This window comes from Rhizobium sp. Pop5 (assembly GCF_024721175.1).
GTDB lineage: Bacteria > Pseudomonadota > Alphaproteobacteria > Rhizobiales > Rhizobiaceae > Rhizobium.
This window is the reverse complement of record NZ_CP099402.1, coordinates 512,359-627,701: the sequence shown is the minus strand read 5'-3', so window position 1 is coordinate 627,701 and position 115,343 is coordinate 512,359. Positions and strand designations below refer to the sequence as shown.

Genomic DNA, 115,343 nt, shown 5'->3' with positions numbered 1-115,343 from the left:
CCCAAAACTCAATGCGAGTGCCCAGCTCAAGCAGCCGTCGTTGTGTACGCACACTGTCTCTCCTTGCAGTGAATTTTCGAAGTCAATGAAAATCAATCGAAACACTTCGTCTGGCGACGGCATTGCTCTCCCGAGCGAGCTCGCTTTCCATTGGAGTCAGTGCAAACGCCAACTCGAAGGGTCCCGGAAGGGCTGGCTGACATGTGTTGAGCTTTGATATTACTGTTCAAAAGACGGCGTGGCCCTAAAGGCATTCAAAGCTCTGTTCATCTCAACCTGGTGGTCATAACCTGAATCCAGGATCGTGTTCCCCATCGATCGCTCTTGCACCAATACTGCCGTTACTGCGAGCGGCTTCAAATTGCTTGTGGAAAGCAACGCGCTCACTTGTGTTGAAAAGCAGGCACTGTTCGGCGCATCATCGACTTGCGATATTTCGGTTGTCGCCACAATGTGATTATTGGCAATGTAATTGCCGCTGCCGGAAACCACGTTGATTATCACGGGATTGACTGCGGACGGCCTAATATATTGCGTATCTATTGTTTCCGAAATGTGGTTCGCGATGAGTGAATTGTTGCTGCCGTCAATTCGCAAGAGTCCGAACAGATCATCCAGGCCGTTGTCGTACTTCTGCATGGGCGCCCATGGTTCGTGATCGCGCAGAAAGTGATTTGAGGAGACCAAATTCTCGCAGCAGTTCGCATCAAAAACCAACATTCCGGGATAAAAGGAGTGAAATCTATTTCCCGTGACCGAGGAACGCACCACGCCGGAAAAATAGACACTGCTTGCTCCTCGAGGGAATACGTTATTTGAGGATATTAGAATGCCCGCATAGTTTTCGGCATAAATGGAATGGCCTTTATATCCAGCTCCGACGAAATTATTCGCGATTCTCGATGCCTGCCCCATGCCTTTCAATTCGATACAGTTGCCGCACTCCGCGATGAAATTGCTATCTATCGCGAGCGCATCTGCATCGTGAACAGTAACTCCATGTTCCAGATAGATGAGGCCCATCCCGCTAATTCGGAATGAGTCACTGGCGCTACCGACATAGATCCCCGTCTTGCCATTCACGTATGTATTTTCTGGTTCATTCGACCCCAAGTCATCGTCAACGAAATGCAGGCCATCGATGCAAAAGTCAGCGAATTCCACTGAGCTTAGACGAGGATTTCCGCTGCGCTTGACATAAAACGCGGCTCCAGCTCCCTCATCGTCGGCGCCAGTTGAAGAAGTGTCCACAAGGACGCGACTTCCCCCCGGCCACCGCTCGTGCCAGTGTGCGAGCTCGGCTTCGGGTGTGTTGAAACGGATGCTCGAAGACGTAAAACCATGTCCAGAGCCAACAATTTTCAGGTAGCTGACGTCTATGACGACTTGCGTGACCAGACGATAATCGCCTGGCGGTATATAGATCACTGCTCCAGGTTTTCCGCCGTCATTTAGATCGGCAGCCGGTTGCCTGCTTTTTATATCCGCAATGATGCTGTTGATGACCGCGCCGATATCCTCATAGGGGCTCCCGACGGGAAAGTTCGTTACGTCGTAATAGTTTTCGCTAACTATCGTTCGTTGGAGGCGACTGGGGGCGATGGATCGGCTGGTCATTCTTGTTTTCTCCTGGCTATGCCATCACCAGATGCTGGTGCGGGTGTCCGGTTCAAAGAAGTGAAGTTCTTCGGCATCGACAGCGATGCGCGCGATGTCACCGGCGCGCACTGTGCTCTTCGGAGAGAAGCGGGCCACAGCCGCTTTTTCGTCGCCGATGTCGGCGATGGCGTCCGGGTCGCCAGCATCCACCCATGGTGCATCGATATTCAGATGCACCATGGATTCAGAACCTAGCGCCTCGACAAGAGTGGCCGGGGCCGAGAACTCTGCCGAAGAGGGCCGGATTGCGGCATCGTTCATGTGCTCAGGCCGGATACCGACAATGATCTGACGGTTAGACGCACCCTTCAGCGACGGGCGGTATTCGAAAACCCGATCGGGGATCTCGAAACTGTTGCTGCCGAGGGTCAGTGTCCTTCCGTTCAGGGCCGCCTCGTACAAGTTCATCGAAGGCGACCCGATGAAGGCAGCGACAAAGACATTGTCAGGGCGATTGTAGAGGTTTTGCGGCGTGTCGACCTGCTGCAGCACGCCGCCCTTCATGACGGCTACGCGGTCCCCCATCGTCATCGCCTCGACCTGGTCGTGGGTCACATAGATCGTCGTGACATTCAGTTTTCTTTGCAGGCTGGCGATCTCGGCGCGCATTTGCACTCGCAGCTTGGCATCCAGATTCGACAACGGTTCATCCATCAGGAAGGCCGCTGGTTTGCGGACGATCGCTCGTCCCATCGCGACACGCTGACGCTGGCCTCCTGAAAGGAGTGCCGGCCTGCGGTCGAGCAAAGTCGTCAATTCGAGGATGCGTGCGGCTTCGTCTACGCGGCCGGCAATCTCGGCGTTGGGCAGCCTGGCCATCTGCAGGGGGAAGGCTATATTTTCTCGGACCGTCTTATGAGGATAAAGCGCGTAGGATTGGAACACCATGGCGATGTCGCGATCCTTGGGATCGACATGATTGACAACCCTGTCGCCGATCCTGAGTTCGCCGCTGGAAATACTCTCCAGGCCGGCGATCATCCGGAGCGCCGTCGACTTTCCGCAACCCGACGGGCCGACGAACACCATGAACTCGCCGTCCCTGATATCGAAGTTAAGGTCGTGGAGGGCGTGAAAGTTGTTGCCGTAGACCTTATTGATATTCCGCAGCTCTATGCCGGCCATGCTTCTGTCTCCCTCATCCCTTTACGGCGCCGAATGTCAGGCCGCCGACGATCTGCTTTTGAAGTGCGAGCGTTACGACGATCACGGGGAGCGAATAGAGCACCGCGGCTGCGGTCATCGCACCCCAGGCAAGCCCGTAGACCGAATTGTATTCCGCGATGACGATCGGCGCCGTTTTCGTGGCCTCCGATGTCAGCAGCAATGCATAGAGGAACTCGTTCCAGCTCGTGATGAAGGTAAAGAGCGCAGTCACCGCGATCCCACCGGTCATCACCGGAAGGATGATCTTCCAGAATGCCTGGAAACGTGTGCAGCCATCCATGCGTGCTGCTTCTTCGAGTTCCCTAGGCACACCTTCGAAGAAGGCCGACATCAGCAATAGTGCAAGTGGCACCGCGGCCGACGTATGGGCGAGAACCAGGCCGGGGACCGTATCGAGTAGGCCCAGAGACTTTAAAAGCTGGAACAATGGCACACCCAATGACACCGATGGCACCATGCGTGTGACCAGTGCAAAGAGCAGGAAGAGGGTCGTGATTCTGCGCCGGTACTGTGTTGCGACATAAGCGGCGGGAACAGCGACCACCAGCGAAAGTGCCGTGGTCAGCACTGCCACGGTGAGAGAGTTGAAGAAGGCTTTCGGCAAGGTCGATGACCGCAGGACCTCGCGAAAATTTTCGAACGACAGAACGGCCGGAAAGAAGCTCGGCGGGATCTGCTGGACATCGGCCGCCGGTTTGAGGGAGGTCATGAGCAAATACAGGTAAGGCAGGGCGTACGACAGCACGAGCACGAGAGCCGCCGCGTTTATCAATACCCCACTGAAATTGAGGGGGCGGGCGTTATGCATGGACCGGCCTCCAGATTTTCCAATAGGCGAGGGCGGCCAGAAGCATCATGACGATGAGGAACAGGGTGCCGGACGCGGACGCTTCCCCGAGATCACCGAAACGAACCATGCGCTGGTAGATGTTCATCGAGAACACTTCCGAGGCATGGCGGGGACCACCCTGGGTCTGTATCCAGATCAGATCGAAAGTCTTGGCGGCATCCACGCCGCGGACGATGACCACCACGGCGATCACCGGGCGCATCAGCGGCAATGTCACATGCCAGAAGCGCCTGAACGCGTTCGCACCGTCGATCGTTGCCGCTTCCAGTAGATCCTTCGGAATGTTCGTCAACCCGGCATAGGACACGAGGGCGACAAAAGAGGTGGTCAGCCAGATGTCGGCGAAGGAAACGGAGTAAATGACGATATCTTCGTTGGACAACCAGGCGATAGCGCTAGGATCGCTGATGACCCCCAGGCGAGCGAGCCCATAATTCAGGATGCCGATGTTGCCGACCAGCAGAAACCGCCAAAGCAGACCAGCGACGATGGGCGGGACCATCAACGGCAGGGCGAAGAGCGTGCGGTGCCACCGCGACTCTCCAGCCATGGCCGAAAACAATAGCGCGGCACAAAAACCGAAAGTGAACTCGAAGAACAACGCAAAGACCGAATACTGAGCGGTTCTCAACGCGCTCTCCGCGACCCGTGCCGACGTCAACGCGTCGACATAGTTCTGCATCCCGACCCACTCGCGTATATGGGGCGTAATCGTATCGACCTTGAAAAAGGAATCGAATATCAAGAGTCCCACCGGGTATGCGACCAGCAACCCGAGGATCGCCGCCGCGGGCGCAAGCATGCAAAGCACAAATCGGTCTTCGCCCGACATGGCCGTCTCCAAGAGATGATATCGCGGGCGACAGTTCATCCTCCCGCGATGTTGAGGTAAATATCGGATTAGTTGAGAATGTCCTCAATCGTCTCCTTGGCTTCCTGCAGCAGTTCTCCGACGTCTGCCTTGCAGGTCAGCGCTTCTTGCACAGCGGGCAGAACGGCTTCGTCGACGATTTCCTGATATTTCTCGGCGGCCGGCCGGCCTTGTGTCGCCGGCGCGCCCAGCGTCTCGAGAAGCGGGGCGAAGTGCTCATAACCAGGCTTGCCGGAATAGCCGCGATAGGCGGAATTCGTTGCGGCAAGGCCGAGTGGGGCTTCGATACCCAGGGCGTTGTTCGCGATCGCGAAAGCGATGAATTTCTTTGCCGCATCCTTGTGCTGGGAGTTGAAGGGGACGACGTTGTACCAGGGGCCTGGAATAGCAGCGATTCCGGCGTCGCCGGCCAGCATCGGCACGACGCCGACCTTGCCGCTGACCTTCGAATCTGCGGGCGTCATCTTATAGGCGTGCGCCCAGAACTTCATCATGGCCGTCTTGCCCTGGTAGAATAGGTTCTGCGCCTCACCCCAGCCGATTTCATTGACGTTTTCAGGAACGGAATGATCGGTGCAGTGCGGCGCAATGTAGAATTCGAGCGCCTTCTTATGGGCATCATTGTCGATGATGACCTTGCCGTCCTTGTCGAGTATTACGCCGGGCGAGCCCGCTTGGAGCACGTGCGTCATCCATTCCTCTGAGAAGGTGCCAATGGTGTCGGTACCCCAGAAATCGATCTTGCCGTCACCATCCGTGTCACGCGTGAAGAATTTCGCGATGTCGCGCCACTGCTGCCATGTCTTGGGAGGAGCGAGCGGGTAGCCATACTTCGCCTGAAACGCTTCCTTCTCCTCCGGCTTATCAAAGAGATCTTTGCGATAGAAGACGATCTCGGCATTCGCCCAGGCTGGCATGCCAATCACTTTGCCACCGACTTTCGCGTCTGCCAGCAGGGCCGGCGGCAAGTCCGCCCGAATTGCATCGGTGTAAAGAGATGAGATGTCTTCGACGTGGCTCGCAAATTTCGCGTTCCAGACGACATCGATAGTGACGACATCGAACGCCGAGGAGCCGGAGGCGATTTCGGCCGAGAACTTATCAAAGACACCTTGGTAGGGAACGACGGTGAAGTTCACCTCTACTCCGGTCTCCGCGGTGAACTTTTCGGCGACTGCCTTTTGCAGCATCTCGCCGCCGCCTTCCACCAAAATATTGATGGTCTCGGCTTTGGTAGGGGCCGCCATGAGAACAAGCGCAAGCGCGCTAGCACAAACCAGTTTCGTCATCGATTCCTCCCTTGCTGACGGGCGCTTGCGCCAGCGCCTTGATCGGAAGGACCATAATCGCCGTATGACGACGTTGTCAATGCGCATTGTCGACGTTGTCAGAAAAATATGTCGACGTTGTCATATAACTTGTTTAGAAGAGATGCCGAGCAGGGAGATGGGCGGGGCCATGGTCAGCATTGTCAGCGTCGCGAAAGCGGCCGGGGTTTCCAACAAGACAGTTTCACGGGTCATCAACGGTGAGCCTTATGTGACTGAGGAAACCCGGGAGAGAGTGGAAAAGGCTATCCGCGACCTCGGTTATATCCCAAACATGGCAGCGCGCCTCATCCGTTCGAGCCGCTCCAACACCTTCGGCATTATCACCGATTATGTGTCTACCACACCCTATTCGGTCGACATCGTGCGGGGGATACAAGATTGGGCAAATGCGAACGGCAAGACCATCCTCATGGCAAATACTGGCGGCTCTTCCGAGAGAGAGGCCGAAGTCTGGAAGATGTTCCAGTCCCACCGGATTGACGGGGTTCTTTATGTGACAATGTACCGTCGCACCGTGGATCCTGAGGCAGCCGATGTCCACATTCCGACCGTGATGATCAACTGCGGGCCTCGTACGAACGAACTGTTCCCGTCGATCGAGCCTGATGACTATCAGGGCGCGCAAGATCTTACGCGCTATCTGCTTGACAGGGGTCATCGAAAGATCGGCTACATCCGCCTCAATCCCGTTTTGATGGGTGCGCGACTTCGCCTCGATGCCTTCCGTAAAACCGCTGGAGACTTTGGCGTTGCTGAAAGCGACCTGAGTATCCGTCTCGGCATGGAAGGCTCGGTTGGAGCGGAGAAGAACTACGTTTTTGCGGTTGCGACCGAGATGTTAAAACAAAAGGATCGACCGACCGCGATTATGGGCGGCAATGACGAGATGACGATCCAAATCTACATCGCGGCAATGGCATTGGGTCTCCGCATCCCTGAGGATGTCAGCATTGTCGGCTTTGACGATTTCCGGACGGTTTCCCTCGCGCTGAAGCCGCAACTGACCACTGCCGCCTTGCCGTACTACGATTTAGGTCGGGAAGGGGCGGAATTGCTGAATAGCGTGGCGGCGGGAAACAAGCCACGTCCGAGCAGTCGTGTTGTGCCCTGTAAACTGGTGGAGCGAACTTCGGTGCGATCGTTGTAACCTGGTCTGGAGAAGCAGGAGCACTTAGAACAGCGATCAAGACGTATTCAGGCCAAAAGCGAAAGCCTACCTGCCGAATAAAGTTACCATGAGTACCACTCGATCGGAAACGCTGGGCCGACGGATCGATCCCCATCAAGGCGAAGGACAATAAGTATGTCAGACATAGCGCTCTTTCAGCTCAGGACCCATTAAGCAGCGAAGGGGCACTAAAGGCGAAAACGGTTCGGCGCGTCATTTCTTTCTCCGAACGGATGAGCGGCGAATTCTTCGAACGGATCCTCAATCGCTTTCGACGAGAGGCGTAAGCTTCGTGGTTCGAGGAGGGGAAAGGCTTGTGCTTGGTCGTTGCCGTGTTAACTAGTTGTCCTATGATTTTCGTCGCTGCTTCAGCTTCGCGAAGAATCATATTGAACGATTGCGTAATCGGGACCCGCATGAAGAATTCAGAGCAGGATAAAGTCGAAATGCCCTCCGCGCAGGAGCGCCGTTCGCCACAGGAACGTCGGAGGTCCCTTGCGATCGGACTTTTGCGTGCGCGTGAAGCGGTGATGAGCCATTTTCGGCCGATCCTGGCGGCGCATAACGTGACGGAGCAGCAGTGGCGGGTCATCCGCGTGCTGTCCGAAGAGGGAACGGTCGATGCAAGCGAAGTGGCGGACAAGGCCTCGATCCTGGCGCCGAGCCTGACGCGCATGATCCGCTCGCTCGAAGAGCGCGGCTTCATCACCAAGCATAAGGACAAGGCGGACGGCCGGCGGGTGCTGTTGCGGATTACGCCCGCGGGGCGAGAAATGGTCGACGAGGTCATGCCGGAGAGCCTGAAGGTCTATGCCAATATCGGCGCACGCTTCGGTGCGCAGCGGGTCGAGCAACTGTTGGATATGCTGGACGAACTGACGGCGCTGAGGCTCGAAGGCGCGACCAGCGGTGAGGAGTGACGGCTTTCAGTCCGTGTACAAATGCGCTTGATTAATGTGTTAAATATATAATTGACGGCCAGCCCGGCCTGCGGCAGTCTTCACCTATGTTGACACTGTTGGGAGGCAGAGTTGGACCTGTTGCAGAACCGCAGTCTGGTGGATCGAAGCTGGACACCGACGCCTTATGATCAATGGGCGGACGACCTTCACAATATCTGCGGAAATTTCAACGCGCACACGATGGAGCGCGGCGACAAGGTCATCGGCACGGCGCGCCGCATCGACGTGTGCGGCATGGAATTTGCCCATGTCTCCAACGATCTCGATTATATCCATCGCGACTGGAACGACATTCGCCGCGATGCCCACGAGCATCTGTTCCTGATCCTGCAGCTCGAGGGCACCTGTGGGGTGGAGCATTCCGGTCAGCAGAACATCCTGGACGTCGGCGAATGCATTCTGGTGGATTTGACCCGTCCGACGACCTTCTATTTCCGCGGCCATTTTTCCAATCATCTGTCCCTGCATTTGCCGCGACAACTGATGTATTCGGAAAGCAAGGTGGATTTCGACGTGGCCCGCAAGCTTGCGGCCGGCGATCCGATGGCGATAATGCTGCGCGCGCTGATCGCCAAGATGATGACCACGCCGGCATGCGAGGCGCCTTCACCGCATCTGCGCCAGTTGATGTTCGACACGACGCGTCAGGCGTTTCTGTCGACCGGCATCCAGACAGTAAGCCTGAATTCGTTGCACGACAGTGCGGGCAAGCGCATGCAGCTGGTCGATATTCTGATCGACAGACACCTGACCGACAGCGATCTCAGCGCCAGGTGGCTGGCGACGAGACTCGGCGTATCGATCCGCACCCTGCAGCAGGATTTTCAGGGAATGGGCATCACCTGCACCACCGTCATTCGCGATAAGCGCTTGCGGCTGGCGCGTGAGAAGATCGAGCAATTGAAGGAGAAGCGCAACGCCGCGACCATCGCCGAAGTCGCCTATTCGGCCGGCTTCAACGACATTTCCTATTTCAACCGCAGCTTCAAGGAGCTGTTCGATTGTGCGCCGAGCGAGCTGCTTCGCGCCGGCGAACCGGTGCTGAAGGTGAGCTGAAGCGCAATCTGCGCTTCCGTCCAAGACGAGGCGCGTTTCTCCCCAAGACGGTGCTTCCAGCCGACGTCATAGTCCTCCCCGATGTCACGGGAGGAGAATATCGTGAAGCAGTCTACCCTGCTCATCGGTGGCGAAACCGTCGCCACCACCGATCATGCGCCGGTTACCAACCCATCGAATGGCGAAGTCGTCGGCTACATGCCGCTTGCCCAGGGCGCCGATCTCGACCGGGCCGTTGCCGCAGCCGCCGAAGCCTTCAAAGGCTGGTCGCGGACGTCGAATGAGGAGCGAGCAGCGGCCTGCCGGGCGATCGCGGAGAAGATCGGCGAGCACGCCGAAGAGCTGGCGCAGATCCTGACCCGGGAACAGGGAAAACCGCTCAACGGCCTCGGCTCGCGCTTCGAAATCGGCGGCGCGCTCGCCTGGACGCGGCATACGGCCGAACTCGACCTGCCGGTCGAAATCCTGCAGGACGACAATGAGGGCCGCGTCGAACTGCACCGCAAGCCGATCGGCGTCGTCGGCTCGATCACGCCGTGGAACTGGCCGGTCATGATCGCCTGCTGGCACATCATGCCGGCGCTGCGCGCCGGCAACACCGTCGTCATCAAGCCGTCGCCCCTGACGCCGCTTTCGACCATCCGCCTCGTCGAGATCATCAACGAGGTGCTGCCGGCCGGCGTCGTCAACGTGATCACCGGCGAAAACAGCATCGGGGCTGCCCTTTCCGCCCATCCAGGCATTGCCAAGATGACCTTCACCGGCTCGACCGAGACCGGCAAGAAGATCATGGCCTCGGCGGTGGCCACCCTGAAGCGGCTGACGCTGGAACTCGGCGGCAACGATGCGGGCATCGTACTGCCGGACGTCGATCCGAAAGGCATCGCCGAGGGACTGTTCTGGGGCGCCTTCATCAACAACGGCCAGACCTGCGCTGCACTGAAACGCCTTTACGTGCATGAGAGCATTTACGAGGATGTCTGCAGTGCGCTCGTTGATTATGCCGGCAAGATCACCGTCGGAGACGGCCTTGACGAGACAAGCATCCTCGGTCCAGTCCAGAATGAAATGCAATTCAACAAGGTGCGCGATCTCGTCGACGATGCGCGCGCCCAGGGCGGCCGCATCCTGACCGGCGGGGCGCCGACGGCTCGGCCCGGCTATTTCTACCCGATCACGCTGATCGCCGATGTCGATCACGGTGTGCGGCTGGTCGATGAGGAGCAGTTCGGCCCGGTCCTGCCGATTATCCGCTACAGCGATGTCGACGAGGTGATCGCCCGCGCCAATCAGAATCCCGCCGGCCTCGGCGGCTCGATCTGGTCTGCCGACGTCGAGAAGGCGAAGCGCTATGCGAAGCAGCTCGAATGCGGCTCGGTGTGGATCAACAAGCACGGGGCAATTCAACCGAACGCGCCTTTTGGAGGTGTGAAGCAATCCGGCATCGGCGTCGAGTTTGGCACCGAGGGGCTGAAGGAGTTCACGACGATCCAGACGGTATTCGGCTAAGCCGTGCCGACATGCGAGCGATTGCAGCCCGGGAGCGCGACGGTCAACATGTTGACCGTCGCAACGAAGCGTAGCCGAACATGGATACGCGTGAGGAGGCAGGGAGGGATCAATAGACCTTCGCGTCCGCCGCCGGCCTGGCGGGTTCGGCCTTGTGGAAATCATCGAGCAGCTTGGCCGTGGCATTGGCAAGCAGGGTGACGTCGTTGCCGATCGCCACGAAGGCGGCGCCGAGTTCGAGATAGCGTTTGGCGAGCGAGAGGTCGCCGATGAGGATGCCGGCCGCCTTGCCGTGCGACTGGATCCCGGAAAGCGCCTGCTCGACTTCCCGCTGCACCTCGGGCGCACCCGGCTTGCCGAGATAACCCATGTCGGCGGCGAGATCGGAGGGGCCGATGAAGACGCCGTCGACGCCTTCCGTCGAGGCGATCGCATCGAGCGCGGCAAGCCCGGCGCGGCTTTCCACCTGCAGCAGCAGGCAGATCTCGTCGTTGGCCGTCTGGAGATAATCGGGTATGCGGTTGAAATCGGAGGCGCGAGCAAGGGCGGCGCCGACACCGCGCACGCCGTGCGGCGGGTAGCGGACGGCCCGAACCATGGCTTCCGCCATCTCCTTGCTGTCGACCATTGGAATGAGCAGCGTCTGCGCGCCGATATCGAGCATCTGCTTGATGATCCAGGTCTCGCCGATCGGCGGACGGATCACCGCATGGCTTGTCGTGCCCTTCATCGCCTGCAATTGTGAAACGAGAAGCGGCACGTCGTTCGGTGCGTGTTCGGCGTCAAGCAATAGCCAGTCGTAACCGGCGCCGGCTGAGATTTCGACCGTGTAGGGATTGGCGAGCGCCTGCCAGAGGCCGATTTGCGTCCGCCCGTCTTTCAGGGCCTGTTTAAAAAGATTCTTGGGCGCAGGCATACTTACTCCTTCACGCAAAGAACAGGCTGACGGACCCATAGGGGCCGAAATCGGCGTTGATCGTGTCGCCGTGCCGCGCCTCGATCGGACGGATGAAAGAACCGGCAAGCACAACCTGGCCGGCCTCGATGCCGTCGCCATATTGCGCCAGCCGATTGGCGAGCCAGGCGACGCCGCGGGCAGGCTGGTTGAGAACACCGGCGCCGAGGCCTGTTTCCTCGACTTCGGCATTGCGGCTGACGATCGCGCCCATCCAGCGCATGTCGATCTCGCCGGGCCGCACAGCGCGGCCACCGGTAACAATGCCGGCATTGGCAGCATTGTCGGAAATGGTGTCGACAATGGTGCGCGCCTTTTTCGTCTCCGGATCGACGCGCAGGATGCGGGTATCGAGGATTTCCAGGGCAGGGGTCACGTAATCAGTGGCATTCAGCACATCGAAGATCGAAATGCCGGGACCTTTCAGCGGCGCCTTCATGACGAAGGCGATTTCGGCTTCGATGCGCGGCTGGATGAAGCGGCCGGCCGGCACGGTGGCGCCGTCTTCGAAGACCATGTCGTCGAAGAGCACGCCGGAATCGGGGATGTCGATATTGAGCGCATATTGCATCGCCTTCGACGTCAGCCCGATCTTCCAGCCGATCGGCTTGCGGCCGTCGGCGATCTTCTTCTTCACCCAGGCACTCTGGACGGCGTAGGCGTCGTCCATGTTCATGGTGGGATGTTTCAGCGACAGGAGACCAGTCTGGATGCGGGTTCGCTCGGCTTGGTCTAGGCTTTCGGCTGCCGCCTGGATTTCGTCCTGGGACAGCATCAGAACACCTCGTCGGCGATGGTGTTTTTCAGAATGCCGAGCCCGTCGGCTTCGACTTCGACGACGTCGCCCGGTTTCAGCCAGATCGGCGGATCGAAGCGGGCGCCGGCCCCTGTCGGCGTGCCGGTGACGATGACGTCGCCGGGAACGAGGGTGGTGAAGGTCGAGATGTAATTGATGATCTTGCGGAAGGAAAAGATCATCCGGCTGGTGCGGTCACTTTGGCGTACTTCGCCGTTGACGCGGGTTTCGAGCCTGATATCGGCAAGCTGGCTTTCATCCCGATAGGGCACAAGCCACGGACCGATCGCGCCGGTGCGGTTAAAGTTCTTGCCCTGGGTGACGTTGAACTTGGCATGCCGTACCCAATCGCGGATCGTACCTTCGTTGCACAGCGACAGAGCCGCAATGTGGGAAAGGGCATCGGCCTCGGCGATGCGCCGGCCGCCCTTGCCGATGACGATGACGATCTCGCCCTCATAGTCGAGCTGCGGGCTTTCCGGCGGCCGGATCAACGGCTGGTCATGGCCGGTAAAGGAACGCGGGAAACGGATGAACAGCGACGGGTTGGAGGGTGCTGCCTGACCGTCCTTGTATTCCTCATTGCGGTCGGGGAAGTTGACCCCGACGCAGATAATCTTCTCGGGCGCGGGAATAGGGATCTCATAGGTGACCTGGTCGAAGAAGAAGTCGGGGGCAAAGCCGCTGGCCTTGTCGAGCAATCGGTCGAAGGCGGCGTCCGCGACGACCTCGCGCAGCGTCGGCCAGGATGAGCCATAGCGCTCCGAAAGATCGACTATCCCCTGGTTGCCCACGAGACCATAGCGGCTCCGTCCATCGGCAAAGAAGGTGGCAAAGCGCGGATGTGTCATAGGGTGCTCCTAAGCCTCAGGCGATGCCGCCGAGGCAGACATATTTGATTTCGGTGAATTCCTCGATGCCGTAGCGCGATCCCTCGCGGCCAAGGCCGGAGAGCTTGACGCCGCCGAAGGGGGCTTCGGCCGTCGAGATCAGCCCGGTATTGACGCCGACCATGCCGTATTCCAGCGCTTCGGCCACCCGGAAAACGCGGGCAAGATCCTTGGCGTAGAAATAGGAGGCAAGGCCGAACTCAGTGTCGTTGGCCTGGGCGATGACGTCGGCCTCGTCCTTGAAACGGAAGAGCGGCGCCACCGGCCCAAAGGTCTCTTCCCTGGCGACGGCAATGGCAGAGGTGACGTCGGCGAGCACCGTCGCCTCGTAGAAACGGCCGCCGAGCCGGTGGCGATGACCGCCTGAAACGACGCGGCCGCCCTTGGACAGCGCATCGGCGACATGCTCCTCGACCTTGGCAAGGGCGGACTCGTCGATCAGCGGGCCGAGATTGATGCCCTCGTCGAAGCCGTTGCCGGTCTTCAGGCCGCCGACCGCCTTTGACAGTTTCTCGGCAAAGGCGTCATAGACGCCCTCCTGCACATAGAGCCGGTTGGCGCAGACGCAGGTCTGGCCGTTGTTGCGGAACTTGGCGATCAAAGCGCCTTCGACCGCCGCGTCGAGATCGGCGTCGTCGAAGACGATGAAGGGGGCATTGCCGCCAAGCTCCAGCCCGAGCTTCTTGATGGTCGGAGCGCTCTGCTTGTAAAGCTCGGCGCCGACTTCGGTCGAGCCGGTGAAGGTCAGCTTGCGCACGACCGGGCTTGCGGTCATCTCGCCGCCGATGGCGCGTGCCGAGCCGGTGAGCACGCTGAACAGGCCCTTGGGGAAACCGGCGCGCTCGGCCAGGATGGCAATCGCGATCGCCGAAAACGGCGTCTGCGAGGCCGGCTTCAGCACCATAGCGCAGCCGGCGGCAAAGGCCGGTCCGGCCTTGCGGGTGATCATCGCGTTCGGGAAATTCCAGGGCGTGATGGCGGCGACGACGCCGATCGGCTGCTTCATCACAAGGATGCGCTTGTCCTTCTGATGGCCGGGAATGATGTCGCCATAGACGCGCCGGGCCTCCTCGGCAAACCATTCGATGAAGCTTGCGCCATAGGCGATCTCGCCCTTGGCCTCAGTCAGCGGCTTGCCCTGTTCCGCCGTCAGGATGCGGCCGAGATCGTCCTGATTGTCCATCATCAGCTCGAACCAGCGCCGGAGGATCACCGAGCGCTCCTTGGCAGTGCTGGCAGCCCATTGCTTCTGCGCGACCTCGGCTGCGGCAATCGCCGCCTTGGTCTCGGCAGCCCCCAGGTTGGGAACCCGGCCGAGGATCTCGCCGGTCGCCGGATTGTCGACCTTGATCGCGTTGTCGCCCGCCTCGATCCAGTCGCCGCCCACCAGTGCGGCCTGCCGGAACAATGTTGCGTCCTTCAATTCCATGACTGTCTCCTCGCCACGTTGAAAGGCGGGTTCAAGGCGCGATGATCGGCTGAGCTTTCAAGTCAGGCTCGACCACCTCGGCGCCGGCAAACAGGCTGCCGTGCTCGAACCAGGATTTCGGAGCCGGAGCGCCCCAGAGCGTCTGGCGCTGCGGGTCCTTGAGGTCCCACTTGATCGGCTCCAGATCGGGATCGACCGTCTGATAGTCCGAGCAGTAGATCTCGATGCGGTGGCCGTCGGGATCGAGGATATAGAGGAAGAAGGCGTTGGAGATGCCGTGGCGGCCCGGGCCGCGCTCGATATTGGCGACCCATCCTGTGGTCGCCATCAGGTCGAGCAGGTCGATGATGTTGAGCGGTGTCGGCACCCAGAAGGCGGTGTGGTGCAGGCGCGGGCCGCGGCCGTTGGTGAAGGCGATGTCGTGCACGCCGCCCTTGCGATGCGTCCAGGCGGCCCAGAGGCGGCCGGTCTCGGCATCCTCGGTATATTCGGTGACGCGGAAGCCGAGCTCGTTGTAGAAGGCGACGCTTTCGTCGACATTGGGCGAGAAGCAGTTGAAGTGGTCGATGCGCAGCGGTTTGACGCCCTTGTAGAGCGCATATTTCTGGTGGATCGGCGGCAGGCGGTCCATCTTCGAATAGAATTCGAGCGGAATGCCGTGCGGATCGCGGGTGCGGAAGGTGCGCGCCTGGTAGGGGCGCTCGATCCATTCGACCGGCAGACCCTTGTCCTTGAAGAAATGGGCGGCCTTGTCGAGATCCTCCTCGCCGAAGACCTTGAAGCCGAGATCGCGGGCTTCGGCCTTGCCCGATTTCTTCAGCACGATGCAGTGATGGCCGCGTTCTTCGAGCGCTCTGAGATAGATCGTATCGGCGGTCTCATCCGTCACCTGCAGGCCGAGCGTGTCGACATAGAAGGCGCGAGACTTGGCGAGATCGGTGACGCCGAGTTCGATGTGGCTGAGGCGCACGATGTTGAAGGGCGGATAGAGATTGGGTTTCGGCAGGGGCATGGGTTCCTCCTCTTAGAGCAATTTCCAGGAAAAGTGCGAAGCGGTTTTCCGTCCGGAATTGCGTCAAAACAAAAAGTGAGAGCGGTTCTGCGCTTCCGTGAAAACCTGAACCGCTCGAATGTGTGTTGGCGGCTCAGCCGCCGAGTTTCTGGATGGCGTGCGGCTTGGTGGCGAAGGCGACGTTCTTGGTTTCCATGTAGAAATCGAAGGACCAGTCGCCTCCGTCGCGGCCGATGCCGGAATTCTTGACACCGCCGAAAGGCGTCGGCAGGTGGCGGACGTTTTCAGAGTTCACCCAGATCATCCCGGCTTCGAGATGGTCGGTGAAACGGAAGGCGCGGGTGACGTCCGATGTCCAGAGATAGCCGGTCAGCCCGTACTGGACGTCGTTGGCGAGCGCCAGCGCGTCGGCCTCGTCCTTGAAGGAGATGGCGGTCAGCACCGGCCCGAAGATTTCCTCCTGGGCGATGCGCATCCTGTTGTCGGCGCCGGTAAAGAGGGTAGGGGAGACATAGCAGCCGCCACCCGGCCCATCGAACTTCTCGCCGCCGGCGGCAACCGTCGCGCCCTCCGACCGGCCGATCGCGATATATTCCAGCACCTTCTTTTCGTGCACGGGATGGATGAGCGGGCCGATGACCGTCTCGGGATCGAGGGGGTGGCCAACCTTGATGCGCCTTGCCTTTTCGGCGACGAGCGCGGTGAACCTGTCGTAGACGCTGTCTTCGACCAGCAGGCGCGAGGACGAGGTGCAGCGCTCGCCGTTCAGCGAATAGATCATGAAGACGGCGGCGTCGGCGGCGCGCTCGAGATCGGCATCGGCGAAGACGACGACCGGGTTCTTGCCGCCGAGTTCGAAATGTACCCGCTTCAGCGTGTCGGCGCCCTGCTTCATGATCATCGAGCCGGTGCGGCTTTCGCCGACGAAGCCGATTGCCTTGATCAGGGGATGTTCGGTCAGCGCCTTGCCGGCATCCTCGCCGAAGCCGTTGACGAGGTTCCACACGCCCTTGGGCAGGCCGGCCTCTTCGGCGATTTCGACGAGCAGGCGGGCGGTCAGCGGCGAATATTCGGCCGGCTTGTGGACGATGGTGCAGCCGGCGGCAAGGGCCGGCGCGATCTTCCAGGTCGACAGCATGAAGGGCGTATTCCACGGCGTGATGATGCCGACCGGGCCGATCGGCACGCGCGTCGTCACGTTCACCTGGCCGTCGGCGCGCAGCGCCTTGCCGTCGCGTGCTTCCGGCGCGCGGTCCGCGAAGAAGCGGAAGTTTTCCGCACCACGCAGCGCCGCCTTGGCCATGAATTTCAGCGACTGGCCGGTATCCATGCACTCGACGAAGGCGATCTCTTCGGCGCGCGCGACGATCGCGTCGGCGATCTTATGCAGGAGCTTCTTGCGCGCATCGCCCGGCATGGCGGCCCATTCGCCAAAAGCAGCCTTGGCGGCCTTGGCCGCACGGTCGATATCGGCGGCATTGCCGCGCGCTACGGTGGCGAGCGGCTTCAGATCGACCGGCGAGAGCGTCTCGAAGGCCGCGCCGTCACCTCCCGCCACATCCTCGCCGCCGATGCGGTTGAGGACGCCGCGCTCCCTGAAGCGGGCAAGGTAGGTTTCCGCCTTTGCGATGTTTTCCTGCAGTTTGGACATCGTCTCTTTCCCTGATGTTGTCTCGTCCCGCGACGCGGGTTTTGTCACTTGCCGCGCAGCCGCGGATGGATGGCATTCTTCTTCCAGCTCAGCTCCGCATCGATCTCGCGGATCTCCAGCGACAGCGCGAAATGCGGCGTCTCGAAGAGCGGGCCGAGGATTTCCGTTGCCGCCGCAAAGATCGCTTCGCCCGTGCGCTTCTTCTCCTCGGCCGTGCGCCCCTTGCCGATGCGGAAGTTCAGATCGACGAAGGCATTTTCGGCAAGCCGGTCGGCGATTGCATAATGATCGGCGCGAAGGGCGCGTACGCGCACGGCGCCGATCTCGAAAAGGCCCGTCTCAAGCACGGTATTCAGAAGCGCCTCGCAGAGCGCGCCGATATCGGCGCGGCCGTCGAGATTGGCCGAATATTCGATGGTGAGATGCGGCATCGATCCTCCCCGATCCATATTTACTTAACACGTTAATAAATCTACCGGAGATGTCAAGCGCCGACATCGAGCTTTCTTGCGAGCTCCAAACTTTCGGCGACATAACGCGACAGGCGCTCGGCGGCATTCGGGATCTCGGGCCGCTCGGCAAGCCAGCCGATATAGGTGAGGCTCCTCAACACCATGAACAGCGGCAGGCTTTGCAGCGCCTCATCCGAAAGCACGCGCCGGCTGCGATAGCCCGCGATCAGGGCGCCCTCGATGTGGGCATAGGCGGGCTCCTGGCGGTTCTTCAACAGGGCCGTGGCGAGGTCGAAGAGACGGAAGCCATATCCGGCATCGTCGAAATCGATGAAGGCGACGCGATTTTCGTCTCCGGTCAGGTAGATGTTCTCGCGCACCAGATCGGCATGGATCAGGCCATAATCGATGCCGTTTTGCTGCACCTCGGCGAGACGGCGGCGCAGGTCGTCGCGCAATGCCGAGAGTGCGGAGGCCTCGTCGCGCGAAAGCCCTGGACAATCCCAGAAGCGGCCCCAGAGGGGCGCTTCTCCAAGCAGGCCGTCGGCGTGCCATGCCGGGCGGCGGAAACCTGTCGGCGGCGCCCATGCGTCGGCAAGATCATGCAGGGTCGCCATGGCATGGCCGATGCGGAAGAAGATATCCGCCTGTTTTTCCGCCGATTGCGACAGCGGCGTGCCGCTCTGCCCGAGGGCCGCGCCGTCGATCCAGCTGACGACATCGGCATGCTGCTCGGGAAATTTTCGGTTTGCCGGCAGGCGGACGAGGTTGCGCCCGTCGCCTGTTGGCACGGGGCTTGGAACATTGAGACCGCCGCGCCGCAGGGCTGCCATGAAGGCAAGTTCCGAGTGCAGGCTCGTCTCGTCGTGATAGCCCGGCCGATGCAGCCGCAAGGCGGCGGATTGCCCGTCGGCAAGGGTGATGCGGAAGACGGCATTTTCCCGGTATTTCAGCAGGACCGGTTCGTCGGCCAGAACCGCCCAATGTTCGAGCGCTTCCAGCGAGCGTTCCTGCAGTGCATCGCGGATGGTCTGCGGCAATTGATCGGCCATCTCAGCCTCACAGGCCCGACAGCACGTCGTCGAAGACCGACAACATCAGATCGGCGTTTTCCCGCGAAAACGGCATCGGCGGGCGGATCTTGGTGGCGCATTGGTGGATGCCGATCTTGCCCATCAGCACGCCGCGCTCGCGCATTTCGTTGACGATCCGGCTTGCCTCAGAAACTGCCGGCTCCTTCGTCGCCCGGTCCCGCACGAATTCCATGCCCATGAACAGGCCGCTGCCGCGCACGTCGCCGATGATCGGATGTTTTTGCGCCAGCCGCGTGAAGGCGTCGCGCGTATATTCGCCGACGTCTCGGGCGTTCTCGATCAGCTTCTCGTCCTCGATCACGTCGAGCACCGCCAGGGCGGCGGCGCAGGAGACGGGGTTGCCGCCGAAGGTGTTGAAATAGCGGAAGGCCTTGCGGAAAGCGTTCAGCACATCGGCATTTGCAACGACGCCGCCGACCGGATGGCCGTTCGCCATCGGCTTGCCGAGCGTCACGATATCAGGAACGATGCCGGCGCGCTGGTGGCCCCACATATCGGAGCCGGTACGGCCGAAACCGGGCTGCACTTCGTCGGTGATGACAAGACCGCCGGCCTTGCGGACGGCAGCGACCGTCTTGTCGAGAAAGCCCGGTGTCAGATCCGGAAAGCCTTCATTGGCGAAGAACGGATCAATGATGATGGCCGAAAAACCGTGCGGGCTCTCCTGCAGCGCGGCGATCGCCGCCTCGACTTCTGCCGCGAAGGCCGCTGCAAAGGCCTCGCCGCCTTCGCCGCCGAGCGGGCGATAGCTGTCGGGCGCCGGCACGTGCCTGACGTGGCCGCCGAAGCCGCCGACCGGTGGCATGCGGGTCGAGAGCTGCGACACGGCAGCGGTATTGCCGTGATAGGTGTGGTTGGTGGCGATGACGCCGGTCTTGCCGGTCACCGCCTGCGCCATGCGCAATGCCACATCGTTCGCTTCGCTGCCGGTGCAGGTGAGGATCGCGGCGTCGAGGCTCCTGTCGAAGGTCGCCGTCAGACGTTCGACATAATCGAGGATGCCTTCGTGCAGGTAGCGCGTGTGGGTGTTCAGCGTCGATGCCTGCCGGGTGATCGCTTCGACCACGCGCGGATGGCAATGGCCGACATGCGGCACATTGTTGTAGCAATCGAGATATCGCCGGCCGTCTGCATCCCAGAGCCAGACGCCTTCGCCGCGCACCAGATGCACGGGATCGTCATAGAAAAGCGACATGTTGCGGCCGAGAAGCCGTTCGCGCCGGGCGATAAGAGCTGCGTTGTCGGACATGGTCAGCTCTCCGCGGCGGCAAGGCCGGCGTCGAGCGCCGTCAGGATCCTCTGCACATCGCCCGCCGTGACGATCAGCGGCGGCGACATGATGACATTGGCGCCAGAGGTGCGCACCAGCACGCCGGCGTCATAGGTGGCATCCTGCACTTTCTGCAGGACTTCCTTCGATGCCGAGCTCTTTTTCTTTCTGTCGCTGACGAGTTCGAGCGCGCACATCAGGCCCTTGCCGCGCACGTCGCCGATCAGCTCATGCTTGTCCTGCAGTTTCCTGAGGCCGGCGATAAGCTCCTCCCCGCGAACGGCGGCATTGGCGGCGACGTTGAGCCGCTTCGTCTCCTGCAGGGTCGCAAGCGCGGCGGCCGCGCCGGCCGGATGGCCGGAATAGGTATAGCCGTGGCCGATGCTGCCGAACGCGCCCTTGCTGCCTTCGAAGACCTCCGCCACCTTGTCGGAGATCATGACGGCGCCGAAGGGGAAATAGCCGTTGGTGATCGCCTTGGCGGTCGACATCAGATCCGGCTTGACGCCCCAGAGGCGCGATCCCGTCCAGGCGCCGGTACGGCCGAAAGCGGTGATGACCTCGTCGGCAATCAACAGGATGCCGTGACGGTCGCAGATCTCGCGCATCAGCGGCAGGAAGGTTTCGTGCGGGACGATGATGCCGCCGGCGCCGAGCACCGGTTCGACGATCAAAGCAGCAATGGTATCAGCTCCCTGGAAGGCGATCTCGTCCTCGAAGAGCCGGCCGATGGCGGCGGCGATTTCTGCATCGTCGGTGGTGTTGAACGGATTGCGATAGGCAAAGGGCGCCGGCAGATGGATGACGCCGGGAAGCAGCGGCTCGTAGTTGCGGCGGAAATTCTGGTTGCCGTTGACGGATGCGCCGCCGAAATGCGTGCCGTGATAGCCCTTCTTCAGCGCGACGAACTTGGTGCGCTCCGGCTGCCCGTTGATCTTGTGGTATTGGCGAGCCAGCCGCAGGCAGGTCTCGACCGAATCCGAGCCGCCCGAGGTGAAGAAGGAGCGGCTCAATCCATCCGGCCTGAACCATTCGGCAAGCTCGTAGGATAGCTCGATCAGCGGCGAGTTCGTCGTGCCGCGGAATGTCGAATAATAGGGCAGCTCGTCGAGCTGGTCGCGGATCGCCTTTTTCACCGGCTCGCAGGAATAGCCGAGATTGACGTTCCAGAGACCGCCGACGGCATCCAGCACCTTCTTGCCCTGGATGTCGACGATTTCGACGCCTTCGCCTGAGTTGATGATGCGCGGCGGCTGGGCCTGCATTTCGGCCGGATGGGCCATCGGATGCCACATGTGACGGGCGTTGTTCTCGATTATGAAGTTGGTTTCACGCATCTCAATTCCTCTCGGGTTCAGAGGCCCAGCATCGCAAGCGCGCGGGCATAGCTTTCGGCGGGGCGGGTGACGTCGAAATGCACATGCGGCAATGCGACGGCTTCGGCGCCTTCGATGTTCTTCTTCTGGTCGTCGACGAAAACGCAGGCTTCGCGCGGCAGGCCGAGTTCGGACAGCACCTGCTCGTAGGCGCGCGGATCGGGTTTGAGGATCTTGGTGTAGGTGGCATCGACGATGACGTCGAAGAGGTCGATCAGCGGGAAGCGTTTGCGGAACTCGACGCCGTAGAAGAGATCGAGTTCGTTCGACAGGATCGCGAGCTTCAATCCCGCTTGCCTGGCTCGCAGGATGGCATCGCGCGCCTCTGGCCGCAGCACCAGCTCTGGCTCGGCGCCGCGGGCGCGACGCACGAAGGTCTGCATGTCGGACCAGTTCTCGCCGACCAGTCGTCCGACCTCGCCGGCGCGCGTCAGCCAGTAATCGCGTTCGGTGATCTCGCGGTTCTGCATCGCCACCCACAGCGGGTCGGTCGCCGGATCGAACGGCCCGAGCCAGGTAAGCGAGCCTTTGGGAAGGCCGAGCGTGCGCTCGGTGATGTCATGCGTCTCGAACAGGGTGCGGGTGACCACGCCGCCGAAATCGAGAATGAGGGCGCGTGCGCTCGTCATGGCCGTCCTTCCGGAATGATGCCCTCGGCCACCCATCCGTCGAAAACGGCAAGGGCTGCGGCCGAAAAGGATGGAGAGTTGATATGCGCGTCGACTTCCTGGAACGCGACGGAGGCAGGCACCGAGCGGCGCATCTCGTCGAGGAAGGCGGCAAGGCCTTCCGGATCGTGCAGCGGCTCGTCCGGCTTGTCCCATTCCTGCAGCCCTTCGGTCGGCAACAGGAAGGCGACCCTGGACTCGGCCTGCGCCAGTTTCCGGCCGATCACGCGCGCCACTTCCCGACGCCCGTCCGGCGAGGTCGTCACCGATCCGATCAGCCGGTTATGGGCATGATAGGGACGATCGGCAAAGATATCAGGCAGCGTCTGCCAGGCCTGGAGATCGACCATGTCGACGGCGCCGGGCGCAACGATCTGCGGAATGCCGGCCCGCCCCGCATTTTCGAGCCTGTCCGACCCTGACGTCACCACCGTGCCGTAATGATGATTGCTGACCTCCTGGATGCAGAAGTCGAAGACGGCGGCAAAGCCGGCCTCAGCGGCGATGGCCTCGAAGGCGCGGCCTCCCATGCCGGTGGCATGGAATACCGCGACATCGTAGCCGCGCTTTTCCAGTTCGGGCCGCAGATGCTTCATGTATTTGAGGCACGAAGAGCCGAGTGAGGTCATGCCGATCAGTGGGCGGGTGCGATCCGGTTTGGTTCCGTGCTTTGCCGCGCCGACGACGGCGCCGCAGGCCTGCGACAGCACCGAGCGGCAGATGCTGTTGAGGCCGTAAAGGCCGCCGGCCCACAGGATCATCATCAGGTCGGGCGCGATGCGCTCGGGCGGGATCAGATGGGAATAGGCGATGGTCGAAACCACGAATTTCGGCACGCCGAGCGGCAGGACGGCGGCGACGTCGAGGGCCAGATCGGTACCCATCGAGCCACCGAGCACGATGACGCCGTCAACGAGGCCGTCCTCGTAGAGCGCGCGGGTCAATGCCGCCGCACCGCAGGCCATCGCAGCCATGGCGTTGTTTTCATCGCCGCTTTCGGAGATTGCGGCAATCGAGGTCGCGGCCGCCTTGGCGATATCGTGCTTGGAATAATCGGGAACATAGGGCGGGTCGCCGAGAATGCTGACATCGACCATGACCGGCTGCCCGCCAGACTCGGTGATGACGGACGCCATGAATTGCAGTTCGTCGCATTTGGTGTCACCGGTTCCGATGACGAGGATCCTTGGCAAGGAAGCCGCAGGGCTCATCAATCTCTCCTCCTGATGTTTGGACTGGTTCCCATGAGCCTTTCCGACCCGTAGTATTTTTCTGAAATGCCGTTGGCGGTGGCCGCCGCCTGCGCGCCGAATTCGTGAATGGCGGTCGTCGTGGTGCGCGAGAGGGGTGCTGCGACGGCGACACAGCCGACCGGCCGCCCGTCCGGTGCGCGAACCGGTGCGGCGGCGCTGATGACGCCGGCTTCGAGCCCCTGATGGCTGATCGAAAAGCCGCGCGCCGCCGTCTCGTCGAGCAGGCCGCGGATCAGCTCGGGATCGACGACAGTGTGGTCGGTGAATTTTTCGAGCGGCTTTTGGAGCGCTGCATCGATCTCCCTGCGCGGGCAGAAGGCGAGGAAGGCAAGGCCGGATGCGGTGGCGTGAAAAGGCAGGATGCTGCCGACATCGACGATGATGCGGTGCGCGCGCGGCGGATCTTCCACATGGATGGTCGACAGCCTGCCGCCGGAAAATTCGGAGAGATGCACCGTCTCCGCCGATGATTCGGCGAGCGTCTTGATGAAGGGCACGGCGACCCGCAGGAAGGGATAGCGGGCCTCGCGGATGCGGGCGAGCCGAACCGGTGCCGAGCCGATCCTGTAGCGGCGGCTGTCGGCATCCTGCTCGACGAAACCGTGTTTCTCCAACTCCACCAGAAAGCGCCGTGCCGTCGCCTTGTCGAGCGAACACAGGCGGGCGATGTCTGTCAGACCCACCTCCTTGTCCAGCCGTGACAGGGTGTCCAGCAATGAAAGCGCCTTTCCGATCGTGCTCATCGTTCTTCCTCTTGGGGTAGGGCTCATGTCCCGGCTTGTCGCATCCGGCTTTACGCCATCCGTCAAATCAGCCCGCAAACCCTGTGTCGCGGCACGATGGCAGCCGACCCAAGATACTTAACATGCGAATTAACTTGACAGAGGCAGCGAATGTTTGCAAGTCTATATTTGAAGCTGAGGTTCAAATAATGAACCATAAGCGCTGACGGCGGCAAAATCAACAAAAGCCAAAAACGCCCGCTCGTCAGTCCGGTTCTGGTGGAGGTCGCCTGCGCAATCGCAGCGATGATCGGATACTCTTACGCAAGGGGAACGAAGACAGATGAATACGCAAAATTCGCAAGGCCCGGCTGAGAATCAGCTGCGCAAGAACAGTCTCGGCGTCGGCGCCGTGACCTTCCTGGTGGTTTCGGCCGCAGCCCCGCTGACGGCGGTCGCCGGCGGCGTGCCGCTGTCGATGATGCTCGGCAACGGCCCGGGCATTCCGCTGACCTTCCTGCTGGTCACCGGCATTCTTCTGCTGTTTGCCGTCGGCTACGTCGCCATGGCGCGCCACATCCGCAATGCCGGCGCCTTCTATGCCTATACCGCGCAGGGGCTCGGCGGCCTGATGGGCGGCGCTGCGGCGCTGATCGCCATCCTGGCCTATAACGCCATGCAGATCGGAGTCTTCGGCATGTTCGGCGCGGCAACATCCGGCTTCTTCGCCGGCTACGGGCTGGTTCTGCCCTGGTGGGTTTGGACCTATGTCGGCATCGCCTTCGTCGCGGTCTTCGGCTACCGGCGCGTCGATCTCTCCGCCAAGGTACTGACGGTGCTCGTCATTCTCGAATATCTCGTGGTGCTGATCATCGATGCCGCGATCCTCATCAAGGGCGGCGATGCCGGCCTTTCCGCTGCGCCCTTCACGCCGACCGCTTTCCTGAGCGGTTCGCCGGCCATCGGCATCCTTTTCTGCTTTGCCGCCTTCATCGGCTTCGAAGCGACGACGATCTACAGCGAAGAAGCCCGCGAACCGGAAAAGACAGTGCCGCGCGCCACTTATATCTCGGTATTGATCATCGGGCTGTTCTACATGCTGACCTCCTGGCTGATGGTCAACGGCGCCGGCGTCGACAAGCTGGTGCCCGAACTTCAGGGCCTCGCCGATCCCACGACCTTCCTCTTCGGCCTCGCCGAGCGTTATGTCGGCCACTGGATCACCGTGGTGATGAGCCTTCTTTTCATCACCAGCCTCTTTGCCGGCGTCCTCGCATTCCATAATGGCGTGGCACGCTACATGTATGTTGCGGGTCGCGAGGGTCTGTTGCCGAAGTCGGTCGGCGTCACGCACCCTGTCTTCCAGAGCCCGCATGTAGGGTCGATCATCCAGACTATCATTGCCGTGCTCGTTGTCGCGCTGTTTGCGGCGACGGGTCAGGATCCGGTGCTGGCACTCTTCTCCTGGCTTACGAATGTCGCCACGTTGGCCATTATCCTGCTGATGGCGTTTACTGCCTTCTCGATCGTGGTCTTCTTCAGCCGCAATCCGGAACTCGAACACAACGTGCTTGTGATCAAGGTGCTGCCCGTCGTCACCGGCCTGATCCTTCTGGCGCTCGTCTATTATATCTCGGCAAACTTCGGCGCGATCGCCGGCGCAAATGGCGTGCTCGCCGTGTTTCTGCCAAGTCTCGTGCTGATCGCCGGGGTCGTCGGATTGCTGGCCGCAGCGCGCCTGAAGGCGGCCGATGCCATCGGCTTCGCCCGGCTAGGCGCCGGCCAAGAAGTCTGAGCGGTTCCCATCAACGGTGGCGGATCATATCCGCCACCCTTTTTCGTGAGAGCATGAGATGCAGGACAAGATCGACCAGCTCCGGACATTGTCCGTTTCCTCCCAATCGCTGTTCATCGACGGCGCCTGGCGCCCGGCCGTCAGCGGCGCGGTGATGGATGTGATTTCGCCGATCGACGGGGCGAGGCTGACGACGATCGCCGATGCCGGCGCCGAAGACGTCGACCACGCGGTCGGGGCGGCGCGGCGCGCCTTCGAAAAAGGCGGCTGGTCGCGGGCGGCCCCAGCCGAGCGCAAGAAGGTGCTGCTGAAGATCGCCGAACTGATCGAGAAGAACGCGCTCGAACTTGCCGTGCTCGGCGTGCGCGACAACGGCACCGAAATTTCCATGGCGCTGAAGGCCGAACCGGGCAGTGCCGCCGGCACCTTCCGCTACTATGCCGAGGCGATCGACAAGGTCTATGGCGAGATCGCGCCGACGGCCGACAACATTCTCGGCCTCGTTCACCGTGAGCCGGTGGGCGTCGTCGCCGCCATCGTGCCGTGGAATTTCCCGATGATGATCGGCGCCTGGAAGATCGCGCCGGCACTTGCAGCCGGCAATTCCGTCGTGCTGAAACCGGCCGAGGGCGCGTCGCTGACGCTGCTGCGGCTCGCCGAACTCTGCGCCGAAGCGGGATTGCCGGATGGCGTGCTCAACGTCGTCACCGGGCGCGGCGCCGTCAGCGGCGAGGCGCTGGGACTGCATATGGATATCGATGTGCTCGCCTTCACCGGCTCCGGCCCGGTCGGGCGCCGGCTGTTGGAATATTCGGCGCGCTCCAACCTCAAGCGCGTCTATCTCGAACTCGGCGGCAAATCTCCGAACATCGTCTTTGCCGATGCGCCGGATCTCGATCAGGCCGCCAGGATCTCGGCCTACGGCATCTTCCGCAATTCCGGCCAGGTCTGCGTCGCCGGTTCGCGCCTGCTCGTGGAAAAGTCGATCCACGAGGAATTCTCCGAAAACGTTGCGCGCATCGCCGCGTCCTTGAGCATCGGCGACCCCATGCAGCTCTCTACGGAAGCGGGCGCGATCTCAAGCGATATCCAACTGCAGAAGAACCTCGGTCATGTCACCCGGGCGATATCGGAAGGCGCTTTGCTGCGCACCGGCGGCACCCGTATCCTGGAGGAAACGGGCGGCTATTACATGCGCCCGGCGGTCTTCAATGTGACGCCATCGATGACACTCGCCCGCGAGGAAGTTTTCGGGCCGATCCTGTCGATCATTCCATTCGAGACGGAGGCGGAAGCCCTGCAGATTGCCAACGCCACGGAATATGGTCTGGCTTCCGCCGTCTGGACGTCAAACCTTTCGCGCGCCCACCGCATGGTTCGCGGCATCAAGGCCGGCGTGGTGCACGTCAACACCTATGGCGGCGCCGACAACAGCGTGCCGCTCGGCGGCGTCAAACAATCAGGCAACGGCCACGACAAATCGCTGCATGCGCTCGATAAATATGTCGATCTGAAAACGGCATGGATTCAGCTCTGAGGGAATATTTCCCGATGGGCTGACGGGAAGATCGGCATTACCGGCCATACAATAAAGGATGCGGTCCGAAGACCGCATCCTTTATTGTATTTTGCGCCGTATCGAAGAGAGGATGGCCGCCTATCCCCCGAAGCTGCCGGCCTGCGTCGGCACATGCACATAGTTGCGATCGAAGTAGAGCAGCGCGTGCCCGTCTTTGCGGCTTCTTATATCGATGACCTCGCCGATGATGATATTGTGCGTGCCGACCAGGCGAGCCTCTGTCAGTCGGCAATCGAAGGAGACGATCGCATCGCTGAGCGCATGGCTGCCGGAGCGGAACGTGATCCATTCGGCGGCGGCGTAACGCTCGTCCATATCAGCCCGCTGGCCGGCGAAGTACCCCGCCAGATCCTTGTGTTCCTGCGTCAGCACGTTGACGCAGAAGCGGCGGTTTTCGAAGAACAGATCCGTCTGGGCCGAGCGGCTGTTCATGCAGACGAGCAGGGTCGGCGGTTCGTCCGTGACGCTGCACATGGCGGTGGCGGTGAACCCGCCGCGCCCGGCGGGCCCGTTGGTGGTGATGACGTTAACAGGGGCGCAGACCCTTGCCATCGCGTTGCGGAACTCGGTTTTCGAGACTTGCTCCTCCATGGCCGCACCCTCACTCGGCCGCGTTGCGGATGGCGGATGCCCCGTCGAGCGGCGCCAGCCAGGTGTCGCCGGTCCAGCCGTTTTCGTCGTAGTCGCTCATGCACTGGTCGACGAGCGCCTCCATCTCCTTCAGACGCCCGCCACGCTCGGCACCCTTCAGCACCTGCAGCCGGACTTCCTCGGGCGCGCCGGCATAATTGAGTTCGTAGAGCGCATGGCGCCCGCCGAATTCTGTGCCGGTGGCATCCCACAGCAGCTTCATGATCTTGATGCGCTCGATGTGGCCCATGTCGTTGGAGCCGCGCACATATTGCGCGAGATAGCGGTCGATCTCGGGATTGCCGAAGTCCTTCGCCGAGGAGGGAAGATAGATCAGCCCGGAGGCAACGACCTTGCGCACCGTCTCGATGACGCGCGGATAGGCTTCCGACATGAAGGTGCGGTAGGAGAGCGCTGCCTCCATGTTCGGCAGCACCGCGCCGTTCGCCCACGGCTGCGGATTGTAGGCCATGGCATTGGAGAAAGACCAGAACATGTGGCGCAGCGCAATGACCTCGCCGAGTGCCGCCTGATTGCCGCGGAAGGCGTCGCCGCCGGTGGCGCGCAGCGCCTTGGCGAGCAGGCCGGCGATGAAGTCGAGCTTGACGGCAAAGCGGGTGCAGCCCTGGAAGCAATAGCCGTGCATGAAGCCGGAGGCCGGATGGAACGACAGGATCTTGGCGGCATCGCGCAGGACCAGCACGTCCTCCCAGGGAACGAAGACGTTGTCGAGCACCAGGATGGCATCGTTTTCGTCGAAGCGCGAGGACAAGGGATAGTCGAAAGGCTGACCGACGGTATTGGCGGTCTGTTCGTAGGAAACGCGGCAGAACATCTTGATGCCGGGCGCATTCATCGGCACGATGAACATCACCGACAATGAGGGGTCTTCCGTCACCGTCGCCGAGCTTTGGGCGAGGAAGTTATAGTGAGTGAGCGCCGACGAAGTCGCCACAACTTTGGCGCCGGAAACGTAGATACCGGCATCGGTTTCCTTGGTGATGTGGACGAAGACGTCCTTGACGGCGTCGGCAGGCTTATGGCGATCGATCGGCGGGTTGACGATCGCATGGTTCATGAACAACGCGGCTTCCTGCGAGCGTTTGTGCCAGGAAAGCGCATTCTCCTTGAACGGCCCGTACCAGTCGGCATTGGCGCCGAGCGTGTTCATCAGCGCGGCCTTGTAATCGGCGGTTCGGCCCATCCAGCCGTAGGACATGCGGGCCCAGTCGGCGATGGCGCCCTGTTGGGCAACAAGTTCGGCGGACGACTTGGCGACCCGGAAATATTTGTGGGTATAGCCGCCATTGCCGGTATCGGTCGGCGATGTCAGCCGGTCCTTGGTCTTGCTGTCGTGCAGCGCATCATACATCCGTGCGATCGAGCGCGCGGAATTGCGCATGGCCGGATGCGTGGTCACATCGGCGATGCGTTCGCCATTGATGTAAACCTCGCGCCCATCGCGCAGGCTTGCGAGATATTCGGCGCCGGTGAAAGGACGGGTCTTGTCGCTGCGGTGGTCTTCGGCTCGCATGTCAGGTTCCTCCCTTGGAATATTGACAGAAGCTAAATCGGGAGCGGCGGACAAACCATGGACAAAGAAGGGAATTCGCTGGTACTTTTCACGGTATGGCGACACGAAGCGATGTTCCGAATTTTTTCGTCTATGGCGAGCCGAGCCGCTCGCTCGATGTGGGATTCATGCATGTCGAGACTATTATGGATCGAAAAAGCCTGCATTTCGGTCATGTTTCACCGCATAAACATCCGCTGATGGGGCAGGTCACCTACTGGCTCAAAGGTGGCGGAACATATCGGATTGAAGACGAGACTTGGAATTTTTCCGCTCCCGCCGTGAGTTTCGTCCCGAGCAACGTGGTGCATGGATTCGATGTCGACGAACGGTCGGACGCGGTTGTCGTGTCAGTCTCCGACGACATGCTCAAAGCAATCGCCCCACAGGTCGCGCTCGATCTCGATGTGCCGACCTTCCTGACCGGCCAGCCGTCGGACCCGGTATGGTCGAAGCTCGGGACACTCCTCGACATGATCGCCGAGGATTATCGCGATCGGGGCACGGAAAACGAACTGGTGCTGTCCGGCTTGATCTCCGTCGTGCTGTCGCTGATGGGCCGAATTGGCGGGCGCATGGCATTGCCGTCAACTTCGGCCACCGTCTCGCTCGGCTTCGCGCTGCGACGAGCCATCGACCTTCACTATCGGAAGGATTGGCCGGTCGGCGCCTATGTGAACTTGCTCGCAACGACGCCGCATCTTCTCGACAAGGCGGCCCGCGAAGTCTTCGGTCTATCGGTTAAGGAGCTACTGCTGGAGCGGCGGCTGCTGGGAGCCAAGCGCCTCCTGATGTTCACGGTCCGATCGGTGGAAGACATCGCGGGCGAAATCGGCTTCGAGGATCCAGCCTATTTCTCCCGCTTCTTCCGCAAACGCTGCGGCGAAGCGCCCGCCGCCTGGCGCCGGCGTCATTTGCAATCGCAGCAGGGTGGCGAGCCGACATTGCCTCAAAGCGGAGAGCAGGGGCCCTAGCCGATGGCATTTCTCCTGTCAGAAATACTGCAAGTTTATGACAGTTTGAAACGGAAGGAGAAGGACGGTAGGCCGGAACCGCACTGACCAGAATTTATATCAAAATATTGGTCAGTGGTCCGCTTGTCGCTTTGCCGGTAAGCGCTACTCTTCGACCAGGCCGTCAAACACTTCCAGCATTGCACCGCTGATGGCCTTGCCGAGCGCGGCTGCGGTGTTCGCCAGCGCCTCCTCGTCCATATCGCGGGCGGCCATCGCAAAAGCGGCTCCCTCGGACGTTACGATTTCCCGTGCCCGCTCGATTGCCCATACGGCGAAGTCGCTACGGTTGCTGATCTCCACGGTTTCCATGTTATCTCCTGAGGTGTTCGAGGGATGGCTTATACCGATTTGCCGGATGATGCAGGTGGAAAGTTCGTTCTGAGATGACCCCGAAAAAGGTCGTCGAGCGTGGTGCGCGGGAGGTGATGGGCGGGGCATCTGCCGCGCTTGAGCGTACTGTAGGGGCTTGATACCTCAGCCGAAGCGTCGCGTATCCAGAAAAAGCGCGGTGCGGGAGTACGCTGCATAAAGCTGGCGTAAATTCGCTGCGGCGGAATTGCCCCAGTTTATAATACATTATAATACAGGCTATCAACGTGGAGCCTTTCCCTGTCCGGCAGCAAAGGAGAACGCTATTCCAAAGCTGCCAGAGTCCGTGGTCGTTTTAACCCCGATGGAAAATAGATGAGCCTGATACGCAACAATCCGGTGGCGATGTACCTCCAGATCGCCGATCGCCTTCGGCGCGAGATCGCCGAAGGAACATACGAGCCCTCCGGGCGCCTGCCATCGGAATCGCAGATCATGGCGCGCTTCGACGTCAGCCGCGTCACCGTCCGCCTCGCGCTCGAGCAGCTCGATAAGGATGGGCTGATCGAGCGCAGGAAAGGCAAGGGCACCTTCGTGGCCGGCAAGCAGGTCCGTCATCAGATCGATACCCTGCGCAGCTTTCACGAGTCGCTGAAAGTGCAGGGTTTCGATGCCACGATGCGGATCGTCGAACTGACCACCATTGAAACACCATCCGCTTTCATCCCCTCGTTCGGAACGAAATGCGCACTTCTGGAGCGGCTACACAGGGTGGGCAATGAGCCCATTGCCCTGGGCCGAAGCCTCCTGCCGTCCCTCATGTCGGAGATGGACCGAGACATTGCTGAACAGGAGCCGACTTATGCACTCCTCAAGGATAAAGCCGGTGCCGACATTACGTCCGCCGAAATTGCGATCGGAGCACGCGCTGCGGAGCCCCGGATAGCATCGCTGATCGCGGCTGCGGAAAATGCGGTTTTACTGGTGCTCGAACGAACCTCGTATTTCGATAACGGGGCCTGTGCCGAGTGGTCGGAATTCTTCATCCGGCCCGAGCGATACAAGTTTGTTCTCGGCAATCGAACGATCGGTTAATTCGGATAACTCACGCTATTGCAGTGTAGCCAATCCCGGAATCAGCGGTTCGAAACTGTTCAGGGCGCCCTAGTAGTTAATGTCTGCGGTTCCAACCCCTCTAACAGCTTCGAGATGGGCAACACACTCTCCGCCATCCAACCAGCTGCATCCGTCCCACGGCCTTCCACATTCTGCGCAGCTATTCTGGTGGAGGCTGACTTTCACTGCGTCGGATCAATGCCGACATCCGCAGATAGTGAATAGTTCTGCTGTCCCCCTCACCGTCAGCTTGCCATTAGGGGAGGCCGTAATCCATCAGGAAAAATGATGCCCGTCGGTTCCGGTCGTCAAGGCGACGATTTCGCTGTGGCTTCAAATATATATGCGCCCCATTAAAACTTGACATATTTTATCATGTTATTTAGCGGTTTTGTGCTGATGGTCGCGGCTCACGGGATCAGGCGATGACTGGTTAGGGGATTTTGCATGAAGTTTATGTTGGGGTGCACAGTAGTGGTGACCGCTGTGGCAAACGGTGCCGCATACGGGCAGAGTGCCACCGAATTGGCACCAATAGTTATTACTGCGAAGAAAGACGCCACGTCCACGATCGGAACCCTCCCGGAAGAATATGCAGGCGGTCAGGTCGCGAAAGGCGCACGCCTGGGGGCTCTGGGAAACCGGGATTTCATGGAGACCCCTTTTAATGTGACTGGGTATACATCTCAGAAAATCGAGGACCAGGGTGCCCAGACCGTGGGCGATGTGATGGATAACGATCCGTCTGTCAGAAATACCCATTCCTCAGGGGGAATGTTGGACTCGTTCTACATCAGAGGCTTTCCGGTCGGCGAAGGCAATGCCGGCGAAATCGCGTTTGATGGGATTTATGGCATCGCCCCCACGTACCGGGTTTTCACCGAATATGCCGAGCGGGTCGAGGTGCTGAAGGGTCCGACAGCTTTCCTTTACGGAATCTCTCCTAACAGCGCCGTCGGCGGCACCATCAACATCGTTCCGAAGCGAGCGCTCGATGAGGATTTGACGAGGCTGACGACGGATTACGCTTCCGACTTTCAGGGTGGTGTTCATGTCGACGTGTCGCGACGGTTCGGCGACGAACGGCAATTTGGCATCCGCTTGAACGGCAGTGCCCACGGTGGTGACACCCCGATCGATAATCAGACACGGGACTTTTATGTTGGAGCCCTGGCTCTTGATTATCAGGGGGAAAATCTTCGAGCCACACTCGACGTGATCGGACAGCGCGAAACTTTTGACGCGCCGCAGCGTCCCTTCTTTCAAACCACCGGTTTGATCGTGCCGAGCGCACCCGACGGATCGCTCAATGTCCAGGAGCCGTGGGAGTGGTCGAAGAGCGCGGACCGCTCGGTCCTGGGCAGGGTCGAATATGATCTGACCGACGATATCACCTGGTTTGGCGCCGTGGGTGGCGGCAATTCTCACGTGCATCGCCTTTTTGGTCTGCCGACCATCCTGAATTCGGCCGGCGATGTCACCATCACGCCACAGAATGCGGTGTTCGACGTCGACAGACTTACGGCAGAAACGGGTATCCGCACCAAGTTTGACACGGGGCCGATCTCCCACACAATGACCCTGCAGGCGAGCTATCTCCACCAGAGCCTCGATCGTGCGATCGTCTCAGGCACTGCCCAGCTGAGCAATATGTACGACCCCGTCCGTCGTATCGAGCAGTTCGTCGCCAATCCCAGTTCAGTGCCGAAGGTCTCCGAAGCCAGGCTGTCCGGCGTCGGCCTGTCGGACACCTTGTCGATGCTCGACGAGCGCGTGCAGCTCACTCTTGGCGGTCGCTTCCAGCAGATCGATTCTAAGAACTTCAATGCAACAACAGGCGCCGTGTCATCGTCTTCGGACGAGGACGCCGTCACGCCCCTCGTTGGCCTCGTCGTCCGCCCCTGGGACGAGGTTTCCTTCTATGCCAACTACGCGCAGGGCCTGAGCATAGGCGACACGGCTCCCACCACGGCCATCAATGCGGGCGAAACGCTCGCTCCATACAAGACGACACAATACGAGATCGGTACCAAAGTCGACCTCGGACAGATTGCAATGACCGTCAGTGCATTCCAGATCGAGAAGCCCTTCGGCCAGTTGGAGCCGAGCGGCGGCGGCCAGATCTTTACCGCTGGCGGGGAACAGCGCAACCGCGGCATTGAATTCAACGTGTTTGGCGAAGTCACGGACGATCTGCGCTTGCTTGGCGGCTTGGTGCTGATGGATGGAGAACTGACGAATACCTCGAGCGCTGCGACCCGCGGCAAGCGCCCGATCGGCGTGCCGAAGATCCAGGCGAACATCGGAGCCGAATGGGACGCGTCTTTCCTGGAAGGCCTGACGCTGACGGCCAATGTCATTCACACCGGCGAACAGTATATCAACACGACGAACACGCTGAAGATCCCTTCCTGGACGCGGCTTGACCTCGGCGCGCGCTACAAGACGGAAATCGAAACGAGGCCCGTCACATTCCGAGCCTCCGTCGAAAACGTGTTCGATAAGGACTACTGGTCAGGGGTCGCCAGCTTCAGCACGATCGCCCAGGGTGCGCCGCGCACCTTCAAGGTATCGATAACCACAGACTTCTGAGGCGGCTGAAAGTAGCCAAGGCAGGCTTCACACTGCATCATCGACGATCAGGTGAAGCTTGCCTTGCGAACATGTCTCGAGCCGGCTTTTCACACGAAATGCCGCCTCGAGATTTCCGGGCGTCAGCACTTCGGTGACCGGGCCGAAAGCATGCAGTGTTCCATGCGCAAGAATGGCGATCTTGTCTGCAAACTTCATCGCCAGATTCAGGTCATGCACCGCGATGATGACGAGCAGTCCCTTTTCCCTCGCCAGCGACCTGACATGCCTCATGACGTCGAACTGACGATGGAGATCAAGGGCGCTCGTCGGCTCGTCGAGAAGCAGCACCGTCGGAGCACGGACGACGCATTGCGCAAGGGCCACGAGCTGGCGCTGACCGCCGCTCAACTCCGAAACATATTCGGAGCCAAGATCAGCGATTTGCAGGGCGGCCAATGCCCGCTCGACCTCATGGAGATCTGCGTCAGCCAGCTTCCAGCCGCTGGTCTGCTTGCGCGCCAAAAGCACGGCTTCGAAGACGGTCAACGCTGCTCCGCTCACCTGATCCTGCGGCATGTAAGCGATCGCCGTTTCGCGATCGTCAACACCCGCCAGCCGACATTCTCCGGCACCCGGAAGAATTCCGGCTATACGACGCAGAAGCGTTGACTTGCCGGCTGCATTGGCTCCGATCAGCGCGATGATTTCTCCTCCGTGGCATGGAGGCAATGATACCTCGCTCAGGACAGGCCGCGTGCCGTAAACCGCCCCCAACGCTTTTGTGCTGAGTACTACCACGTTTCCCGCCCTCCCTTCAGGATAAGATAAAAGAATACCGGCAGGCCTATGACGGCGGTGATGACGCCGATCGGCAAAACCGCGCCCGGCACGAGAACTTTCGCGACCGTGGAACTGGATGACATGATCAGGGCTCCGATCATGGCGCTGGCAGGAAGCAAGTGCCGCTGATCCTCACCGACAAGCATCCTCGCGATATGTGGCGCCACAAGTCCGACAAAGCCGATCGTTCCGACAAATGCGACCGGAATGGACGACAGGAGCGATATGAGCACGAGCGTTTCCAACCGAAGGCGACGAACCGGAATTCCGAAGGACGCTGCGCGAGCCTCTCCGAGCCGAAGTGCTGTCAACTGCCAGCGTCGATAGACGAAGATGGGAATGGTCAGAACCAGGACGGCGACTGTCACGGCAAGCTTCGGCCAGGTTGCCTTGGTCAGGCTGCCCATCGTCCAGAACACGATGGCAGCAACAGCCTGATCGTTTGCAAAATACTGGACCATCGCCAACGCGGTATTGAAGCTGAACACCAGCGCGATGCCAAGCAACACGATCGTTTGGACCGAGCTTCCCCGCCGCAATCCCACGGAATGGATGATGAGGGCGGATCCAAGCGCCATGATGAAGGCGTTGACCGCAACGATATAGTCGCCGGCGACCGGAATGAAGGACAGGCCAAAAGCGAGAGCGAGCGCCGCACCGAAGCTTGCCGCGGATGAAATTCCAAGAGTGAACGGGCTCGCGAGCGGGTTGTTGAGCACCGTCTGCATCTGAACGCCGGCGGTTGCCAGCGCCATTCCAACGACAACAGCCATGAGGGCCGAGGGCATCCGGATGGACCAGACCACGACGCGCATCTGGGGCTGCGCATCGGCAGGTATCAGCACGGTCTTCAGCACATCGTCCAGTCCGTACCAGGCTGGACCTGTGGCAATATCTGCGAGAAACACAAGGACAACGGCTGCAAGCAGCAGACAAAGCACAAGATGTTTTCTGAGACTTGCGAGGCGATAGCGGCCGACCGCATTAACGTGGCCCATGGTTGTCACGGTTTCGGTCATGGTGCTTGGGTATCGAGGCTGACGGCGTAGCCGGGTTGATAGCCGATCGGAAGAAAGCGCTTGTGGTATTCGGCAAATGTCCGGTCCGGGTCGAGATCGGCGAAGAGATCGGGATGGAGCCACTTTGCGATCCATTGGACCGCGATAAATTCATAGGGACTGTTGTAAAACTGATGCCATATGGCGTGGAAATTGCGCTTGTTCTGCGCCGTTGTCCCGGCATAGGCATCCCGCAAGGTATACCATTCGAGCTTCTTCCTCGAGGCATCCAGATCTGCATTCGGGCCGACCGGAATCCAGCGGCCGCCGGGCACGTAGGCCTGCCAATCGGCACTGGTGACGATGACATGATCGGGATTGGAGACGACCACCTGTTCGGGACTGAGCTGCCCGAATGTCGAGGGCAGGAAATCGCTGCCGATATTGTGCCCGCCTGCCAAATCGACATATTTGCCGAAATTCTCGGCACCGAATGAAAGGCAGCAGTCCTCCGTATATCCGCCGATGCGTTCGATGAATACCTTCGGGCGGTCCGGCTTCATCTTGGCAAGCACATCCTCGACCCGAGCCATAGCCTGTCTGCGGAACGAAATCACGTCTTCTGCCCGCTCCTCGCGCCCCATGATCTTGCCGAGCAGCCGGATTGTGGGGTCGGCATTCTGAAGCGGGTAGTGCCTGAAATCGATGTAGAGAACTGGTATGTCGAGAGATGCGAGTTTCTCGACATACTGAGCGTCTTCATTGGCCTGTTTGGCTTCGAGGTTGAGAAGAACCACGTCGGGTTTCTTCACGATCGCCGATTCGATATCGATCAGACTTCCTTCATTTCCCTTGAAGGTCGGCAATTTCGCAAGCTCGGGAAATTTGTCGAGATATTGCCTGTAAGTCGCAGGATCGGCTTCGATCAGATCGTTGCGCCACGCGACGACGCGCTCCAGCGGATTCTCTCGGTCGAGCGAGGCGATCAGATAGAGTTGTCTGCCTTCCCCGAGTAGCATCCGGGAGACGGGCACCTTAACCTGCACGTCCCGCCCGGCGATATCCTTGACGGTAACAGTCGTTTGCGGGACCGCGTCATTTTCAGCGCGGGCAGAAAGAGCGGTAAGCGGCGTCAACAACAGGATTATCGCAAACGCGTAGAGGCGAAGGCAGGTCACAGGGAATCTCCAACAGGTAGGCGCGAGCGTGCAAGGAACCACAGGCCGAGGGCAGTAAAGAGGGACGCCGCATAAAGCAGCGACACGAGAGGGTAAACGCTTGTAAGCCCGAATATCTGGGCAGTGCCCGTTCCGATGGCTATCCCCGCCACGGATGCGATCTGTTGCCAGGACTGGGCGGTGCCCAGTACCGAGCCCTGACGACCATCGGCCGTGGCTGCGGACATGAGGGCCACGAGGATGGGCGTCGTTCCGCCTAGCAGGCCGCCCCAGAACAGATAGATCACGGCAAAATATTCAACAGAGCGGGTCAGGCCGGCAAGACTGGTCAGCAAAGCACATCCACCGGCAATAAGGACCATCCAACCAAGGATGAAGCTTGCCGGACGGTCGTTGAAAAATTGCGCCCAGAGCGGCGCTGCCACGACAAAGCCGAGCGCCAGAAGGCCGTAGCTGAAGCCGGTGACCCAGTGCGGGGCTCGAAAGACCTCAGTCATGTACAGCGCGAAAGGCACCTGCAAAACCATTCGGCTGGCAAGCATCATTCCCGTCAGCGCCAGTAGGCCCCAGACAGGTGCCGCAGCCTGCCCTGTGAATGCTTGATTTTGACGAGCCTGGCCTCGACCGGCTTCACTCGTTTCTGCCGCAGGCCGAGGTAGGATCACCCAGGCAGCGACGGCGCAGACGCCGCAGATGAGACCCGCCGTCAGGTTGATCGTCGTGAAGGAGGATGCGTCGAGGATGAGACCGCCGAAGAACGCGCCACTGAGCGAACCGACATTGGTCGCCACCTGAAGCCAGGTCAGAAGCACCCCTCGGTTGCGGCCGCCCGTAATCTGGATGCCATAGGCCTGGGCTGGCGCGATATAGCCAGCGCAACATCCCTGCAGAAACCGCAGGAGCAGGATCAGCCAGACGTCCTGAGCAAAGGAAACGAGGATCTGGGTGACGGCAAGCCCGGCAAGCGCTCTGACCATCATCAGGCGGTTGCCGTACCGGTCCCCCATCCTTCCCCACAGGGCGCTGGTAAGAGAGACGCCGATCATCGGGCACACATAGACGCCGATTCCAGCCAGTGCGAAGATTCCGCCTGACGACGACAATTCCTCGATGCGCAACGGCCAGAATGGACCGCTCATCTCCATGGCACCCATGGAGATGAACTGCAGGCCGAAGAGAATAGCAAAGACCGGGCCGAAGCCTCGTATAACCGCAACAGTCCCCGTCATGGCGTCTCTGTCAGCGGGTTTGGCAGTTCATGCTCCAGACGATAGTCACGATATCGCTCGAGATGCATGCGCAAGACGGAACGGGTCGGCCAAGGGCGATTGAGAAACGCGTCCCGCTCCTCCAGCCAAAATTCTTCGGACAGCATGCGGGGTCGTACCCGGTCAAACGCTTCTTCCGTCTTCTGCCTCAGGATCGACCATGCTTCGCTGAGCCCGAAATGTTCGTTCAGGCAAAGCGCTACTTCATGAAGATGGCAGACGAAGCAGGCATCGATGACGAACGAGCGAACAAGAGCGATGTCGTCATTGAAGGTGGTCGGCAAGATGCCGGCGCGGCTGAACGGCTTCAGCTGATATCCTCGCGTCTCGAACAGCGGGGCGAAGCTGCGGCCATCACCGAAGTCGCGAATGAGCAGGCGCTGCGGGCGCCCTGATGGATTGAAGAGTATGGTACTGTTCTGCTGGTGAGCTTCGAAGGCAATGCCATACAAAAGATACATGGCGATCGTCGGCCTGAGAACGACCTCGGCATAATTGCGGAAGAACTCTGCGGCCGCTCGTCGATCATCGCCCATGCGCACGATCAGTTCGCAGATCAGCGGCCGACCATCGACGGGACTGGCAGCCAGCAAGGCAGCCACGGTGACGGGCATCAGACCGTCATTTCGTGCGATGCCGTCGGCCTCGCGATAGACGACGGAGAGGAAACGGCCCGGATGTTCATCGCCCGTTTCGGGATGGTGGAAGATCGCACCCAGCTCCTCGCGGAAGAACTCCAGTTCGCCTCCAATGGCTTCATCGGCTGCGAGAATGTCGGAAATCAAGGTGCTGAGCCTCGGGCCCATGTGGATGGACTTTGCCTGCAGGGTCCGCATTTCGCTCGTCATCCAGATGGCGACCGGCAATTTGACAAACGGCCTTGCTTCTTCCAGGTCCGGCAGCATCGTGCGAAAGGACATGGAGGGGATTGTGACAATCTCCGGTCCATCGATCACAAGCACGCCGGAAGCGATCTCGTCAGCAAATTCCCGGCGGACAAAATGATCGAGGTGCCAGGCGTGAATCGGCAGGGGCAGCCAGTCCGCAGGCGTTTGCCCCCTTTCCGTCAAAGCCTTGACCCAGGCATCCCATAGCTCCGGGTAATTGTGGCGAAACCAGCCGTTATAGCTGTCGACATGGGGCATCATCTCCACATAGGCCCAATCCTGCCGCAGCGCAGCGATGCGGAGATTGACGCGCGCGCCGAATTCCGGCGACAAGGCTTCGACCTCCTGCGCCGTGAGGCCTGGCTTCGACTTCCAGGTCGGGTAAAAAGGATGTCCCTCCAAGGACCCCCACTGGTCCAGCATCATGGCCGCCTGATGTGCAGGACGCGTATGCCCAAGATGGGAAATGAGGCCAGTGTCGCCGCCAGCCGCAATTTCGAGGTTCAGCGACGCAATCCAATCCCGGCGGTGACGACGGATCAACGCGTCGTTCTGCACGCTGTTTTCGATATCGGCGAGCAGGCGGGCAACCCCATCCGAAGCGGGTTCGACCGACCAGTCCGATGAGATCTCGGCGACCAGATCGGCGGGCGCTTCCAGTCTTCGCCGCCTGCCCCTGTCATCGACGATCTCGATCGCACCGCCATTCAATATTGTATTCGCCGGCAAACGTCGCAAGTCTGCGAAATGGAGTACCTTTCTGGCAGACCATAACGGAAGCCATGCCTGTGTCCCATCTGCGGACCAAAGCAGGGCGTCGGGATTGAGAATTCGTTCGGCAAGGAGGCATCGCACAAGGCGGGCCAGGGCGTTGTGCCTTGCCTGCTGGAGAAGCTGCGGGTCGAGCGCATCTCTCTCACCTGCATAGGAATTGACGATATTTTCATTCATCCGATTGCCTCCGCCCATGTCACGGGAACAAAATTCAGAGGAGGTTGCGGCAGATTGCCGTGATAGGCCCGCGCCCAATGATAGGTCGTTTCGATCGCGGGCACCGGTACATCCAGCCGCTTGGCTATTTCCAGGAGGAGCGCCTGACCGAAAGCGATGTCTTCATGAAAGGCGCGACTTTCCCGATCGATCACCAGACCCGGACCGTCCGGGTTGGCAACGAGCGGCGCATGAATGCCGGCGTAGGCGCTATTGGTTCTCAGCAGGGAATACATCGTGCTGTCATCGCCGATCTGGTCGCCATAAGCCTCGATCAATTCTTGCCGAAGCGGCTTCACGCTTGCCAAATCGATCTTGAGGCGCCTTTCGGCGGCGTGCTTGAGCGCCTGATTTTCCGCATCGCACGCTTCCAGCATTTCCGCGCCCGTGCGCGGGCAATCGCTCCACCAGCAGATCGGCCCATCGAAGGGCTGTTCCTCCCAGGAGGCACCAGGGCCGACCAGCCCATAGAGGACAGCCGGATGCATCAACGCATTGCCTGGGGTCAGCGTAATCTCGAGATAGTCGTCGAGGATGCCGACCGGCGCTTCATAGAGCCGGCCGAGCAGATCCGACAACTCTTCTTTCGCAGCTGCCGCCTCGCGACGATGAAGCGCCGCATAGAGCTGAGCCTTTGCGCCACCCATGCGCACGTCGCTGCCCGCGACGAGATTGTAGGCGGTATGGGGAACGTCCTTCATCCCCCAGATCGCGATATTCTCGCGATCGCCGAACGCAGTCTCGGCCAGCCAGTCGAACCCGCAAAATCCCGGAATGGCTCCGACAAAGACCCGCTTGTTTTCCGGCAGATGGGGCGCGATCTGCTGCAAGAGCGCCGGTCGCGCTTGGGCAGGCTGCGTCACAACGACCAGATCCGCATCGGCGAGTGCCGTCTGCGGATCGGTACCAACATGGTCGATCCGTCCCGCCAGAACGCCGCCTTCGGGCAAATTCGCCCGCCAGACCTGTTCTCCACTCGACCATTTGTCGGCGAGATCTGTCGACGATGTGAGAACGGATACGTCTACGTCGTCGCGTTGTTTGAACAGGACGGCATTCAGATGGCCGGTTCGACCGGCCCCGCATATTGTGACCTTCATGCCGCGCGTGCCTGTCCGGAAAGCCACGCATCGAGCTCAGCGGCAATCGACGGGTCGAACAGGCCGCGCTTTGCCATCCATTCGTCGTCGAAGACCGAACCGAGATATTTCTCTCCTCCGTCGGCTACGGTCGTCACGACGGTCCCCTGCAACTTGCCGGAAGCGATGAATTCGAGAGCCTTGTAGATCGCCCCGCCTGTCGAGCCGCCGACGAGCAGTGCCTTGCGACGCGCAATATAGCGGGCCGTTTCGAATGCCTGCTGATCGGTAACCTGTACGCCCTCGTCAATGCAGCTGTAGTCGAGGACCTTGCCGACTTCGTCGCCGGCCGGCGTGCCGGTTCCGGACTGATAATAGGGATGTCCCGGTTGTCCGAACACGATGGAGCCTGCGGGTTCTACGGCGATCGTGCGGATCGTGGGCAAGCGCTGCTTCAGCCGCTGCGAAATGCCCGTCATCGACCCACCGGTGCCGACGCATCCCACAAATGCATCGATGCCGTCGGGAAGCTGCTCCATCAGTTCATCAACATAGTCAGCATAACCTTCAGGATTGGCAGGATTGTCGGACTGGTTCATGAACATGGCGCCTGGCAGTTGCGCGCCGAGCTGCGCTGCCAGTCTCTGCCGGGCGACGACGGCAACTTCATCTTCTCTGAAGTCCCCTTCGACGTAGCGGATTTCGGCGCCGATCGCGCGCATCATGCGGATCTTGTCCGGCGCGGCATGATGATCCACGACGGCAATGAAATTCAACCCGAACTCGACCGCCGCCAGCGCCAGGCCGATACCGGTATTTCCCGAGGAGGATTCGACAATTGTACCTCCCGGAGCAAGCCGGCCGTCCTGCAAGGCGGCCACGACCATACTGCGCGCCATGCGATCCTTCATGGAACCGCCAGGATTGTTCTTTTCTATCTTCAATACCAGGATGGAATCTCGGCTCGGGATCTCGATCGACATGACGGGGGTGCGCCCAATCAATTGGGTCACATTCGTGGGAAGCATGATGTCCTCTCCTAGTTATCGGGATAGATCGACAGTTCACCGGCTGCGCTCTTTGTTACGCACAACCGCTTGGGCATCGGGTGGCGATGAAACTCGTTTTCGAGGAGATCCATCTGATAGCCGCCGGTATTGGCCCAGACGAGAAGGTCTCCGGCCTCTGGACCCTGGGGAAAGCCAAACCAGCGATTGCTCAGGACGTCTTCATCGAGGCAGCTATGTCCCGCTATGTAGGCCCGGAAGGCCTGGCCCGCGCGAGCCCGGTCGTTCTGACGCAGCAAGATCGGATCCACCATGAATTCGGAAGCAAACCAGGTTTCGCAGGCGCTGAAACTGCTGCCTTCGACGAAAATCACGCCATTTCCGCCGCCGAGATCCTTCACGCGTGTAATACGGAAAGCTGAAATCGCTGCCTGGTCGACAAGGGATCGCCCCGGCTCCATCGCGAGCGTTAGTTTGCGCTGTTTGAGATAGTTCTCGATCGTCTGGCCCGACGACAGTGGCGCACCCAAAAAGCAGCCAAGCCACGCCGCCGCAGATTGCGGACCGCCGTAGGGATAGAAGGAAGCCGGAACTCTGCCGGTGCGGAAATCATTGGCGCCTTGGCGCTGCAGATGTTTTTCCCATGCCGCCTCAGACACATATTGGACCGGCAAGCCGCCGCCGATATCGATCATCGTAGGAGAAAGTCCGATTGCGCGTGCTTCCTCCACCAGCTTGACAGCCTCCTCAAACGCAACCGCCCGATCCTCCCAGCGATATCCGCTCAGATGGAAATGTATGCCGTCGAAGCGGAAACGATCATCGGAGGCGATGCGCGACAGGCAGGCTCGTATCTTCTCGGCAGCCATGCCAAAGCGGCTTTTCTCATGACCTTTCGGCTGCAGTCGCAAAAGGACAGGCTGCTTCACCCCATCGGTTGGCAGGCGCTTCGATATGTCGGTCAGTTCCTCCGGACCGTCCACGCAGATGAGAGCCCCGATGCGGACGAGTTCGTCATGAAATTGCGCCGTCTTTGCGGGGCCGGTCGCCACAATGTCGTTGCCCCGAGCCCCCAGTTTCACAGCATCACGAAGCTCGTAAACACTTGACACGTCGATGCCTGCGCCTGCCCCGAGTGCGGCCTGCATCAGGCTTGAGGATTTGTTGACTTTCGAACCATAGTAGATCGCGTGTCCGACTTCCCGTTCGTCGAGAACGCGGCGCAGGGCTTCGACGTTTGAGTCGAGCTCCGAAGGAAGCACGAGATGGAGCGGCGACCCGTATTCCTCGGTCCATTTGTGCAGGAGCGGCGCCCTCGCGGTCAGAATGTCAGCAGCAAGAGGAGAGAGAATTGGAGACAGCTCCGCCTCCGTGATCGGGATGATGTGGGACGTCATCCGGCGAGCCTCTCGGAATTATCAAGTGGCCCGTGCCACTGTCGAAGATCGCCAAGGTTCACGTCGCACGCCGGCAGGTCATCCAGAAAAATGTGGCGGGTGGTTTTGATCGGAAATTTTTGCCGGCTGCGGGCCATGTCATAAATGTCGGCTGGGGTGATCGTCTCGCCGGCCCTCCAGGCTTCGACGCGTACGCTCCTGTAGTCGAGGAGAAGGGTTGGAACAGCACGCAGCCCAAGCCGGAACGCCACTTCCAAACGGTGATGGCCGTCCATCACGAAAAGCGCGTCCTTCTCCACCATGATCGGTACTGTCCAGCAGCCGGCCGTGGAAATGAGGCCATGAACTTCATCGACCCTCCGTGCATCGGTCTCCTCGGTGGGAATCAACTTATGCGGGGATAGCAGACGGAATTTCATGGTTTCAGCCACCGTTCGTTGTCTTATTTGACCAAAATTATGTTGAAAACTTGATTCTTGTACTCATGTTATATCGCACCCTTAACGCGATGATGGCAATTCTGTCAACGAGGGGTTTTCATTCTGCCTGTCGATTTCTACTGCGACCTGGCCCTGGGGCTGCACGATGGCAGATGTTGAGTTCGTTCTTCCCGCGGTCGTGCGGGCGAAAGCCAAGGCCAGGCTGAAACAGGAGCCGCCGCCGGCAATATCAGCTCGTTGGCGTCGCACGAAATGGCGACTTGCGCACCGTTGAGATCATTGATGACGGTCTTCGGCGAAATCACCGATGGGCTTCGACAACCGTTTCCCTTTGATCGGTCCGCTTTTTCACAACACCCCTCCAAAAGAGAATGCCATTTCTTATAATCAATTTTGTCTACTGATTTTATAGACTATATACTGCAACCAGCGATCGGATCGCGGCGTCATGACCTATCTCCTCAGCCTTCTCGACAAAAGCCCGATCGAACAGGGCCTGTCCGCCGCCGACGCGTTGCGGGCGACGGTCAAGATTGCCGTCCGGGCCGAGGAACTCGGTTATCATCGTTTCTGGGTCGCCGAACATCACAATATGTCCAACCTGGCGAGTTCGGCGCCGGAGGCGCTGATCGCCTATCTTCTCGCCAGGACATCACGAATCCGGGTCGGCTCCGGCGGCGTGATGCTGCAACACTACAACGCCTACAAGGTTGCCGAGACCTTCAATCTCCTGGCATCGCTTGCGCCCGGTCGCGTCGATCTCGGCGTCGGCAAGGCGCCGGGCGGTTTTCCGCTCTCGACGCGCGCCCTGCAGCTTGCCGTCGATCCGTCCAGGAAGCCGGATTTCGCGAGCCAGCTTGCCGACATCAACATCTATCTCGCCGCAGATCCGAATTACGATGGCGCCCACGCAACCCCTTTCCCGCCGACGGCTCCCGAACGTTTCCTGCTCGGCGCCAGCGTCGAAAGCGCCGAGCTTGCAGCAGAGAAGGGCTGGGAGCTGGTCTTCGCCGGCCATCTGAACGGCGATCCCGATAATCTCGACAAGACCTTCGCCGCCTATGAGCGGGCATCCGGCGGCAAGAGCCCGATCCTGGCGCTCGCAGCCTTTGCCGCCGAAAGCGAGGACTATGCCCGCGAGCGCGTCGGCAACCTGCGCATCGTCAAGGTGTTCCTGCCGAACGGCCAAACCGTCAATGTCGGCAGCGAGGAGCAAGCGGCCGAATTCGCCCGCCAAGCCGGCGTCACCGATTACCGCATCGAGGAAAAGGTGCCGAGCGTGCTGCACGGCACTGCACAGCAGATCCGCAAGGAGCTCGACGAACTTCACCGTCGTTATGGCGTCAAGGAGTTCGTGCTCGACACGCCGGCCCTTTCGGCTGCCGAACGCCTTGCCTCCATCGAGCTGCTCGCCAAGGAGCGCCTTTCACTCGTCGCCTGACCGTTTCCAAGGAGGATTGATCCCATGGCCCAGAAACACGTCACGTTCGGCATCATGCTGCAGGGTCCCGGCGGCCACATGAATGCCTGGAAGCATCCGAGCGGGCCGGCAGACGCGAGCGTCAATTTCGATTTCTTCGTCAAGACGGCGCGCAAGGCGGAGGCGGCCGGCATCGCTTTCGCCTTCGTCGCCGACGGGCTTTATATCAACGAGCAGTCGATCCCGCATTTCCTCAACCGGTTCGAACCGATCGCTATTCTCTCGGCGCTGGCAGCCTCGACCTCGAAGATCGGTCTCGTCGGCACGGTCTCGACCTCCTACAGCGATCCCTTCACCATCGCCCGCCAGTTCGCCTCGATCGATCTCATCAGCGGCGGCCGGGCAGGGTGGAATGCGGTGACCTCGCCGCTTAAGGGATCCGGGCGCAATTACAGCCGCGAGCATCCGGAGCATGAACTGCGCTACGAGATCGCCGAGGACTATATCGATGCGATCAAGGGCCTCTGGGATTCCTGGGACGACGACGCGTTCATCCGTAACCGGGAGACCGGCGTCTTCGTCGACAAGGCGAAGATGCATCGCCTCAACCATAAGGGCCGGTTCTTCCGCGTCGAGGGACCGCTCAACATCGGCCGTTCGAAGCAGGGCCAACCGGTCGTCTTCCAGGCGGGCGCCTCGGATTCCGGTATCAGGCTCGCCGGCAAACATGCCGATGCCGTCTTCACCAATGGCGGTCCTTTCGAAGAGGCGCAGGCCTTTTATCGCCAGCTGAAGGACAGCGTCATCGCTCACGGGCGCCGGGCCGCGGAAGTCGGCATCTATCCCGGCATCGGGCCGATCGTCGGCGCGACAGCCGTGGAGGCGGAAGCCAAGTACCAGGCGATCCGTAATCTCGTCACGATAGAGGAGGCGCTGCTCTATCTCGGACGCTTCTTCGATCACCATGATTTCAGCGTTTACCCGCTTGACGAGCCGTTCCCCGAACTCGGCGATATCGGCAGGAACAATTTCCGCGCCACCACGGACCGCATCAAAAGGACGGCGCGTGAAAAGGGTCTGACTCTCCGTCAGGTCGCGCTCGATTCCGCAACGCCGCGCACTGCCTTCATCGGCACCGCCGAGCATATCGCCAACGAGATCATCCGCTGGGTGGATCAGGGCGCCGCCGATGGCTTCATTCTCGGCTTTCCCGTCATCGCCGAAGGTCTCGACGATTTCTCCAGATATGTTCTGCCGATCCTCACCGAACGCGGCTATTTCGACCCGGTCCTGAAGGGGCAGACGCTGCGCGATCATCTCGGCCTGCCCTTTCGCGAAAGCCGGTATGCGGCGGGTTCGGAGCAGGTCGAGCCCGGAAAGGCTGTCGGCGCCTGAGCGCCGGCGAACCGCCATGGACATCATCGCTCAAGATCCGCGCAGCAGCGATCCGGTCGAGAAGGGCATCGCCGCCTATCTCGACGAAATCATCGCGCTTCGCCATGACCTACACCAATATCCGGAACTTGCGTTTCAGGAGTTGCGCACCAGCAAGCTCGTCGCATCCCGCCTTTCCTCCTGGGGCTACGAGGTGGCGACGGGCATTGCCGGCACCGGCATCGTCGCCACCCTCCGGCGCGGTGAGGGCGGGAAGAGGATCGGCATCCGGGCGGATATGGACGCACTGCCGATCGAGGAGGCGACCGACCTTGCCTATGCCAGCAGCAATCCCGGCGTCATGCATGCCTGCGGCCATGACGGACATACTTCGATCCTGCTTGCCGCCGCCCGTTATCTCGCCGAAAGCGGCAATTTCAGCGGCACGCTCCGGCTGATCTTCCAGCCCGCCGAGGAGATTGGCGCCGGCGCCCGCAAGATGATCTCGGAAGGTCTGTTCGAGCGCTTTCCGGTCGATGCCGTCTTCGGACTGCACAACTGGCCGGGCGTGCCGGCGGGCCAGTTCGGTTTCGTCACCGGTCCCGCCATGGCCTCCGTCGACCAGGCGGTCATCAGGATCGTCGGCAGGGGCGGCCACGGCGCCGAACCGCACCGCGCCGTTGATCCGGTGCTGGCTTCGGCCTCCTTCATCACCGCACTACAGAGCGTCGTCTCGCGCAATGTCGACCCGCAGGACATGGCGGTCGTGACTGTCGGCTCGATCCATGCCGGCTCCGCCTCGAATGTCATACCCGAGAGCGTGGAGATGAAACTCACCATGCGGGCCTTCAGCGAGACGGTTCGCCAGCTGCTGCAGGAGCGCATTCCAGCCCTTGCCCGCGCGCAGGCCGAGAGCTTCGGCGCCGAGGCGGACGTGAACTACCGCCTTGGCTTTCCGGCCCTTGTCAATCACCCCAGGGAAACCGCCTTTGCCCGCGATGTCGCCTACGACGCACTCGGTCTTGCCGCGGTCGAGAAGGATTTCCGGCCGAGAACCGCAAGCGAGGATTTCGCCTTCATGCTGCAGGCCAATCCCGGCAGCTACCTCTTCGTCGGCAATGGCGACAGCGCGCCTCTCCACAGCGCCCACTACGATTTCAACGACGCGATCATCGCGCCCGCCGCCCGCTACTGGGTCCGGCTCGCCGAAACCTTCCTCACTGATGACAACGGGTGACGAACGACATGAGCGATACGTTTCTCTACACGACCCCTCTTGATCCCCGCGCTCAGCCGCTGATTGATGAGCTGATCCACGAATATGACAGCCGTTACGGCACCTATTTCAACGCCGAAGGCGCTGCGGCGGAACTGAACCGCTATCCCCCCGAAGCCTTCGCGCCGCCACAAGGCAATTTTCTCCTGCTGATCCGGGACGGCGAAACCATCGGCGGCGGTGCCTTCAAGCATTACGACGATGGTACGGCCGAGTTCAAACGCATCTGGACGCGCTCGGATCTGCGCCGCCAGGGCCTTGCCCGAAAGGTGCTGGTGGAGCTCGAGGCTCAGGCCGCCCGTCAGGGTTATAGCCGCGTCTATCTGACGACCGGCTTCCGCCAGCCAGAGGCCGTCGGTCTCTATCTGAATTATGGCTACACCGCGCTCTTCGACACGGCGGCCGATCCCGAGATCTACAAGAGCCTGCCTTTCGAGAAGGACATCACCCATCTCATTTCGCCGGTCTTCGAAACCGAACGGGCCGAACCGCGCCTGCGCGTGGCGGGTGCAAATCTTTGAAAGCGGCAAAGACCGACAATCCATAAAAGGGAAGCAAGAATGGCACTGACGACGGATTTCGCGGGCATTGCGCCCGACAGCAGGAACAGGGCGGCAGAACCGAAGCAGGATTACTCGCGCTACCGCATCGTGCCGGCGCGTCATCCCGAACGGCTGGCGGGCACGGTCTTTGCCGCCGCCGTCATCATTGCCGTGCTCTATTCCACCTTCACCAATCCGCGCTGGGGTTGGGACGTCTTTGCCGAATGGTTCTTTGCCGAGCCGGTGCTCGTCGGTCTCGGCAGAACGCTGCTCCTGACCGCGCTTGCCGCCGTTTCCGGCTCCATTCTCGGAACGGCGCTGGCGCTCGCCCGCGTTTCCAAATCGCCGCTGCTTTCGGGCCTTTCCTGGGGTTACATCTGGCTGTTGCGCTCGATCCCGATGATCGTGCTGCTGCTGATCCTCAACAATCTCGGCTATCTCTACGAAACGATCAGGATCAGCATTCCCTTCACCGATACGGTTCTTTTCGATTATCCGACGGTGCAACTGCTGACGCCTTTTGCCGCCGCCTTCCTCGGCCTGACCCTCAACCAATCGGCCTTCTTCGCCGAGATCGTTCGCGGCGGCATCCTCTCCGTTGATCATGGGCAGCTGGAAGCCGCCGCCGCCCTCGGCCTGCCGCGCCGGCGCCAGGCGTTCCGCATCGTGCTGCCGCAGGCCATGCGCTCCATCCTGCCGACCGGCTTCAACGAGCTCATCGGATTGGCCAAGAGCACATCCGTGGTCTATGTGCTGGCGCTGCCGGAGCTGTTCTACACGGTGCAGGTGATCTACCGCCGCAATCTCGAAGTCATTCCGCTGCTGATGGTGGCGACCGTCTGGTATCTGATCATCATGACCGTGCTGTCGGTCGCCCAGCACTATATCGAGCGCTATTTCTCCAAGGGCGCTGTGCGCAACCCGACACCGTTGCCCTTCCAGGCATTTTTCGAGCGCTTCCGCCGTCCGCTGCCGGTCTTTGAGACGGCGACCGACACCGTGCGAAAGATCGGCTTCCGGGATGCGGCGGCGCTGCGCGCGGCGGGCGGCGCGGTGCGCGTCCACGGTATCTCGAAGAGCTTCGGCTCGCTGAAGGTGCTTGATGATGTCGAACTCAGCCTCCCCGCCGGCAGCGTGACCGCCATCCTCGGCCCCTCCGGTTCGGGGAAGTCGACACTGCTGCGCGCAATCAACCATCTTGAACGCGTCGATGAAGGCTTCATCTCCGTCGACGGCGATTTCGTCGGCTACAACAGGAACGGCGATACGCTCTACGAGCTCAAGGAAAAGGATATTCTCAAACGCCGCGCCGATATCGGCACGGTCTTCCAGAGCTTCAATCTGTTCCCGCATCTGACCGTGCTCGAAAACCTCATTGAAGCGCCGATCCAGGTGCGCGGCATCAGCCGCGAGGAAGCTGTGCAACTGGCGCAGGAGCTGCTCGCCCGCGTCGGCCTCAGCGATAAGATCAATGCCTATCCGCGCCAACTCTCCGGCGGGCAGCAGCAGCGCGTGGCGATCGCCCGCGCGCTGGCGCTTCGCCCCAAGGTGCTGCTCTTCGACGAGCCGACCTCCGCACTCGATCCGGAACTCGTCGGCGAAGTGCTCGATGTGATCAAGGAGCTTGCCCGTACCGGCACGACACTCATCATCGTCACCCATGAAATCGGTTTTGCCCGTGAGGTCGCCGATACCGTCGTCTTCATGGAAAGCGGCCGCATTCTGGAGGCTGGCCCGCCGGCCCGCGTCTTCACGCAGGCGGAGCATCCCCGAACACGGGAATTCCTCGCCAAGGTTCTCTAGCGCCTGACAGCGCTGGCGAAATGCCGGGCCGCGACGGGCTGCTCCCGGCTGAATGACAACAATCACAACCTATAGATGAAATGGAGAAGGGGCATGACATTTAAAGATAGGGCAAGGCTTCTGATAGCGGGAGCCGTCACCATCGCGGCGGTCGGTTTCGGCTCCGCTCAGGCGCAGCAGAAATTCGATCTCAGCCCCGAGCAGCCGAACCGGCTGCGGGTGGAAAAGAACGAGAAGCGCATTGCCGAGGTCAAGGATTTCAAGTTCGTCGAAAACGGCGTCTTCACCGTCGGCATCAGCTCGAGCGGAAATCTGCCGCTGCACGATTATGCCTCCGATTCCAAGACTGTCATCGGCTACGACGTCGATCTCGCGCAGGCGATCGCCGACAGCCTGGGTCTGAAACTCAATCTCGTTTCCGTCGCATGGGCCGATTGGCCGCTGGGGCTCACCTCCGGCAAGTTCGACGCTGTGATCTCGAACGTGACGGTTACGGAGGAGCGCAAGGAGAAATTCGACTTCTCGACCTATCGCAAGGATGAACTGGGTTTCTACGTGAAGGCTGATAGCCCGATCACGGCGCTCAAGCAGCCGAAGGATATTGCCGGCTTGAAGGTCATCACCGATGCCGGCACCAACCAGGAGAAGATCCTGCTGGAATGGGACCGACAGAACGTCGCGACCGGCCTCAAGCCGATCGAGGTGCAATATTACGACGACGATGCGGTCAAGACTCTTGCCGTCCAGTCCGGCCGTGCGGACGCCGTTTTCAGCGTGAACGCAACGCAGGCCTATTCGGCGGGAATAAACGGCAAGACCAAACTCGTCGGCACGGTCAGCGGCGGTTGGCCGATCACGGCTGAAATTGCTGTTACCACCCGCAAGGGCAGCGGCCTGGCGGCGCCGGTGACCGATGTCGTCAACGACCTGATCGCCAGCGGTGCCTATAAGAAGATCCTCGAGACGTGGAATCTCGGTCCCGAGGCGATCGACGAGGCGAAGACCAATCCGCCCGGCCTGCCGAAGAGCGGCTCTTAACGGCGGCCCGACGGACCGGCGTTTGGAACCACGCCGGTCCGTCTCCCGCTTTCCGATACAACGGGGACCTATCGAACGTGGCGACCTTTGCTGATATCCGCACCTTCTTTCTTGCAGCGCTTATGATGGGCTTGGCCGGCTTCGGTGCCGCTCATGCGGCCGACGATTTCGACCTGAGCCCGCAGCAGCCGGGCCGGCTTCATGCCGAGAAAAGCGACGCGGCGATCGCCGCAATCCCGAGGGATTTCAAATTCGTCTCACCGGGCAAGTTCACCATCGCCGTCAGCCCCGGCGGGCCGCCGCTTGCGACCTATGCCACGGATGCCAAGACCGTGGTCGGCGCCGATCCCGATTACGCCTACGCGATCGCCGACAGCCTCGGCCTGACGCTGGAGATCGTGCCGGTCGCCTGGATCGACTGGCCGCTCGGACTTACCTCGGGCAAATATGATGCCGTCATCTCCAATGTCGGCGTGACAGAGCAGCGCAAGGAGAAGTTCGACTTCTCCACCTATCGCCAGGGCCTGCACGGTGTCTTCGTGAAAGCTGATAGCCCGATCACCTCGATCAAGGAGCCGAAGGACGCGGCGGGTTTGAGGATCATCGTCGGCGCCGGAACCAACCAGGAGCGCATCCTGGTGAAGTGGAGCGAAGAGAACGTCGCCGCAGGCCTGAAGCCGATCGAACTGCAATATTACGACGACGAGGCGGCGAGCCTTCTCGCCCTGCGCTCCGGTCGGGCCGATGTCATCGTCCAGCCGCATGCGCAGCTCGTCTTCATCGCCGCGCGCGACAAGAACATCAAGCGTGTCGGCACCCTGAGCGCCGGCTGGCCGGACCGGTCGGATGTGGCGATTGCCACCCGCAAGGGCAGCGGGTTCGCCGATGCGCTGACCATTGCCACCAACGGCCTGATCAAGGACGGCACCTACGCCAAAATCCTCGGCCGCTGGCACCTTGCCGAGGAAGCCTTGCCGGCATCCGAGACCAACCCGCCCGGTCTACCGAAATACTGATCTTGGGGAGACGAGATGAGCGGCCGCAACTTAGCCATCAGCCATATCGGCTTCCTCACCCCTGGCAATTATCCCGATGACGATCCATTGCACGGATTGGAGCAGACGCTCCAGCAGCTGCAATATGGCGAGGAGCTGGGTTTCGACAGTGCCTGGGTCCGCCAGCGGCATCTGGAGCCGGGTATATCTTCCGCAAGCGCCTTTCTGGCGGCGGCCACGCAGCGAACGAGCCGGATCGAGCTTGGGACGGCGGTCATTCCGATCGGCTATGAAAGCCCGTATCGGCTGGCCGAAGACCTCGCCACGGTCGACGTTCTCTCATGCGGGCGCCTGAACATCGGCGTCAGCGCCGGCCGGCCGCTGCATGCGGAATTGATTGCTCCGCGGGTCTTCGACGGCGATTGGACCGGCTACGATTTCTCGCATGATCGCGTGCTGCGCTTTGCCGACAATTTGCGCGGCACTTATCTGGGCAACGAGCAGACTTTCATCAAGACGCCCTTCGGTCCGATCCGGCCGCGCCTGCAGCCCTATGCCAAGGGCCTGATCGACCGGATCTGGTATGGCGGCGGCTCGCAGCGCTCGGCCGAGTGGGCCGGTCGCAACGGGTTCAACCTGTTGACTGGCAATGTAATCACGGGGGAGGGAACGGACGATTTCTTCGTCGCCCAGTCGAGGTTGATCGAAACCTTTCGCACCGCCGGCACTGAGCGCCGCGTCGCGCTCGGCCGCGTTATCGTGCCCTTCGACAGCGCCGACGCGGCGACGCGCCGCCGCTATCGCGACTATACCGATGGCCGTCATGCGCGGACGCTTTCGCCGCAAGGCGAGCGGCGCACGCTGTTCGCCCGCGATATCGTCGGCACGTCGGAGGAAATATTGGAGCGGCTTTTTGCCGATCCGATCCTGCCCGAGGTCAACGAGTTGAGACTGGAGCTCCCTTACGAGTTCGAGCACGAGGAATATCGCCAGATCCTCCACGACTTTGTGACAATAATCGCCCCGCAGCTCGGGTGGAAAGCAAAGCCCGAAAACAGGGCCGCTTCCTGAAGGCGTCGAGCCGGCGCCAGAACAACCATTCACGAGGATATTCATCAGTGACCAAATCGGTGGAATACTTCTTTTCGATCGGCTCGCCCTGGTCCTATATCGGCTTCGACGCCTTTATCGAACTGGCGGCGAAGAACGACGTCGTCATTACGCCCTATCTGACGACGGTGGTCGAGGAGAACGGCGGCATCTTCTCGCGCAACCGCCCGGAGATCCGCCGCGCTTACTGGACGCGGGATCTCAAACGCTGGGCCCGCGTGCGCGGCAAGGAGCTGCGGCTCGACGATCGCCCGGAGCTCGGCGATCCGACGCCGGCATCCCTCTTCGTGATTGCCGCCTATCTCGACGGGCAGGATTGGGTCGGTTTGGCACGCGCCCTCCAGCATGCCTTCTGGGGCGAGGCGAGGGATATCGGCAAACCCGATGTGCGCGAGGCGATCGTCACCGCTGCCGGTTTCGACGGCGCGGCACTCCTCAGGCGGCAGGCCGATGACGATGTCCAGAACAAGTGGTCAGCAGACCGCGTGCATGCGCGCGACAGCGGTGTCTTCGGCTTTCCCACCTATGTTCATGACGGCGAAATCTATTGGGGCCAGGACAATCTGCCTTTCCTCGAACGTCATCTTCGCGGCGACAGGCCTTGAGTTCGGATCAGGTAACTGCCTTTGGTCCGGCATCTCGCTAAACGCGCCAGCATCCGATACGGCTTTGTGAGCAAAACCTATCCACGATCTCGGCCGGTCGCTGGGTTGCGCTTCCTGGCGGAAGGACCTCGACGAGCAGGCGCCGCCGCATGGCATGCCTATTCCTTTGATGATTTCAGACGTCCATTGAACGACAGTTCAAATCTACTCAAGGCGGCAGGTCTTTATGCCAATGCCAATCGACGCATGGAAATCGCTAGGTTTTCTCAGTAGCCATTTCCTTTGCCAGTTCAGCTATCACCGAACGCAACCACCTGTGGGCTGGATCGTGGCGGTAGCGAACATGCCAAGCCATCTCGACCGGAAAAGTTCCGAGATCGACGGGGGTCGGAAGCACCTTCAGGCGCGGATCGCCTTCGAGGCTCCGGCAGATCAGCCTCGGCAGCGTCGCACAATAGTCCGTGACGGCAAGCATCACGGGCACGGCAAGGAAGTGGGTGACGGAAACGGCGACCTCGCGCTTGAGGTTTTGTTGTCCCAATGCCTGGAAGAGACCCACGCGTAGACGGCCCGGCGGGAGCACGTTCACATGCTTGAGGCTCTCATACTGCTCTCGTGAAATGCTGTCTCCGACGTCCGGATGACCCTTGCGCACCACGCAGGCAAGCCCATCGTCCATGAGATGCTGGACGACGAGATTGTCAGGCGGATCGACGATCCGGCCGATAACCATGGCAGTGCCGCCGGAGACGACGCCCGTCTCGGCAAGGTCGTTGCCGAATGCCGTCATGCGCAGCTTGATACCCGGCGCCAGCTCCCGCATTCTCGCGACGAGCGCGGGCATCACCACAAGCTCCACATAGCTGTTGGGCGCAAGCGTGAACAGTCGTTCGGCCTCCGCCGGCCGAAACTCCTGCTGGTTCAACACGAGATCGTCCAGCTGTGCCAGCGCCGCTTCGATTGCGGGAGCGATTTCCTCGGCCAGTTGCGTCGGCTTGATGCCGTACCTTTCCCGGATGAACAGCGGATCGCGCAAGGTCTCGCGCAGGCGGTTGAGGGAATTGGACAGCGCCGGCTGGGTAATGCCCAGTCGCGCGGCGGCCCGGGTCACGCTCCGCTCCTCCATCAGAGCCAGGAAAACCGGGAGCAGATTCAGATCGTATCTCATCAAGATATAATCTCATCTGAATATCTAAAATCAAGGAAGTAAATTTCTGAAATATCTCAAGAGGTGCCAGTATCAGATCATCGAAAGGCCGACGCGGCTGATGGAGCTCCAGATCAACCGGCTACGAAGCGATTTGACGAAAGGATCCGATAATGAAAATTCTCATGGTACTCACCTCCCACGATACCCTTGGCAACACCGGCAGGAAGACCGGCTTCTGGCTCGAAGAGCTGGCAGCACCCTACTACGTCTTCAAGGACGCCGGCGCCGAGATCACCCTTGCCTCGCCGAAGGGCGGTCAGCCGCCGCTCGACCCAAAGAGCGACGAGCCGATGTTCCAAACCGACCTGACGCGACGCTTCAATGCCGACGACGCTGCCCGGGCGCAGCTCGCGGACACGGTGCGCCTCGACAGTGTCGATCAGAAGGATTTCGATACAGTCTTCTATCCCGGCGGCCACGGCCCGTTGTGGGATCTGGCTGAAGATCTGCATTCGATCAGGCTGATCGAATCCTTTGTCGGGGCCGGCAAGCCGATCGCCCTCGTTTGCCATGCGCCGGGTGTCCTGCGCCATGTAAGGAATGCCGATGGCACCGCATTCGTTCAAGGGCGCTACGTCACGGGCTTCACCAATACCGAGGAAGCGGCCGTGGGCCTGACCGATGTGGTGCCACTCCTGGTCGAGAACGAACTCGTGGGTCTCGGCGCAGTCTTCTCCAAGGTCAAGGACTGGGGCGTGCACACAGTGGTCGATGGTCAGCTCATTACCGGTCAGAATCCGGCTTCGTCGAGCGAGGCGGCTGAGGCCCTCATGACCGCTCTCAGCCAGATGAAGCCCAAGGCCGCCTGACTGGCTTGAATATCGTGATCTGCCACGACTTGCGTCGGCGGCAGATCACCTTCGGAAACCGGAGTTTGCCATGTCCTTCCCTATCGCGACGATATTGCTGACAGATGCTCAGCAGATGGTCACGAGCGCCATCACCGCCGCCCGTGCATTGAATGTTCCCTCCTTAATTGCCATCGTCGACGCGTCGGGGCAGCTATTGTCCTTCGCACGCCAGGACGGCGCCATGGCGGGGTCCGTGCAGCTTGCCATCGATAAGGCCTTTACCGCCTATATTGTAGAAAACAGCGCGCAACTTGGTGGTCCAGGCGCATGGATAGCATGGGATTCTGCACGGTTCAGCATGTTGACCAATTCTTCGGCCTCATCGGCGGTAAGCATGTCCATAACGAAGCCATCGACGAGAGCTTTCCGGTCCGAAACCGTATCGATTACCGTCCAGTAGATGTTGAGGTTCTTCTGCAGGGCGTATCTCTGGTTTTGCATGGATCGTACCTTTCCTCGGTCTTTCGGTTATTCGCGTTGCATCAACATCGATGAGCGTCCGCCCAATCGTAGGGATGCGCGGACCCGACGCGGATTCTTGCCCCGAGACGCCATAACGTCCGTCCTGTCTCTGCATGTTTTTTAGCTGGTAAGAAGATACAGCCGACGGCCTTCGGAACGTATTGCCGAATGAGATAAGCGACCAGCCGAATTGGCGCCCCGACTATCCACCCGTGGCAGACGCCCGATACTTTGGTCTAGATACGTGCGCCTACCTGACCCACGCCGGCTTCGTCGTCAATCCGAGGCTGTCCGCCATCCGGACCAGGTCAACGAGAGATCTCGCCTGCATCTTCTGCATGACGTGGCCGCGATGAACCTTGACGGTCACCTCGCTCAGGCTCACTTGCGCAGCGATTTGCTTGTTGACGCTGCCCGCGACCACCAGGTTCATGATCTCTCGCTCGCGCGGCGTCAAGGAATCATAGCGGGACTGAAGCTCGGCAATGAGCGCGACCTCCTGCCTCCGCGCGCAATCGCGCTCGATCCCGGCATAGGCGGCATCCAGCAACTCCTGCTCGCGCAGCGGCTTCGTCAGGAATTCGATTGCGCCGGCTTTCATCGCCCGCACAGAGATCGGAATGTCGCTGTGGGCACTGATAAAAATGACCGGAAGCTCAATTCCAAGGGAAGTGAGCATGCTCTGAAATTCCAGGCCGCTCCGCCCCGGCAGTCTTACATCGAGAATGATGCAGCCCGGAACGTCAGGGCGCTTGCTATCCAAAAACTCCTGGCTGGAAGCGAATGTCAGTACCTCAAGTCCAACCGAGCGCAGGAGATCGCCGAGGCCTTCGCGGACAGATGCGTCATCATCAATGATGTAGACAATCTCCTTCATCCATGTCCCCAAGTTTTGCGCCGGTCAGGCGGCGCCCCGGACATGGATGCATTATTTCTCGTCGGTTGGTAATGTAAACTGAAAAATGGCACCGTGGGGCGCGTTTGGCGTGGCCCAGAGTTGGCCTTTGTGAGCCTCTATGATCGAACGACTGATCGGCAGGCCCATGCCCATACCCTCGGGTTTGGTACTGTAGAACGCCTCGAATATATCGCCGATCTTCGCCAGGTCGAGGATAGGGCCACTATCGCGGATTGCCACTAAAACCGTATTGGGTGCTGCCTTTCCGGTGCTTACGATGAGTTCGCGCGCTCCTTTTGGCATCGCCGCCATCGCGTCGTTGGCGTTCATGATAAGGTTCAGGATCACCTGCTGGATTTGCACTTGGTCCCCTACGATCGGGGGCAAGCCGTCGGAGAGGTTTGTACGAAGCGACACCGCGCTGCGTTCGAGGTCCGAGGACACCAGCGCAATCGTCTCGGACACGATATCGTTGACGTTCAGCCGGTCCCTGCGTTCGGGTGATTTCTTCGCCATTGCCCGAATCCGGTCGATGACCTCGGATGCGCGAAAAGCGTCGCTGATCATGCGCTCGATGGCCCGGCGGGCGGAGACGATGTCACGGGGATCCGCGTCGAGATAGCGAAGGCAGGCATTGCCGCTGCTGACTAGCCCGGTGAGCGGCTGTCTGACCTCGTGGGCGATGGAGGCTACAAGTTCTCCCATAGTGGTCAGCCTGCTTACATGGGCAAGTTCTGCTCGCGCAAGCTGAATAGCATCCTCGGCTTGCCTGCGGTCGGTGATGTCACGCGCCAGCGAAAGACGAAACCATTGCTCTTCCTGTCGGAATTTACCGACGCGAACCTCGACCGGAAACGTTGTTCCGTTCTTACGCCGGTGGAGCGTTTCGAAAGTCATTGGCTGTCCTGCGTCGACGCGATCCACCAATGTCGAAAGCGCCTTTTCGTCGATAGCTCCGTCAAAGTCGCGCGGGTGCATGCCAATCAATTCCTCCCGGCTGTAACCGAGGCTTTCACAGGCTTGGCGGTTGACGTCTATGACGGTCAGATCGTCGGTATGGAGGAAAAAGGCATCGGTGGCATGGTCGACGAAGGTCCGAAAGCGAGTTTCGCTCGCTCGCAGCCTCTCCTCTGCTCGCTTGCTCTCGGACAGGTCGAGCACGAAGGCCACGGCCTGGTTCCCAGCGCCCTCGAAACTTGCCTCACCGATCATCACGGGTACGTGACCGCCGTCCTTTCGCTGGTACACCTTTTCAAAGGGGCGGACGCTGCCGTTCGCTCTCAGCTCGGCCTCGGCTTCGGCGTCACGCTCGCGCCATTCCGGCGGTGTCAGCTCTTTATCGAGCAGCTGACCAACCAAGAGTTCGTCACGGCTGTAGCCCACCATTTGCAGGAACGCCTCGTTGGCCTCGATAATCCGACCTCCGATATCTCGGATAAAAATTCCGATGATGTTCGCTTCGACAAGCCGGCCTATTCGCGCTTCACGTTCTGCCAGGTCACGGTAAAGTCCGGTGATTTCGAGCGTGCTGGCGGCTTGCGAGGCGATCAGCTTCAACACCGGAATGCGCCCCGGCGCGAAGACACGGCCCGCCAGAGTGTTTTCCAGATATAGCGCACCGATCAGCTTCGCGTGATTGATCAGCGGCAAACAGAGAATGGATCTGGCCGCGCGATGGTGGATATAAGGATCGGCCGCAAAGGCGTTTTCAGCCGACGCATCGTCGAGGCTGACGATTTCCCGCATACGCAGGACGTAATTGAGAACTGATTCCGGCATCACGCCGGCGATGGCCTCATTACGCAACTCTATGAGGACCGCTTCGCCGCGGATCGTCGCCTCAGCGGCAATCCGCGGTTCGCCGCCACGCGACAGGATCAGAAGGCCACGTTCGGCTCCCGCCTGCTCGACGGCCATTCGCAGCACCGTATCGATCAGCTTCTCGACGACGATTTCGCTGGAGACTGCTTGCGACACCTTGATGACGGTGGCGAGGTCGAGATGCTCGATCGGCGCTTCGATCGTGCTTGTTGCGGCCGGTGCCGATTGTCCATCCCGCAGTTGGGGATAGACTTCTTCGAGCTGCCGCACCTTGCCGTCGGCTCCCCAACTGAGATAGCAGCGACGGGCGTTTTGAAGATAGAGGCGAGCAATCTGATCGAAGCCGCGCGCCCGGTAAAAGGCGGAAGCGCGCTCATACGCGATCGCTTCATCGTGTGGGAGCGCGTGCGCACGCGCCAACTGGATCGCCTGTTCATAGAGGCGCTCGGCATGCAACTCACGGCTTCCCAGGCGGGCGATCTCTGCGCCAAGCAATGTTGCGCGGCTTGCGAAATTCTCCGGGCAGTGCGCGGCCCAAGTGTCGAGCTGGTGGCGGTGAGCGCGTATGGCCTTGCGATTAAGAGCTGTTTCAGTAGTCGCTCCTTGCAAAGCCGAGGCCAATGAAAGGCCGGCGTAGAAGTGATACTCCGCCCGCTCGAAAATAGCGGGAGTCATCCAGAGGAGGCTTTCAGCTTTCGCCGCTGCCGAAAGTGCTGTGAGAGTATCCCCGGCAAATACACATGCCTGTAGCTTGCGGATCCAGTACAGGCAACTGCCCGGCTTGCCGTCGGTCTTAAGTTCGAATTGCTGCTCGTCGAACCCTTCATCGTTGAAGCATCCGAAGATTGGCGTCAGTCCGCGAAGCGTTCGGATGAGTTGGAGCTGCCCGCTGATGAAACCGACGGCGACTCCGAAGCCGGCCTGACGCGCGAAGTCCAGGCCGGCTTCCGCATCGCGCTGAACCTGCGAGAGGGGCTCGCCAGCGGCCAGAAGATAAGTCACAAGGTTATTCCGGCTTAAGACGGCGTAGGTGAGATCGCCGACCTGCTGTGCCGTTTCGAATACGCGCTGCGCAAGCGCACGGCCGGTGCGGACATGACGCGACGACGATTTCGCAAGGTTACCAAAGGCGAGGTAGACTCGTGCCTTCAGGCGTTCCATTCCAGGCTGTTCCGTCAGGTCCAATCCGAGCAGGCCGAACCGAAAACCGGCTTCATAGTTGCCAAAATAGGGCCCGAGCACCGTGCCCACAGCAGTGAAGGCATAAGGCGATGTGTCGCTGTTGCCGTGTTTGAGGCTGATGTTGCCCATTCGCCCGATAACGAGGCAGCGCAGATTCTCGTTGGTAAACAGGGCCGGAGTAACAAGTGAAGTCAGAACGTCCATGGTCGCGAGCGCGACCGGGTCCGCCATGGGGGGCGAGTTAAGCAGCGCTTCGATCGGGCGGCCCCCGAGTTGTCGCCAAAGCCGCGCGTATTCCTGGCGCACCTGGCTCCTGGTCGGGTGGGACGGCCACGAAATGCCGACCCGGTGCAGGTAGTCGAGGCCGAATATGATGGCCTGATCGCTCCGGCCCAGGCTCATGAAAAGGTCGACGCGCAGGCGCGTGACGCGGGCCAGATCGGCGAGGCTGGTGGCTCGGTTTGCCAATTCTGCGAGGCGGGCCTGCGCCTCCGCCGTTGCCCCGGTCAAGAATTCGCATTCGGCCCTGTGGAGTTCGAGGGCGAAAGCGAGTTCGTATCGGCGCTCCCAGGCATCGTCCGGCAGGTAAGCCGCACCCGTGCCGGCATAGGCCAGCGCCGATTCGTATGCAGCCGACGCCTTGGCGCGGCGGGTGGCAAGCAGGTTCAAGTCCGCGAGACGCTCGCGCTCTTCACCGGGCGCGATGAGCGCGCCGCCGCAGTTGAGTTGGCCGACAATCTCGAAAATATTCTCCTCGAGTGCCTGCGGCGGCGTATGCCTCAGCAGGAGGCGGCCAATGGAAACATGCGCTGCCGCCCGCTCATCTTCAGGGATCAGCCCATACGCGGCCTCTTGAACACGATCATGCAGGAAGCGGTATGATGACCCCTCTTCAAGCAACACGAGTCCGGCCCGCGCCGCGGCCCAAAAGGCTACATGAACCGCGTCGTGATTTTCGCTCCTGATCAGAGCCAGGGTATCAACCGCCGCGTGATTGCCGACGCACGCCAGCATGTTCAGGGCAGCCTGCGTGGTATCGGGCAGGCGCCGCAGCTTGCTTAGCATAAGGTCCACGACGTTATCGGTATAGTCTTTGGCTCTTATGCGATCGAGATCCCAATCCCAGTGCGTCTGTTCGCGATCGAATTCGAGCAGGCCTTCGTCCGGCAGCGTGCTCAGGAACTGGAGCGCGAAGAAGGGATTGCCTCCGCTCTTCTTGTGCACTAGCCGCGCAAGCGGCTGGACACGGTTGCTTGCGCAATGAAGAGCGTCGGCAAGCATCCGGGTCACATCTTCCAGCCTAAGCGGTGTCAGTACGATTTCATGCACTTGGCCACCGGCCTCCCGGATCGCTGTCAGCCGGCGGATCAGTGGATGGGTGGACGATACTTCGTTGCCGCGATAGGCGCCAATAAGCAGCAGATGACGCATATCCTGCTGGGTGCACAAATCTTCAAGCAGATCGAGCGTTGCTGCGTCCAACCATTGGAGATCGTCTAGAAACAGCGTGAGCGGATGTTCTGCTGTGGCAAACACTCGCAGTAGGCGCCTGATGTTCAATTGGAAGCGGCGTTTGGCGTCCTGAGGCGGGAGATCCGCAACCGCTGGAAGCCGGCCAATGAGAGATTCAAGTTCCGGAACAAGCGCTACCATCAGCCGACCGCTCGCGCCCAGTTCTTCGGTTAAGGCAGCGCGCCAAGGCGCGAGTTCCGCTTCACTCTTGCCCAGCAGCACTCGGACGAGGCCTTGCAGGGCCTGCGCTACGCTCGCATAAGGAATGTGACGCTGGTTCTGGTCGAATTTGCCGGAGGCAAACAGCCCACGCGGCGGCACGAGCGAGCGGTGGAGCTCATTCACGACCATGGATTTGCCCACGCCGGCATGACCCGAAACCAGCACCAGCGTCGGCCCAGCGCCCGCGACGACCCGGTCGAATGCGGAGGTTAGGGCGGCGATCTCGCGTTCGCGACCGTAGGGCCGCTCGGGAATCACCAGCCTGTCCGGCACATCGCGTGTCCCGAGCGGAAATTCTGCGATCCGCCCATACTTTTCGCTCTCGACGAGGGCACGTCGCAGATCCGCCTCCAGCCCGGCGGCCGTCTGGTAGCGTTCCTCTGCGTTCTTGGCGAGCAGCTTCATCACGATTGCCGAGATAACGCTTGGTAGCCCTCTTACACGCTCGGACGGCGGCACCGGTCGCTTGGCAACGTGGCAGTGCACCCATTCCATGGGCTCCGAAGCAGTGAACGGCAACTGGCCGGTGATCATTTCGTACAGCGTGATGCCGACGGCGTAGAGGTCACTACGCGAGTCCACCGATCGGTTCATGCGGCCGGTCTGTTCGGGCGCCATGTATGCGAGGCTGCCAGCAATGACCTCAGGTGGCCCGGCGGCCTGGCGCTCACGAGAAAGATGCGACGCCACTCCGAAGCCCGTGAGACGGACCCGCCCTTCCGCCTCGTCCGCCAGCATATTCGCCGGCTTGAGGTCCCTGTGAATGAGGCCGCATCCGTGAGCCTTTCCGACTGCCGCCGCAATGCCCTTGGCAAGACGCAAAAAGACCCTGAGTTCGGCGGCCATGCCATGGCTGTGCCGTCCCATCAACTGCGGGAGGGGCACGCCGCCGCAATCTTCGAGGACGAGCACGATACGACCATTTTCCGTTATGAAATCCAGCGGTTTGGCTGCCCACTCCCGGTCGAGTTCGTCTTTCAGGCGATATTCGTGGGCCAGTCTGTCGAGGCTGGTTCGACCGGGATGTTCGGCTGCAAGCTGCACCCTCAGAACGGCTTTTGATGCGCCATTGCCGCTACGGATCAGCTCTCGTGTAAAGATGCGATCGCCGTCACTCCAGGAGGATTGTGACTCGTGGTACCGAAGGTCAGTCGAAGTCTGTTGGCCGATGGAAGCGAGCACGCGCTTTCGTCCGAACGTGTTTTTCCTGGTCTTCTGCGCATCTTTGACCGTGTCGTCCATGGCACACCGCTCGCTTCGATGCTGCCCGCATACCATCGGAGGCGCTGGCATCGCAGATCCAATCAAGCTTTACCGACTTTCCTCTCATGTCAACGAGCCTATCGTTCGGATCATTGAGGCGGTCGCATCTCTGCTGATCTTCCTCCGACTGAGGTTCCAGTGCATGTTGCTAAGGCAGATCCGCGAAGAGCAAAGCTGCGGCAATACGGTTTCATGCTTTAAGAGGCGCCGCGCCGGCAGGGGTGAAGGTCTTGCGGTCAAGCAAAACGCCGGCGCGGCAAGTCGGCCCGGGATGGGAGGGCGTTTGTTTTTCGGACCGTTGCAACATTACCTCTGCCTGGAGCACCCTCGCTATTATGCTGAAGTATATTTGTTTAGCCCTTTCGCCCGATTTCCTAAACCAGACCAATTATGCAGCCATTCCCGCTCAGGATATCCGCCATGGGCCTCATGGCTTTTCCGTCTTCCTGCATACGGGGGAGCTGGTGTCGCAGCCGACTTTTCTCTAAGCGCGTTCGCACGCACGGGCGGGATACATCGGCTAGGGTTAGACGAGACGACAATAACTGCAGTGTGCTCATAGTGCCCTGTCGTCAAATCCAATTGCCGACAACGTGAGAGCAGCACATCGTTGGCGTTCATCGGAGGTTAATCCTAATTAACCCAGAATCGCAGCCTGAAAGGATGCGCCGATGAAAATGCTTTGTTCCACACTTGCAGGCATTGTCTTGTCTGCAACTTTCGCACTGCCGCTCAACGCCGCGCCGAATGTCGTGCCGAATGCAGTTCAGATGCACAGTCCCGACGTCGAGCAGGTCAAACACCGTCATCACGGTAATGGATATGCCTATGGCCACTGGAAGAAACACCGGTACGCTTATCGCGACTGCCGATACTACGGCTCCTGCTACCGTCCGCGGTATTACGGCTTCCGCGACTATTACGGTTATCGCGACGATTACCCCTATCGTCGCCGGTCAGGTGTGACTGTGTATTTTGATTTTTAGTCGGCAGCGCTATGGACACCAACCTTGGCGCTCAACGAGCGTGCCGCTGGCGGCCCTAGAAGGGTTCCTGCTGGGCTGACGTGGTATCTGCCATTTGATCGGCGTCTCGCTGCCGGTCCTGCACGTTCTCAGGGCCGGCTATCGACGCGGCGATCGCAGTCGCTTTCTCCCGATCGACGTAACCGGCCACATAGCCTTCTAGCAGAACGCTTCTGCCGACCACGCTCACAGAGATAGACGAGCTTTCCAGTTCTGGTTCCGCGGCCACCGCGGCCTGCACGCTTGCAAGCTGATCGTGGGCGACGCTTTCCGGCTCGAAGGTCATGGCAATTCTCCTTCGTGATGCTCCTGTGTGGCGCGCCCGCTGCCCGTCATCGTTCGCCTTGAAGCCATTTGCCCAAAGCAGGAAGGCACGATCGTTCTTGATGGCAACGCCGGCCCCGTTGGGCAATTCGAGAATAGCTCCTACGTCTCCAGGTGAAAGCGTTGTGAAACCGAACACCTCTGGCGCCTTGCAGCGGTTCAGGGCATCCTATGATGGCTGGAAATTGTGTTTATGGCAGTTGGAGGAATGCTGATGCGTTGCTTTACCGTGCTTGGACCCTCGCAGACCGGAAAATCAACAGTCGTGGAAAAGCTCGGCTCCCTGGAGGGGGCGCCGAGAAAATCCAGGTCCCCTTATGGATTGAATCTCACAGAATTCACCTTTGGAAACGAGGCGTGGTGTGCGCTGGATGCGCCAGGACCCAACGAAGCGTTGGTGCATGCACAGCACGCGCTTCTTGCCAGCGACGCCTGTATCCTGTGCGTTTCATCAGCACCCGAGGAGGCCGTGCTCGCCGCGCCCTATCTGCGGATAGTCGAAGCCTCGGGGACGCCATGCATCCTCTTCGTCAACCGAATGGACGAACCGAGAGGGCGGCTGAGGGACGTGATCGCCGCGCTTCAAGACTACGCCAACCACACGCTTTTGCTTCGCCAGATCCCGATCCGCGAGGGAGACAGGATCATAGGCAGTTGCGATCTGATTTCGGAACGGGCGTGGCGCTACCGGGAAGGCCAGACTTCGGCGCTGATCGCAATCCCCGAAAGCGCCGCCGAGCGCGAGCAGGAAGCGCGCAGCGAGCTCCTGGAACACCTGTCCGAATTCGATGACTGGCTTCTCGAGGAACTGGTCGAAGATCGCGAGCCGCCCAGCGACGCGCTCTATGCCATTTCATCGCGGGTTCTCAGGGAAAACAGGATTATTCCAGTCCTGATCGGTGCCGCAAGTCACGGCAACGGCATGATGAGGCTGATGAAGGCGCTGCGCCACGAGGCGCCGCCGGTAGGGGTTCTTCGACAGCGCCTGGCTCGCGCGGGCAATGTCGATGAAAACAAGCTGACCGCCGTGAGCTTTCATGCCTATCATCGCCAGAATATCGGCAAGACGGTGCTGGTGCGTGCGTTTGGCGAAGGACTGCGGCAAGGCGCACTACTGGGCGGCTCCAGCCTGGGCGCCGTGCAGGATCCCGCAAACGGACGGTCCAGCTCGCCGATGGTGCCTGCACCGGGCGATGTCTTCGCAACGGTCAAGTCCGACCGCTTGCCCGTCCCGTCGCTGTTGACATCAGACGCGACGGTCGCCCCGCCCGAATGGACCGAGCCACCTACGCCGATGCTTGAAAGGATCCTGGTCCCGGGCAGCGACCGCGATGAAAACAAGCTCTCCGAAACGTTGGCAAAACTTTCCGAGACGGATCGCGGTCTTGTCGTTTTGCAGGAGGAAGGCACTGGCGCCCAGCTCGTCCGCGCCCAGGGCCCGGTACATCTGCGCGATCTCTGCCGAACCCTGTCGGACGTCTTCCACATCGATGTAACCGATCGAACACCCAGCCCGATCTACCGTGAGACAATCGCCAAGCCGTCCGAGGTTCACTACCGGCATCGCAAACAGACCGGCGGTGCCGGGCAATTTGCGGATGTGAAGCTGAGCATTCGCCCCAACGAGCGCGGCCGGGGCTTCACCTTTAGCGAGACCGTCAAGGGTGGCGTCGTTCCGCGCAACTACATCCCTGCCGTCGAAGCAGGCGCGCGCGAAGCGATGGAGAAAGGGCCGCTCGGCTTCCAGGTCATCGATGTCGGCGTAACGCTGTTCGATGGTCAGCACCATGCCGTCGACAGTTCGGAACACGCCTTCAGGACTGCGTCGAAAATGGGAGTGCGACAGGCGCTTTCCGAAGGGGCGGCCGTTTTAATGCAACCGGTCTTCAGCAGCGAAATTCACATTCCGTCGATCTATTCCGGCAGCCTCGTCCAGATCGTCTCCGCTCTCAAGGGTCAGGTTCTCGGCTTCGACCGGGATGAAACCGCGAAGGGATGGGACATCTTCCGAGCACTTATTCCGGGCGGCGCACTTGACGATCTGGCGCGGGCGCTGCGCTCGGCAACGCAGGGCATTGGTTACTTTTCCAAGACCTTCGATCACTTCGAGGAGTTATACGGCAAGGAAGCGGACGCCATCGTGAGGGCAAACGAGGAACCAGGCGTCGCACACTGATATGTTCGCGCCACTTCATGCTCGTTCGCAGAATGGGGCTCATGTCGTTGAGTCAACCGGGTTCTTCCTGACTTTGTATGGAGCGGCGGTAGCATTCGTGCCCTCAGCAGTTCGGGACCTGCCCGACCATACATTGCGCGCTTGAGGGTCCGCATCGATCCAACGACTGACCGTCAATCACGCTTTGCGGCATCCCTCCAGGCGCGCTCGAACGGTAGGCGCCAAGCGTGCGGGGCAATGAGTTGGTGGATCGACTTCGGCCCCCACCCGCCCTGGTCGTAGAGGCGTACGGGCGGCGGGTTATCGAGGAGAGGTTGAGAAACCTCCCAAAGCCGCTCAATACCCTCGGCCGTGGTGAACAACGTGTGGTCACCGCGCATGGCGTCGAGGATCAGGCGCTCATAGGCCTCGAGGACTTCGCCAATCAGGCCGGTTTCGCTCATGGCGAATTGCAGCGAGAGTTTGTCGAGCCGGAAGCCCGGTCCAGGGCGCTTGCCATAGAAGGAAAGCGAGACCTTGGAGGCATCAGCAAGGTCGAAGGTGAGGTGGTCAGGGCCCTGGGCCCCCACGCCAGAGCCGGCAGGGAACATCGATTTCGGGGGCTCGCGGAACGCGATCGAAATAATGCGCTGCCCCTCGGCCATGCGTTTGCCGGTACGCAGGTAGAAGGGCACGCCAGCCCAGCGCCAGTTGTCGATGGCGCATTTTAGGGCGATAAATGTGTCAGTGTCGCTTTCGGGATCGACGCCAGGCTCCTTGCGGTAGCCGATGTATTGACCGCGCACCACGTCGCGCGGCTCGATCGGCAACATGGAGCGGAACACCTTGTTCTTCTCTTCCGAGATTGGTGCGGGCTCAAGGGCAGTGGGGGGCTCCATCGCCATGAAGGCGAGGATTTGGAAGAGGTGGGTCACCACCATGTCACGATAGGCGCCGGTGGTCTCGTAAAAGGCGGCGCGGGTGGAAAGGCCGAGCGTCTCCGGAACGTCGATCTGCACATGGTCGATGAAGTTGCGGTTCCAGATTGGTTCGAACAGGCCATTGGCAAATCGGAAGGCCAGGATGTTTTGGGCCGGCTCCTTGCCGAGGAAATGATCGATGCGGAATATCTGCTTCTCGTCGAACACTTCGTGCAGCTTCTTGTTCAGTTCAACGGCACTGGCAAGGTCCGTGCCGAAGGGCTTTTCCATGATGATACGGGAACGTTCAGTCAGCTCGGCCTGGGCGAGGAGTTGCACGGCCGGAAGGGCGGCACTTGGCGGCACGGATAAATAATGCACGCGCCGCGTCTCGGCGCCCAGTGCTTCCTCGGCCCTGTCGACCGCTTCCTTGAGAGCATTGGCGCCGGCAGCGAGGGGGACGTAGTCGAGCGATGCGGCAAACGCTTCCCATTCCGACTGCGAGAACTTGCGAGTCAAGAACTTGTCCAGCGAGTCACGGGCGATGGTGCGGAAGGCATCGGCATCGATATCGTCGAGCGAGACGCCGATAATGCGGCACCCTGGGATGAAGCCCGCATTGGTGAGGTGGAACAGCCCGGTCAGTAGCTTGCGCCTTGAGAGATCGCCCGTTGCGCCGACAAGCACAACGACCTGCGGATAGCCGGGGCCAACCCGTGTTGAATTCTTGCGCAAAACACTCACCCTCAAGTCTTCCGTTGTCCCTTGGGGATGGAGGCCGACCCCAGCCCCGCGCTGCCGCGAAGCGGCTATCTTCGTGCGTGATGCCATGACGTTGAAGCTCACCCCTGTTGGGTTAGATAGAGGCATGGATTGAGTAGCGGAGCAAGGGGGCGGCAATACCGTCCCGAAGTGCCGCGTGTCAGCGACTTCGGACGCGCAGGGCGGTTGTTATGACGCCCGCGCAGCTTGCGCAGGGAGTCGCTATCAATTTGAGAAGCAGTTCGTTCGCTCAAGACGTACGGTATCTGACGCCATGCAGAAGGCGGGGATGGTCATCACCGACCGCCGCCGGGCAGCGATGAGCGATTTCTTCGCGGTTCCGATATTGAATTTTCGTCGACCGACGGAAATGAACCTTGCAGAGAGCCTCGTGGGCAAAATGTCCAAGGATGATTTTCTGTGAATGGAACTCGCCAACCAAGCCATGCGGCTCTCTTTGCACGATCGGGGAGGAAATCTTCTGCGCCGGTCGATGCGTAACCCCCGATGGCTGCGGCAATGTCGCAGCCGTCGGGCTTGGATTATTCCTTCGGCGGCCCGCCCCGCCGCTCCAGCGCCGTCTTGCGGATGGTCTCCGCGATCTCCGGACTACTGCTCGACAACATCTGGAAATCCACGGCGTAGAGCGACAGCATCGATACCTCGGTTGCTGCGCTGACCGTCGCTGAGCGCGGTTCGCCACTGATCAGCGCCATCTCGCCAAAGAAGTTTCCGGCACCGAGTTCCACCGGATGGTCGGGTGTCGCCACGGTGACCCGCCCCTCGACAATGAAGAACATCTGATCGCCAACATCGCCCTTGCGGCAGATCACGGCACCTGCGGGGACAATGCGCGGTCGCAACGCCCGAACGATCTCGATCAGTGCAGCGGAACCAAGCTTCTGGAACAGGGGTACGGCAGCGACCAATTGCCAGTTGCGAACGAAGTCTTGGCGGCGAACCTCTTCGTAAAAACCGGTGGCAAGGATGCCGGCCCAAAGTGCAAAAATACCGATCCCGCTCATCATCACCAATCCGGCAAGAACTCGACCTGCAAGGCTCTGCGGGATCTCGTCACCGTAGCCGGTCGTCGACAGCGTCACGACCGCCCACCACATCGCCTGCGGAATGCTGCCGAACCTATCGGGCTGGACGTCTCGCTCGAGGATATAACCGCCCAACGCAGCGCCAAAAAGAACGATGCCGAACACCGATGTCACGCCAAGCAGATTGCGCGATTCATTCGCGACCACCTTTGCCAGCAGCCTGAAAAAGGTCGAGTCGCGCAACGGCTTGAGAAGCCAAATCGCGCAATAGAGGTTTCGATCACGGGACCCAATGAACAAGAATGCAGCAGCCGGAATCAGAACCGCGAGCAAATCGATCACGAGGGCCGGCATCCCGCCCGACAAGCGGTGCCGCCGTGAAAGCAATGTGCCGCCCAATTGGAGGACATAGGCCAGCCAAATTGCCGCAAGTAGCAGCTCAAAGACAAGCCTCTCCTGACCAGTAAGGCCCTGCGTCGTCAGTGCGGCAACGACCAAGAGACCGATTGCAGCAAGCAGCGCGTTGAGCGGCGTCGAAATCTTCGAGAAAGGCACTGCCGACATTACATACTCCCAACCGCACGGCGTCGACAATAGATACCTTCGGGCCACACGCAAGGGAACGGGGGACGGATGCAATGTATCTTCGCAGCAGGGAATTGCGTTACATCATTTCACAGGAAATTTAGATCATTCGAACAGCGAAAGAGATGCTCTTGACCGGGCGATGTCACGTTGTTCATGAACGCCTGAACAAGGTGGTCTGGCGAACGAGGGAACTTGTAATAACAGAGTTGCTGGTTCTTCAACGGCAGCGCAGGCGTCGAGTGACCGGGTTCGGGTTCTCTCCCATCGAGGGCTGGATAGGCGGATCGGCATCTTCTTCGAAAAAGCAGATCCGTCCAAGCGACATCGGATCAGAGCATCGGTGGCCACATACCCACATATGTGTTAATGTGGGTTTCCACAGTTCAGGAACACGTTAGATGAGCCGATTGACGATCGACATAACGGACCAGCAACATCAAAGCTTAAAGGCGCTGGCCGCTTTGCAGGGCAAGACAATCAAGCAATATGCACTCGAGCGCCTCTTTCCCGGTGACACAGATGGAGAACGAGCTTGGGAGGAGCTGAAGACGCTAATGAACACGCGCATCAATGACGGGCTCTCCGGAAAACTGTCGACCAAAACCGTAGGTGAGATCCTCGACGAGGAGATTTCCGAGGGTCGTGCTTGACGGCCTACATTCTTACCGCAGAGGCGGAATCGATCTACGTTCGGTAATCCGCTACACGCGCGCTCAATGGAGTGCCGCCCAGGTACGCCGCTACGTCTCGGCGTCGGAGCGGGCTATCGTAAACCTTGCCGAGGGCAAAGCTCCTTTCAAGGATATGGGCGCGCTTTATCCGGCGTTACGAATGGCGCGATGCGAACATCACTACGTCTTTTGTCTGCTTCGAGAGGATGCGCCTGCCCTTGTCGTGGCAATTCTTCATGAACGAATGGATCTCATGAAGCGTTTGGCTGGTCGTCTGAACGAATGAAAAGCGAGATTGCCTGAGCGCAAGGCCAATAAATCGTTGTCGTCGAGTGGTTCAAAGGGGGATCGCCAGTTCTGATCCTTTCAAGGTATCCGAATAGGCTTCTTTTGCCTGAAGCACGGCTATTTCTCTATTTTCGATTGCTCCGCGGACTAGTCCGTCCGACAACAGCTACATCGAGAGTTTCATGTATAGACGGCCCCGCGGGCGCAAGAGGCTTTCTGCAAGTTTAGGTCATCATTCGGGTGCGTTCATGTATTCGGCCTTTGTCTGCGACCGAGACCATGGTCGCTGGCCCTGATGGAGTACGCGGATCGAGGCCTCATCAACGGGTCGCGCTTGAATGCGGCGCCTAAAGCTCTCCGGGTTTGCTCGATCCCCAGCTCCGCTGGATGACCATCTGTTGCTTCTGCACCTTACGCCGGTTCGCTGAGGTTTCCTGTCTATGCTGTCTTGACGCGTGCCTCCCTGAACATCTCTCCACTTGTCATCATCGCCCAGATGATCCGAGCAAGTTTGTTAGCCACGGCGACGGCCACAATCATAGGACGTCGTCGTTGTAGTAAAGCTTCGATCCAAGCTCCCCCGACCTTCGCTCGAGCTTTCGGATACCGAACTATATTCCTGGCGCCGATTACGAGCAGATGACGCAGGTAGGCATCTCCTTGTTTCGTAATCCCTCCCAATCGAGTGGTGCCGCCACTGGAGTTTTGACGCGGCGTCAGGCCCAGCCAAGCTGCAAACTCTCGACCGGAGCGGAACATCCTAGCGTCCGGAATGGTGGCGGCGATGGCCGTAGACGTGATTGGGCCGACCCCTGGGATCGACGAAAGCAGATTTGAGACCGGATCTGAACGACCGATTTCCGCTAGCTTCGTCTCAATCCCGTCGATCTGCTTGTTCAACTCGCCAACAGATCCGATCAAGCTGGTCAACGCATACCGAGCATGTTCTGGCAACGAGGCCGCAACTTCCTCTATCATCGGCATTATGGTCTCGATGCGTTGTCGACCTTGGCCGAAGATGATTCCGAATTCGGCGAGATGAGCGCGGATCGCACATACCGTCATGGTCCGTTGCCGTACCAGCAGACCTCTAGCTCGATGTAGCATCAGGAAGCTCTGGTTAGCCTCAGACTTTACCGGAACGAAGCGCATATCGGGTCGCCGAACAGCCTCACAGATGGCTGCAGCGTCCGCGGCGTCATTCTTCGCGCCGCGCCGTACAAACGGCTTCACATACGAAGGCGGTATCAACCTAACCTCGTGACCGAGCTTCATCAGCTCCCGAGCCCAGTAGTGCGCCGTGGCACAAGCTTCGACACCAACAACGCATGGCCTTGCACGCTGAAAGAACTTGATCATCTCGCTTCGCCGGAGCGCCGCGGTTTTGATCACTGAACCGTCGGCATCCACCGCATGGACGTGAAAGTTATGTTTGGCCAGATCAAGGCCTATCGTGCTGGCGATCATATCAGTGGCTCCTGTTTGAGTTGGCGCATCATCATACGACCAACCGGTTCGGAGCGGGGCCGTCTTCCCCATCAATGGCAAGTTCCGCGCAGAGTGCCTGAACGCTCATTGGTTCATGAGCCTTGACGACGCGCGTTCGAAGATCGAGGATTGGCGCAGAGACTATAACGAGTTCCGGCCACATAGCGCCTTCGGAACAAGGTGCGGATTTCGCTTATGAACGGCTCACCGGCGCCCCCGCCGAACTGAGCCATAACCCCGGAAAATTCCAGCTCCCGCTGGCCCAAAATCGGGGTGCACTTCAAAAAACCGCTAGAGCGAACTCAAAACTGGATAAAACTTGGGGGCAAGGTCAGCGTTTATTGAAACGGACTTGCTTATTCCGCAGTGCGCGCCCCTGTCCGGTTCGCCAACGTCACGCCGCACGTCATGAGGACGACGGCGACGGCGGTCGCGACGGCGAGCGGCTCTCCCAACAGGGGGACGGCGAGGAGGGACGTCAGCGCCGGAGACAGGGAACCGATCGTCGCGCTTCGGGAAGCGCCTAGCCGCGAAATGGCGAACGCGTATCCCAAGGTCGAGATCAGCCCGGTCCCGACGCCCTGGACGAGCGCGTAAGGCAGCGCGTCGCCGATCGTGAAGTGGCCGAAATTGGTTCCGATCAGTCCGGCGAGCATCATCGGCACGAGCGCCAGCAGGGAACCGATTGAAAGAAGGAGGCCGTTCGAGACCGCGTCCAACCCGGTCCGGCGCAGGCCGATCGTGTATCCGGCCCAGATGAGGCTCGCGAGCAGAAGTAGCCCGACGCCCCGCAGTGTCTCCGCCGTGACGACGTCACGTTGCCCGGCAACCATGAGTACGACGCCCGCCAGGATCAGTCCGATCGGAAGGACCTGTCTGGCGGAGATTTTCCTTCTCAGGAACACGCGCGTGATCAGGGCCATTGCGAGCGGCGTCGTGCCCGGGATCAATGCGCCCACATAGGCTGCTGACGTCAGCTTGGCTCCCGCAGATGCAACGAGATAGAAAGGCACGCCGCCCGCCAGCACCAACAGAACGGCCTTGCTATCGACGTTGCGCAGCAGATGGAGGCGGCCAAACAGCAGAGGTAGCAGTGCGACCGCGGGCACAGCGAAGCGGATCAGGGCGACGTCCGCGGTCGCGAGCGGCGACTTCCCCATCGCCCGCATGGTGAGCGCGAAGCCCGCCCAGATGAGGACGACGAGCGCCAGCACGACATAGCCTGCGGTTGCGGTCTCATGCCACTTGATCGCGGGTCTGGAGTAAGTCGCTGCAATGTCGGCCATGGAGAACCTCGATGTCAAATTGAGTGACATGATATGCTTCTTCCCATGGCAGTTTCTTGCTATCTTGATCTCATTAGCAGGAAAGTTTGGCAGATTCTGCCAACAAAGGAGAGGCATGGACGAGAAGGACCGACAGATCATCTGGACGCTGCAGCAGGACGGCCGCCTGTCGAACCAGGAGCTTTCCGAGAAAGTGGCCCTTTCGCCGTCTCCGTGCCTCCGCCGTCTCAGGCTCTTGGAAGAGAGCGGCGTTATCAAGGGCTACACCGCTATCGTCGATGAGGAGGCCTACGGCCTTCCGATCACCGCGTTCGTCCGTATCAGGCTCGAGCGCCATTCGGAGGCGGCCGTCGCGGCCTTCGAGCGGAAGGTCCGCTCCATCGACAGCATACAGGACTGCTACGTAATGACGGGCGAGGCCGACTATCTACTCCGCGTACTCGTTCAAAGCCTGAAGGACTATGAGCAGTTCGTCAGGCACCAGCTTCACAACATCGAAGGCATCGCTGGAATCGACACGAGCTTCGCTTATGGCACCGTCAAGAAGACGACGGTGTTCCCGCGCATATGAACGGGGCTGATAAACCGAATGCCGCAACAGGTGATGTCACGTTGTTTGGCTGTAGCCGGACGAAGCGCTCGCCGTTGAGCTCAGGTAGCTGTGCCGGTTCCGGCCTTCCACTGCGCGATTGCGTGGATCCGATGGGGGTGAATGGCCAGGGCGGAGTGCGTCTGGTGCGGCGGGACGAAAAGATCTCTGACCGCTGAAAACACCGAGATAAATCGTTGCAAGCCGCCGGCGGATCGGAAGCCTTGCATCACCGGCCATTCTGCTCGTCGCCCGCGCGAACGGCGCCAAGGTCGTTCATCCGGGCTATGAATTCTTGTCGGAAAACGCCTGACTATTTGCGATGCCGCCTCAGACCCGGTCGGCTGCCACTGGAGATCGCCCGGCTGGCAAGATGGGACAGATCCGTGTCCGGCTTCAGCCAAACAACGTGACATCACCTGCGCGCCGCTTGCGGAAGAAGGCGCCAAACCTTCTTCGTCCCCGCACGCTCGAACCACTCTGCCATCGCTGTTCTTCTGCATCGCCTCGCGGCGATGGCACATTGGAAAGCGGTCACCGCGACAGCGGCCTGACCCAACCAGCATGCCGAAAACTGACTTGATCGAGTTAACCTGACATCACCCCCTCCGTCCCTTGATGCTGGCGACCACAAACGAGTGACGGCTGGGGTCGGATGGCTCAGCGGCGGACGCGGTAGCGGATGTGCGTGGCCTCGGGTGTATCGATCACCCGAACGATCTCCAACTCGATGCGAGATGGTAAGACTTCGAACATTCGGCGGCCACATCCGAACAAGACTGGAACCTGGTGTATTTGCAGTTCGTCGAGCACGCCAGCTTCCAGCGCCCGTTGCGCCGTATACGCGCCAAGCATCAACACGTTCCGGTCCCCGGCGGCGGCCTTCGCCTGCGCCACTGCGCTCGCGATCCCGTCGCTCACGTATTTGACCAACGGATAATTCGCGACGGATGGCCCGGGCGGGCTGTGACTGGGTACGAAGATCGCGACACCTTGATTGTCACCGCCCCAGTGATCGACCTGCTCCACGGTTCGCCGGCCCGCCAGAATCGCACCTGGCGCGTTCCATTCGTCCCATAATTCTCCGACCGGTCCGGTCGGTCGGGAAAAATCCCCGTACCACTCGTGCAGCCGCATAAAGTCGTCGCCGCCGGGATTGCCCACTTCGTCGTTAGGCCCCGCGATATACCCGTCTAGTGACATGGACATGAAGAGCACTGTTGCAGACATCTTTATCTCCTGTGATCTTTTTACAAACTGGGGCGGTGGGAATTCGCTCTGCGGGTGGGCTATTGATGCAAAATCTCGTTCAGGCAAGCGGAGCGCGCGGGGCGGGCGCTCTCGATGTTCCCAAGGACGCGCGAGCGACGCTGACGCCGACATCCCGAATACGGATTTCGGGTAGGGCCCTATCTCACAAGGGGCCGGACCATGCTCGAGCCAACTGGTTTGGGCCGGCCCAGGCTGGCGGGTTATGGGCAGGCCCGTATTCAGATGATTTGCATGTTCGGGCCCGCGGCCGATCTCGGCCGTGCCAATCACGGAGTTCGATGTCGGTGGCGTCGCGGAGGGGAGAGCCGTTTTCAGTTTCGCTTCAGTTACGCCTAATCCAGCGCTCATAAACGATTGCTAGACAGCAATACAAAGCTCGCCAGCCGTCTCTGGCGAAAGCTCATGCCGCTGGCTCCGACTTTGCGGGGGCTCACAGCGAACTGCATCACATGTCGATTGGAAGAAACCTGTATGCCTTCTCCTTTGCGGACAATAGGACCGTCGTCTAGAAAGGCGATCTGGATATTCTTTGCCGTTGTGCTGGTTCTGGCCGGTATCGCTTCTGTAAATCCGGTCGAGGCGCAAGGTTCCCCTGAAAAGAGAATAGCGTTGGTCGTGGGTAATGGCGCCTACAAGGCAGGCGCTTTGTCGACGCCGGCCAACGATGCCGGGCTGATTGCGCAAACGCTGCAGGCGGCCGGCTTCGATGTGATCGGCGCGCGCGACCTCGACCAAAACGGGTTGCGCGACGCGATGCGGGACTTTCTGACGAAAGCGAATGCATCGGGACCCAATACCGTCGTCTTCGTGTATCTGGCGGGCTATGGCGTGCAATATCAGGGCGATAACTATTTCGTGCCGGTCGACGCCGAGATCGCCAACGCCATGGATGTGCCGGTCGAAGCGCTGCGCATAACCGATTTCACGAGATCGCTGGCCGGTATCAACAATCGCGGCAGCATCGTCGTGCTCGATGCAGCAAGAGCCAATCCATTCGTGCAATCCAATCAGCCGCTGGCCGGTGGTCTGGCGCTCGTCGACCCGGACGCCAATCAGCTGATCGCTTTCAATGCGGCGCCGGGCACGGTCGCCCCGCAGGAAGCCGGCCCCTATGGTTCCTATGCCCATGCCCTGGCGGAAATGATCCGTATCGGCGGGCTGCCGCTCAATGATGTATTTGACCGGACACGGTTGCGGGCCAGCGATCTGACCAAGGGCGCGCAGATTTCCTGGAACGCTTCCAAATTCAAGAACGCCTTCACGTTTTTCGATCGTGGCCCCAATCCGCCTGTCGCCCAGGTGTCCAGCTATGACAATGCCGCGATCCGGACGAAGCCGATCGGCGATTTCGACGAGCGGGATGCCTATTTCGCGGCGCTCGATCGCGACACGATGCGCGGTTACGAGGATTTCCTGGCAGCCTATCCGAACGACTCCATGGCAAGGCGGGTGCGTGCGATCATTGCAGCGCGCCGCGAAGCGATGACCTGGCGCGAAAGCTGGAATGCGGACACGCCGGAGGCCTATTGGTCCTATCTGAGACGTTATCCGCGTGGTCCCCATGTCTGGGATGCCCGCCGTCGTCTGGAACATTTCGAGGCAGCGCTCGCGCCGCCCCCGTCATTTTCGGTGATCGAGTATGACGTGCCGCCGCCACCGCCACCGGAAATCGTCTATGTCGACCGGCCTGTCCTGTATTTCGATGATGCCGACTTCGGTTATGCGCCGCCGCCGCCCGTCGTCTTCCTGGCACCGCCGCCGCCGGATTTCGTAACGCTTGCACCGCCAAGACCACCGGTCGATCTCTACGTGCTGCCGGCGCCGGTCTTCGTTCCGGTCCCCGAATGGGTGGACCCCCCGCGTGATGTCGCGCCGCCCGAAAACAACATCATTTTCAACAATATTCACAATACCGTCGTCAACAACACGGTTGTCAACGAGAACGAGGCCGCACCGGCTGCGCCCGGATTGACGACGGGAGAAAAGCTTGCCGGCGCGGCCGTCATCGCCGGCGCGGGCGCAGCTGCGCTCCACGTCGCCTTGCCGCCCTCGGTACAGAAAAAGGCTGCGGTTTTGCAAAAGCAGGTCCCGGCCGCAGCCGAGAAACCGACACCTGCAGCCGTTTTGGCGCCCGCGCTCGTCCCTTCGATCCAGCCCCAGGCACAAACAAAGATACAGGCGCAACAGCCGCAGCCCCAGACCGGAGGTGCTGCTACTCGCGCGCTTCCCGGCGCCAACGGCCAGCCGCTGCCGCCCGCCGGCAAGCTGGCAAACGAGCCGCCGGCGGCTGCGGCTGAAAAAACGCAACCGCCCAAAACCGAGCTCAATACGGCGCATAGTTCGACGACGGTCGCGCAACCGCCACTTCAGGGCGCAAATCCCGACGCGCATGCGCTTCCCGGTTCAAAGGGCCAGCCGCAGTTGCCCGAGGCCAATGCGCCTGCCGTCAAGAGCCAGATCGCCAAGACCCAGGCACCGACGGCAGCTCCAAATGCGAAGCCGAAAGGAGGTGCCGCAGCCTCGAAACCCGACGCCCTCGGCTTGCCGACAAAGCCTGCGGCGCCGGCAATTATGGACAATACGCCAGCAAAACCCAGCGTTCCCAATAACGGCGGGCCGCAGCTCGGCAATCAGCGCCATGTCGTTCCGCCGCCGTCTCGAGAGGCCGCCGCGCCGCCATCCTTGCCCAGGGAGCCGCATGTTGCAGCGCCGGCGCAGGCACCTGTTCCAAAACCATCGGCCGAACCCAAACCCCGGGCTGAGCCCAAGCCCAAGCCTCAGCCCAAGCCGGCAATCGTCGAGCTGCAGGCGAAGCGACCGCCGGCCGCCAGAAAAAAGAAGTGCGGCGCTCCGGATCAACCTGCATGCCCCTGAGGCAATTGGCATAGATGAGAAAATTGCCTTTGGACAGGGGGATCGTTTGCTGACGTTCGAGACGCGGAGCAGGGCGCATATGGCCTCATCGGGCAGGGCATTATTCCGCGCGGCGTTATCGTTGCCGCTGATATTCCTGGGATCCCATTCGGCCTTGAGCCAGGATGCAAAATCCTCCGATAACCAGTGGATCATAACCCTTGGCGGATCCGTCGAATACGGTCCTTCCTATGAAGGATCGAAGCACCTTTCCTTCAGTGGCATGCCGTCTTTCGATTTTCGGCGGTTCGGCGAAGCGCCTGAATACAGCGCGCCGGACGATAATATCGACTACGGGCTTTTCGATATCGGCGGTGTCGACATCGGCCCTGTCGTCGGCCTGAGAGGAGGGCGGTCGGCATTCGACGATTCCGAACTGCAGGGTTTGCATTCGGTCCAGTGGAGCTTGGACGCCGGCGTCTTTGCGCAATATTGGCCGATAGAGGATCGCCTGCGTGTGCGGACGGAAACACGTCAGGCGTTGTGGGGCGGCGACGGTCTGCTTGCCGATCTCTATCTCGATTGGTTCCAGCCGGTCGGCGATCGCTGGCTGCTGTCTGCCGGTCCGCGCATGTCTCTGGCAAACGGCGCCTATATGCGCAACAATTTCGCGGTTTCCGCCGAGGAAGCTGCCAGGAGTGGTCGCGTCGAGGCGTTCGACGCGAATGGCGGTCTCAAATCCATCGGTTTCACGCTGGCCGCCACCTATACGTTCTCACCGGCCTGGAGCGTGCAGATCTACGACAAATATAACCGCCTGGTGGGCGATGCCGCCGACAGCCCGATCACCTCAAGGCTTGGCTCAGCCGACCAGAACGTCATCGGTATCACGCTCAGCCGCTCCTTCCAGATCGGCTTTTGAACTTTGCGCCGCCGCTTTCTCATGCTGGCCGATATAGTCCCGCGTCACCGGAATGACGTCGTTGCGCTTGCTTAGCTGGATCTGGAAAACCACCAGATCCTCGTAGCGGAATGCGGCTTCGGCGCTTGCAAGGTAAAATTCCCACATGCGGCAGAAGCGTTCGTCGTAAAGGGCGGCAGCCTCCTGCCAGAAAACGTCAGGCGGCCTCCGAGCGCCGGAGGCGGCGCGATGCAGGCTTACTTGGCATTCATTGCAAATTCAGTCGTGTCCTTCCCATGGACGTAGGCGCCGGCTCAGGCCGCAGCGCAGGGGTGGCCCCGGTGGCTAATTTTTGATCAGTTCGGTTGCGCCGGCCTTCGGGAGGGGCGCAGATTAGCCCCGGTCTGCGTTGGCGATAGCGCTATTGGAATTCTGTGAGGCTATCTTGCGAATGACGCGTCAGCCCGTTTTGGGGGCAGCCAAGCCTTAGTTTTCGTTGTCCGCAACCAGTTCGCCATCCTCCCTGACCTCAATGAATTCCTCCCCTTCATGCCGCAAGCTCATGAAGGCTACGATCGTAACGATCGCAGCGAGGAAGACCGCACTCGTTACGATTGTGCCGAGGCCGAGGCCTCCATATTGTGCGGGTTGAGACATCAGGTCGCCGAACGAAGCACCCAAAGGCCTTGTCAGAATGTAGACCAGCCAGAAACCAAGTATCGAATCGAGACCCAAGAAGAAGTAGCCGATGGCGAGCGAGATGATGATCATGCCGAACAGGACACCGGTAGCCAAATATCCCAGCGCGAATTTCTCAGCCACCAGATCGCCCGCCGCCGTGCCGAGCGCGAAGGTGAACAGGATAGCGAGCCAGTAGAAAGCTTCGCGCCGCCCAGTGAATATGGAGTGGATTGAAAGTGTCCGCTCCGTCTGGAACCACAGCAAGAAAGTCAGCGCCAGGGCGATAGAGAATGCAATGGTCGTATCGATCAGTGGCACTCGGAAGTTGTCGACCAGATTGTCGGTAATCAACGTACCAACGATGCTGATCAGCACCACGGAAAGCCAATAGGCGGCGGGACCATATTTCTTCTGCGCAAACTGCCATACCAATGCGACGGCCAGAATAGCGGACATGATCAGCGATGTCGCCGTCAGCCCCAAACCCACTTGCACGCTGAGATAGTCGGCGGCCGTTTCACCCATGGTAACGGCCATCAGTTTGATGAGCCAGAAATCGGTCGTGACGCGGGGAACACGATTATAAACGACAGCTTTGGCAGCCGGTGCAAACATAACGAGTCTCCTTGAACGAGCGTTGAAAGTCTCGCGGGGTAATTCTGGCATGGGGTGACGCGGTTCGCCGCCCGCCTATTGAGCAAGCTGCGACGGGTTGTTGAGAACCGCCATGAGAGCGGCGAGCGTTTTATTGACTTTGTCAGCGGACGGAGCGGATTGACGCAGCGCCTTCAGCGCCGCGTCGGAGGCGGCGTCAATGTTGTTCCAGTCGTTCGGGTTTAGCGGACGGATCGCGGTCTCGGCCTGGTCCCAGGCCGTTTCATAGTCGGTGATACGCTTTGCGGCGCCGCCGAGGTCGCCCTTGGAGGCGAGGCTCTGAACGTCGGCCACGATGGTTTTGAACGATGATAGATCGCCGAGACCCGCCGTTTTGGCGGGCGCTTTGTTGGCGTAGAGTTCAAAACTCGTGAAGGCCGCCACCGGAGCGGCAATGAGCGCGATGACAAGAAAGATCTGTCTCATCAGTGGATTCCCTGAATACTGGCACTGCAAGGAAGGCGTCACGTTAGTGTCGCCCCTCGCCGGTTGAATGGCGCGCCTGCTGTGGCAGCGCGGTACGTTCGCTCTTTTGCCAGCGGCGTTCGGCTGGCCGGCTTTGAGTACGCGGGTTTAATTAGCTGAGAATTAGAGCGGATGTCGGCGTAGCAACCGATAGTAATCAACCGTGTGCCAATTACTCGCGAATGCGGCGGCCGGTAGTGGCACCGGCCGCCGCAACCTTTATTTCTGCGGAACCAGATGGGAGACAACCGCCTTGCCGCCCTTGTCCGCATAAGTTAACTGGACCTTCTCACCGACGCGGAGTTTGGTGTCTTCGATCCCTTCGGGCAGGACGTAAGTCTTGCCGTCCGACAGCGTGATCGTATCGGCATTCTTTGTGATCGCGGTGATCGTGCCGGAAGTCTGGGCAGCGAATGCTGCACTGATCGGCGCCAGCACCAGCATCGCGGCCATAAGCATTTGCGTTTTCATTCTCGTTCTCCTTTCACGGTTTCAGCCCCATCTCTGCAAACTTTCACAACGGCAGCATGGTCTTGCTAAATAACGCCCGTTCTCATTCACCTCTGAGCTTCTCTGTGACGTGTATACGGCTACGCATCGTCTCACCCGTCGCGACCAGCAAAGCGGTGCCGGCGGCGGTGATGACGAGGGCAGCGATATAGAGCCAGGGCACGGAAAGCACATCCGGCGGCGGGTCGAACACGCCAGTCAGCAGCTTGATGAGCACATAGGCAACCAGGGCGCCAGCCAGGAGACCCAGGACCATGCCGCTACCGATGACCAGTGCGGCTTCGCTCCAAACGAACGCGCCGAGTTGTCTTGGTCTGGCCCCGAGCGCGACGAGAACTGCGAAGGAGCGCTCGCGGTCGGCAAAGCCCAGCCCAAGCACCAGCCCGCCCGAGGCGGCCAGCATGACCAGCGCGAAGATCAGCTCAAGCCGCGTCAAGCCGGCGAGATCAACTGCGGTGAGGCTCGATCCGATCAAGGCAACCGCATCACCGATCTGACTGACTTTGAGCCCCGGAAGACCTGCAGCCGCGCTTTGGGCGGCCCGTGCGATGCGAGCCGGATCGCCGTTCGACCGGATGAGAACGATCTCGCTTTCGGCAGAGCCTGTCTGCTGCGCAACGTAAGCGGCGTTGGCAACCAGAAACGAATCCTTGGGTGCAGTCGGGAATTCGCGCACCACGCCCACAATGTGGAAGGGCACGACATGGTATTGGTGGTCTGCCGCGTTTTGCAGGCGAAGATTGATGCTGTCGCCGCGACTGAGCTGATAGTCGTTGACGGTTTCCTGCGATACGAGCACGCCGTCGGGCGTTTGTGTAAGCTCGGTGAGTGTCGCCCTGGCGTCGCCATTGGCGAAATAGGCATCGGACATCGCCGTGGCTGTCCCGATGCGCACCGGATCGATGCCGTATAGATCCTGAAGGTCGGTTCCGACGTAAGCGTATCGATGTTGCATGGGCTCGGAAGCCACTATACCCGGCAGCTTGGAAAGGCGCTCGAGCGCCTGGGATGCAGGCACGGCGGATGTGCCCGTGACGGTGATGTCGGCCCCGTTGGTGAGTTCCGCGTCGATCCGTGTCTGAGCCTGATAGGTTGCGTTGAAAATCGCGGTCGATGCGGCGAAGGCGAAGGCCAGCGCAGCCAGGCCGATGCCCGCACTCAGTCGCGGACTTTGCCGTCCCAATGTTGCGGCCACCACATTCGCGAGACGACCGGCGACGGGTCGCAAGCCTCTGGCGATCACCGGCCGACCTTGCCGCAACCCGGCCCCGACCAGTCGCATCGCCGATAGCGCCATGCCAGTCCAGAGCAACAAAGGGGCGAGGAAGGCGGAGTAGTCGACCGCCGCCGCTGCCACGCCTTCCGGCGCAAGAACGAGCTGGTATCCGCTCGCTGCCGAACGCCAGTAGAGCGCCGCAGCGAGCGCCAGCAGCCCAAGGTCAAGATAGAAGCGGGCCCAAAGCGGTGCCCGGTCATTGCCGATTGGCCGCCGCGCGTCCGCAACGGTCGAGCCGCGGGCGTCGCGCCAGGCGGGGATCAGGATTGCTGCGAGCGAAAGCGCGATCCCGGCCACCGCCACAGCGCTGAGCAAAGGAACAGCTGCGCCCCGCAAGAGCGCCACCCCGAGAATGAAATGTGCAGCAGGAGCAGCAAGGAGAATACCGAGGATCGCACCGCCGACACCCGCAACTGCCGCTTCAGCCGCAGCCAAGCGAAGAACCGTATCGACCGTTGCCCCCCGCAAGCGCAGCAACGCCTGATCGCGGCGACGTTTGTCCCGTCCCGCTCCGGCTACGGCAAGGGTCAGCAGGATGGCGAGGATAGCGCCGGGGGCGCCGAGGAACAGGAAAACCAGCCGCGCATAGAGGGCATCCTCGCGCACCGCCCCCAATCGGGCCGCCAGGTTGTTTGCAAGCAGCGCGGTTCCAGCGACGCGAGCCTCGAAATTGTGGCCGCGCTCAGCTGCCCAGGTGCTCCCAGCGACTGGGTCGGAAGGAAGATCATGATGATCGAGCTTGACGTGAAACTCGGTCCGAATGGTATCGGGCCGCCTGGTGTCTTGCTGCTCGAACACCTGCTGCCACTGCGACATCGGCAACAGCAGAACGTTGTCCGGCGGGGCTTGTGGTGCGGCGCCAGCCGGGACGCCGATCGCCTGAAACATCGCATCGGCGTTCGGCAAATCGACGATGCCGGCGATCGTCACGCTGACATCAGGTGCTTGGCGGCGGTGGATGATGACCTGATCCCCCACTGTGACATGCAGGTTGGCGGCAGTCTGCTGCGCTATCAGGACGCCGTCGGCCGACCCTACCAGCCGTCGAACCTCTGCCGGGAATTGGTCGAAATAGCCCGGTCCGATGCCAAGCGCCGTTCCGCCACCCGTGGTCTGTACGGTGCCTCCCGTGCTCGCCTCAAAGCCTGGTACGTCGGCATAGTTGATCAACTGCGAGCCGATAACCGGCGCGGCTGAGCGGATCGCAGCCTCGACTGCACTATGATCCGCTCCCGGCAGAGCCTGGACCTGCCAGTCGACGGGCACTTGGGCGACCGACCGTGCCGCCATCTCCGCCGCGCTGGATTGCAAAAAGGCGCCCAGGCACGCGATGAAGGCGACCGTCAGCGCTACACCGCCGATGATGCTGACGAGGCGGCCGGAACGGGTTCGCACAAGTCCTGTCAGCCAGTGCCTGTACATGTGAGCCTCTCGTCCATGCTTTCAAATTTGCCATGACGCATTCGCCAGATACGGTTCATCTTTGCCGCTACGTGCTCATCATGCGTGGCGATGATGATGGCGCTTCCAGCCTGTTGTCCCCAGGCAAGGAGCCGATCGACCAGCATCGCAGCGCCAGCCTGATCGAGTTGGCCTGTCGGCTCGTCAGCGACGATCAATTCCGGATTGGTGACAATGGCGCGGGCTACTGCGATCCGCTCAGCCTGGCCGCCGGAGAGCTGTTCTGGCAACTTTCCAGCAAGCGCTTCGACGCTGAAAGTGGCAAGCGCCGCCAGGGCGCGCGCCTCGGCTTCGGAGCCGTCACCGAGAAGGATCGGTAGCTCGACATTCTCAACGGCGGTGAGTGCGGGCATCAGGTTCGCAGATTGGAAGACGACGCCAATTCGCTCCGGGCGCAGTGTGTCGGGCGAACCAAGCCCAGGCCATTCCACTCGTCCTGAGCTTGGGACGTCCAGTCCTGCGATCAGGTTTAAAAGCGTCGTCTTTCCGCAGCCCGACGGCCCCACGATTGCAATGGTTTCCCCCGCTTTAATCTTGAAGGAGCATCCTTGAACGGCTGCCACGACGCCACGTTCGCGCTGGAAGCTGCGCCAAAGATCGGCGGCCTCAACAAGGGTTCTAGTCATGCACGATGCCTCCATCGCGGATGTCAATCGTGCGATCGGCTCGTGCAGCGAGGGCAAGGCTGTGCGTGACGACCAGGACGGCAGTCCCGCTGCGACAAACTTCGACGAGGCGATCGATGACGAGCTGTTCCGTTGCCGCGTCGACTTCGGCAGTGGGTTCATCGCAGAGCAGGATCTGTGGTTTTGCGGCGAGCGCGACGGCTAGGCCAGCGCGTGCTGCCTCCCCCCTGAAAGGTGGGCAGGTAACACGTCGGCGAGGCCATCGAGGCCCAGACTGCCGACAAGATCATCAATTTCGCCTGGTCGCCCATGGCCGGAAATCTCCATCTGGAGACGGATGTTGGCTCGCACCGTCAGATGCTCGAACAGATTGCCGGATTGCATGAGCATGCCAAAATGACGTGCCCTAAGCCGAGCCCGCTCCGGCTCGGGGCGTCGGGTCATGCGTTCGCCCAGGACAGACACTACGCCTCCGTCCGGCTCATCGAGCCCGGCAAGGCAGGCAAGCAGCGTCGATTTCCCGCTGCCCGACGGCCCCCTCAAAGCGGTGAATTCTCCGGCATCGAGCGCGATGGCAACCCCGCGTAAAGCCACGACTTCGTCGTCGCCTGCATGATAGAAGCGATAAAGCTCGGTCGCCTCCAATACACGCATGTGGTCATCTCCACTGCAAAGAGTTGGAGATCAATTGCCACTGGTCGACATTGTCTGCACCGGCCGGTGCGGCAAGATCGAGTGTGACCGTCCTGCCACCCTTGAACAGAATGAAGCGCTCGTGCTCGAGCCTGATCTGCTTGTTCGTCACCGGATTTGGCGCGGAATTCGACACATAACTGATGCGAACGGCCGGCCCGGCTGCGAGCTTTACATCCTTGACTGCGGTGACTTTGACGGCGTGCCCGGCCGTTTTGAGGTCAGGGATTTCGTGGGCCTTGGCTGAGGACGCTGTTGGAGGAGCACTCGCGGCGCCAAGGGTAGCAACTAGTTCATCGTATTTATCGAAGAACCGAACACCATGGTCGATCTCGATGCGTGACCATCCTTCTGGCACCTTCAGAGCAAATCCGTCTGGAGAGGTGTAGGTGACGAAGACTTGATTATCCGGAATGTCACCCGGTGGGTTCGTCTCAGGCGCGACGAGTTTCTCCTGGGCCACAGCGGGAGGAAACGCGCCGGATGACACCATGAGCAGCAAGGCTATTGCGGCGGATATTCGATAGCGGCCAGTCATGATTTAGCGCTCCTCTGCAGACTTGAGCAGGCATGTGACGCCAGCAGAATTAGGAGGGTCTTAGATGATCTGCCGTAGTGCAGTCGGCTTGCACCAAAATCTGTGCAGTTGGACGCGTTTAGGCTACTTTGAAGCATGCGTGTTCTTGTGATCGAAGATGATGTCATGCTTGGCCGGGCCCTCGTACAAGCCCTCGACGATGCCGGCATGTCGGTAGACTGGGTGCGGGACGGGCACCTCGGGAACGAAGCCGTCGCGGTTGGCGGGCATGGTCTTGTGTTGCTCGACCTCGGCTTGCCCGGCCGTTCCGGCCTTGAGATTCTTAGCTCGCTGCGGGAAGCCGGCGACAAGAGGCCAATCCTGGTGATCACCGCTCGTGACGAACTCGACGATCGCGTCACGGGGCTCGACCTCGGGGCAGACGACTATCTGGTGAAGCCGTTCGAGGTCAAAGAACTGCTTGCACGCATGCGTGCGGTCTTGCGCCGGCACGGAGGTCAGGCGGTTTCGATCCTCTATACGAGCGAAATCGAGCTCGATCTATCTAGCCATGAGGTGAAATATCGGGGGTGCGGCGAAGTATTGCCAGCGCGCGAATTTGCACTGCTTCAGGCATTGCTGGAGCGTCCAGGAACCATTCTTTCGCGCACCCAACTGGAGGAAAGGCTCTATGGCTGGGGTGAGGAGGTGGAAAGCAACGCTATCGACGTGCTGATCCACTACGTGCGACGCAAATTCGACAAGGATATTGTACGCAACGTCCGGGGGGCAGGTTGGATGGTCCCCAAGTGAGAGGCGCAACTTCGATCCGACGCACGGCTTTCTTATGGCTCGCCGGCTTGATGGCAACCATTGGTGTCATTGCGGCGACAACATCATACTTCCTCGTTCAGAACGAGGCATCGGACTTCCTCGACAATCAGCTGCGGCAGATCGCAGTTTATATCGGGGATGCGCGTTCATCGCCAGAAACAGGTCCAGATAACGGTGCACCGCACGATCCTGAAGACGATTTCGTCATCCAGGTCTGGGATGCGGCCGGTCGGACGTTGCGACAATCGCATCCCGCCGTCGGTATCCCCCGCCAATCAGCGACCGGTTTTGCCGACGTTTCGACCGGCAGTGACAACTGGCGCGTCTACACGCTGGCCGCGCCGGATCGAACTGTTCAGGTTTCCCAGGATATGAGCGTCCGGCAGGAACTGGCGGCCAATGCCGCGCTCCAGGCGGCACTTCCAATCATCGTTCTGATTCCGTTGTCATTGCTGACGCTGAGTTGGATCATCGATCGGATCATGGCTCGACTCAATCGCCTGGCCGTCGCGGTCGCCTCGCGAGACACGACGGTGGACAGCCCCGTTCCGACCGACGACGTGCCCGCCGAAGTCATTCCCTTCGTAAATTCGATCAATCTGTCGCTCGCCCGGCTCCGCGCACTGCTGGAGAGACAGCGGCGGTTTATTTCTGACGCAGCCCACGAATTGCGCACACCGCTCTCGGCGCTGCAAATTCAAATCGACAACCTTCGGCACGACGACCGGGATGGCCGATTTTGCAACCGTTTGACCGAGCTCGAAGCTGGAATCGGCAGAGCCACCAGCCTTGTGAGCAAGCTCTTGCGCCTCGCGCGCTACGACGCTCACGAGACCGCGCCCGCGCCGCAGCCGGTCGACCTCGTCCAGCTTGCGCTCGACACTGTTGCGCGGCTGACCCCGCTCGCCGAGAGCCGGGAGATTGACCTCGGCATCACGCGCCGGGACAAGGTTATCATGATCGGTGCGCTGGCCGATTTGGAGATCATCCTTGACAATCTCGTCGAGAACGCCGTGCGGTACACTCCACCGGGTGGAACCGTCGACGTTGCGGTGGTCGTCGCTGGACAAGAAACACGAATCGAAATCCGCGACACCGGCCCCGGTATCGCTGAGGAAGAGATGCCACGCGTCTTTGAACGCTTTTTCAGGGCAAGGCGTGAGGATAGCGAGGGGAGCGGCTTGGGGTTGGCGATCGCAAAGGCGGCAGCCGAAAGGCAAGGTGTGCGGCTCACACTCGCCATGCGCGACGACGGGCCGGGCCTTGTCGCAAGTGTCATGGTGCGAACTGCCTGAAGGCCTCCTGAGAGCAGGGCGGTCGACACTCGACGATTCCGAACTGCAGGGTTTGCATTCGGTCCAGCGGAACTTGGACGTGGTGGGCGATGCCGCCGACAGCCCGATCACCTCAAGGCTTGGCTCAGCCGACCAGAACGTCATCGGCATCACGCTCAGCCGCTCCTTCCAGATCGGCTTTTGAACTTTGCGCCGCCGCTTTCTCATGCTGGCCGATATAGTCCCGCGTCACGGGAATGACGTCGTTGCGCTTGCTTAGCTGGATCTGGAAAACCACCAGATCTTCGTAGCGGAATGCGGCTTCGGCGCTTGCAAGGTAGAATTCCCACATGCGGCAGAAGCGTTCGTCGTAAAGGGCGGCAGCCTCCTGCCAGCGCGCCAGGAAGCGCTTCCGCCAATGTGCCAGCGTCCAGGCATAGTGCAGGCGCAGGACCTCGATGTCGGCAACCGCAAGACCGGCTTTTTCAATTTCGGGAAGGATTTCCGACAGCGCGGGAATATAGCCGCCGGGAAAGATATATTTGTCGAGCCAAGGCGTGGTGAAGCCGGGTGTCGCCGAACAGCCGATCGTGTGCAAAACCATGATGCCGTCATCTTCCAGCAGGTCCGCACATTTCTCGAAGAAGGCGCGGTAGGATGCGAGGCCGACATGCTCGAACATGCCGACCGACACGATCCGGTCGAACCGTCTGCTCAGGCTGCGATAATCCTGAAGGGCAAACTGGATGCCCGCCTCCATTCGCTCGTGTTCGGCAAGCCGCTTCAGGGCGTAGCCATGCTGCTCCTCCGACAGGGTGATGCCGAGCACATGCCCGCCCTGCACATGCCTTGCCATGTGCAGGGCGAGCCCACCCCAGCCGCAACCGATATCGAGTACGCTCTTGCCGGGCCCAAGCTGCAATTTCGCGGCGAGATGCCGCTTTTTGGCGTGTTGCGCCGCATCGAGCGATTGGTCGGGGCTCTCGAAATACGCGCAGGAATATTGCCGGTCCGCGTCGAGGAAGAGTTCGTAGAGCTGGCCATCGAGATCGTAATGGTGGGCGACATTGGCTTTGGAGCGGGCCGGCAGATTGCGATGGCGGAAGATGCGCAGCCAGGTGCGGGCACGATCGATCAGCCGGGCGATGAGCGGATGCTTGGCGTTCTGCGCCTCGCGCAGCATCATCGCCAGGAAGTCGTGGAGCGAGCCCTGTTCGATGAGAAAGCGGCGATCCATATAGAGTTCGCCGAGCCGCAGATCGGCATCGATGAGGAATGCCCATTGCGCGGCAAGGTCGGCAAAGCTCACATGTATCTGCTCTCCGGATCCGTCGCCGAAGGAAAGCTGCTGCCCATTGGATGTTGTGACGTTGAGGCAGCCGCGCGTGACGATGCGCGAGAGCGCGTGCTCCAGAACCCAATTGCTGAACGCCGATGCAGCGCCCTTTGCGTGACGGAGGATGAAATTCTGGGTTGGCTGCATCACCGATCCTTGCTGACATGGGCATGTGGCAGGATCGGTCCAACATCATTGTCGCTGACGTTGCCCGTTTTTTCCGATGCGCCGGCGATCAGCCAGACACCGGCGAGGATCAGGCCGCTGCCGACGATCTGAAGGCTGACGATCGGTTCGCCGAAAGCGAACCAGCCGGTGGCAATGATCAGCACGTAGCTGATGCCGGAAAGCGGAAACGCCTTGCTGAGGTCGAGTTCGGCGAGCACCGTCATCCAGATGAAGAAGCAGACGATCTCGACGACGACGGCTGCCAGGATCCAGTGTGAGGTCAGCGCATCCTCCAGCCAGGTCGTCCCCTCGGCATTGCCGAGTTGCGTCGCGCCAAGCTTGGTGAAGATCTGGAACAGCGTGTTGAGGACAGGCACGGCGAGCCATGTCAGGCGCATCGACGTCATCACGTGGCCTCATCCTGCGAAAAGAGCGGGGAGACCAGCCGCAACAGCGCCTGCAGCAGCCGATTGCGGTGGCGGAAGAACATGGTGTTTGCCGTAAGCTGGCTGCCGAGCCGCACCTTGTTTTCATAATAGGCCTGGCCGCTCTGGTAGCGGGAAAGGCCATGATCGAGGCAATAGCGCAGATTGGTGAACCAGCTGAGGAAATAGAGGTTGTAGGGCCGCCCTCGCTCGCCGTCCATGCAGAAGAACTTGTCGATCGCAAGCTGTTCGTCGTGGACGATCAGGTTGGCGGCGAGCAGCTCGTCGCCGACGAAATAGAGAGCGCAGAACGAGCGGCCCGCCATATGGGTGAGGATGCCTTCAAAATAGGCCGGGGTCAGTTCCTCGAACTGCCATTCGCTGCGATTGCGCGTGTCATGATAGAGCGTCATTACCCGGGGAAGCAGATCGCCGATATCTGTTCTGATTTCGACCCTGACGGCATCAAAGGATTTCAGCTTGCGCCGCATGTCTTTTCGGGTGCCCGCCGACAGCCGGGCCATGTAGTCGTCAATGGTCCTGAAATCGATATCGAGCGAGGCGGACGGCAGGCCGCCGATGGCGGCATAACGGCGTTTTGAAAACAGCGCGCCGAATTCGGCGGCAACCGGTGCCGGAATGTCCTTGATCCCCATCAGCGCGCAGCCCTCTTCGGCTGCAAGCGCCTCGAAGGCCGTGAGCAATTGTCCAAACAGCGCCTCGCGGCGCTCCTCCGGAACGTCGGCATGAAAGCCTATCGCGCCGGTTTCGGTGCAGGGCGAGCCAAGGCAGGCAAGCCGCAGAACGAGAAAACCCGATGCATGCTGCCGCACGCGCCGTATCAGCCGGCGCGGCAGACCCTCCTCCAGCGTGGTATCCAATGGATAAGGGCACAGGAACGCCGGCATGGCGGCGCTGATCTTGCCGTCTTCCACGATCGTGAGGTAGCGCCACTCGAAGTCGCCGATGCCGGCGCCTTCTATCGCCAGCAGGCAATCGTAATCCTCGACCTGACCGCGGAAGCAGGCGTTCCACGCCTCGCGGCCGATGGCGCGGATCGTGTCGTAGACCTGCGTGACGGGATCGGCGCGGGGAAAGGGACGTTTATGCGCGAATTGCAGCATGGCTTGCCTCGAAAAAATCCGCCGTGAAAGCCGCGACCTGCCGATGCTGGCGATCGAGATGGATCATGTGGTAGCTGTCCTTGATCCATCTGAGTTCATGCGGACCGCCAATATGCTCTGAAATGTAGAGGGCATGTCTGGGATTGCTCAGATCGTCTTCCTCCGCATGCAGGATCAGCGTCGGTGTCTGGATCTGCGGCAGGGTACCGCGAAGCGCCTTGCCCAGCCGGTGCATTTCGACGATGCCGCGGCCGGGGAATTTCTCGAGCATGCCTTCGCCTGCCATGCCTTCGACCATGCGCCGCATCCGCTCGTCCTTGATGCCGAGGGAGTCATTCTCCCTGAAATTGAGACGATCGAGGAAAGGGATGCGCGACAACCATCCGATATGCGGCGACAGCAGCGTATAGTGCCTGGGAACATCCCAGCCGTCATAGTGGAAGCAGGGCGAATAGATGGCGACCGCCTTGATCAGATCCGGCCGCTGCTCGGCCGCCAGCAGTGACAGCTTGCCGCCAACGCAGATGCCGGCCGCAAATATCTCCCGCGTTCGCTCGGCCAGGAATTCGCAGGCCCGCAGCACGCTTTTCAGCCAGTCCTCCCAATGCGTCCGGCGCAATGTCCTGATATCCTCTCCATGACCGGCCAGCAGCGGCGCATGGACGCTGTAGCCGCGACGGTTGAGCTGGCGGGCGACAAGCTTCATCTCGGCCGGCGCCCCGGTCAGGCCATGGATCAGCAGCACACCTTTGCCATTCGTGCCTTCCAGGAAGAAACTCAATTCCTCAGACCTCATGCCGAAGCTCCGCCTCGCGGTTTTCCGGGGCCATGAAGCCGAACGCATGGCAGGTGCTGATCACGTGCGTGCCGGCCCTTTCCTGCTCGTCTTTGATCTGCTCGTGCAGGGACGAGAGTTTCGTCCAGTGGGTGCGCGGCCGGTAATGATGTTCGGCATGATAGCCATTGCCGAACCATAGCCAGTTATAGAAGGGCTTGTGGCTGCTCACGCCCCAGGCAATCGGTTCGTCCGGATCGCCGTGAAGATGCTCGTAATAGCCGTTGAGCGACGACAGGCAGTTGCCGGCATAATAGAAGGGCACGAAGAACAGGACGGCCTTCCAGTCGTAGATCAGCGCAATCGCCGCCAGGCCGAGAAAGGCCAGCAGCTCGAAACGACCCCACGCGGCATCGAAGGGACGCCGCTTCGCAATGGCCTTGTGGATATCGCCGAGACTGTCGCGGAAGAAGCTCTTCAGCGTATAGGACCAGACGTTTTCCGGCTCGCCGTTCCGGCCATGGCGATAGATCGACAGAAGATCGATCGTCTCGCCCTTCTCGTCCGGCCGGTCACTGTTGCCGGAGTGATGGCGCATATGCACCCAGTGGTAATAGGTCTGGGAAAAGCCGATCGCCACCGACTCCAGCAGGCTGAAGGCGTAGTTCATCCAATGCGGCTTGAAATAGGGGGTGTGGATGAAATTATGCGAGATGCTGTTGATGTTCCAGGATATCGACACGGCATAGAGACAGCCGAGGATCAATGAGGCCCAGAGCGGACGGCTCTGGAAGCCGACGATCAGGTAGACGTCGAAAACGAGATGCGCCACCGCGGCAAGCACGGGAGCGGCATCCCACTTGGTATGGGCAAAGATTTTCATAGTCCGGTTGCTCCGACACAGGCCACGCCGGCGGTAACGAGAAACACGCCCGTCGCGTGACGAAGGTTGATATTTTCCCTGAAGATGACGGCGCCGGCGACGACGGTCGCCACGTAGCTCAGCGCCATCAGCGGAAAGGCGATGGTGAGCGGCACGCTGGCAAGCACGGCCGTCCAGGCAAGCAGTTCGATGGCCCAGAAGACGATGCCGAGCCAGGTCAGCGGTTTGGTGAGCGTCGCCAGTACGGGGCTGTCGCTGGCAGCCTGCTTGAAGCAGACCTCGCGCGCCGTTTCCGCCAGCACGCAGAAAAGGATCAGGCCGAGCATCGGCAATGTGAGGCTGCCGTTCATCCCATCGATTCCGCCAGGACTTCCAGCAATGCGTGATTTGCAGCGCTGTTGATGTTTCGCACCGCATCGGCCGCCTGCCGCAGACGCGGTTGATCGATGAAGATTTCGGCCTGCTTGAGCAGGCGGGTCGTGAAGCCGCCGGCATAGCTCGGCACCGAATAGTCGCCGATGACATCGGCGCCGATGATGCGATGGCGGCTGCCGATCTCGCTGATCAGCGCCATCAGATAGGGCAGCCGCATGCGCCCTTGATCCCAGTTGGTCACGGCGTCATCGGCCGCGAGAACGTCCTTGTCGACTGTGACATAAACTGCTTCGGTGCCGATGCGGCTGAGGATCCGGTCGATGAAATTGTCCTCGCCGATCCCGGAGATGGAATTCCAGTGCAAGGCGCCCTTGTCCTGGCGGTAGCTCGGGCCGTTGCCATAATCGGCCTTCACGCGGCTTGGCGGATGCTCGTAAGGATAAAGTTCGAGCTTGCCCTGCCGGAGCCAGCCGAGATTGGCACCCTTGCGCTCGGGATTGCGCAGGTCGTGGCTGCAGACCCCGATGGTAACGACCCTTTCGACATTGGGGTTTGAAAGGGCGCTGTTGACCCATGAGCCGCAATGCATGCCGTCCTCGAAGTTCACCCAGTCGGGGTGATTGTCGAAATGAACGAGCGTCGTCGAAACCGGGCGCCGTTCGAGGGCGGCATCGAGCAGCAGCGCGGTCACATGATGGAAATCGCCCGAGCCCATGAAGGCAAGCTGCGGCCCTCTGCTGCGCGGCGGCAGCGATCTGGCTATGTCCCGTCCGAGTTCGGCAAGCATCCTCTGCCTGCCCCACAACCTGATTGCACTGCCGCTCCGCTTGTCGACATGATGGCACGCGCCCGCAAGCGTGCAGGCGCGCACGAAGTCCGGCTGCAACTCCAAAGCATCGTCGAGATGAAGGAGGAGAAGCTGCACGAGCCTACCTCCTGACCGCACGCGTGAAGAGCTGGTCGAGCAGCGTTAGCGCCAGGTCGATTTCCTCGCGGGTAATCAGCAGGTTCGGGGCCAGCGTGATGACGTTTTTATGGTAGCCGCCGACGTCGAGAACGAGGCCATAGGTCTTGTCGCCGACCGTGAGATCGCCCTTCATGCCCTCGTCGCAGAGCCAGTCCATCGTCGTCTTGTCAGGCGTGAAGCCGTCTTCCTTGCAGATCTCGCATCTCAGCGCCAATCCGAGCCCGTCGACATCGCCGACGATCGCATGGCGTTTCTGGAGCTGTTTCAGGCCATCGAGGAAATACGCGCCCTTGGCCATGATCGCGGCGCCGAAATCCTCCTCTTCCAGCATCTTCATGGTTTCGAGCGCGACGGCCGTGCCCATCGGGTTGCTGGCGAAGGTGGAATGGGTGGAACCGGGCGGGAAGACCGTCGGATTGATCATTTCTTCCCTGGCCCAGACACCCGACAGCGGGTTGAGCCCATTGGTGATCGCCTTGCCGAAGACGAGAACATCAGGCGAGACGCCGAAATGTTCGATCGACCAGAGTTTGCCGGTCCGGTAGACACCCATCTGGATCTCGTCGACGACGAGCAGAATGCCGTGCTGATCGAGAACCTTCTTGAGTTCAGTGAAGAAATTCATCGGCGGAATGACGTAGCCGCCGGTGCCCTGGATCGGTTCGACATAAAAGGCGGCATATTCTGCGCTGCCGACCTTCGGATCCCAGACGCCGTTATATTCGCTTTCGAAGAGGCGGGCGAATTTGCGCACGCAATGCTCGCCATATTCCTCCTTGGTCATGCCCTTCGGGCCGCGGAAATGGTAAGGAAACTCGACGAATTGGGCCCTTTCGCCGAAATGGCCGAAGCGGCGGCGGTAGCGATAGCTTGACGTGATCGCCGAAGCGCCCAGCGTGCGGCCGTGATAGCCACCCTCAAAGGCGAACATCAGGCTTTTGCCGCCGGTATAGTTGCGCACCAGCTTCAGCGAATCCTCGATCGCCTGCGATCCGCCGACATTGAAATGAACGCGTCCCTTGCGGCCGAATTTGCGTTCGGCGTCCTGCGCGATCATGGCGGCCAGTTCGACCTTCTCGCGATGCAGATATTGCGAAGCGACCTGCGGCAGCCGGTCCAGCTGGCGATGGACCGCGGCATTCAGCCTTTCGTTGCGGTAGCCGAAATTGACGGCGGAATACCACATCTGCAGATCGAGAAACGGCGTTCCCTTGGCATCATAGACGTAGGAACCTTCGCATTCCTCGAAGAATTTCGGCTCCGCCGAATAATGGACCGTATCGCCGTGGGAGCAATAGGTCTCCTCCAGCACGCGCAGCTCGGCTTCCGTCAGGTTGGAGAGCGGCGTCTTTTCGTTGAAGGTTTCAGCGTTCACAATGTTCATAAGGGGGCCTCTTGGTCTTCTGGTTCAGGCGATTTTCGATTGCAGCACCGCGCGGCGCTGACGCGCGATGCCCGGAATGACGGCTTTCATCTTGGAAAGCAGGTCGGTGAAATCATCGAAGGCGATGAAGGGGATGTTCTTGTCGTCGCAGTAATCGGCGAGTTTGTCCTTGGCGAAGACCAGGTCGGCTCTGCCGGCAACGCAGAAATCGCTCCGTCCGTCGCCGATATAGATCTGCGGCTCCATGCCGGAGACGACCCGGCATTTGCATACGCCCGAGCCGGACGAACAGCCGGCCGAATTCGGAGCGGCTGCCAGAGTGTAGCTCTCAAGGCCGTCGACGACGGTGCAGTGAAGCAGATTGGCGACGACGGGCAGATCGGTGATGCCATTGCGCCCGAGCACATGGCGGATGAAATAATCGACGCCGTCGCTGACGATCGTCAGGGGCAGGCCGTTGACGCGGCAGTAGTCGCGGAATGCTGGGAAGCCGGGGTCGATCGCCACGGTGTCGAGGATCGCATCGAGTTCGCGGCGGCTTGCCCGGATGAGGGCGATCTGGCGGCGCATGCACTCTGCCGATCCGATCAGGCCGTCTTTCCATTGCTGCTCGATGTCTTCCCATTCTGGCTCGGCAAAACAGGACAGCACGACATCCGTCACATCCTGAATGGAAATCGTGCCGTCGAAATCAGAAAATACCTGCATCAAATAGCCCTTCAATCTGCCTTGCGGTCGTGTTTACCGACGGCCGATGAGGCAGGACTGAAGGGAAAATGATCCGAAAATGAAATAGGCGGACGCCGCGGCCGGAAATGCCTGCGATGGTCAGTTTCGATAGGCTTCGATCGGGATCGAGAGGTATCGGTCCGGGTTCAGTTCTTCGGCAGTCGCAGCTCAACCCGCAAGCCGAGCCCCCTGGCCGGTGTGGAAAGCTTGACCGATGCCGCAAGACGATCCGCCGTGTCGGCGACGATGGCAAGCCCGAGGCCGGCGCCCTCGGCGCTGAGGGTGTCGAGACGATAGAAGCGCTTGAAGACGGCTTCGCGTTCGTCGGGCGGAATTCCCTGTCCGCTGTCACTGATTGAAATCAGCCAGAAGTCAGTCTCCGCGGCGAGAACCACCTCGATCCGACCGCCGGGTGGGGTGTACTTTATCGCGTTGTCCAGGAGATTGCCGACCATCATCTGCAGCAGCGATGCGTCCGTCCTCACCTCGGCCGATTCAGGACCGACCAAAGAGACGTCGAGCTTGCGGCTGGTGATGATGTTGCCCACTTCCGCGAGCGTCGATGCCATAAGATGGTAGAGGCGAACAGGCATCGGATTGAGGGGATGGTGGCTAACTCTCGCGAGGCGCAGCAATTGCTCAATCAGATGGGTTGCCCGGTTGTTGCTGGTCACCAGATCGGCAATGATCGCCTTCCGCTCCTGTTCGTCCTCGGTGCTATCCAGCATCTGCAAGAGCAGTTTGACGCTTGCTTGCGGCGTGCGCAGTTGATGGGCGGCAAGATCCGAAAAGCGCCTTTCGAGCGTCAACGACCGCCCGAGCTTGCCGAGAAGCTGATTGATCGACCGGCCGAGAGGCAGAAGGTCCCTCGGGAGATCCTCGACCGCAATGGCTGAAAGATCGTCCGGCGAACGGGTGCGGATCTGGTGCACAAGCCCGTGGATGGTCCGCAGGCCATTGTGGATCCCGAGCCAGATCAGAAAGCCGATCATCGGCACCAGCACCAGCAGCGGAAAGAACAGGTTCAGAAGGATGTTGGAAACCAGTGTCTGGCGCAGCGAGATCTTCTCGCCGACTTCCATGACGATGCCGGAATTCGGGATCGGCAGTGAATAGACGCGCCAGTTCTCATTGTGATGGCTTAGGTTCGTGAAACCTGCCTGCTGGTGCGGCACGTCGGACTGAAAGGCTGTGCTGCTGAAGAACATGATCTTGCCGTCCACCCAAGCGCGGAACATGTGCGCGTCGGCATAATCGTCTGCATCCTCATTAAGGGCGAGCTGATTGTCCATGCTGAAATCGATATCGTCGACTTGTTGCGGCGTGCGCTCGAGCGAATGTTGCAGCCGGTTATGCAACAATCGCCACAAGACGTTCGCATCGTTGATGAGCTGCGCATCATAGATGTTGTTTATCTCGCGCGTGGCGCTCGTGAAGGCGAAAGCGCCGATCACCATTATCGTCACCGCCACGACCGGCGCGATCCTGAAGAAAATCTTGCGTGTGAGGGTTGCCTGGCTCATCGCTCGATCATGTAACCGATGCCACGGATCGATTTAATGAAATCGGCTCCGAGCTTCTTGCGCAGATTGTAGATCGTCACCTCGATGGCATTGCTTTCGACGGTGCTGTTGGCATCGTAGAGAGCGTATTCGATATCGTTCTTCGTCACATAGCGGCCGCTTCGTTCCATCAGGAGCTTGAGCAGGTGAAATTCCTTGGCGGTGGTATGAACCTGAAGACTGCCCTTGCGCGCCACCATCGCCGACGGATCCACCTCGATATCGCCGCACCGCAGGAGGCTTTCGGTCCGGCCTTCGCGGCGACGGATGAGGGCGCGCAGGCGTGCGAGCAATTCGTCAAGGTCGAAGGGTTTGATCAGATAGTCGTCGGCACCCTCGTCGAGGCCTTCGACCTTCTGCCTGATGGCATCGAGTGCTGTCAGGAGCATGACCGGGACGGTGTTGCCCTTCCGCCTCATGCCTTTGAGGACGTCGATGCCACCCAGCACCGGGAGGTTAATGTCGAGGATGACGGCCGCGAAATGCGAATGCTCCGCCGCTTCGAGACCTGACTGGCCGTCGCGCATCCAGTCGACTCCATAGGCATGTTTCTCCAGCGCCCTCTTCAGCGATGATCCGAGAATGCTGTCGTCTTCAACAAGCAGGATACGCACGTTCCCTCCGCTTCCTGTGTCGGCAAATGCTGCCGATGTGAATGGCGATTTAAAGCATTGTTGTGGCAAGTGGGGACGGAAACAATCGCCCCTGATCACAATCTCCAGCCAGCAGCAGACTGGACAGGCTGCATCGTTCGGCCCTCAACCGAACCGGCCCCGTCAACCGCGCGGCTCGTTCTCCGTCTTTGGGAAACCGACATGAAGCTCCAGGATAGAGAGCAGAGCCCGCTTTGGGTCGGTTCGATTGCCGAGGAGCGGATCTACGACATAACTGCGATGGCATTGTATGAGGTGCGTCGCCGTTGTACCATATAGCCTGACGGTTGCGCGAAGTGCTGGGTCTATAGCTGGAGCCATAGTCCGGTCGCACGCTTCAACCCGATGTATAAGTGGCCGCTGATCATGGAACTTGTCGTCGCCCTTGGCCTGATTGTCTTCAAGGTCGCGTTTCTGATTGCGATCCTGCTGCTGCTGCCGTTGCCGCTAACCTGGCTGGAACGCAAGATCGCCGGGCACATCCAGCAGCGGATGGGGCCGATGCGCGTCGGGTGGCACGGGCTGCTGCAGCCGATGGCGGACGGAATAAAGCTCTTAACCAAAGAGGATCACATCCCGGCCGAGGCCGATCGCTTCCTGTTCAAACTGGCGCCAATCCTGGCGCTCGCCCCGCCCTTTGTGGTGTTCGTCGCAATCCCCTTCGGCGAAAGCATCTCGGTCCCCGGCGCCGAGATCACCCTCTACGCCTCCAACATGAATGTGGCGTTACTCTTCGTCTTTGCGGTGATCGGGATCGAGGTCTATGGCGTTATCTTCGGTGGCTGGGCCGCTAACAGCAAATACGCGGTCCTCGGCAGCCTCAGGACCTGCGCGCAGATGATCAGCTACGAGATTCCGATGGGGTTTGCGGTGATCGGGGTGGTCATGTTGGCGCAATCCATGAGCCTGCTCGACATCGTGCGGGCCCAAAGCGATGTCTGGAACATCGTCTACCAACCGGTCGGCTTCTTCGTGTTCTTCGTCGCCGGATTGGCCGAAGCGCAGCGTATTCCCTTCGACCTTTCGGAAGCGGAAGGCGATCTGGGGGCCGGCTTTCATACCGAATATAGCGGCATCCGCTTTGCGTTTTTCATGGTCAGCGAATATGCCATCGTGTTGCTGGTGTCGGTTCTGGTGGTGATCCTGTTTTTCGGCGGCTGGAACGGTGTGCTGATCCCCTTGCCGCCACTCCTCTGGTTTGTGCTCAAGGTCGCATTCTTCGTCTATGTGTTTATCTGGTTCCGCTTCACTTTCCCCCGCTACCGCTACGACCAACTGATGGCGATCGGATGGAAAGTCTTGCTTCCTCTGTCGATGGCGAACATAATTATAACCGGTGTACTTTTAGGGGCCGTAGCGGCTCCGTAGCGAGGCGGCGATGTCGCGCGCGCAGGACAGAGTTGGAACATGGATTGGCTGGGCGTTCTTCGCCGATCTGGCGAATGCGTTGGTTCTGACCTTCGGCTACCTGTTCTCCAGAACCGTCACCATGCAGTATCCGGACAAGGAAAAATGGCTACCCTACTCACGCTATCGGGGCCATCACTTCCTGACGCGTGATGAAGAGGGCGAAATCAAGTGCGTGGCCTGCGAACTCTGCGCGCGGATCTGTCCCTGCGACTGTATCGAAGTCGTCCCCTATGAGGACGAGAAGGGCAACCGGCACCCGGTCAAATTCGAGATCGACACGGCTCGCTGCCTGTTCTGCGGGCTGTGCGAGGACGCCTGCCCAGCGGATGCAATCGCGCTTGGCCAGCAGTACGAATTTTCGAGTTTTTCCTCAGCCGACCTGGTGATCGGGCGCGACGACCTGCTCGCCAAGCCGGGCAAGGCGGCAACCGGCGGCGGCGTGGTTGCCGCGCGCCTGAATACAAAGAAGGACGTGCTCGTCGAGACGAGAGAGACGAAGGGCTACAACTGGTGGCGGAATATCCGGCGAACGTGAACGCGCGCCATCCGTCAAGCCGGAGCGCGCAGACAGGAGGCTCAGATGCTTGTCGGCGAAATCATGAAGAACAAGGGTGTCGGTGTCATAGCGGTCACTCCCGATCAGACGATGGTGGAAGTCTTGAGGCTGTTTCGCGACAACAATATCGGCTTCGTTGTCGTCAGCCAGTCGAACGACGAATACCTGGGTTCGCTGTCGGAGCGGGATTGCTGCAACGCGGTGGCGGAATACGGAGCCGACGCGGCGATGATGCGGGTTGCGGATGTCATGAACCGCAATGTGGCGACCTGTTCGACACGGGATTTGCTACCCGTTGCGATGGGGATCATGACACAGCGGCGTACGCGTCATGTGCTGGTCATGGATGGAGGCGACGTTGTCGGCGTGGTCAGCATCGGCGACGTGGTTAAACACAGGCTCGAGGAAGCGCAGCGCACAGAGCAGGATCTGCAGGATTACATCTGCGGGACCAGGTATCACTGACGTCGCCAGCTTGATGTGAAGACGCTGGGGCAGGGCAGCTTGCCGGGGGCGGCGCCCGCCCCCAAATCTTCAGACCCCACGCCAGATCCGGCTCGTGCGGTCGTCCTCAAGAGTGGCATGCACCTTCTGGACCCCCACCGGGCATGGGTATTCGCCCCGCCGCATCAGGCTGTTGAGACGCAAGGCTCTATAGTTTTCCGGAACGAAGACGAGCCCTTTGGGAAACCGCCTGTCGACCTTGAGCTGCGCCGTCAGTTCTCCCTGGGCGGAACGCACGATGACCAGTTCGCCATCCGAAAGGCCAAGCTGTGCGGTATCCTCAGCGCTCATCGCGACATAGGGATCATTGGCGACCGTGTTCAGGATGTCCGACCTTTCGGAAAGATATCCGTTGTGGAACAGGCAGTCGCCGGTGATCAGCATGAGCCGGTCTCCTGCTGTCGGGACCGGCGGCGGCGCAAAGAACTTGGCCGCCGGTGGCGTCGGTACCGCCTTGGTAAATGCGCCGTCGGCGCCAAGTCCGTCCCAGGTCAATCCCTGATAGGCCGGAACCAGCCGTGCAATCTCGTCGAAAATTTCGCCTTGCGTCGACGGCCGCAGTGCTTGGTTGCGAAGCGCCGCGACGAAGTCGAAGATCGCCAGATTGCTCCGCGCCTCGAAGGCGGGTTCGCGGAATTTGCGGACCGTCTGGGTCCGGCCCTCGTTGTTGGTGAACGTGCCGGTTTCCTCGCCGTAACCTGCCGCGGGCAGAACGACCTCGGCAAGGCCGGCCGTATCGGTGAGGAAGGCGTCCTGCACGATCAGGAGATCGGCGGCGCCAAGCGCCCGCGTCACGAAATCCCTGTCGGGATAGGCGATCAGGGGGTCTGTTCCGACGATGTAGAGAGCGCCCATCCGCCCGCCGACGCAGAGCTCCAGAATGGCGTCGAGATCCGCGCCGGGTTCAGACGGGATTTCGGCGCCCCAGTCCCGCGCAAGAGTTGTGCGCGCCACATCGTCGGCGACCGCCCGCAGTCCCGGCAGAGCTGCCGGCAGAACTCCCATGTCCCAGGCGCCCATCTGGTTGGCGCGGTCGAAGAGGAACTGCATCGCCAGACCCTTGCCGAGCAAGCGCAGAACCTGCAGCAGGTTATTGATCTGCTGCAGCGTCGCGCGCGCTTCGGGTGATCTCAGGAGATCGACGCTGACAAGCACGGTGACGCTGCGGCCTTCCTTGAGTGCCGCGGCCAGACGATCCGGTCCGTCAATGCCGGTTTCCACCGCCGGCTTGCCGATTGTCGCATCGATGCCCGCAAGAACATCGCCCGGCAAGGCCTGACCGACTGCCGCTACCAGACCGGCCACCACCGCGGCAAGGCTTGCCGCTTCTCCGCCCGGCAGCACGCGAACCACCACCCTGGCATCGGCGTCCAGACGGGACGGTCGCGCCGAGAGCATGAGCAATCCGGCCTGCCGCCGCCGCACGCCATCCCGCAACAGGTATTCGGTGACCGGGTTCTCCTCGGTGACGTTGCCGCCGACGACGAGCACGCAGTCGTTGCCGATCACTTCGTCCAGCGGTGCGCGGCTGTTGAAACCTGCCAGCAGCGGGCCGAGCGTATCGAAGGGCGTGGACCAGCGTGACGAGCAATCAATGTTGTTGGTCCGGAATGCCGTCCGCATCAGCTTCTGAAACTGATAGAGCATCTCGTTGGGGAGGCGAGGCGAGGCCAGTCCGCCGGCAGCCTTGCCCTCGACGGCAGATAGCCGCCGGCGCAGATAGTCCCCAACCTCATCCCATGAAACCGGAACCAGGGCGCCATCGCGGCGGATCATCGGTCGTTTGATCCGGTCCCGGCTCGCGACGAAATCGAGGCCGAAGCGTCCCCGAACGCAGAGCGTTTCGCGGTTGACCCCCTCGTCCCACTTCGAGCGCACCCGCATGAACTCGCCCTTGCGTGTGCCGACCGTCAGCTGGCAACCGGTGCCACAATGCGGGCAGACCGTGTCGGTTTCGGTGAGATCCCAGGGTCGCGCCTTGTAGCGATAGGGGAAGCTCATCAGCGCGCCGACCGGGCAGACCTCGACGCAATTGCCGCACTGGTCACAACTCGCGAGACTGCCCTCGAAGCCGGTGACGGCGGTATCCATGCCTTTTTCGATTGTGCCGAGGGCGACCGCGCCGACAACCTCCTCACACATCCGGACACAGCGCTGGCACTGGATGCACCGGTTGACGTTCATGATGATGACCGGGCTCAGACGGATGTCCTCGGAGTGGAATACACGCTTGTCATCGCGGAATCGGCTCTCGCGGGGTCCGTAGGCCATCACCATGTTCTGAAGCTCGCATTCGCCGCCCTTGTCGCAGATAGGACAGTCGAGGGGGTGGTTGGCGAGCAGCATATCGAGCATGGAAGAGCGCGTTTCCTCGATCAGAGGTGTGTTCGCCCGCACCACCATACCCTCGGTGACGGCCGTGGCGCAGGAGGGCTGCAGTCGCCGCTGCCCCTCGATCTCTACCAGGCACATGCGGCAGGAGGCCAGCGCCGGCAGACGCTTCAGATAGCAGAAGGTCGGGATATCGATGCCCAAACGCCGGGCGGCCTGCAGCACTGTCGAGCCAGCCTCAACCTCCAGCGTTTGTCCATCGATCGTAATGCTGACCATACTTCCTCGCAGTCCTGTCGCAGCGCACGCCTTCAGTGAAAGGGGCACCTGCGGTCTTCGATATGGGCAACGAACTCATCGCGAAAATGTGCGAGTGCCGCCCGCAACCCCATCGCCGCCCCGTCACCCAAGGCACAAAACGTATTGCCGAAAATGCCTTTGCAGAGCATATCCAGCTGCTCCAGATCGCCGGCAGCACCTTCGCCGGCCTCGACCCGGCGCAGGACCTTCACGACCCAGTTCAATCCTTCCCGGCATGGCGTGCACTTGCCGCAGGACTCATGGTGGAAGAACTCGATGATCCGGGTGGCGACCTTGACCACGCAGGTCGAGTCGTCGATCACGATAACGCCAGCCGAACCGAGCATCGAGCCGGCGGCAGCCAGCGAGTCGAAATCCATCCTCACCTCCAGCCCGTGCTCCGGTATGACCGGCGCCGAGACCCCGCCCGGGATCACCGCCTTGATTCTGCGTCCCGGCAGCGCGCCACCGGCGTGGTTCTCGACCAGTTCGCGCAGCGGTATGCCCATCGGCAACTCATAGAGGCCGGGTTTGCGCACCTGCCCGCTGAGGCAGTAAAGTTTCGGGCCGGGGCTCTTGTCCGGGCCGATGCCCCGAAACCAGTCCGACCCCCGCACAATGATATGCGGCACGCAAGCGAGCGTCTCGACATTGTTGATCACTGTAGGACTGGCGTAGAGCCCGGCCACGGCTGGAAATGGTGGCTTCAATCGCGGCTGCGCCCGTTTGCCCTCGAGCGACTCGAGCATCGCAGTCTCCTCGCCGCAGATATAGGCGCCGGCGCCGCAGTGGATGTGTACGGCGAAATTGAAATCCGAGCCCAGAATGCGCCTTCCGAGATAGCCCTTTGCGTGGGCCTCGGCGATCGCCTGCTGCAGACGACGGATCGCCGTCACATATTCTCCGCGAATATAGACATAGGCGGTTTCGGCCCCGATCGCGTATGCACTGACCGCCAACCCCTCGATCAGTTGATGCGGGTCGCGCTCCATGATGATCCGGTCCTTGAACGTGCCCGGCTCGCCCTCATCGGCGTTGCAGCACAGATATGTCGGCTTGCCGGTGCGCTTCGGCACGAAACCCCATTTCATGCCCGTTGGGAATCCGGCACCACCGCGACCGCGCAGGTTGGATCGTTTGACGAGGTCGATAACCTCGTCAGGCGTATACTCGCGCAGCGCCTTCGCCAGCGCCTGGTAGCCGCCGCCAGCCTCGTAAGTCGACACCAAATGACCGTCCGCCACATCGACATTTTTGAGAAGAACCGGTTCGAACATGGCGCTATTCCCCCGGCAGCCGTGCAGAGGCGTGCTCGAAGCTCGCGGCTCCCACTGTCGCCCGCAATCTGTCCAACAGTGCGTTTATCCGCGCCACGTCAAGGTTGGCGTGGTAATCGTCGCCGACTTGCATCACCGGAGCCATCTCGCAGGCGCCGAGGCATTCGACGGTCGAAAGCGTGAACAGCCCGTCCGGGGTGGTGTCACCTTTCCTGATCCCCAGCACTGTTTCCAGATGGCTCAGCAGGTCCTCTGATCCGCACAGCATGCAGGAAACATTGTCACAGAGTTGCAGATGGAACATCCCCACCGGCTCGGTATGGAAGAGAGTGTAGAAAGTCGCCAGCTCGTAGACCCAGATCCGCTCGACGCCGAGAATGTCGGCGACCTCTTCCAACACTGGCCCAGGCAGATGGCCATGTTCTTGCTGCGCGATCAGGAGCGCGGGCATGATCGCAGAGCGCTGGTCGGGATACCGCGCCGCCGCCTCTTCGATCTTTTCGCGCATGGTCATCGCATTCAAATCCTTGCTACTTGTCCACCTCCGCCATCACAGGGTCGAGGCTGCCGAGCACGGCGATCATGTCCGCCAGATAGCGGGCGTTGGTGACCCCGAAGAGGGCCTGAAGATTGACGAACGAGGGTGCCCGCACCTTCATGCGGAACGGTTTTGGCGACCCGTCGCTGATGATGTAGAAGCCAAGCTCGCCCTTTGGCGCTTCGATCGCCGAATAGACCTCGCCCTTCGGCACCTTGAAGCCGTAGGCCGACAGGTCGAAATGCTGGATCAGCGTCTCCATCGAGCAGTGCACTCGATCCTTGTTGAGCGGGAAGGCGATGGTCGGATTGTCGATCTGGAACGGACCCTCAGGCATCTGGTCGATGCATTGTTCGATGATCCTCATGCTTTCGCGCATTTCGTCGACGCGGCATCGCCAGCGTGCATAGCAATCGCCCTCTTCACGGGTGATGACGTTGAAATCGAGCCGGTCGTAGATCTCGTAGGGCTCATCGCGCCGGATGTCCCAGTCGACACCGGAAGCACGCAGGTTCGGGCCGCTGAGGCCGAGATCGACAGCATCCTCGGCGGAGATCACGCCGATCCCCTTCGTGCGATTGAGAAACACCCGGTTATCTTCGAGCAGTCGCTCATAATCGCGGATACGGTTCGGAAAGATGTCGCAAAACTCCCGGATCTTAGGGAAGAACCCATCAGGCAGGTCCTCGCGCACCCCGCCAACCCGGCAGAAGGACGTGTGCATGCGCGCACCGGTGATCATTTCCAGGAGGTCCATGATCATTTCGCGCTCGCGCATGACGTAAAGCAGCGCGGTCATGGCGCCGAGATCCATCGGCAGCGCGCCGGTGATCAGGAGGTGACCGGAGATCCGTGCCAGCTCGGCCATCATCACGCGGATATATTGCGCCCGGATCGGTGCTTCTATGCCGAGAAGTTTCTCCACCGCCAGCGCGAAGGCGAGGTTGTTCGAAGGCGGACAGAGATAGTCGAGCCGGTCCGTCAGCGGGAAAATCTGGGTATAGGTGAAACTCTCCGCCAGTTTTTCGGTGCCGCGATGGAGGTAGCCGATATGCGGATCGACGCGCTCGACGAACTCGCCGTCCAGTTCGAGGACGAGCCGAAGAACCCCATGGGTGCTGGGGTGCTGCGGACCGAGGTTGAGAAGCACTTCCTTGGTATTGAGCGCTTCACCCTCAGGCCTGCTGAGCTCGGTGACTTCGGTCATCTCAACGTTCCGGCGTAGAACGGCCTCCCTTACGGAATGTCCCTGGTGGCAAGATCGGGTTGCGTTGGCGGCGGACCTTCGGCACCGAAGGGGTTCAACTTGTCCTTATAGCCCCTGAGAGGGAAATCCTTGCGCTGGGGAAAGCCCTCGAAGCCTTCCCACATGTAGATCCGGCGCAGATCGGGATGTCCCGCAAACCGGATGCCATACATGTCCCAGGCTTCACGCTCATGCCAGTTGGCTGTGCGCCAGACTCCCGTGACCGAAGGCACTTCAGGAGGATCGCCAAGCCGGCACTTGATGCGGACCCGCCACCTGTTGGGCAGCGAATAGAGATGGTAGACGGCCTCGAACCGCGGCGTTTCGGGATAATGATCGACCCCGCAAATGTCCGAGAGGAAATTGAATTGCAGCGCCGGATGCTCTTTCAGAAATCGGCAGAACTCGACGATCCTCTTGGGCGGAACGGCAAAGGCGTCGACACCGTGCGCAGTGCCGAGGTCCTCGATTGTTTCTCCGAAGCGCTCCATGATCGGAGCGCGATTGAGGGACGGCCCCGCGCTCATGACGCTATAACCCGATCCAGAGGCGTGCCGGCGAGCGCCCGGGACCTCTTGATCTTTTCTTGAAGCAGGAGGAAGCCGTGCATCAGCGCCTCGGGCCGGGGCGGACAGCCGGGCACATGCACATCGACCGGCACGAAGGTTTCCGATCCCTGCACCACGGCATAGGTGTTGTAGACGCCGCCCGAAATAGCGCAGGTGCCCATGGCGATCACCCAGCGCGGTTCCGGCATCTGGTCATAGAGCCGCCGCACGACGGGCGCGAACTTCCGGGTCACCGTGCCGGCGATGATCATGACGTCGGACTGTCTCGGCGAAGGGCGGAACACCACGCCGAACCGATCGAGATCGTAGCGGGCGCAACCGGCCGAGATCATCTCGATGGCGCAGCAGGCAATGCCGAAGGTTTCCGGCCACAGCGCCGATCTCCGGCTCCAACTGATGATGCTGTCGGCAGTGGTGAACAGCACGCTGTCGCGGATCGCGTTGTTTACGCCTCCCATTCCAGCGCTCCTTTCAGCCAGGCGTAGGCGAAGCCCACGAGAAGCAGCACCATGAAGACGATCATCTCGACATAGCCGACCAGCCCGATCTCTTTCAGGACGACGGCCCAGGGAAAGAGGAACATCGCTTCGACATCGAAAACGACCAGGAGGATCGCGAGGATGAAGAACGGCACCCTGAAGCGGCCCGCCGCCGCCTCGCCCGCGGCGTCCATGCCGCATTCATAGGGCATGTTCTTGGCGGGGTAGGGATTGGATGGGCGCAGCAGCGAGGAAACGAACAACGTCACCCCCACCACCAGAACGACTCCGGCGACCATGAAAAGAACAGGCAAGAATTCCATTGCAGTCATATCACTGCACCGGTTGCCCACTGACCTCATCGCGAACCGGTCAATCGGTCACGCCACGGGGCGGCTTGGGCAAGCCTTCCTCCACCTTCAAGTTTATTCCGTCGGTGTGATCATTGCAAATCCAATCGCTCACCCGCCGAAGACCGAATCTTGGGCAAGCTTCAGAAACCACGACGGAAATAGGCCGATGCCGATGGTGCCGGCGGCGGTGACGGCCAGCGTGGCGCGCATCAAGGGGGTCAGCGCCGGGGCGAACGCCCTCTTCGGCTCGCGCATGTACATCACCATGACGATGCGGATGTAGAAATAGGCGGCGACGGCGCTGAGCAGCACTGCGATTACCGCCAGCATGACGAAACCACGCTCGACGAGGGCGACCAGCACGTAAAACTTGGCGAAGAACCCGGCTGTCGGCGGAATGCCGGCCAGCGAGAAGAGATAGAGCAGCATCAGAAGCGCCAGCCCCGGATGTGACTTGGCGAAACCCGCATAGTCTTCGATGACCTCGCCCGAGAAATCGCCGTTCCGCATCATGATGACGGCGGCGAAAATGCCGAGATTCGTGAAAGCGTAGATCAGAAGGTAAAGCATCACGCTGGCGATCCCGTCGGCACCGCCGGCCGCCACGCCGAAAATGGCGAAGCCCGCATGGGCGATGCTGGAATAGGCCAGGAGACGCTTGAAATTATCCTGGACCAGCGCCACGAAGCTGCCGAGCGCCATCGTCACCACCGCAATGACGGCGACGATGATCCAGACGTCCGAGGCCGCGACCAGAGGGTTGAGGAACACCCGCAGGATCACCGCGAACCCTGCCGCCTTGGGGCCAACCGACATGAAGGCGGTGATCGTCGTCGGCGCGCCTTCATAGACGTCCGGCAGCCACATATGGAAGGGAACCGCGCCGACCTTGAAGACCAGCCCCGCGACGATGAAGACCACAGCAAGCAGCAATCCGGGATCGAGCGGATCGCCGGTCACCGCCGCAGCCATCCCGTCCAGTTGCGTCGTGCCGGTAAGCCCGTAGATCAGCGAAACGCCGTAAAGGAAAATCCCGGTCGAGACCGCGCCAAGGATCACGTATTTCAGTGCTGCTTCGTTCGACCGCCGCTCACGCCGCAGGAAGCCGGTCAGCACGTAGGTGCAAATCACCATCAGTTCGAGGCCCACATAGATCGACAGGAGATCGGTCGCCGAGGCCATGATCATCATGCCCGAAAGCGCAAAGAGCAGCAGGACATAGTATTCGCTGCTGCCGATCCCTTCGATATCGGCATATTTTCGCGAAAGGAGGAATGTCAGAACGGTGGCCAAGTAGAAAACGAACTTGAAGAAGACCGCGAAGCGGTCGGCGATGAACATGCCCGTGTAGGCCGGCCGCACGTCGCCCGCCAGCATGAGTGTCGCCAAGGCGGCAATTAACACGACCGCGACCGACGCCCAGACGAGGAAATGTCCCTTTGGCACAAACTGCCCCAGGATCAGCAGGATGCAGGCGCCGGTGATCACCACGATCTCGGGCAGGCTCGCTAGGGCCGACTGGAAAAGTATGGCGGCGGTCATTGGCCGCTCCCCCTGCTGTGCACGTTCGTCAGCAGATGCTCCACCGAGGCATCGATAATGTTGAGAAAAGGTTTGGGATAGAGCCCAATCCAGAGGACGAAGACGGCCAGCGGCAGGATCGCAACCATCTCACGGGCGTTCACGTCGCGTATCTTCAACCGGGCGCCGACGCTGGCCGGGCCGAGTGCGATTTTCCCATACATGCCAAGCAGATAGGCAGCCGCCAGCAAAGCGCCCAAAACGGCGGCCGAGCCGGCGACCAGATTGGCCGCAAACCCGCCTGACAGCACCAGCAACTCGCCGACGAACGAATTCGTTCCCGGCAGCGCCATCGACGACAGGGTAAACAGTGCCAGAAACGTGGTGTAGACCGGCGCCACCTTCATCAATCCGCCATAGTCGGCGATGCTGCGGGTATGGGTCCGCTCGTAAATCAGCCCGACGAACAGGAATAGGGCGCCTGTCGTCACGCCATGATTGAACATCTGCAGGATACCGCCCTCGAGCCCGCGCAGGTTCAGTGCAAAAACCCCCAGCGTCACGAAGCCCATGTGGCTGATGCTGGAATAGGCCACCAGTTTCTTCAGATCGTCCTGCGCCAGCGCGAGTAACCCGCCATAGACGATTGCAAGCACCGAAAGCGCCAGCATCAGCGTCGAATAATACATCGATGCTTCCGGCAGCATCGGCAGCGAGAACCGCAGGAATCCGTAGGCGCCCATCTTCAGGAGCACGCCGGCAAGGATAATGCTGCCCGCCGTCGGCGCCTGCACATGGGCGTCCGGCAGCCAGGTATGCACCGGCACCATCGGCACCTTGACCGCAAAAGCGATCAGGAAGGCGAAGAACAGCCAGGACTGGATCCGGAACGACAAGTCCTGCTCTGTCAAGGTGAGGATATCGAAGGTCCTGCCGCCGTAGAAATAGAGAACGATGACACCGATCAGGAACAGGAGGCTGCCCGCCAGCGTGTAAAGGAAAAACTTGATCGCGGCATAGACCCGACCTTCGCCGCCCCAGACGCCGATGATGAGGTACATCGGGATCAGCATCGCCTCCCAAAAGACGTAGAAGAGGAACAGATCGAGCGCGCAGAAGACCCCGAGCATCAGCGCCTGCATGGAGAGCAGGCAGATCATGAATTCCTTCACCTTGCGGTCGATCGCAACCCAGGAGGCGAGCACGCAGATCGACCCCAACAGTGCGGTCAGGAACACGAAGAGCGCGCTGATTCCGTCGATGCCGAGTGCATATTTGATCCCGAGCGCGGGCACCCACGGGCGCATCTCGGTGAACTGCATGGCATGGGTCGTGGTGTCGAAGCCGACCAGCATGGCGATGCAGAGGGCAAGGTCGAGGACGGTGAAAGAGAGCGCAGTCCACCGCGCCGCATCGTCACCGCGCAGGAACATCAGAACCGCGGCCCCGGCGACGGGTGTGAAAATGATGAAGCTGAGCAGCGGGAAGCCCATGGCACGCCCTACCGCCACGCCACGACGAAGACGACGGTGGCTGCGATCAGACCGGCGACCATCGCCAGCACGTAATGGGTCACGACACCCGTCTGGAGCCGCCTGAGCCGCCCGCCGCCATGCAGGATCGCGTGGGCAATGCCATTCACGACGGCATCGACGCCGGCAAGATCGAGCCGGAGTCCTGCCCGTGCCGCGCCGTGGAGCAAGGGCAGCGCTGCGGTCTCGGAGACATTGCTCACCGCCTGCTCATAGCGCGCCAGCGGCCTTTCGGCGAGCCACATGAAGGCCCGCGCGCCCTTGCGATAAAACCAGTCGGTGTCGAGGCTGATCGTCTTCTCGGGATCGAGCGCCCAGAGGAACAGCACGAACCCCAGGGCGGTGAACATCAAGAGCCCGAGGCTCTCCACGACATGCAGGCCAGTATAGGGTTCGAAATCCACCGGATAGGGCAGAAGCGCATAAAGCGGCTGGGGGAACACCCCGATCGCAATGCAGAGCACCGCCGCCATGCCCATGGCAATCAGCATGTTGCGCGGCGGCTCTCGTGCCTCCAGTTTCCGGTCCGTCCCGAAGAACATGTAATAGGGAAGCTTGAGGCCAGTGTGCAGGAACGTCCCGGACGATGCCATCGTCAGCGCCAGCACCACCAGCGCGCGGTGATCCGCTCCTGCGGCCGCTATCACCATCGATTTTGTGACGAAACCCGAGAAGAACGGGAACGCCGAGATCGCGAAGGCGCCGACCATGTAAAGCGCCACGGTCAGTGGCATGGTCTTGTAAAGCCCGCCGAGCTCGGTGAGCTTGCGTCGGCCGGTGACGTAGATGACGGCCCCGGCACCCATGAATAGCAGCGCCTTGTAGAGGATGTGCGCGAAAGCGTGGCTGGCCGCTCCATTCACCGCCATCTCGGTCCCGATGCCGATACCCGCGATCATATAGCCCACCTGGCTGACGATGTGATAGGCGAGAAGCCGTCGGCAATCGTTCTCCAGCACCGCGTAGATGACGCCGTAGAGCGCCATGATGGTGCCGAGCCAGACCAGGAGCTCGGTCCCCGGAAACGCCCGCGCCAGCACATAGACGGCGGTCTTGGTGGTAAACGCGCTCATGAACACCGCCCCAGTAACGGTCGCCTCCGGATAGGCATCGGTCAGCCAGGCATTGAGCGGCGGCACGGCCGCGTTGAGGATGAAGCCGGCGAGGATCAGGTAGTCGCCGGCCCCCATTCCCCCGTTGGTGAGGCCCCCCGCGATCGGGCCGAAAAGCAGTGAACCGGTGGCGAGCCCGTGGGAAATGATGCCGCCGAGCAGGACGACGCCGCCGGTGATATGGACCATGAGATAGCGGAAGCCGGCCCGGATCGCCGGCCCACCACCCTGCGCGAAGACCAGATAGGCGGAAGCGAATGCCATGCCCTCCCAGAACAGGTAGAGGGTCAGGTAGTCACCGGCAAACACCACGCCAAGCGCGCTGCCGACATAGACGAATGCCGCCACGTGCTGGCCGGCATCCGTCAGGTGCAGCGCGTAGACCATGCCGATCAGCGCCATGATGGTGAAAACGGTGGCGAAGACGATGCTGAGCTTGTCCACCTTCGCGATCAGGATCTCCTGCCCGATGAACCGCGTTTCGCCATAGCTGCCCGGCTCCATCGCAAGCACGGCAAGGATCGCCAACGCAGGGATCAGAAGCAGATAGGCTTTGCGGACCGACCCGCTGAGGAACGGGATCGGCAGGGCGCCAAGAATAAAGAGCAGAGCCGGATGGATGAAGTCAGTCATAATAGTCCTCGCGCCGCATCAGCCCGACCCGATGGCCGAGAAACTTGGAAACGAAGATAAGCAGGACGCAGGAGACGAACCCGTAGGCGGCCGACCAGCCCGGCAGGCTGTCCCACAGATATTCGGCGTGTTCGCGGAAGACCAGAAAGTCGGCGACGACGATCAGGACGAGCACGAGGTAGAACAGTCGGCGGCGCGGCCTCGCATATTGCTCGTCACCAAAGAAGTCGACGACACGCTTGATCATCGGATCACTCCGTCTGCCAGGGTAAGAAAATAGCCCGGGAAAATGCCCATCAGCACCGACAGGATCGCCGTTGCCACCAGCGGAATCGTCACCAACGGAATTTCACGGACCGTCGTGCGGCTCTCCTGCTTCTCGGCCTGGAAGAAGGCGGCATAGCTGACCGGCAGGAAATAGGCGGCGTTCAGGATCGAGCTCACCAGGAGCACGACCAGGAACGCGGTCTCTCCCGCCGCCACGGCGCCCTTAGCCATATACCACTTGCTGACGAAGCCCGCGGTTGGCGGCACGCCAATCATGCTGAGCGAGGCGACGAAAAATGCCCCCATCGTCCAGGGCAGCCTGCGGCCGATACCGGCCATGTCGCTGATGTTACGCTTGCCGGACGCGCAATAGATCGACCCGGCGCAGAAAAAGAGCGTGATCTTGGAGAATGCGTGCGCCGCGATGTGGATGATCCCGCCGACCATCGCGACCGGCGACAACAGAACCGCGCCCAGCACGATGTAGGAGAGCTGGCTAACCGTCGAATAAGCAAGCCTGGCCTTCAGGTCGTCCCGCGTCAGGGCGTAAACCGACGCCATCAGGATCGTGAACGAAGCCAGATAGGCCGTGGCGATGCCGAGGCCCAGCCCGCCCACTAGTCCCGTGCCGAAGACATGGAACACCACCCGCAGCACGCAGAACACGCCCATCTTGACCACTGCCACGGCATGTAAAAGCGCGCTGACCGGTGTCGGCGCGACCATCGCGGCGGGCAGCCAGGCGTGCATCGGCATTACAGCGGCCTTGGCGAA

Annotated in this window: 102 protein-coding genes and 7 pseudogenes (2 of these 109 only partly in view); 36 read left to right on the top strand and 73 right to left on the bottom strand. The window is 60.6% G+C overall.

Annotation, left to right across the window (positions count from 1 at the left end):
* From NE852_RS30935 to NE852_RS30910, 6 genes are all read right to left on the bottom strand, one after another.
* Positions 1-52, bottom strand: the 5' portion of a protein-coding gene (locus NE852_RS30935; RefSeq protein WP_374992017.1) for a glycoside hydrolase family 32 protein. The gene continues 1,637 nt to the left of window position 1, outside the view; the window shows 52 of its 1,689 coding nt (coding positions 1-52); it begins with the start codon at positions 50-52; the stop codon falls past the left edge of the window.
* Between the two features lie 167 nt (positions 53-219).
* Positions 220-1,575, bottom strand: a complete 1,356-nt coding sequence (locus tag NE852_RS30930) for a NosD domain-containing protein (protein ID WP_258157199.1) — start codon at positions 1,573-1,575, stop codon at positions 220-222.
* Positions 1,576-1,641: 66 nt separating this feature from the next.
* Entirely contained in the window at positions 1,642-2,784 is a 1,143-nt protein-coding gene (locus NE852_RS30925; protein ID WP_008523163.1) for an ABC transporter ATP-binding protein, read from the bottom strand.
* 13 nt (positions 2,785-2,797) lie between these two features.
* Positions 2,798-3,634, bottom strand: a complete 837-nt coding sequence (locus tag NE852_RS30920) for a carbohydrate ABC transporter permease (protein ID WP_008523160.1) — start codon at positions 3,632-3,634, stop codon at positions 2,798-2,800.
* Entirely contained in the window at positions 3,627-4,508 is an 882-nt protein-coding gene (locus NE852_RS30915; RefSeq protein WP_258157007.1) for a carbohydrate ABC transporter permease, read from the bottom strand. Before NE852_RS30915 ends, NE852_RS30920 begins: the two co-directional genes overlap by 8 nt.
* 68 nt (positions 4,509-4,576) lie before the next feature.
* Positions 4,577-5,836, bottom strand: coding sequence for a sugar ABC transporter substrate-binding protein (locus NE852_RS30910; protein ID WP_008523157.1), 1,260 nt, complete (start codon positions 5,834-5,836; stop codon positions 4,577-4,579).
* 169 nt (positions 5,837-6,005) lie between these two features.
* On the opposite strand from NE852_RS30910, the gene NE852_RS30905 reads away from it, so the two are divergent.
* The 4 genes from NE852_RS30905 (at position 6,006) to NE852_RS30890 (ending at position 10,573) form a co-directional block, all read left to right on the top strand.
* Positions 6,006-7,025: a LacI family DNA-binding transcriptional regulator gene (locus NE852_RS30905; protein ID WP_037170710.1), complete on the top strand. Its 1,020-nt coding sequence runs from the start codon at positions 6,006-6,008 to the stop codon at positions 7,023-7,025.
* Between the two features lie 437 nt (positions 7,026-7,462).
* Entirely contained in the window at positions 7,463-7,966 is a 504-nt protein-coding gene (gene hpaR, locus NE852_RS30900; RefSeq protein WP_052034538.1) for a homoprotocatechuate degradation operon regulator HpaR, read from the top strand.
* 111 nt (positions 7,967-8,077) lie between these two features.
* The gene (locus NE852_RS30895; protein ID WP_258157005.1) at positions 8,078-9,064 is read left to right on the top strand and encodes a helix-turn-helix domain-containing protein; all 987 of its coding nucleotides are present in this window, start codon (positions 8,078-8,080) and stop codon (positions 9,062-9,064) included.
* A gap of 102 nt (positions 9,065-9,166) precedes the next feature.
* The gene (locus tag NE852_RS30890; protein ID WP_008523148.1) at positions 9,167-10,573 is read left to right on the top strand and encodes an aldehyde dehydrogenase family protein; all 1,407 of its coding nucleotides are present in this window, start codon (positions 9,167-9,169) and stop codon (positions 10,571-10,573) included.
* 109 nt (positions 10,574-10,682) lie between these two features.
* Here the strand turns inward: NE852_RS30890 and hpaI are convergent, their stop codons facing one another.
* From hpaI to NE852_RS30825, 13 genes are all read right to left on the bottom strand, one after another.
* The gene (hpaI, locus tag NE852_RS30885; protein WP_008523146.1) at positions 10,683-11,489 is read right to left on the bottom strand and encodes a 4-hydroxy-2-oxoheptanedioate aldolase; all 807 of its coding nucleotides are present in this window, start codon (positions 11,487-11,489) and stop codon (positions 10,683-10,685) included.
* Positions 11,490-11,499: 10 nt separating this feature from the next.
* Positions 11,500-12,303, bottom strand: coding sequence for a 2-oxo-hept-4-ene-1,7-dioate hydratase (gene hpaH / locus NE852_RS30880; RefSeq protein ID WP_008523144.1), 804 nt, complete (start codon positions 12,301-12,303; stop codon positions 11,500-11,502).
* Positions 12,303-13,175 carry a fumarylacetoacetate hydrolase family protein gene (locus tag NE852_RS30875; RefSeq protein ID WP_008523142.1) on the bottom strand — a complete coding sequence of 291 codons (873 nt, stop codon included), beginning with the start codon at positions 13,173-13,175 and terminating at the stop codon, positions 12,303-12,305. The genes hpaH and NE852_RS30875 overlap by 1 nt, the downstream gene beginning before the upstream one ends.
* Before the next feature lie 16 nt (positions 13,176-13,191).
* Positions 13,192-14,643 (bottom strand): NADP-dependent succinate-semialdehyde dehydrogenase, encoded by a 1,452-nt coding sequence (gene gabD / locus NE852_RS30870; protein WP_258157002.1) that lies wholly within the window; start codon positions 14,641-14,643, stop codon positions 13,192-13,194.
* Positions 14,644-14,674: 31 nt separating this feature from the next.
* Positions 14,675-15,655, bottom strand: coding sequence for a 3,4-dihydroxyphenylacetate 2,3-dioxygenase (hpaD, locus tag NE852_RS30865; RefSeq protein WP_008523131.1), 981 nt, complete (start codon positions 15,653-15,655; stop codon positions 14,675-14,677).
* Between the two features lie 133 nt (positions 15,656-15,788).
* Positions 15,789-17,306 (bottom strand): 5-carboxymethyl-2-hydroxymuconate semialdehyde dehydrogenase, encoded by a 1,518-nt coding sequence (gene hpaE / locus NE852_RS30860; protein WP_258157001.1) that lies wholly within the window; start codon positions 17,304-17,306, stop codon positions 15,789-15,791.
* A 44-nt stretch (positions 17,307-17,350) separates the two neighbouring features.
* On the bottom strand, positions 17,351-17,737 hold the full coding sequence (locus NE852_RS30855; protein ID WP_258157000.1) for a 5-carboxymethyl-2-hydroxymuconate Delta-isomerase: 387 nt from the start codon (positions 17,735-17,737) through the stop codon (positions 17,351-17,353).
* A gap of 53 nt (positions 17,738-17,790) precedes the next feature.
* Positions 17,791-18,810: a phosphotransferase gene (locus NE852_RS30850; RefSeq protein WP_008523120.1), complete on the bottom strand. Its 1,020-nt coding sequence runs from the start codon at positions 18,808-18,810 to the stop codon at positions 17,791-17,793.
* A 7-nt stretch (positions 18,811-18,817) separates the two neighbouring features.
* A complete protein-coding gene (locus NE852_RS30845) occupies positions 18,818-20,101 on the bottom strand; it encodes an aspartate aminotransferase family protein (RefSeq protein WP_258156999.1) in 1,284 nt (427 codons plus the stop codon).
* Positions 20,102-20,103: 2 nt separating this feature from the next.
* The gene (locus tag NE852_RS30840; RefSeq protein ID WP_258156997.1) at positions 20,104-21,459 is read right to left on the bottom strand and encodes an aspartate aminotransferase family protein; all 1,356 of its coding nucleotides are present in this window, start codon (positions 21,457-21,459) and stop codon (positions 20,104-20,106) included.
* 17 nt (positions 21,460-21,476) lie between these two features.
* Entirely contained in the window at positions 21,477-22,127 is a 651-nt protein-coding gene (locus tag NE852_RS30835) for an HAD family hydrolase (protein WP_008523104.1), read from the bottom strand.
* Positions 22,124-23,377: a Tm-1-like ATP-binding domain-containing protein gene (locus NE852_RS30830; RefSeq protein ID WP_258156996.1), complete on the bottom strand. Its 1,254-nt coding sequence runs from the start codon at positions 23,375-23,377 to the stop codon at positions 22,124-22,126. Before NE852_RS30830 ends, NE852_RS30835 begins: the two co-directional genes overlap by 4 nt.
* On the bottom strand, positions 23,377-24,162 hold the full coding sequence (locus NE852_RS30825; protein ID WP_008523102.1) for an IclR family transcriptional regulator: 786 nt from the start codon (positions 24,160-24,162) through the stop codon (positions 23,377-23,379). Before NE852_RS30825 ends, NE852_RS30830 begins: the two co-directional genes overlap by 1 nt.
* A gap of 322 nt (positions 24,163-24,484) precedes the next feature.
* Here NE852_RS30825 and NE852_RS30820 point away from each other — a divergent pair, with 322 nt between their 5' ends.
* Together NE852_RS30820 and NE852_RS30815 are read left to right on the top strand one after the other, a co-directional pair.
* Positions 24,485-25,936 (top strand): APC family permease, encoded by a 1,452-nt coding sequence (locus NE852_RS30820; protein ID WP_008523100.1) that lies wholly within the window; start codon positions 24,485-24,487, stop codon positions 25,934-25,936.
* 58 nt (positions 25,937-25,994) lie between these two features.
* Entirely contained in the window at positions 25,995-27,473 is a 1,479-nt protein-coding gene (locus tag NE852_RS30815) for an aldehyde dehydrogenase (RefSeq protein WP_008523097.1), read from the top strand.
* 120 nt (positions 27,474-27,593) lie between these two features.
* On the opposite strand, the gene NE852_RS30810 is transcribed toward NE852_RS30815, so the two are convergent.
* On the bottom strand, positions 27,594-28,106 hold the full coding sequence (locus NE852_RS30810; RefSeq protein WP_008523095.1) for a flavin reductase: 513 nt from the start codon (positions 28,104-28,106) through the stop codon (positions 27,594-27,596).
* A gap of 10 nt (positions 28,107-28,116) precedes the next feature.
* A complete protein-coding gene (locus tag NE852_RS30805) occupies positions 28,117-29,679 on the bottom strand; it encodes a 4-hydroxyphenylacetate 3-hydroxylase N-terminal domain-containing protein (RefSeq protein WP_008523093.1) in 1,563 nt (520 codons plus the stop codon).
* A 95-nt stretch (positions 29,680-29,774) separates the two neighbouring features.
* Between NE852_RS30805 and NE852_RS30800 the strand changes: the two genes are divergently transcribed.
* Positions 29,775-30,692: a helix-turn-helix domain-containing protein gene (locus NE852_RS30800; RefSeq protein ID WP_008523091.1), complete on the top strand. Its 918-nt coding sequence runs from the start codon at positions 29,775-29,777 to the stop codon at positions 30,690-30,692.
* 144 nt (positions 30,693-30,836) lie between these two features.
* Here the strand turns inward: NE852_RS30800 and NE852_RS30795 are convergent, their stop codons facing one another.
* Complete coding sequence (locus NE852_RS30795; RefSeq protein ID WP_008523089.1) at positions 30,837-31,043, bottom strand: hypothetical protein; 207 nt, start codon at positions 31,041-31,043, stop codon at positions 30,837-30,839.
* A gap of 375 nt (positions 31,044-31,418) precedes the next feature.
* On the opposite strand from NE852_RS30795, the gene NE852_RS30790 reads away from it, so the two are divergent.
* On the top strand, positions 31,419-32,138 hold the full coding sequence (locus tag NE852_RS30790; protein WP_008523088.1) for a GntR family transcriptional regulator: 720 nt from the start codon (positions 31,419-31,421) through the stop codon (positions 32,136-32,138).
* Between the two features lie 468 nt (positions 32,139-32,606).
* Positions 32,607-34,751: a TonB-dependent siderophore receptor gene (locus NE852_RS30785; protein WP_037170689.1), complete on the top strand. Its 2,145-nt coding sequence runs from the start codon at positions 32,607-32,609 to the stop codon at positions 34,749-34,751.
* 27 nt (positions 34,752-34,778) lie between these two features.
* Here NE852_RS30785 and NE852_RS30780 read toward each other — a convergent pair whose 3' ends face one another.
* Genes NE852_RS30780 through NE852_RS30740 form a run of 9 tightly spaced genes read right to left on the bottom strand, consistent with a single transcriptional unit; the run spans position 34,779 to position 44,796 of the window.
* Entirely contained in the window at positions 34,779-35,531 is a 753-nt protein-coding gene (locus tag NE852_RS30780) for an ABC transporter ATP-binding protein (protein WP_037170687.1), read from the bottom strand.
* Entirely contained in the window at positions 35,525-36,592 is a 1,068-nt protein-coding gene (locus NE852_RS30775) for an iron ABC transporter permease (protein WP_008523083.1), read from the bottom strand. The genes NE852_RS30780 and NE852_RS30775 overlap by 7 nt, the downstream gene beginning before the upstream one ends.
* Positions 36,589-37,749: an ABC transporter substrate-binding protein gene (locus NE852_RS30770; protein ID WP_008523082.1), complete on the bottom strand. Its 1,161-nt coding sequence runs from the start codon at positions 37,747-37,749 to the stop codon at positions 36,589-36,591. The genes NE852_RS30775 and NE852_RS30770 overlap by 4 nt, the downstream gene beginning before the upstream one ends.
* Positions 37,746-38,978 (bottom strand): MFS transporter, encoded by a 1,233-nt coding sequence (locus NE852_RS30765; RefSeq protein WP_008523079.1) that lies wholly within the window; start codon positions 38,976-38,978, stop codon positions 37,746-37,748. Before NE852_RS30765 ends, NE852_RS30770 begins: the two co-directional genes overlap by 4 nt.
* A complete protein-coding gene (locus NE852_RS30760; RefSeq protein WP_008523077.1) occupies positions 38,975-40,855 on the bottom strand; it encodes an IucA/IucC family siderophore biosynthesis protein in 1,881 nt (626 codons plus the stop codon). Before NE852_RS30760 ends, NE852_RS30765 begins: the two co-directional genes overlap by 4 nt.
* A complete protein-coding gene (locus tag NE852_RS30755; RefSeq protein WP_008523075.1) occupies positions 40,852-41,994 on the bottom strand; it encodes an NAD/NADP octopine/nopaline dehydrogenase family protein in 1,143 nt (380 codons plus the stop codon). The genes NE852_RS30760 and NE852_RS30755 overlap by 4 nt, the downstream gene beginning before the upstream one ends.
* Complete coding sequence (locus NE852_RS30750) at positions 41,991-43,001, bottom strand: cysteine synthase family protein (RefSeq protein WP_258156995.1); 1,011 nt, start codon at positions 42,999-43,001, stop codon at positions 41,991-41,993. The genes NE852_RS30755 and NE852_RS30750 overlap by 4 nt, the downstream gene beginning before the upstream one ends.
* A gap of 11 nt (positions 43,002-43,012) precedes the next feature.
* Complete coding sequence (locus tag NE852_RS30745) at positions 43,013-44,377, bottom strand: Y4yA family PLP-dependent enzyme (RefSeq protein WP_008523064.1); 1,365 nt, start codon at positions 44,375-44,377, stop codon at positions 43,013-43,015.
* On the bottom strand, positions 44,374-44,796 hold the full coding sequence (locus NE852_RS30740; protein ID WP_008523063.1) for a ParB N-terminal domain-containing protein: 423 nt from the start codon (positions 44,794-44,796) through the stop codon (positions 44,374-44,376). Before NE852_RS30740 ends, NE852_RS30745 begins: the two co-directional genes overlap by 4 nt.
* A gap of 469 nt (positions 44,797-45,265) precedes the next feature.
* Here NE852_RS30740 and NE852_RS30735 point away from each other — a divergent pair, with 469 nt between their 5' ends.
* The 10 genes and pseudogenes from NE852_RS30735 to NE852_RS32645 form a co-directional block, all read left to right on the top strand.
* Positions 45,266-46,258 carry an LLM class flavin-dependent oxidoreductase gene (locus tag NE852_RS30735; RefSeq protein ID WP_008523062.1) on the top strand — a complete coding sequence of 331 codons (993 nt, stop codon included), beginning with the start codon at positions 45,266-45,268 and terminating at the stop codon, positions 46,256-46,258.
* 24 nt (positions 46,259-46,282) lie between these two features.
* On the top strand, positions 46,283-47,632 hold the full coding sequence (locus NE852_RS30730; RefSeq protein ID WP_008523060.1) for an LLM class flavin-dependent oxidoreductase: 1,350 nt from the start codon (positions 46,283-46,285) through the stop codon (positions 47,630-47,632).
* 16 nt (positions 47,633-47,648) lie between these two features.
* Complete coding sequence (locus NE852_RS30725) at positions 47,649-48,848, top strand: M20 aminoacylase family protein (protein WP_008523058.1); 1,200 nt, start codon at positions 47,649-47,651, stop codon at positions 48,846-48,848.
* Complete coding sequence (locus tag NE852_RS30720; protein ID WP_258156993.1) at positions 48,845-49,408, top strand: GNAT family N-acetyltransferase; 564 nt, start codon at positions 48,845-48,847, stop codon at positions 49,406-49,408. The genes NE852_RS30725 and NE852_RS30720 overlap by 4 nt, the downstream gene beginning before the upstream one ends.
* A gap of 39 nt (positions 49,409-49,447) precedes the next feature.
* Complete coding sequence (locus NE852_RS32650) at positions 49,448-51,232, top strand: amino acid ABC transporter permease/ATP-binding protein (RefSeq protein ID WP_008523047.1); 1,785 nt, start codon at positions 49,448-49,450, stop codon at positions 51,230-51,232.
* 93 nt (positions 51,233-51,325) lie between these two features.
* Positions 51,326-52,270 (top strand): ABC transporter substrate-binding protein, encoded by a 945-nt coding sequence (locus NE852_RS30705; RefSeq protein WP_008523045.1) that lies wholly within the window; start codon positions 51,326-51,328, stop codon positions 52,268-52,270.
* Between the two features lie 122 nt (positions 52,271-52,392).
* Positions 52,393-53,286 carry an ABC transporter substrate-binding protein gene (locus tag NE852_RS30700; protein ID WP_052034537.1) on the top strand — a complete coding sequence of 298 codons (894 nt, stop codon included), beginning with the start codon at positions 52,393-52,395 and terminating at the stop codon, positions 53,284-53,286.
* A 15-nt stretch (positions 53,287-53,301) separates the two neighbouring features.
* A complete protein-coding gene (locus NE852_RS30695; protein WP_008523042.1) occupies positions 53,302-54,336 on the top strand; it encodes an LLM class flavin-dependent oxidoreductase in 1,035 nt (344 codons plus the stop codon).
* Positions 54,337-54,383: 47 nt separating this feature from the next.
* Positions 54,384-54,980 (top strand): 2-hydroxychromene-2-carboxylate isomerase, encoded by a 597-nt coding sequence (locus NE852_RS30690; RefSeq protein WP_008523040.1) that lies wholly within the window; start codon positions 54,384-54,386, stop codon positions 54,978-54,980.
* Between the two features lie 15 nt (positions 54,981-54,995).
* Positions 54,996-55,122 (top strand): annotated as a pseudogene (locus tag NE852_RS32645) (FMN reductase); the annotation flags it as partial.
* A gap of 114 nt (positions 55,123-55,236) precedes the next feature.
* Here NE852_RS32645 and NE852_RS30685 read toward each other — a convergent pair.
* Positions 55,237-56,148, bottom strand: coding sequence for a LysR substrate-binding domain-containing protein (locus NE852_RS30685; RefSeq protein WP_008523038.1), 912 nt, complete (start codon positions 56,146-56,148; stop codon positions 55,237-55,239).
* Between the two features lie 152 nt (positions 56,149-56,300).
* Here NE852_RS30685 and NE852_RS30680 point away from each other — a divergent pair, with 152 nt between their 5' ends.
* A complete protein-coding gene (locus tag NE852_RS30680) occupies positions 56,301-56,999 on the top strand; it encodes a type 1 glutamine amidotransferase domain-containing protein (RefSeq protein WP_258156991.1) in 699 nt (232 codons plus the stop codon).
* Positions 57,000-57,069: 70 nt separating this feature from the next.
* Positions 57,070-57,276 (top strand): annotated as a pseudogene (locus NE852_RS30675) (heme-binding protein); the annotation flags it as partial.
* On the opposite strand, the gene NE852_RS30670 reads toward NE852_RS30675, so the two are convergent.
* From NE852_RS30670 to NE852_RS30660, 3 genes are all read right to left on the bottom strand, one after another.
* Positions 57,267-57,482 carry a hypothetical protein gene (locus NE852_RS30670; RefSeq protein ID WP_128623489.1) on the bottom strand — a complete coding sequence of 72 codons (216 nt, stop codon included), beginning with the start codon at positions 57,480-57,482 and terminating at the stop codon, positions 57,267-57,269. The pseudogene NE852_RS30675 and the gene NE852_RS30670 overlap by 10 nt on opposite strands.
* Before the next feature lie 271 nt (positions 57,483-57,753).
* Positions 57,754-58,380, bottom strand: a complete 627-nt coding sequence (locus NE852_RS30665) for a response regulator transcription factor (protein ID WP_008523033.1) — start codon at positions 58,378-58,380, stop codon at positions 57,754-57,756.
* A gap of 51 nt (positions 58,381-58,431) precedes the next feature.
* Positions 58,432-64,380, bottom strand: a complete 5,949-nt coding sequence (locus NE852_RS30660) for an AAA family ATPase (protein ID WP_258156989.1) — start codon at positions 64,378-64,380, stop codon at positions 58,432-58,434.
* Between the two features lie 692 nt (positions 64,381-65,072).
* Here NE852_RS30660 and NE852_RS30655 point away from each other — a divergent pair.
* On the top strand, positions 65,073-65,387 hold the full coding sequence (locus NE852_RS30655; protein WP_128623488.1) for a hypothetical protein: 315 nt from the start codon (positions 65,073-65,075) through the stop codon (positions 65,385-65,387).
* A 55-nt stretch (positions 65,388-65,442) separates the two neighbouring features.
* Here the strand turns inward: NE852_RS30655 and NE852_RS30650 are convergent, their stop codons facing one another.
* Positions 65,443-65,889 carry a BON domain-containing protein gene (locus NE852_RS30650; RefSeq protein ID WP_245270522.1) on the bottom strand — a complete coding sequence of 149 codons (447 nt, stop codon included), beginning with the start codon at positions 65,887-65,889 and terminating at the stop codon, positions 65,443-65,445.
* A gap of 75 nt (positions 65,890-65,964) precedes the next feature.
* Between NE852_RS30650 and NE852_RS30645 the strand changes: the two genes are divergently transcribed.
* Positions 65,965-67,926: an elongation factor G gene (locus NE852_RS30645; protein ID WP_008523008.1), complete on the top strand. Its 1,962-nt coding sequence runs from the start codon at positions 65,965-65,967 to the stop codon at positions 67,924-67,926.
* Between the two features lie 173 nt (positions 67,927-68,099).
* Here NE852_RS30645 and zwf read toward each other — a convergent pair whose 3' ends face one another.
* Positions 68,100-69,569 (bottom strand): glucose-6-phosphate dehydrogenase, encoded by a 1,470-nt coding sequence (gene zwf, locus NE852_RS30640; protein ID WP_037170670.1) that lies wholly within the window; start codon positions 69,567-69,569, stop codon positions 68,100-68,102.
* Positions 69,570-69,876: 307 nt separating this feature from the next.
* Between zwf and NE852_RS30635 the strand changes: the two genes are divergently transcribed.
* On the top strand, positions 69,877-70,011 hold the full coding sequence (locus NE852_RS30635; protein ID WP_258156988.1) for a hypothetical protein: 135 nt from the start codon (positions 69,877-69,879) through the stop codon (positions 70,009-70,011).
* A gap of 118 nt (positions 70,012-70,129) precedes the next feature.
* Here the strand turns inward: NE852_RS30635 and NE852_RS30630 are convergent, their stop codons facing one another.
* The gene (locus NE852_RS30630) at positions 70,130-71,197 is read right to left on the bottom strand and encodes a cyclic nucleotide-gated ion channel (RefSeq protein ID WP_008523005.1); all 1,068 of its coding nucleotides are present in this window, start codon (positions 71,195-71,197) and stop codon (positions 70,130-70,132) included.
* A 422-nt stretch (positions 71,198-71,619) separates the two neighbouring features.
* On the opposite strand from NE852_RS30630, the gene NE852_RS30625 reads away from it, so the two are divergent.
* Both NE852_RS30625 and NE852_RS30620 read left to right on the top strand, forming a co-directional pair.
* A complete protein-coding gene (locus NE852_RS30625; RefSeq protein WP_008523002.1) occupies positions 71,620-71,871 on the top strand; it encodes an antitoxin in 252 nt (83 codons plus the stop codon).
* Positions 71,868-72,178: pseudogene (locus NE852_RS30620) on the top strand (type II toxin-antitoxin system RelE/ParE family toxin). The gene NE852_RS30625 and the pseudogene NE852_RS30620 overlap by 4 nt, the downstream one beginning before the upstream one ends.
* A 440-nt stretch (positions 72,179-72,618) precedes the next feature.
* On the opposite strand, the gene NE852_RS30615 reads toward NE852_RS30620, so the two are convergent.
* A complete protein-coding gene (locus tag NE852_RS30615; RefSeq protein ID WP_037175911.1) occupies positions 72,619-73,647 on the bottom strand; it encodes an IS110 family transposase in 1,029 nt (342 codons plus the stop codon).
* 73 nt (positions 73,648-73,720) lie between these two features.
* Here NE852_RS30615 and NE852_RS30610 point away from each other — a divergent pair.
* Positions 73,721-73,867 (top strand): annotated as a pseudogene (locus tag NE852_RS30610) (transposase); the annotation flags it as partial.
* A gap of 157 nt (positions 73,868-74,024) precedes the next feature.
* On the opposite strand, the gene NE852_RS30605 reads toward NE852_RS30610, so the two are convergent.
* Complete coding sequence (locus NE852_RS30605) at positions 74,025-74,954, bottom strand: DMT family transporter (protein ID WP_258156987.1); 930 nt, start codon at positions 74,952-74,954, stop codon at positions 74,025-74,027.
* 115 nt (positions 74,955-75,069) lie between these two features.
* Between NE852_RS30605 and NE852_RS30600 the strand changes: the two genes are divergently transcribed.
* Positions 75,070-75,525 carry an Lrp/AsnC family transcriptional regulator gene (locus tag NE852_RS30600; RefSeq protein WP_008522989.1) on the top strand — a complete coding sequence of 152 codons (456 nt, stop codon included), beginning with the start codon at positions 75,070-75,072 and terminating at the stop codon, positions 75,523-75,525.
* Positions 75,526-75,605: 80 nt separating this feature from the next.
* Here NE852_RS30600 and NE852_RS30595 read toward each other — a convergent pair.
* Positions 75,606-75,776, bottom strand: a pseudogene (locus NE852_RS30595) (IS6 family transposase); the annotation flags it as partial.
* On the opposite strand from NE852_RS30595, the gene NE852_RS32640 reads away from it, so the two are divergent.
* A complete protein-coding gene (locus NE852_RS32640; protein ID WP_128623486.1) occupies positions 75,737-75,856 on the top strand; it encodes a biotin carboxylase N-terminal domain-containing protein in 120 nt (39 codons plus the stop codon). The pseudogene NE852_RS30595 and the gene NE852_RS32640 overlap by 40 nt on opposite strands.
* A gap of 347 nt (positions 75,857-76,203) precedes the next feature.
* On the opposite strand, the gene NE852_RS30590 is transcribed toward NE852_RS32640, so the two are convergent.
* Positions 76,204-76,773, bottom strand: a complete 570-nt coding sequence (locus NE852_RS30590; protein ID WP_008522987.1) for a dihydrofolate reductase family protein — start codon at positions 76,771-76,773, stop codon at positions 76,204-76,206.
* 513 nt (positions 76,774-77,286) lie between these two features.
* On the opposite strand from NE852_RS30590, the gene NE852_RS30585 reads away from it, so the two are divergent.
* Together NE852_RS30585 and NE852_RS30580 are read left to right on the top strand one after the other, a co-directional pair.
* Entirely contained in the window at positions 77,287-79,689 is a 2,403-nt protein-coding gene (locus NE852_RS30585) for a caspase family protein (RefSeq protein WP_374992025.1), read from the top strand.
* Between the two features lie 79 nt (positions 79,690-79,768).
* Positions 79,769-80,590: a MipA/OmpV family protein gene (locus NE852_RS30580; protein ID WP_008522977.1), complete on the top strand. Its 822-nt coding sequence runs from the start codon at positions 79,769-79,771 to the stop codon at positions 80,588-80,590.
* Here NE852_RS30580 and NE852_RS30575 read toward each other — a convergent pair.
* From NE852_RS30575 to NE852_RS30540, 8 genes and pseudogenes are all read right to left on the bottom strand, one after another.
* Positions 80,531-80,779: pseudogene (locus NE852_RS30575) on the bottom strand (SAM-dependent methyltransferase); the annotation flags it as partial. The gene NE852_RS30580 and the pseudogene NE852_RS30575 overlap by 60 nt on opposite strands.
* Positions 80,780-81,055: 276 nt before the next feature.
* On the bottom strand, positions 81,056-81,865 hold the full coding sequence (locus tag NE852_RS30570) for a membrane protein (RefSeq protein WP_008522973.1): 810 nt from the start codon (positions 81,863-81,865) through the stop codon (positions 81,056-81,058).
* A 75-nt stretch (positions 81,866-81,940) separates the two neighbouring features.
* Positions 81,941-82,372 carry a hypothetical protein gene (locus tag NE852_RS30565; RefSeq protein WP_245270521.1) on the bottom strand — a complete coding sequence of 144 codons (432 nt, stop codon included), beginning with the start codon at positions 82,370-82,372 and terminating at the stop codon, positions 81,941-81,943.
* 216 nt (positions 82,373-82,588) lie between these two features.
* Entirely contained in the window at positions 82,589-82,840 is a 252-nt protein-coding gene (locus tag NE852_RS30560) for a DUF1344 domain-containing protein (RefSeq protein WP_008522969.1), read from the bottom strand.
* Positions 82,841-82,922: 82 nt separating this feature from the next.
* The gene (locus tag NE852_RS30555) at positions 82,923-85,577 is read right to left on the bottom strand and encodes an ABC transporter permease (protein ID WP_008522968.1); all 2,655 of its coding nucleotides are present in this window, start codon (positions 85,575-85,577) and stop codon (positions 82,923-82,925) included.
* The gene (locus tag NE852_RS30550; RefSeq protein WP_008522966.1) at positions 85,559-86,242 is read right to left on the bottom strand and encodes an ABC transporter ATP-binding protein; all 684 of its coding nucleotides are present in this window, start codon (positions 86,240-86,242) and stop codon (positions 85,559-85,561) included. The genes NE852_RS30555 and NE852_RS30550 overlap by 19 nt, the downstream gene beginning before the upstream one ends.
* Positions 86,235-86,896 (bottom strand): annotated as a pseudogene (locus tag NE852_RS30545) (ABC transporter ATP-binding protein). Before NE852_RS30545 ends, NE852_RS30550 begins: the two are co-directional and overlap by 8 nt.
* A 4-nt stretch (positions 86,897-86,900) precedes the next feature.
* On the bottom strand, positions 86,901-87,473 hold the full coding sequence (locus NE852_RS30540; RefSeq protein ID WP_008522963.1) for a hypothetical protein: 573 nt from the start codon (positions 87,471-87,473) through the stop codon (positions 86,901-86,903).
* A gap of 135 nt (positions 87,474-87,608) precedes the next feature.
* On the opposite strand from NE852_RS30540, the gene NE852_RS30535 reads away from it, so the two are divergent.
* Positions 87,609-88,265 (top strand): response regulator transcription factor, encoded by a 657-nt coding sequence (locus NE852_RS30535; protein WP_258156982.1) that lies wholly within the window; start codon positions 87,609-87,611, stop codon positions 88,263-88,265.
* 50 nt (positions 88,266-88,315) lie between these two features.
* Positions 88,316-89,581, top strand: a complete 1,266-nt coding sequence (locus NE852_RS30530; protein WP_052034536.1) for an ATP-binding protein — start codon at positions 88,316-88,318, stop codon at positions 89,579-89,581.
* Positions 89,582-89,705: 124 nt separating this feature from the next.
* Here the strand turns inward: NE852_RS30530 and NE852_RS30525 are convergent, their stop codons facing one another.
* From NE852_RS30525 to NE852_RS30475, 11 genes are all read right to left on the bottom strand, one after another.
* Positions 89,706-91,043: a cyclopropane-fatty-acyl-phospholipid synthase family protein gene (locus NE852_RS30525; RefSeq protein WP_008522945.1), complete on the bottom strand. Its 1,338-nt coding sequence runs from the start codon at positions 91,041-91,043 to the stop codon at positions 89,706-89,708.
* Positions 91,043-91,471 carry an EamA family transporter gene (locus tag NE852_RS30520; RefSeq protein WP_008522943.1) on the bottom strand — a complete coding sequence of 143 codons (429 nt, stop codon included), beginning with the start codon at positions 91,469-91,471 and terminating at the stop codon, positions 91,043-91,045. Before NE852_RS30520 ends, NE852_RS30525 begins: the two co-directional genes overlap by 1 nt.
* Entirely contained in the window at positions 91,471-92,613 is a 1,143-nt protein-coding gene (locus NE852_RS30515; RefSeq protein WP_258156980.1) for a GNAT family N-acetyltransferase, read from the bottom strand. Before NE852_RS30515 ends, NE852_RS30520 begins: the two co-directional genes overlap by 1 nt.
* Complete coding sequence (locus tag NE852_RS30510; protein WP_008522930.1) at positions 92,594-93,409, bottom strand: carboxylesterase; 816 nt, start codon at positions 93,407-93,409, stop codon at positions 92,594-92,596. The genes NE852_RS30515 and NE852_RS30510 overlap by 20 nt, the downstream gene beginning before the upstream one ends.
* Positions 93,399-94,271, bottom strand: coding sequence for a fatty acid desaturase (locus NE852_RS30505; protein WP_008522929.1), 873 nt, complete (start codon positions 94,269-94,271; stop codon positions 93,399-93,401). Before NE852_RS30505 ends, NE852_RS30510 begins: the two co-directional genes overlap by 11 nt.
* On the bottom strand, positions 94,268-94,621 hold the full coding sequence (locus tag NE852_RS30500) for a permease (RefSeq protein ID WP_258156979.1): 354 nt from the start codon (positions 94,619-94,621) through the stop codon (positions 94,268-94,270). The genes NE852_RS30505 and NE852_RS30500 overlap by 4 nt, the downstream gene beginning before the upstream one ends.
* Positions 94,618-95,571: a hypothetical protein gene (locus tag NE852_RS30495; protein WP_008522914.1), complete on the bottom strand. Its 954-nt coding sequence runs from the start codon at positions 95,569-95,571 to the stop codon at positions 94,618-94,620. The genes NE852_RS30500 and NE852_RS30495 overlap by 4 nt, the downstream gene beginning before the upstream one ends.
* Positions 95,572-95,575: 4 nt before the next feature.
* Positions 95,576-96,997 (bottom strand): aspartate aminotransferase family protein, encoded by a 1,422-nt coding sequence (locus NE852_RS30490; protein WP_258156978.1) that lies wholly within the window; start codon positions 96,995-96,997, stop codon positions 95,576-95,578.
* A gap of 24 nt (positions 96,998-97,021) precedes the next feature.
* Entirely contained in the window at positions 97,022-97,705 is a 684-nt protein-coding gene (locus tag NE852_RS30485) for an MtnX-like HAD-IB family phosphatase (RefSeq protein ID WP_008522908.1), read from the bottom strand.
* A gap of 167 nt (positions 97,706-97,872) precedes the next feature.
* Positions 97,873-99,249, bottom strand: coding sequence for a HAMP domain-containing sensor histidine kinase (locus NE852_RS30480; RefSeq protein WP_008522907.1), 1,377 nt, complete (start codon positions 99,247-99,249; stop codon positions 97,873-97,875).
* Complete coding sequence (locus NE852_RS30475) at positions 99,246-99,902, bottom strand: response regulator transcription factor (protein WP_008522905.1); 657 nt, start codon at positions 99,900-99,902, stop codon at positions 99,246-99,248. The genes NE852_RS30480 and NE852_RS30475 overlap by 4 nt, the downstream gene beginning before the upstream one ends.
* 405 nt (positions 99,903-100,307) lie before the next feature.
* Between NE852_RS30475 and nuoH the strand changes: the two genes are divergently transcribed.
* The 3 genes from nuoH to NE852_RS30460 are packed head-to-tail and all read left to right on the top strand — an operon-like array spanning position 100,308 to position 102,372.
* Positions 100,308-101,309 carry an NADH-quinone oxidoreductase subunit NuoH gene (nuoH, locus tag NE852_RS30470; protein WP_037170664.1) on the top strand — a complete coding sequence of 334 codons (1,002 nt, stop codon included), beginning with the start codon at positions 100,308-100,310 and terminating at the stop codon, positions 101,307-101,309.
* A 10-nt stretch (positions 101,310-101,319) separates the two neighbouring features.
* Complete coding sequence (locus NE852_RS30465) at positions 101,320-101,886, top strand: NADH-quinone oxidoreductase subunit I (protein ID WP_008522902.1); 567 nt, start codon at positions 101,320-101,322, stop codon at positions 101,884-101,886.
* 45 nt (positions 101,887-101,931) lie between these two features.
* The gene (locus NE852_RS30460) at positions 101,932-102,372 is read left to right on the top strand and encodes a CBS domain-containing protein (protein ID WP_258156977.1); all 441 of its coding nucleotides are present in this window, start codon (positions 101,932-101,934) and stop codon (positions 102,370-102,372) included.
* 69 nt (positions 102,373-102,441) lie between these two features.
* Here the strand turns inward: NE852_RS30460 and nuoG are convergent, their stop codons facing one another.
* From nuoG to NE852_RS30400, 12 genes are all read right to left on the bottom strand, one after another.
* Positions 102,442-105,021: an NADH-quinone oxidoreductase subunit NuoG gene (nuoG, locus tag NE852_RS30455; RefSeq protein WP_258156976.1), complete on the bottom strand. Its 2,580-nt coding sequence runs from the start codon at positions 105,019-105,021 to the stop codon at positions 102,442-102,444.
* A 32-nt stretch (positions 105,022-105,053) separates the two neighbouring features.
* Entirely contained in the window at positions 105,054-106,319 is a 1,266-nt protein-coding gene (nuoF, locus tag NE852_RS30450) for an NADH-quinone oxidoreductase subunit NuoF (RefSeq protein WP_008522888.1), read from the bottom strand.
* A gap of 4 nt (positions 106,320-106,323) precedes the next feature.
* Entirely contained in the window at positions 106,324-106,833 is a 510-nt protein-coding gene (gene nuoE / locus NE852_RS30445; protein WP_008522887.1) for an NADH-quinone oxidoreductase subunit NuoE, read from the bottom strand.
* A 16-nt stretch (positions 106,834-106,849) separates the two neighbouring features.
* On the bottom strand, positions 106,850-108,064 hold the full coding sequence (gene nuoD / locus NE852_RS30440; protein WP_008522884.1) for an NADH dehydrogenase (quinone) subunit D: 1,215 nt from the start codon (positions 108,062-108,064) through the stop codon (positions 106,850-106,852).
* Between the two features lie 29 nt (positions 108,065-108,093).
* Positions 108,094-108,630: an NADH-quinone oxidoreductase subunit C gene (locus NE852_RS30435; RefSeq protein WP_008522883.1), complete on the bottom strand. Its 537-nt coding sequence runs from the start codon at positions 108,628-108,630 to the stop codon at positions 108,094-108,096.
* A complete protein-coding gene (locus NE852_RS30430; protein ID WP_003582024.1) occupies positions 108,627-109,130 on the bottom strand; it encodes an NADH-quinone oxidoreductase subunit B family protein in 504 nt (167 codons plus the stop codon). Before NE852_RS30430 ends, NE852_RS30435 begins: the two co-directional genes overlap by 4 nt.
* Positions 109,118-109,483, bottom strand: a complete 366-nt coding sequence (locus tag NE852_RS30425; RefSeq protein WP_008522877.1) for an NADH-quinone oxidoreductase subunit A — start codon at positions 109,481-109,483, stop codon at positions 109,118-109,120. Before NE852_RS30425 ends, NE852_RS30430 begins: the two co-directional genes overlap by 13 nt.
* Positions 109,484-109,612: 129 nt before the next feature.
* A complete protein-coding gene (locus NE852_RS30420) occupies positions 109,613-111,046 on the bottom strand; it encodes an NADH-quinone oxidoreductase subunit N (protein WP_008522875.1) in 1,434 nt (477 codons plus the stop codon).
* On the bottom strand, positions 111,043-112,518 hold the full coding sequence (locus NE852_RS30415; protein WP_008522873.1) for an NADH-quinone oxidoreductase subunit M: 1,476 nt from the start codon (positions 112,516-112,518) through the stop codon (positions 111,043-111,045). The genes NE852_RS30420 and NE852_RS30415 overlap by 4 nt, the downstream gene beginning before the upstream one ends.
* Positions 112,519-112,526: 8 nt before the next feature.
* The gene (locus tag NE852_RS30410; RefSeq protein WP_008522871.1) at positions 112,527-114,302 is read right to left on the bottom strand and encodes a Na(+)/H(+) antiporter subunit D; all 1,776 of its coding nucleotides are present in this window, start codon (positions 114,300-114,302) and stop codon (positions 112,527-112,529) included.
* A complete protein-coding gene (locus tag NE852_RS30405; RefSeq protein WP_008522869.1) occupies positions 114,295-114,549 on the bottom strand; it encodes a hypothetical protein in 255 nt (84 codons plus the stop codon). The genes NE852_RS30410 and NE852_RS30405 overlap by 8 nt, the downstream gene beginning before the upstream one ends.
* Positions 114,546-115,343, bottom strand: partial view of a monovalent cation/H+ antiporter subunit D family protein gene (locus NE852_RS30400; protein WP_008522867.1) — the 3' portion only. It continues 666 nt past the right edge of the window; 798 of the gene's 1,464 nt are visible here — the last part of the coding sequence; its start codon lies beyond the right edge, outside the window — the gene reads right to left on this strand; its stop codon occupies positions 114,546-114,548. The genes NE852_RS30405 and NE852_RS30400 overlap by 4 nt, the downstream gene beginning before the upstream one ends.

Excerpts from the sequence above, each read along its gene's own strand:
- hpaD (WP_008523131.1), bottom strand. The coding sequence starts at position 15,655 with ATGCCCCTGCCGAAACCCAATCTCTATCCGCCCTTCAACATCGTGCGC.
- NE852_RS30920 (WP_008523160.1), bottom strand. The coding sequence starts at position 3,634 with ATGCATAACGCCCGCCCCCTCAATTTCAGTGGGGTATTGATAAACGCG.
- NE852_RS30535 (WP_258156982.1), top strand. The coding sequence starts at position 87,609 with ATGCGTGTTCTTGTGATCGAAGATGATGTCATGCTTGGCCGGGCCCTC.
- NE852_RS30910 (WP_008523157.1), bottom strand. The coding sequence starts at position 5,836 with ATGACGAAACTGGTTTGTGCTAGCGCGCTTGCGCTTGTTCTCATGGCG.
- hpaI (WP_008523146.1), bottom strand. The coding sequence starts at position 11,489 with ATGCCTGCGCCCAAGAATCTTTTTAAACAGGCCCTGAAAGACGGGCGG.
- NE852_RS30580 (WP_008522977.1), top strand. The coding sequence starts at position 79,769 with ATGGCCTCATCGGGCAGGGCATTATTCCGCGCGGCGTTATCGTTGCCG.
- NE852_RS30665 (WP_008523033.1), bottom strand. The coding sequence starts at position 58,380 with ATGAAGGAGATTGTCTACATCATTGATGATGACGCATCTGTCCGCGAA.
- NE852_RS30750 (WP_258156995.1), bottom strand. The coding sequence starts at position 43,001 with ATGCTTCCCACGAATGTGACCCAATTGATTGGGCGCACCCCCGTCATG.
- NE852_RS30550 (WP_008522966.1), bottom strand. The coding sequence starts at position 86,242 with ATGACTAGAACCCTTGTTGAGGCCGCCGATCTTTGGCGCAGCTTCCAG.
- NE852_RS30790 (WP_008523088.1), top strand. The coding sequence starts at position 31,419 with ATGAGCCTGATACGCAACAATCCGGTGGCGATGTACCTCCAGATCGCC.
- NE852_RS30635 (WP_258156988.1), top strand. The coding sequence starts at position 69,877 with ATGGTCATCACCGACCGCCGCCGGGCAGCGATGAGCGATTTCTTCGCG.
- NE852_RS30430 (WP_003582024.1), bottom strand. The coding sequence starts at position 109,130 with ATGGGAGGCGTAAACAACGCGATCCGCGACAGCGTGCTGTTCACCACT.
- NE852_RS30500 (WP_258156979.1), bottom strand. The coding sequence starts at position 94,621 with ATGAACGGCAGCCTCACATTGCCGATGCTCGGCCTGATCCTTTTCTGC.
- NE852_RS30755 (WP_008523075.1), bottom strand. The coding sequence starts at position 41,994 with ATGAAGGTCACAATATGCGGGGCCGGTCGAACCGGCCATCTGAATGCC.
- NE852_RS30810 (WP_008523095.1), bottom strand. The coding sequence starts at position 28,106 with ATGGAGGAGCAAGTCTCGAAAACCGAGTTCCGCAACGCGATGGCAAGG.
- NE852_RS30735 (WP_008523062.1), top strand. The coding sequence starts at position 45,266 with ATGACCTATCTCCTCAGCCTTCTCGACAAAAGCCCGATCGAACAGGGC.
- NE852_RS30570 (WP_008522973.1), bottom strand. The coding sequence starts at position 81,865 with ATGTTTGCACCGGCTGCCAAAGCTGTCGTTTATAATCGTGTTCCCCGC.
- NE852_RS30625 (WP_008523002.1), top strand. The coding sequence starts at position 71,620 with ATGAGCCGATTGACGATCGACATAACGGACCAGCAACATCAAAGCTTA.
- NE852_RS30805 (WP_008523093.1), bottom strand. The coding sequence starts at position 29,679 with ATGCGAGCCGAAGACCACCGCAGCGACAAGACCCGTCCTTTCACCGGC.
- hpaE (WP_258157001.1), bottom strand. The coding sequence starts at position 17,306 with ATGTCCAAACTGCAGGAAAACATCGCAAAGGCGGAAACCTACCTTGCC.
- nuoF (WP_008522888.1), bottom strand. The coding sequence starts at position 106,319 with ATGTTCGAACCGGTTCTTCTCAAAAATGTCGATGTGGCGGACGGTCAT.
- NE852_RS30465 (WP_008522902.1), top strand. The coding sequence starts at position 101,320 with ATGTCGCGCGCGCAGGACAGAGTTGGAACATGGATTGGCTGGGCGTTC.
- NE852_RS30830 (WP_258156996.1), bottom strand. The coding sequence starts at position 23,377 with ATGAGCCCTGCGGCTTCCTTGCCAAGGATCCTCGTCATCGGAACCGGT.
- NE852_RS30705 (WP_008523045.1), top strand. The coding sequence starts at position 51,326 with ATGACATTTAAAGATAGGGCAAGGCTTCTGATAGCGGGAGCCGTCACC.
- NE852_RS30760 (WP_008523077.1), bottom strand. The coding sequence starts at position 40,855 with ATGAATGAAAATATCGTCAATTCCTATGCAGGTGAGAGAGATGCGCTC.
- nuoH (WP_037170664.1), top strand. The coding sequence starts at position 100,308 with ATGGAACTTGTCGTCGCCCTTGGCCTGATTGTCTTCAAGGTCGCGTTT.
- NE852_RS30490 (WP_258156978.1), bottom strand. The coding sequence starts at position 96,997 with ATGAACATTGTGAACGCTGAAACCTTCAACGAAAAGACGCCGCTCTCC.
- NE852_RS30795 (WP_008523089.1), bottom strand. The coding sequence starts at position 31,043 with ATGGAAACCGTGGAGATCAGCAACCGTAGCGACTTCGCCGTATGGGCA.
- NE852_RS30555 (WP_008522968.1), bottom strand. The coding sequence starts at position 85,577 with ATGTACAGGCACTGGCTGACAGGACTTGTGCGAACCCGTTCCGGCCGC.
- NE852_RS30605 (WP_258156987.1), bottom strand. The coding sequence starts at position 74,954 with ATGGCCGACATTGCAGCGACTTACTCCAGACCCGCGATCAAGTGGCAT.
- hpaH (WP_008523144.1), bottom strand. The coding sequence starts at position 12,303 with ATGCTGTCCCAGGACGAAATCCAGGCGGCAGCCGAAAGCCTAGACCAA.
- NE852_RS30905 (WP_037170710.1), top strand. The coding sequence starts at position 6,006 with ATGGTCAGCATTGTCAGCGTCGCGAAAGCGGCCGGGGTTTCCAACAAG.
- NE852_RS30515 (WP_258156980.1), bottom strand. The coding sequence starts at position 92,613 with ATGCTGCAATTCGCGCATAAACGTCCCTTTCCCCGCGCCGATCCCGTC.
- NE852_RS30820 (WP_008523100.1), top strand. The coding sequence starts at position 24,485 with ATGAATACGCAAAATTCGCAAGGCCCGGCTGAGAATCAGCTGCGCAAG.
- NE852_RS30815 (WP_008523097.1), top strand. The coding sequence starts at position 25,995 with ATGCAGGACAAGATCGACCAGCTCCGGACATTGTCCGTTTCCTCCCAA.
- nuoE (WP_008522887.1), bottom strand. The coding sequence starts at position 106,833 with ATGACCATGCGCGAAAAGATCGAAGAGGCGGCGGCGCGGTATCCCGAC.
- NE852_RS30630 (WP_008523005.1), bottom strand. The coding sequence starts at position 71,197 with ATGTCGGCAGTGCCTTTCTCGAAGATTTCGACGCCGCTCAACGCGCTG.
- NE852_RS30725 (WP_008523058.1), top strand. The coding sequence starts at position 47,649 with ATGGACATCATCGCTCAAGATCCGCGCAGCAGCGATCCGGTCGAGAAG.
- NE852_RS30510 (WP_008522930.1), bottom strand. The coding sequence starts at position 93,409 with ATGAGGTCTGAGGAATTGAGTTTCTTCCTGGAAGGCACGAATGGCAAA.
- NE852_RS30435 (WP_008522883.1), bottom strand. The coding sequence starts at position 108,630 with ATGAGCGCGGGGCCGTCCCTCAATCGCGCTCCGATCATGGAGCGCTTC.
- NE852_RS30505 (WP_008522929.1), bottom strand. The coding sequence starts at position 94,271 with ATGAAAATCTTTGCCCATACCAAGTGGGATGCCGCTCCCGTGCTTGCC.
- NE852_RS30645 (WP_008523008.1), top strand. The coding sequence starts at position 65,965 with ATGCGTTGCTTTACCGTGCTTGGACCCTCGCAGACCGGAAAATCAACA.
- NE852_RS30855 (WP_258157000.1), bottom strand. The coding sequence starts at position 17,737 with ATGCCGCATCTCACCATCGAATATTCGGCCAATCTCGACGGCCGCGCC.
- NE852_RS30745 (WP_008523064.1), bottom strand. The coding sequence starts at position 44,377 with ATGACGTCCCACATCATCCCGATCACGGAGGCGGAGCTGTCTCCAATT.
- nuoD (WP_008522884.1), bottom strand. The coding sequence starts at position 108,064 with ATGACCGAAGTCACCGAGCTCAGCAGGCCTGAGGGTGAAGCGCTCAAT.
- NE852_RS30405 (WP_008522869.1), bottom strand. The coding sequence starts at position 114,549 with ATGATCAAGCGTGTCGTCGACTTCTTTGGTGACGAGCAATATGCGAGG.
- NE852_RS30915 (WP_258157007.1), bottom strand. The coding sequence starts at position 4,508 with ATGTCGGGCGAAGACCGATTTGTGCTTTGCATGCTTGCGCCCGCGGCG.
- NE852_RS30840 (WP_258156997.1), bottom strand. The coding sequence starts at position 21,459 with ATGCGTGAAACCAACTTCATAATCGAGAACAACGCCCGTCACATGTGG.
- NE852_RS30600 (WP_008522989.1), top strand. The coding sequence starts at position 75,070 with ATGGACGAGAAGGACCGACAGATCATCTGGACGCTGCAGCAGGACGGC.
- NE852_RS30875 (WP_008523142.1), bottom strand. The coding sequence starts at position 13,175 with ATGACACATCCGCGCTTTGCCACCTTCTTTGCCGATGGACGGAGCCGC.
- NE852_RS30700 (WP_052034537.1), top strand. The coding sequence starts at position 52,393 with ATGATGGGCTTGGCCGGCTTCGGTGCCGCTCATGCGGCCGACGATTTC.
- NE852_RS30685 (WP_008523038.1), bottom strand. The coding sequence starts at position 56,148 with ATGAGATACGATCTGAATCTGCTCCCGGTTTTCCTGGCTCTGATGGAG.
- NE852_RS30520 (WP_008522943.1), bottom strand. The coding sequence starts at position 91,471 with ATGACGTCGATGCGCCTGACATGGCTCGCCGTGCCTGTCCTCAACACG.
- NE852_RS30730 (WP_008523060.1), top strand. The coding sequence starts at position 46,283 with ATGGCCCAGAAACACGTCACGTTCGGCATCATGCTGCAGGGTCCCGGC.
- NE852_RS30480 (WP_008522907.1), bottom strand. The coding sequence starts at position 99,249 with ATGAGCCAGGCAACCCTCACACGCAAGATTTTCTTCAGGATCGCGCCG.
- hpaR (WP_052034538.1), top strand. The coding sequence starts at position 7,463 with ATGAAGAATTCAGAGCAGGATAAAGTCGAAATGCCCTCCGCGCAGGAG.
- NE852_RS30660 (WP_258156989.1), bottom strand. The coding sequence starts at position 64,380 with ATGGACGACACGGTCAAAGATGCGCAGAAGACCAGGAAAAACACGTTC.
- NE852_RS30460 (WP_258156977.1), top strand. The coding sequence starts at position 101,932 with ATGCTTGTCGGCGAAATCATGAAGAACAAGGGTGTCGGTGTCATAGCG.
- NE852_RS30655 (WP_128623488.1), top strand. The coding sequence starts at position 65,073 with ATGAAAATGCTTTGTTCCACACTTGCAGGCATTGTCTTGTCTGCAACT.
- NE852_RS30420 (WP_008522875.1), bottom strand. The coding sequence starts at position 111,046 with ATGACCGCCGCCATACTTTTCCAGTCGGCCCTAGCGAGCCTGCCCGAG.
- NE852_RS30825 (WP_008523102.1), bottom strand. The coding sequence starts at position 24,162 with ATGAGCACGATCGGAAAGGCGCTTTCATTGCTGGACACCCTGTCACGG.
- NE852_RS30540 (WP_008522963.1), bottom strand. The coding sequence starts at position 87,473 with ATGACTGGCCGCTATCGAATATCCGCCGCAATAGCCTTGCTGCTCATG.
- NE852_RS30695 (WP_008523042.1), top strand. The coding sequence starts at position 53,302 with ATGAGCGGCCGCAACTTAGCCATCAGCCATATCGGCTTCCTCACCCCT.
- NE852_RS30485 (WP_008522908.1), bottom strand. The coding sequence starts at position 97,705 with ATGCAGGTATTTTCTGATTTCGACGGCACGATTTCCATTCAGGATGTG.
- NE852_RS30530 (WP_052034536.1), top strand. The coding sequence starts at position 88,316 with ATGGCAACCATTGGTGTCATTGCGGCGACAACATCATACTTCCTCGTT.
- NE852_RS30410 (WP_008522871.1), bottom strand. The coding sequence starts at position 114,302 with ATGACTGACTTCATCCATCCGGCTCTGCTCTTTATTCTTGGCGCCCTG.
- NE852_RS30800 (WP_008523091.1), top strand. The coding sequence starts at position 29,775 with ATGGCGACACGAAGCGATGTTCCGAATTTTTTCGTCTATGGCGAGCCG.
- nuoG (WP_258156976.1), bottom strand. The coding sequence starts at position 105,021 with ATGGTCAGCATTACGATCGATGGACAAACGCTGGAGGTTGAGGCTGGC.
- NE852_RS30615 (WP_037175911.1), bottom strand. The coding sequence starts at position 73,647 with ATGATCGCCAGCACGATAGGCCTTGATCTGGCCAAACATAACTTTCAC.
- NE852_RS30765 (WP_008523079.1), bottom strand. The coding sequence starts at position 38,978 with ATGACGGGGACTGTTGCGGTTATACGAGGCTTCGGCCCGGTCTTTGCT.
- NE852_RS30845 (WP_258156999.1), bottom strand. The coding sequence starts at position 20,101 with ATGTCCGACAACGCAGCTCTTATCGCCCGGCGCGAACGGCTTCTCGGC.
- NE852_RS30670 (WP_128623489.1), bottom strand. The coding sequence starts at position 57,482 with ATGCAAAACCAGAGATACGCCCTGCAGAAGAACCTCAACATCTACTGG.
- NE852_RS30425 (WP_008522877.1), bottom strand. The coding sequence starts at position 109,483 with ATGACTGCAATGGAATTCTTGCCTGTTCTTTTCATGGTCGCCGGAGTC.
- gabD (WP_258157002.1), bottom strand. The coding sequence starts at position 14,643 with ATGGAATTGAAGGACGCAACATTGTTCCGGCAGGCCGCACTGGTGGGC.
- NE852_RS30775 (WP_008523083.1), bottom strand. The coding sequence starts at position 36,592 with ATGACCGAAACCGTGACAACCATGGGCCACGTTAATGCGGTCGGCCGC.
- NE852_RS30785 (WP_037170689.1), top strand. The coding sequence starts at position 32,607 with ATGAAGTTTATGTTGGGGTGCACAGTAGTGGTGACCGCTGTGGCAAAC.
- NE852_RS30590 (WP_008522987.1), bottom strand. The coding sequence starts at position 76,773 with ATGTCTGCAACAGTGCTCTTCATGTCCATGTCACTAGACGGGTATATC.
- NE852_RS30560 (WP_008522969.1), bottom strand. The coding sequence starts at position 82,840 with ATGAAAACGCAAATGCTTATGGCCGCGATGCTGGTGCTGGCGCCGATC.
- NE852_RS30835 (WP_008523104.1), bottom strand. The coding sequence starts at position 22,127 with ATGACGAGCGCACGCGCCCTCATTCTCGATTTCGGCGGCGTGGTCACC.
- NE852_RS30850 (WP_008523120.1), bottom strand. The coding sequence starts at position 18,810 with ATGGCCGATCAATTGCCGCAGACCATCCGCGATGCACTGCAGGAACGC.
- NE852_RS30415 (WP_008522873.1), bottom strand. The coding sequence starts at position 112,518 with ATGGGCTTCCCGCTGCTCAGCTTCATCATTTTCACACCCGTCGCCGGG.
- NE852_RS30585 (WP_374992025.1), top strand. The coding sequence starts at position 77,287 with ATGCCTTCTCCTTTGCGGACAATAGGACCGTCGTCTAGAAAGGCGATC.
- NE852_RS30680 (WP_258156991.1), top strand. The coding sequence starts at position 56,301 with ATGAAAATTCTCATGGTACTCACCTCCCACGATACCCTTGGCAACACC.
- NE852_RS30925 (WP_008523163.1), bottom strand. The coding sequence starts at position 2,784 with ATGGCCGGCATAGAGCTGCGGAATATCAATAAGGTCTACGGCAACAAC.
- NE852_RS30740 (WP_008523063.1), bottom strand. The coding sequence starts at position 44,796 with ATGAAATTCCGTCTGCTATCCCCGCATAAGTTGATTCCCACCGAGGAG.
- NE852_RS30525 (WP_008522945.1), bottom strand. The coding sequence starts at position 91,043 with ATGCAGCCAACCCAGAATTTCATCCTCCGTCACGCAAAGGGCGCTGCA.
- NE852_RS32650 (WP_008523047.1), top strand. The coding sequence starts at position 49,448 with ATGGCACTGACGACGGATTTCGCGGGCATTGCGCCCGACAGCAGGAAC.